Here is a 115343-nt window from a genome sequence, read left to right on the forward strand (position 1 = left end):
CCCCCTCCCACAGGGTTATGCGGTGTGCAGGGCGCCAGCGCTTGATAATGCAGGTTACTCATGCGGCACAAGTGGAATGAGGGTTGGCTTGCCTGCTCACAATTTGTGGGAGGGGGCTTGCTCCCGATGGCGGCCTGTCAGTCAGCTTATTTATGACTGATGCCCCGCTATCGGGAGCAGTTCCCCCTCATCTTCGTCACACCACTGCTGCTTCCATCGTTCTGGAACGCCAAGCATACGCCAACACCATCAGCAACCCCAGCGCAGCCATCGCCGCTCCGGCCAGGGCGATCGCCGGGTAACCCAGACCCGCGTTGATTACCGCTCCGCCCAGCGCCGCGCCAATCGCGTTGCCAAAATTGAAGGCGCCAATGTTCACCGCAGAGGCCAGGTTGGGCGCGTCCTTCGCTGCTTCCATGACGCGCATCTGTAGCGGCGGCACCAGGGCGAAACTGGCGATACCCCATACCAGGATGGCCAGAGCAGCCGGCACCGGCCAACGCATCAGCAGGGTAAACGCCAGCAAGACGAGAATCAGAACGCTGAGCGAGACGATCAAGGTGCGATCTATCGAGCGGTCGGCGGCCTTGCCACCCCACAGATTGCCCAGCGTCAACCCCACGCCAAAAAGCATCAGCATGGCGGTGATGTAGGCGGTGGAACCATGGGTCTCGCTGCTGAGGATCGGCGCGATGTAGGTGAAGACGGTGAACATTGCGCTGGATCCGACTACGGTCAGGGCCAACGCGCCCAGCACCGGACCACGCCCCAGTACCCGAATTTCGGCCATTACACCGCCGCCTTGCGGCGTCTTCAGGTTAGGCAGAGCGAACCACAACGCGGCCATGGTCACCACGCCGAGGCCGGTAATTCCCCAGAAAGCGGTGCGCCAACCGAACAGTTCACCAAACCAGGTGGCCATCGGCACACCACCGATGGTCGCCAGGGTCAGGCCCATGAACATCGCCGCAACCGCCCCGGCACGTTTCTCCGGAGCGACCACGCTGGCGGCGACGATGGAGCCAACGCCAAAAAATGCACCATGGTTCAGTGAGGTCACCACCCTGGCGGTCATGAGGCTGTAGTAATCGGTGGCCAGGGCTGACATCAGATTACCCAGGGTGAAAATTGCCATGAGCCCGATCAGCAGATAGCGCCGGGGAATCTTGCCGGTGGTCAGGGTCATCAGAGGTGCGCCGAGCAATACGCCCAACGCATAAGCACTGACCAGCAAACCGGCGGCAGGAATGGAAACGCCCAGATCCGCAGCGATACCCGGCAACATCGCCATGGGGGCGAATTCTGTTACGCCGATGCCGAAGGCACCGATGGCGAGCGCGACAAGTGGTGGATTGATATGCATGGAAGGCTCCTTATCTGTGCCGCTAATGCTACGATCCAGTTTTTTTAGGCGGTAGTTGGCATTTTTGGTAATCACCTTTGCGCAGGAGGCACAAGTGGACTTCAACGGTAGGTCAGGTGAAATGAGCGTGTTCACCACCGTGGCGCAGGAAGGCAGCCTGTCGGCCGCCGCACGTGCTCTGGGCCTGACACCCTCGGCAGTCAGTCGGATCATCGCGCGTACCGAGCAACGTCTTGGCACCCGCCTGCTGTTGCGCACCACCCGAGCGATCACCTTCACTGCCGAGGGCGAAGCGTTCCTGCGCGGTGCCCGGCGCATCCTGGCCGACATGGACGAGGTCGAAGAAGCCATCGCCGACCAAGGCGTTCCCAGGGGGCGATTGCGAGTCAGTGCCGCCCTTGGCCATGGACGGCTGGCCATCGTTCCTTTGGTCGCAGCATTCAGCGCCCGTTACCCGAACATTGTCGTCGACCTCACCCTCGGCGACGAAGTGGTCGACATTCTCGGCGGACAGGCCGACGTCGCGGTCCGCTTTGGCCATCTGCCCGACAGCCCGCTGACCGCGCGCAGGATCGGCGACACCGGCCAGGTAGTGGTGGCATCGCCCGAGTATCTGCAACGCCACGGTATCCCCCAGGAACCGGATGACCTGCTACAGCACAACTGCCTGCGCTTCAACTTCCGGCGCGCTGAACCTAACTGGCCGTTTATCCGCGATGGAAAAGAGTTTTCCCTGAAGGTCAGCGGCAACATCGAATGCAGCAGTGGTGAAGCGCTGGCACAACTCGCGAGAGTCGGTGCCGGCATTGCACGTATCGGTGAGTTCACCGTGAGAGGGGATCTGCAGCGCGGCGAACTGGTTCCGCTGTTGGAAGCCTGGAACCCCGGGGACCAGGAACCGATTCATGCGGTGTTCGTCGGCGGGGCGGCAATGCCGGCGCGGGTGCGATTGTTCGTGGACTTCTTGCTGGAACATCACCGGATGTAAGCGCAGGCCCAAGCTTATATTTTCCGGGTGCTCGTGATGTTGAGTGAACAATCTTGAGCTCTGGCACTGATGGGACGGCGTTTATTCTTTGTAGGAATGCATTCCATGAAATTAATGAATTTTTATTATCGCTACACATGACCTATGTTGATTCAAGGATATGGAGAATCACCTTGAACTCATCATCGCCCAACTCAGTTGAAAAGTTCGATAACACCCGTGCCAACGAGTACGGACGTCAAAGCCGCATCGCGCTGGCCGGTTATGACGCCTGTCAGGATCTGGCGGCGTGCATGCTCGCGGCAAGCCTCGGCAGCCGGGACTCGGCAAAAGTCCTGGCAGTCGGTGCGGGCGGTACGGCGCAGGAGATTATCGCGATGGCCAGGCTTGAGCCGGGTTGGCGCTTCACCGCCGTCGACCCCTCCGAATCGATGCTTGAAACCGCGAAGCAGCAGTTGGCCGCCAATGACCTGCTCGAAAGAACCGAGCTGGTGCTTGGGCATGTTGAAGCACTAGCGCCGGATGAGTCTTACGACGCCGCCACCTTGATCGGTGTACTGCATCATCTCGATGGGGACGAGGCCAAGGGACACATCCTGCGAGCCATTCGGGCGCGTCTGAAACCGGGGGCTCCGTTGATTGTGGCGGGCAATCAATATGCCTATGCCAGCCAGCCGTTACTCCTGGCTGCCTGGGGGCAACGCTGGCGGCAGCACGGCGCCGGCCCGGATGAAGTGAAAGCCAAGCTTGGGAAAATTCTTCAAGGCGCTGACCCTCCTCATTCTGAAGCGGCGGTTCAACAGTTGTTGCATGAGGCGGGGTTCGGGGAGGCGACGCGTTTTTTCAGCAGCCTGTTCTGGAGCGCTTGGTTGACGTGTAAAACCGGTTGAGCAGGGCGGCGTGAGCCGCGGTACAAACATCACGCGGCATCACGCGGGGGCAGACCCCATGCAAGGTAATAGTGGTCTGCCCCTTGTTTCTCGCCCCTAGTGGCTAGGCGTCGGCCCCTTGGGTTTGCGCGGGACCAGCGCCGTCGCAATCACACTGCCCATAGGCGTTGGTTTGGGCGCCTGGCGGTGCTCCACGGCCTTGACCGCCCATTCTTCCAGGCGCACGCGGTCGCGTTGGAACACCATCACGTGGGTCGAGCCGCCGAACTCGAAGTGACCGATTTCCGTACCGCGCTTGATCGTGACCGGCCTGGCACCTTCGTCGACGATAAACGCCGGTTCAATGATGCAGGTCGACACCTCCACCATGCCGATGCAGATCAACGCCACGTACCCGCAGGCAGGGTGCTCGAAAATAAAGATCGCGCGTGCCGCCACGTGGCCCAGGTAGGGTTGTGACTCGGTGCCTTCCCAGGTGCCCGGGCCTTCCTTCTGGGCCGGGCGTTGGGCGAAGTAAGTCCCGGGCTGTACCCATGAACGCACGAGGGTGCCGTCCAGTGGTGCGTTCCAGCGATGGTAGTGGGTGGCCGACAGGAAGCCCTGGTAAAGCTGGCCGCCTTCAAACAGCTTCGCCAACGTGGATTGGCCGGCGAACAGGTCCAGCAGCGAGTAGTTGACGTCCTTGATCCAGAAGTCGCTTTCAAGGGCGATATCGTTCTCATACTCCCACGGCGTGGTCTCGCAACCGATATTGACTTGGGTCTTGGCGTCGCCCTGGAAAGGCCGTGCGCCGGGCACGAATTTACGGATGAAAAACGCGTTCCACGAATCGAAGCCGTAGCCGGGTTTTTTCGGGTCGTACTCCATCTGGTCCCATACCCCGGCTTTCCAGGCGGCCTTGGAGATCCAGGAGCCCGGTTTCTCGGGGTTGTTGATGTCAAGTTTGTCCAGCGACTGCGGGCTCTTGAGGTAGGCGTTCCAAGTGTCGAGCACCTGCTTGAACTGCTGGTTGAAGGTGGCGTCATGAAACAGCGCAACGCCGGCTTCGGTGGCCATGGAGATCGCCAGGAAGCCATTCATGGGCGTGCCCACCTGAGCGGTGTCGTTGAAGGACGACGAGGTGCTGACGATCTCGTTGAGGATCTCGAAGAAACTGTCGTAGCCCTCGATCCACACCGCGTCACCATCCTCGGTTTTGATCTGGTCGCGGGTGTGGGGGGGCAGGGTCCTCACGAAGGCGTTGGCCTGCTCGATCATCGACATCACCCACATGCGGTACACGCTGTGGCTGGTCACCCATTGCTTGAAGGCCACCAGCTGCGGCTGCATGGGCGCCAGGGTGCCGGCTTTTTTCATCGCGGCGATATAGTTGCGCAGGGGCACCAGGTAATTGGCGGTCGCCCATACGCGGTTGGGCACCCAGAAGCCCATTTGCACGGGGCCGGCGTTGTCCAGGGTGAGCAGGTTGGAGCCGCTGCCCTCGACGGGCGGTGGGGTTTTACGCGGGAGAGTGGCAGGTGAAGAACGATCAGAGTGCGCCATGGTATTAGTCCTTTAAACATCGCTGCGTGGGGAAGCTCCTCTTGAGCAGTGTTCAGCGTAGCCAGCGCGGGACCGGGGTTTGTAATGGTTGGCTATAACCAGCTGCGGCCACCGACGAAAATCATCTTCGACACCAGCTCCACGATGTTCTTCACCTCCAGTTTTTTCATCAGCCGTGCCCGGTGCACCTCCACCGTGCGGTGGGAAATCCCCAGGCGCAGGGCGATTTCCTTGGACTTGAGGCCGTTGACGATCAGCATGGCGATTTCCCGCTCTCGTGGCGTGAGATCGCCGGTGCCGGTGTGGGGGCGGTCCAGGCGTTCGAAGTGCCAGATCATCAGCTTGAACGGGTCTTTGGGGGTGAGGGTGTAGCCATGGGACCGGGCCCAGAACACTTCGCCGCTTTTGTGCTGCATGAAGCGTTCATCGGAGTAGAAGCCGTTTTCACTGTCGAGCAACCAGTCATGGCTGCGCTTGCCGATGGCGTGGTAATCGGCCTGGGACGGGTAAATCAGCAGGGTCAACTGGTTGACCAAGGCGTCGCGGGTGTAGCCGAACAGCTTCAGGAATGCTTCGTTGCAGTCGACCATCACGCGATGGCGGGTAACGATCTGTGGCGCAGGCGACAGCTGGAACGCCAGGCGCTCGATATCTTCGAAGAGCGGTTCAAACACAGTCATTGGGCGTCCTGCCTCGTTGTATATCGCTGCGGTTACTACTTATCCATGTAAGTAGTTACACGAATTGGCGAGCGATCCAGGGTGGTTCATTGTAGGGAATGTTTACACCCACACCAGAAGAAATTGAATATGCCTGCTGATTGCGTCTCCATAGTTGCCGCTGGTCATTCGCGTTTTGGTCGCCTGGATGGCACCACCCTTGAGGACCTGATCGTAGAGGTCACCCGCGAAGCCCTGATGGACGCGGCCATTGATGCGGCAGAGATTGACGCGCTGTTTCTCGGCCACTTCAATTCAGGGCTGGTGCCCGACGGCTTTGCCGCCTCGTTGCTGTTGCAGGCCGACCCGGGGCTGCGCTTCAAACCGGCGACTCGTTGCGAAAACGCCTGTGCATCCGGTTCGGCGGCGATCCAGGCCGGGGTGAATGCGATCCTCTCCGGCAGCGCCGAGCTGGTACTGGTGGTGGGCGCCGAGAAGATGACCCACACCTCGACGGCCGCCGTCACCCAGGCCCTGGCCGGTGCCGGTTATCAGAACGACCCGGCCGAAGCCGGCCTGAGTTTCCCGCAATTGTTCGGCCGCGCCGCCCGGCAATACGCCGAGCGCTACCATTGCCCGCTGGGCTCGATGGCCGCCATCGCCACCAAGAACCACACCAATGCCATGGCCAACCCGTTGGCGCAGATGCATCGGGTGATGGATTTCGAGCACTGCAACAATGTGTCCCAAAGCAACCCGTTCGTGGCCGAGTCCCTGCGCCTGACCGATTGCTCGCTGATCAGCGACGGCGCCGCCGCGATTATCCTGGCGTCGCCCAAGCGTGCGCGGGCGTTTCGCCGCGATGTACAGATTCGTGCGCTGACTCAGGTCAACGACACGCTGCCGATTGCCCGGCGCGACATCCTCGCCTTCGAAGGCCCGCAGCGGGCGATTCACTCGGCGTTGCGCGGGGCCAACATTACCCTGGCCGACCTGAGCTTCGCCGAGGTGCACGACTGCTTTACCATCGCCGAACTGCTGATCTACGAAGCCATGGGCCTGGCGCCCAAAGGCGAGGGCCACCGTGTGCTCGACAGCGGCGTGGTGCGTGCGGGCGGGCGGCTGCCGGTGAACCTTTCCGGCGGGCTCAAGGCCAAGGGGCATCCGGTGGGGGCGACCGGCGTATCCATGCATGCCTTGGCGTTTCGACAACTGACCGGCGAGCCGATTGGCCTGGCGGTGCCCAACCCCGAGTTCGGCCTGGTGTTCAACATGGGCGGCATGGCGGTGGCCAACTACGCCTCGGTCCTGCACGCGCGGCGCAGCTGAACCATGAACATCGCCCATTGGCTACACGACACCCAACGTCGCCATCCGCAGCGCCCGGCGCTGTTCGAGGGCGCCCGGCAAGTGGCCGACTACGCCACCTTCGCCGCCCATGTGCGCCAGCGTGCCGCCTGCCTGGTGGACCAGCACGGCCTGGTGCCGGGCGATACCGTCGCGGTGCTGATGAAGAACAGCTGCGACTACCTGGAACTGCTCTACGCGATCTGGTGGATGGGCGCGGTAGCCGTGCCGATCAATGCCAAGTTGCATCCGGCGGAGGCGGCGTGGATCGCCGCTGATGCCGAGGCGCGCCTGATCTTTACCGACGGCGGCCGGGTATTCTCATCGCGGGATTTGCCCGCGCGCTGCAAGGAACTCGACGGTCACGTACTGCCACCGACCCGTGGCTGGCCGACCCTGGCGCAGCCGGTATCGCGCCAGGACCAGGACCTCGCCTGGCTGTTCTACACCTCCGGTACCACCGGGCGTTCCAAGGGCGTGATGTTGTCCCATGGCAACCTGATCGCCATGTCGCTGTGCTACGCCACGGATGTCGACCCGGTCAGTGCCGACGACGCGGCACTGTATGCGGCGCCGATGTCCCATGGCGCCGGGCTCTACAATTTCATTCATGTGCGCTGCGGCGCACGGCATGTGGTGCCGGCGTCCCACGGCTTCGAGGCGGCCGAGCTGTTCGGCCTGGCGGCGCAGTTGGGCAATGTGTCGCTGTTCGCCGCGCCGACCATGGTCAAGCGCATGGTCGAGCAGGCGCGGCGTCAGGGGTACCACGGCGAAGGCATCAAGACGATCGTCTACGGCGGCGGGCCGATGTACCTGGCCGACCTGCGTGAAGCCGTCGACAGCTTTGGCCCGCGGCTGGTGCAGATCTACGGCCAGGGCGAGAGCCCGATGACCATCAGCGTGCTGCCCCGCGCGGTGATCGCCGACCGCCAACGCCCTGATTGGGACAGCCTGGCGGCGTCGGTCGGGCATGCGCAATCTTGTGTCGAGATCCAGATTCTCAACGCGCAACACCAGCCGGTGCCGACCGGCGAGCGCGGCGAAATTGCCGTGCGTGGCGCCACGGTCATGCAAGGCTATTGGCGCAACCCTGAGGCCACCCGACAAACCCTGGTCGACGGTTGGCTGCTGACCGGCGATATCGGCTTTGTCGATGCGGCCGGTTACCTCACGCTCACGGACCGTTCCAAGGATGTGATCATCAGTGGTGGCAGCAACGTGTACCCGCGTGAGGTCGAGGAAGTGCTGGCCCAACACCCCGAGGTGTTTGAAGTGTGCGTGGTGGGCGAGGCGGATGCGCAATGGGGCGAGTCGGTGGTCGCGTTTGTGGTGACCCGCAGCGGCCAGCCGCTCGACGAGGCTGAGCTGACCGCCTGGTTTTTGGCACGCATGGCGTCTTTCAAGAAACCCAGGAAATACCTGTTCCGCGATGAGTTGCCCAAGAACAGTTACGGCAAAATCCTCAAGACCGACTTGCGGCAGTGGTTGAAAGACGCGAGTATCGCCGCCACTCGCTAGCCCGCATTTTTTCATGGATAGAACAACCGACAAGGAGTCCCTTCGATGGGCATTCACCCGCAAGACACGCTGCGCAAGCGGCGCCGCGCGTTTCTCGGCGCCACCTCCGGCCACTTGATCGAGTGGTACGACTACGGCGTCTACGGCTTTCTTGCCGTGTACATCGGCCAGGCGTTTTTCGTCTCCGATGACCCCACCACCAGCCTGCTGGCAAGCTTTGCCGCGTTCGCCCTGAGCTTCTTCATCAGGCCCTTGGGCGGGCTGTTCTTCGGCCCCTTGGCGGACAAGATCGGCCGCCGCAAAACCCTGATCATGGCACTGGTGATGATGACGGGCTCCACCGTGTTGCTGGGCTTGCTGCCCAGCTACGCGACCCTGGGCATCGCCGCGCCGATCCTGCTGATCCTGGTGCGTTGCGTCCAGGGCTTCTCGGCAGGCGGCGAGATCGGCACCGTCACCAGTTTTATCTCCGAATACGCCGGCCCCGGCCGTCGTGGCTTCGCCACGTGCTGGCTGATGGTGACTGCGGTACTCGGCCTGTTGCTGGGCGGCGCGGTCGCCAATGGCATGACCTGGGTGCTGGGCGCCGATGTAATGCAGGAATGGGCCTGGCGCGTGCCATTCCTGATCGCCGCACCGCTGGGCTTTATCTCGATGTACATCCGCTTGAAGCTTGAAGACAGCCCTGAGTTCCTGGCCCTGCAACGCGCCGGGCAAACCTCGCGGGCACCGCTGCGTGAAGTCTGGCAGTGGAAGCGGGCGATTGCCCTGGTGTTCTTTATCATCACCTTGCACAGCTCGATTTTTTACCTGGTGCTGACCTTCGCCTCGACCTACATGGCCAAGATCCTCAAGTTCGACAGCGGCACCACCTTGCTCTATGTGTTTGTCGCGAGTTTTTCGGCGGCCTTCGTGATGCCGTTCGGCGGTGCGTTCACCGATAAGTACGGGCGCAAGCCATTCCTGATGGTGATCGGCACACTGGCGACGCTGGCGATGTTCTGGCTGTTCAAGTCGGCCCCGACCGCCACGCCGGCAACGTTCTTTGCACCGCTGATGGCGGTGGCGATTCTGTTTGGGCTGTATGCCTCGTCTACCTATGCGCTGATGAGCGAACTGCTGCCGACGCGGATTCGCTCCACCGGGATTGCGGTGGCGTACAACGTGCCGGTGGCGGTGTTTGGTGGCAGTGCGCCGTTGATCTCGACCTGGTTGATCAAGGTGACTGGCGACATCACCTCGCCCTGGTATTTCTATGTGGCCACGGGCGTGGTGTCGTTGATTGCGCTGGTGGTGTTGCGCCGGGAGGACTTTGTGGCCAACGGTAGTCCTGCGACGGTGCCGGCCAATGCGGCGCTTGCCTGACTGGTGGGGGTTGGTCCGTTAAGGGTCACTGTGGCGAGGGAGCTTGCTCCCGCTGGGTCGCGAAGCGGCCCCAGCTTTTGCTTTGAAAAGACTGGGCCTGCTACGCAGTCCAGCGGGAGCAAGCTCCCTCGCCACAGGTTACCCGTTGTCCACTCTAGCGCTGCAGCACCCCACGAAAAGTCGCGCTCAAGGCCCGCAGCGTGTCGCGGGATCGCTCGTCGTTGATGCGGCTGTGCAGCTTGACCTCACTGACGGGCAAGGCGGGTAACCCGTATTGCTCGCCGACCTCCACCGCGCCGGCCGGTGCCACGCGGTGTGCCAGTGCGGCCACCCCCAGGCCGGCGCTGACCGCCGCTCCCACGGCCAGCACACCGCCGCCGACAAACACTTCGGTCCAGTCGATGCGTGCGTCATCCAGGGCTCGGGTTGCCAGCTGGCGAACACCGCAGGGCGCGGCCAGGGTTGCGATACGCAGTGGGGCATCCGGGCTGTGTTGCCACGTCGGCGCGGCAAACCAGCCAAAGCGCTCCACCGCCAATACTTCGCCATCTTGGCGATCGCCTTCGTTACGCACGATGACCGCGTCCAGCTCGTTGCGCTCGAACGCGGCGACCAGGTCGCGAGACGAGGCGATGCGCACTTCAAGAATCACCAGGGGATCGTAGGCGGCAAGGCGGCTGAGCCAAGTGGGCAAATCCGGCCCGGCCACGTGGTCGCTGATGCCGATTACCAACCGCCGCGCTGCGTGGCCGCCCAGGTCACCGAGGGCGCGTTCATGGGCGTTGAGCAGGGTACGGGCGGCGCCGATGAACCGCTCACCCTGTGGCGACAGCCGCACATGCCGGGGCGTGCGCTCCAGCAGCCGATAACCCAGGCGCTCTTCCAGGCGCTTGAGCTTGAGGCTGATGGCGGCCTGGGACGTGTCCAGGGCCTCGGCGGCACGCGTGAAGCTGGAGAAATCCGCCACCAGGACGAAGGCTTGCACGGTATCGATATCCAGCGGTTTGTTCGTATCAGTCATATCGTATACTTATTTCACATATATCCATTGATATCTTGTTGAAATTATCGGCGCTGCGCAAGCTGGCATCTCATCTTGCTCAGGAGTCTCTCCATGTTTGCCAAACAGTATTCACACCGCTTGCCCGCCGACTACGACATGCACGTGATCCACCAGCGCGCCGCACAATTGGGGCCTTTGTGGGATCACACCGAGGGGTTGCTGTTCAAGGCGTTTATTGCCCAGGAGCGTGGGCAGGCGGCAGGCAATGTCTATGCGTCGGTGTACTTGTGGGCCGACCCGTTGCAGGCGGTCGACTTTTTGCTGGGCGAGCGCTTCCAGAAAGTACTCGACAGCTTTGGTCGACCGCATATCGAAAGTTGGTTGCCGGTGGATGTGGTGCGCGGCCCCGCGTCGGGCGCGCTGAGTCTGTACCGGGAAGAGTGGCCGCTGGCCCCCGATGCGGACCGAGCGCAGGTATTGGCCGAGCAGAAACGCCACAATCAGCAACTGGCTGAGCGCACCGATACATTTGCCGTGTTCCTGGCCCTGGATGTCCAGGCATGGCGGCTGGTGCGGTTTACGCTGTCAGCCGGCGCGCTGGAGGCGGAGCATCCTGGCAGCGGCTATCAGGTCTTGTACCTGGCCCATCCTGGCGCCTAGGCCGACAGGCGGGCCTTCTGATCGTTGTTCGTTGTAACATCGGGAGGACCTCGCCGGTCGACGATGACCGCGTACCGAACCGAAGTGAGCTGTGATGCGAACCACCCGCTTGACACTTATCTGCCATGCCAGCACCCAGGCCCTGAAACGCGGGCGTTTTGCACGGGATGAGCCCGTGGATATGGATTGGCAACAGGCGGCACTCTCCCTGGCGGGTCGCTTCAAGCGGGCACCCCGCGTAGTCTGTGGCCCTGAGTTGCGTACACGGCAGACGGCGCGGATGTTTGCCGAGCAGCCGCAAGTCGACCCGTGCCTGCGTGAGTATGATTTTGGTCGATGGCAAGGCCAGCCCCTGGAGGCCATCCAGCAGTCCGAGCCCCAAGCCTTGCAGGACTGGCTGGCTGACAGCACTGCCGCGCCACACGGTGGCGAATCCGTGACGCAACTCTGCGAACGCGTCGGCCAATGGCTGCATGACCTCGAACAGACCCCCGGACATGTACTGGCGGTAACCCATCCGTTCGTGATTCGCGCCGCGTTGCTGCAGGTGATGCAGTGCGCGCCGGCTGCGTTCGGGGCGATTGATGTCGAGCCGTTGTCGTCGACTGAACTCAGGTTCAATGGGCGATGGCGCCTGCGGTTGGATGCGTGAATTGAAAGCGGCGTAACGCAAAAGGGTAGGGTGTGGCAAAATACCATCACTACGGCTGCGAATGATTTTTTCATGACGTTTTTAAAAGCCTAAATAATTTCTACGTTGCGTAAGGGATTCTATGCAAGTGAAAAAGTTAATTGCGGCAAAAACCAGCACTCATACGTTCGAATTTGAAAATCAAGAAAGCTTGAAGTGGGATGGCTTTTTTGAGGTGGATACGGTTCGATTGGTTCTCGGTAATAATGGTTCTGGTAAGACAACGTTATTAAGCAATATGGCAGCGTCCATTTCATCTGCTACTCCCTCTCCTCGTAGGGCGGCTTATGATGTTCGAGAGACATCGTCGGAAAAGCTGACGGATGCAGAACTTGAAAATATTGGAGTGATTTATTTTTCTCCGCTTCCGTATCGTCGCAGGCTACCTTTACGTAAAAGATTAGTTGATGCTTCTCCGCGTTTTGAAAAGAAAGAAAGTTTTGATCGTGTGGAGCAGTTTTATAAAGTCGCCAGCGACTTGGCTCTTAACTCAAACTTGAGGGCGGAGGTTTGCTATGAGTTTGAGTTGTTTAAGCTGGTGCTGGTGCCAGCGCTTGTTTCAATGAGCAACAATAAGGGGTTTCAGGCGGACGAGCCCGTAAATTTGTTTTTGGCTGAATATAAAAAACTTGCGCGAAAGCGCGAGTCGATCAGCTTGGATTATTATGAAAGTGAGCGTTTAAGTAGTCAGCTTGAAGGGGCGATCGACACGTGCGTGCTCAGATTTGAGCGTTTTGTACTTTCGAAACTTCCAAGAGGCAAGGGCCGGCTGGCTCTGCTTGCAACTCTATCGTCACTGGCAAAAAAAGAGTCTAATGTAAAGCGTGTTGGTCGGCTATTTTTTAATCTGCATGGTTTTGTTAATGATCCCTTTTATCAGATGGATGAGCAGCTGTTCAGTTCTCTGAGAACGACTTTGAAGGCAACGCTTGGTTTTATGAAAGCAGGAGAGAAGGACGACGTTAGAAGGCACAATCGCTCCTATTCTTTTTTGATACACTCAGCCAAAGACGCCGCCAGTATAAAAATGTCCGAAGCTGCGGTCGAGGTGCGCTGGACCGACCAAAGTTCAGGGTTGAGGGCGCTGGTTGATCAGTTTTCGCTGCTGAGAAATGCGTTTGCAAACATGAAACGTAAAGCGCTTAAACATATTTTGGTTTTCATTGATGAGGGCGATGCCTATCTTCACCTAGAGTGGCAGCGCCGCTATATCTCCCTTCTGAATAAGTTTTTGTTGAATGTGAAGTCAGAATTCGGCATGGAGATTATCCAAGTGGTCATCGCCACACACTCTCCAGTCATTACGGGTGATTTTCCTGCCTGCATGATCACCAACCTGGATCAGGAAGTCGTTCCTCAAAATACGTTTGCTGCACCGCTTGAAGATATTGTTCTGAATTCTTTTGGTGCCGCCGCCATTGGTGAGTTTGCAGCGACCAAGATAAATGAACTGAATGCTCGGCTCAAACAAGGTGAAGCATCAGCACTGGATCAGCTTTTGCTGGAAAGTATCGGTGACATTGGTATCCAGAAGGCGCTGTATCGTGCGCTGGAGGGGAAGTAATCATGATCATCAATATCGCGCACGTATGGCAAGGTGTGTCCGCAAGACATGAAGGGTTTTTGTTGGTGAAGCTACAGAAGCTGAGTAAGTTTCTAAGCGGCTTCAATGGCCCGAGTACGACGCACCATAAGTTGATGGAGTTTTTAGATATTCATAAAAAAGCTATTTGCCAGAGCGATCCACTTGCACTTCCCGGGGTGATCGCAGCTTTTTCTCAAACGTTCACGTGTGCAGTGGATGTCGACTACGTTAAGGGGTTGTTTGGAAAATACCTGTGTTATGAAAATTTCATTGCCAAAGAGAAAGTCGTATTGCTGAAAAAGTGGGACGCTTATGCGTTGTGCGCCTCTACGCAATTGAAGGTTTGCCCTTACTGCCATATTCAACCGATCGACACTTATGTCAGCCCGGATGGTTTAAAAAGCTACAGACCCAATATTGATCATTATTATCCAAAAGCCGAGTTTCCCTTTCTGGCTTTGAGTATTGGCAATTTCATTCCCTGCTGTGAGAAGTGTAATGGGCCGCAAATGAAAGGGGCGACGCGGTTCGACCTCACCCCCCATTTGCATCCGTTGGTGGATGCGGAAAATATTACGTTCAGGCTCATACCCAAAGGGCAGGCTATCGACCCTACAGCCCTGGCATTGCAGGCGAAGAAAACGGCCTATGAAATTGAGTTGGTGGCGTCCAACGGCACGTGTCAAAAGGTAGATAACTCCGTGGCAACCTTTCAACTGCTTGCTCGTTATCAGGTTTGCGTGCCTGATGCGTTGGCGGTAGCAAAACTGTCTCGACAAGGCAGTAGAAAGAAAATTTTGCCCGAGTTATTACCCGAGCTGGATTTCGATGACGATCATCCCTTGGGCTTCGATGACTCGGATGACAGTTATAAAAACGTGCTGATGGGTAAGCTCAAGCTCGACATCGCTCGGCAATACGGGGTGATTTGACCCAGCAGGCCGACAACATGGCAAAATCCACATCCCGCACTGAGAGCACCCCATGAAAACCATCCTGATCATCGGCATTGGCGCCGGCAACCCCGACTACATCACGATGCAGGCCGTGAAGGCGCTCAACCGTACCGATGTGTTTTTCCTGATGGACAAGGGCCAAAGCAAAGACAAGCTGATCGACCTGCGGCGTGAAATCTGCGAGACCTACATCACCGACTCGGGCTACCGTTTTGTCGAGGCCGACTGCCCCGAGCGTGTGCGCGGCGATATCGATTACACCACCGCCGTGCAGGACCTTAACCGCGATAAGCAAGCGACCTTCGAGCGGATGATCACTGAGCAAATGGCGGACGGCGAGGTGGGTGCGTTCCTGGCGTGGGGCGACCCGGCTTTGTACGACAGCACCATTCGTATCCTGCAGGCGATCCTTGCCAGTGGCCGCTGTGCGTTTGAATTCGAAGTGATCCCCGGCATTACCAGCGTTCAGGCCCTGGCGGCCCGGCACAAAGTGCCACTGAACCGTATCGGCCGTTCCATCGAGATCACCACCGGCCGGCGTTTGGCGGCGGGGCAGGCCAGTGATGCCGATACCCTGGTGGTCATGCTCGATGCCGAGGATTCCTACCGCACCGTGGCCGATCAGGACCTGGATATTTACTGGGGCGCTTACCTGGGCACGCCGGACGAGATCCTGATCAGCGGTAAAGTCGCCGAGGTGGCGCCGGAGATCGAACGGGTGCGCAAGGCCGCGCGCCTGGCCAACGGCTGGATCATGGATACCTATTTGCTGCGCAAACCTTGAGGTTACCCATGTTCAAACTCTTCGCCCTGACCTTGGCTTTGCTGGCCGGCACTGCCCAGGCCGACGCCACCTTGCACACCGATTTGCCGCTGTCGTACCTGGAGCAGACCCAGGGTGAAGCGCGCAACCAGCCGTTGGTGATTTTCCTGCATGGGTTCGGCAGTAACGAGGAAGATCTGTTCGGCATCAAGGACGCGCTGCCATCGACCTGGACCTACTTGTCGGTGCGCGCGCCAATGCCGGTCGACCCCAGTGGCTATCGCTGGTTTGCCAGGAAACCCGGCGACGGTGATTACGATGGCGAGACGGCTGACTTGCAACGCAGCGCCAGGCTGATCGAAGACTTCGTGACCCAGGCCACTGCCAAATATCACACGCAAAGCGATCGGGTGTTCCTGGTGGGGTTCAGTCAGGGCGCGATCATGTCCTACGAAGTGGGCTTGCGAAAGCCAGGGTTGGTGCGTGGGATCGCGGCCTTGAGTGGCAGCGTATTACCGGTGCTCAAGGCTGAACTGAAACCCGATGCGGCATTGGACAAGCTGGCCATTTTCATCGGCCATGGCACGTTGGATCAGGCGCTGCCATACACCGCGGCCACGCTGGCCAATGATGTATTGCTGGGGTTGGGCTTGAAGCCCGAGTTCCACGGGTATATGGGCATGCCGCATACCGTGAGTGAAGCCGAAGTACAGGACCTCAAAGCCTGGCTGGAACAGAGCCTGCGATAAAAATGCGGTCAAAAATGTGGGAGCGGGCTTGCTCGCGATTGCGGTGTATCAGGGGCAGATGAAGTGCCTGACACCCCGCATTCGCGAGCAAGCCCGCTCCCACATGGGTTTTGCAGTGTTTGGCCGATCGGGTTATTTACCGCCGGTGATTTGCTTCACCAACTGTTCATGCCCCTTCACATCATCGGCCCGGGAGATCGCCTGGATCACCAGCAAATGGTTACCTGAACCGCCCAAAAAGGTCGAGTTCAAGGTCTTGCCACCGCCTTGGGTCGCAGTGCTGTCCACTTGGCGCAGGCCCAAGCCTTTGAGGGTCAGTTTTTTCTCGTTTTGCTTCTTGAAGTCGGGCAGGGCGGCGCTCTGGTCCTTGACGAAGTCGGCCACCGCGCCGTCGAGGAATTGCGCGTCGTTATCCTTGATCGTAGCCCCGTCGTTGCGCACAGTTTCGGCGACGATCACTACACTTTTTGTGATCGCGTTGGCGTACAGCGTGCCCTGGGTGTCGGCGGTGCCTTCCTCTGCCTTGCCGGAAGGCAGCGTATCGGCGATGTAGGCCTTGGGCAGGCTGAAGGTGAATTTGCCGCCCAGGGTCGAGATGGTTTGCGTGGTCGGTTTGCCGGCAGCGAATACGCTGCCGGCGGTAAGCGCGAGGGCCAGCAGGGCGGCGGTCTTGATGAGAGTGGCCATGAAGCGCTCCAGTGATGAACGAAATTGCGGCGTATTCTGTCAGAAAATGCTTAAAGTTGACCACCAATGAGCCTACAGGCCCCGTAGCGTAAGGCTCTCGCTCATGAACAGCCCGTCAAGCCCCTTCAAGAGTTCTAACAGTTTGTTAGAAAAACCGTTAGGCCTTGCCCGTCCCTATCTGTACAGGAGGGAGGGTCGATACTCCGTCAGAGTCCGAATAAAGGGATCAAAGGACACCTGTACAATTGCCCTCAAGACCATCAACAGGCAAATAGCATTGGCTACTGCACGACATCTGTTGAGTACCTTAATACCTTCCACCTTGACCGCTTAGACACTACACGGGATGAACTGTGGGCTCGCCTGCGTGACATCGCTGGGCGCAGCTCGATTGCGTTCCACGATCAACGTTCGGGACTTTAATGAAATCGACGGGGCAAAACAGGAACCGGGTATCTCTCCGAACTTCGTACACAGTCAGGATGGGTCTCACCTGCGCAAGACAGTCGTTAAGGCGTCTGAAAGCTACGGCGTGGAGTTCTTCGCGTTAATTCATGACAGCTTTGGGACCAACCCAGCGAAGGCCGGGGCAATGTTCAAGGCTGTGCGCGAAACGATGGTTGAGACGTACACCGAGAACAATGTCTTGGACGACTTCCGGGAACAGTTCATCGAGCAGCTTAACGAGACCCAGCTTGAAAAGATGCCAGCGATTCCGGGTAAAGGGTCCCTGGACATCACGAAGATTCTTGAGAGCCAGTTGCTTTCGCCTAATGGCCTCAAGCTGCTCCTGATCGTTCTTGATTGCGCTAAAGTTCTATGTAGTTGTCCTCTTCATCAAGACGACCTGCGTATAGTTCAAGTTGAGTTGACAGTTCAGGTACGCTTTGCTTGACTCTTTCTATAGTGGTATCAATAGGGTATTCCGAGTCATCGCCGCGTAATACGCATACGAGGTGTGCTTCGAACCTTCCGTCTGGACGGTTCTTGGTTAATATGCTAATCGCTCTGCTTATTGTTTTGCGAATTGAGATAAATGCGAGTCTTGCTGCGACTGATTTTACTATTATATAAACGGTTTTGCCGTCTTTTGTGGCGAGGAAGTCAAAGCCGGCATCCCAGTTGGTCTCAGGTAAATGTGCTACGGTGTATCCGTTTCTTACATAGTGAAGCGCAACAGCCTTTTCAGCTAAGTGCCCAAATAACGCTGGCGAGTCATTTCGATACGAGTGCATTATCTGCTCTCGATCTTCCTCGTTTATATCAATCTCACCAAGCTTTGCAGTGGCTTTCTCGATTACATTTCTTATACTCGATGCAAGTCCGTTTATCTTTTCAAACTCAGTTCGTGTAACGCTACGGTTGTGAGCTACTTTGTTTCGAAGTTTGTAAAGTATTTCCCATTTTTTTTCAAGGCTATGATCCTTGTCTTCTACTAATTCAGAAAAGTATTTTTCCCAATTTGAGCGGGGAGTGTATTTAAGTATTTTTTCTTTGTCTTCTTCGCTGAATTTTGTTTTGGATAATAATCTGTCAAGGTCTTCGATTGAGATGTCACGTTTTTTGTCGAATAAAACTTGGTTTAGGTGGATGAAATCTAATTTGTGCAAGTTGTTTAGAAAAGGGTCTTCGTCTTCAAATTTTTCTATTTTTTTTGAAAGCTCTGAATTTATAGCATCGCGAGACCAATGCATGCCGACAGTTATAAGCATAAATTTTGCTATTAAGCGGCGCAACAAATTTTCAACTTCGTTTATTATCGGATATGCCTTTTCTGCATATGTTCTGCCGACCCCATCCCATAGCATGTTCACCACGGTGGATCCCGGTGAAATACGTTGCGCAATAGTTTTTAACCTGTCCGAGAGTTCGGAGAAGTCATCTATGTCGGATTGCTGGTCGCATTCAAGGATTAAAAGAAAATACCGTTCATTGTTTGCTTTTACTTTGTCAGTTTCCACGCGGAACTTAGCCGAGACTTGGGCTTTTCCTTTTGGGGTTTTCTTAAACGTTATAGTGTTTCCCGTAATTGAAATTAAGGAGTCGATTTTTAGAAAGTCTACAAAAGCTTTTTTGCTGTTGCAAAAGGCTTCATCATTGGGCATCAGTATGAGGAATTCTGTTTTCAAAGCCTTTCCTTTGGCAGAATTTTTTTGAGGCCGGAGTGCACTTAATAATGACTTCGGTTTAAAGAGCTTGGTTAACAAACCTTGCCGCATGGACCAATGATAACAGACCTCGACTGGCTTTTAGCTATCACATGGCTACTATGCAATTCGAAAAGCGCAACTTCATGGGTATCCAACTGGACGTGCTGACCGGACTGCCTGACCACGACCTGTTGTTCGTAGCGACACAGGTAGCCGGTGCGGCTGGCTTGAAGGACCCACACAACCAAGTCCCGCTTGCAGCTGCGAAGCTGGGGGCACTGCGTGTTGCGTCTATTGGGAATCTCTCAAGGGGTTATCACCATCTACCACCTTCTCTATTAACGGCTCAAAGGAGGCTGAAGCATGATCGTTATGACTACTCGCTGGCAGACCTTCGTGGCTGTCGTTAAGGCTCTGGCAAAGCACCGGGCCACCTACAAATTCCTTGCGTTGATCTTGGTGACCCTCGGAGCCGTCCAAGGCGGTCCATTTGTCGAAGCCTTTGGGAATGTCGTTTGCGTTCTGCTTGGGGGGATGTGATGAGTGATGCCAGCGAGATTTCTTTCGACCAATCGCTGCATGCACCCAAAATATTGCAAAATGGTTTGACCTTACAGCTATCCTAACGATTCTATCGCCCACGCAGCAAAGGACGCACAAGTGCCAATAATCAACCTGTTTTCTAAACGAATGGCCGAAGAGCGCGATGGCGCGACGGACGTTTACACATATGACCGGTTCTCTGACAATTTTCGAGTCCAGCTATCCTTAATGATTCAGGAGATTCTCGGGGATGTAAATATTGCCTATCGTGAGACTATCCCCAGAGATGTTTACGCATCTATCGTAGCGATTCTCCGAAAAGAGTATGGTGTTGAATATTTGGTATCCAGTGTTTACAGTGATACTCCCTTTCAAGAGTTACATACATTTCTGAGGAAGGAGTTAAATGTAGAACGCATTCTTGATGCGGTGGAGCTTGGCTATCGGTTAGGTCACCGCTATGCGCGTAAGCAGAATTATTCACCCGTTCATCGTTATGATTCAGAAAGTCATGTTGATGCATGTATTGAAGAACTCAATGGTAGATTCAAGGAGGCGGGGTACGGGTATGAGTTCGTAGTCGAGAGTAAAAGCATAATCCGTATAGATTCTGAGTTCTTACATGCGGAAGTGGTTAAGCCCACCATCAGTTTTCTTAGTTATCCAGGTTTTGAAGCTGCTCGTAGTGAGTTCTTTGGAGCTTACGAGCATTATCGGCATAAGCGTTATAAAGAATCACTCGTGGACGCGGGTAAAGCTTTTGAAAGTACGTGCAAAATTATCTGCAAAGCAAATGACTGGACGTATGCTCAAAGAGATACTGCTAATAAACTTATTTTGATTCTCATCGAAAAAGGTCTAATGCCTTCCTATAATCAGACCTTCTTAACCTCATTGCAGTCAGTTTTAGCGTCAGGTATACCCACACTCAGAAATAATCTTGGAGGCCACGGGGATGGCCCTGAAATTTTAGAGGTTTCTCCTGAGATAGTGGCCTACGGGCTGCACCTGACCGCATCCGCCATAATGATGCTGGCGGCTCTTCAAGAGAAACGTGAAGCCTCTTGAGAATCTGGCAGAAAAATCTGAATGACCACCTCAACAGTTTTACGCTGCCAGTTCCCCCAGGGGCCCTCTCGCGCCTGAGCCTTATCGCATGGGTGCGCCTGGGTCCTTATCGCGCGCCCAGGCGCCTCTGTAAGTTGTCCATTCCACTGTCACAAACCGTTAGAACTCTGTTAGATACAGTGTTAGAACTGGTCGGACAAGCTCACTGAGATGCCCATAGAGTGGGCCTTCCAGCCCTCATCGGCGGTCTTGCGTATTCTGTCAGAAAACTCGCAAGATCGTTCATCGACAGCCCTACACCTTATCGGACTCTTCCTGAAGCCGGTCCATCTCAAACAGCCGCGCCAGTTCTGCGCGGGCTTCCTGGGCGGTCTGCATCACCTTGGCCGCGTCGTCGTATACCGCATGTTGGGCGGCGAGGACTTGCAGGTCGTGGTTTTTGAAGCGCGTGATGCGGGCGTCGGCCTGAGCCTGGCTCAAACCGAGGCCAACCAGGGTGCGGCGGCTCATTTCCAGGCTGGAATAGAAGGTTTCGCGCACGGGCGAGGCGTCCAGGTCTACCAGACGGTGCACGTGCTGGCGGTTACGCGCACGGGCGATGATCTTCATGTGCGGGTAGAGGTTGCGCACCAGTTCGGCGGTCTTGATGTTGATCTCGGGGTCGTCCATGGCGATCACGAAGAACTCGGCCTGGTCGACCTTGGCCGCGTGCAGGATTTCCGGGCGCTGCGGGTCACCATAGAACACCGGCATGCCGCCGAAACTGCGGGTCAGTTCGATGGTTTCCACCGACGTGTCCAGTGCAATGAACGAAATATTCTGCGCCCGCAGGATACGCGCGACGATCTGGCCCATGCGGCCCATGCCGGCAATCACCACCCGTGGCGCATCACTCTCGATGGTGCGGTATTCCTCCGGCACTTCCACCGGTTTGACCTTGGGCTTGAACAGCTTGGGGCAGACCAGCAGCAACAGCGGCGTCACGGCCATGGACAGGGTGATGGTCAGCACCAGCACATCGTACAGGTGCGGTTCGAACAGGCCCTGGTCACGGCCGATCTTGAACACCACGAAGGCAAACTCACCGCCCGCCGCCAGCACTACGCCCAGGCGCAGCGCGCTTTCGCGGTTGAGGTCGCCCACCAGGCGCCCGACCGCGTATAGCAGCGGCAGTTTGAGGCCGATCAACAGCAGGGTCAGGCCGATGACCACCAACGGCGAACTGAGCAACAGGCTGAGGTTGGCGCCCATGCCCACGCTGATGAAAAACAGGCCTAGCAGCAGGCCCTTGAACGGCTCGATCTGGGATTCCAGTTCGTGGCGGTATTCCGAATCCGCCAGCAGCAGGCCGGCGAGGAAGGCGCCGAGGGCCATGGACACCCCGACCATCTCCATCAGCCAGGCGGTGCCGATGACCACCAGTAACGCGGTGGCGGTGGACACTTCACGCAGGCCGGTCTTGGCCACGATGCGAAACACCGGACGCAGCAGGTAACGCCCGCCGATGATCACCACGGCGATGCTGCCGAGAATTTGCAGTACATGCTGCCAGCCTTGGGCTTCAGTGGTGGGGTGGTCGCTACCGGCCAGCAGTGGCACCAGGGCGATCAGCGGGATCGCGGCAATATCCTGGAACAGCAGAATCGCAAAGGCCAGGCGCCCGTGGGGCTGGTTGAGTTCCTTGCGCTCGGCCAGGCTCTGCAGGCCAAAGGCGGTGGAGGACAGCGCCAGGCCCAGGCCGAGTACGATCGCGCTGTTCCACGCCTGGCCAAATAGCCACAGGGCCACCACGGCCATGACCAGGCCGGTGAGCAACACTTGGGCCAGGCCGACGCCGAACACCGCCTTGCGCATCACCCATAACCGCTTGGGCGACAGTTCCAGGCCGATGATGAACAACAGCAACACCACGCCCAGTTCCGAAAACTGCGCCACGCTTTGCGGGTTACCCACCAGGCCCAGCACCGAGGGGCCGATGACTACGCCAGCGAACAGATAGCCCAGCACCGCGCCCAGTTGCAGACGCTTGGCCAAAGGCACGGTCAGCACGGCGGCGAGCAGGAACACCACGGCTGCTTGTAACAGGTTGCCTTCATGGGGCATGGAGAACTCCAGGATCAATAAACACGCATCTACAGGCGCCATTAGAACGCCTTTTACCGTTGGAAACTTGTACTTGTGCGGCGAGATTATAATCAGCCACTGTGAAAAAACTCCTGCAGCAAGGCGGCGAGCGCTCACGCCGGTCAGGATTCACCTTTGTCAGCGCCATGCTTTGTTACTATCGCCGCCCATCGTCACCAGGAGTCACCGGCCCATGCAACACCAGTGGGATGAAATGCACCGTACCCGCAAGCCCACCTTTTTGCTGTGCGGCGAGCCCCAGGGGGAGGTGCTCAATCTCTACGTTCACGGTTATTCGGCGTTCTTCAACCGCCAGCAACTGGGCAGTTTCAAGCAACAACTGGCGAGTATCGAAGGCTCGACCAACCTGATGCTGTTCTGGCCGGCGGGGCATTTCCTGGAAAACCTGTTCGCACCGTTCAAGGACGTGCTCGCCTCGATGCTCGGCGGTGGCGGCGTGGGCGCTGCGACGGTGGGGGTGGGCAAGGCGATTGCCTATTTCCTCGACCATTACAAAAGTGTCGAGGCGCGTGTCGATGAAGTGGCCAAGACCTTATTGCCCGAGCTGGCCGGCTACCTGCGCGCTGAAGCGCTGCCGGTGCGGCGTATCAACCTGATCGGCCATTCCCTCGGCGCGCGCATTCTGGTCAAGAGTGTGTTGGCCAGCCCGCAGGTCGCCCGCGAGTTGCCGTTGAATAATCTGCTGCTGATGGGCGGGGCGATCTGTACGTCCAGCCCGTGGGAAGAGGTGTCGGTGCCATTCAAGGGGCGGGTGATCAACTGCCACTCGAGCAAGGACTGGGCACTGGCGATAAAACCGGATACCGAGCGCTGCATTGGTCGCTATGCCATTGAGGTCACACCGGCGTTGAAGGCCAAGGTTACCAATGTGCATCTGCCGACCTTCGATCATGCCGCCTACTGGCCGCAATTGCAGACGGTGGTGCAGTACACCGACCTGTTGCAAGAGCGGCGCGGCCTGATCCGCGCCGACCAGCGTAACGCTGAGGTGCGGTTTGCCGAGGAAGACGTGGCGCTGTTCCCGGCATTGGTGCAGGCACGCCCGGAAGAACTGAAGTTTCTCGCTGAGCTGATGGCGCAAAAGCGCAGCGCCTCAATCGATGCCAGTGTGCGTGAACCGCTGAAACTGGCCATCGAGTTGCAGCGCATGGGCGGTGACAGCTTCATGAACCTGGCGCGCGGCCATGGCGTGAGTTATCGCCAGATAGCCGAGGATGTGGCTCAACGGCTGGGGATCAAGTTCGATGAGCCGGTTGAGTCCGTGGCGCTGGCGGAGATCGAGGCGCAGGTCGCGCAAACACTGATCGAGCAGTACAAAGACAAACTGAGCGGCGCCGACCGGCAGGCTTTCGATGCTGAACTCAAGGCTGCCGCCCAAAGAGAGCAGGGGCTGTTCACCCGCTTCGACCTGGGCCGTTCGGCGACCACCGCGTTGAGCGGTACCGCATTGGCGGGGCTCACCGGGTTTATCCTGCGCCGGGGCGCGGCCACCGCGATTCCGGTGGTGGGCCAGGTGCTGGCGGCGGCGATGTTGCTGGTCAGCGGTGTGCGTGCATTTTCCGGCCCGGCTTACTCGATCACCACCTTGGCGGTGCTGGTGGTCGGCATGATTCGCCAGCGCATGGAGCGTGAGGCTCTCAACCAGGAAATGGACCTGGCGGTACAAGTGGTCGAAGCGTTTGACCTGCCCCGGGAAACGGTGATGCGCACGGTTGCGTCCGACTGCTAAGCTGCACGCCTGTCTTGTGTTGTCTGCCTGGAATGCCGCGTGAAATTCAGCCTGCCGAAAATCGCTACCGCCCCGTTCTGCCCACCGGAAGTGGCAGGCTCCGTTGCCGTCGACCCCAAGGCTTCGTTCTTCAAGCGGATGTTGATGTTCGCCGGCCCCGGCCTGTTGATCTCCATCGGCTACATGGACCCGGGCAACTGGGCAACGGCCATCGAGGCCGGTTCGCGCTATGGCTACAGCCTGTTGTTTGTGGTCCTGCTGGCAAGCCTGGCCGGCATGGCGGTGCAATGCCTGTGCTCGCGGTTGGGCATCGCCACCGGCAAAGACCTGGCCCAGTTGTGCCGCGAGCGCTACAGCCGGCGCTCTGCACGCACCCAGTGGGTGTTGGCGGAAATCTCCATCATCGCCACCGACCTTGCCGAAGTGCTCGGCTGCGCCCTGGCGTTTCACCTGCTGCTTGGCGTGTCGCTGACCACGGGCATCGTCATCACCGCCTTCGACACGTTATTGGTCCTGGCCCTGCAAAACCGAGGGTTCCGCCGCCTGGAGGCAATCATGCTGGCGCTGGTGGCGACCATCGGCGTGTGCTTCTTTATCGAGCTGGTGCTGATCAAGCCTTACTGGCCGGACGTGCTCAGCGGCTTCACCCCGTCGCTGTCAGCCATCAGCGATGCGGCACCGCTGTACCTGGCCATCGGCATCCTGGGCGCTACGGTGATGCCCCATAACCTCTACCTGCACACCTCCGTCGTGCAAACCCGGTTGATCGGCAAGGACCTCGCCAGCAAACAGGATGCGGTCAAGCTGGCCCGTATCGACACCATTGGCTCCCTGGCCCTGGCATTGCTGGTGAACGCCGCGATCCTGGTGCTGGCGGCGGCTGCGTTCTACAAGACCGGCCATACCGATGTGGTCGAGATCCAGGACGCCTACCACCTGCTGGACCCACTCGTGGGTGGCGCTTTCGCCAGTATCCTGTTTGGTATCGCCCTGCTGGCCTCCGGGCAAAGCTCCACCTTCACCGGCACCATCGCCGGGCAGGTGATCATGGAGGGTTACCTCAACCTGCGCATTCCGTGCTGGCAGCGACGGTTGATCACTCGTGGGCTGGCGCTGATCCCGGCGTTCCTCGGGGTGTGGCTGATGGGGGACGAGGCCATCGGCAAGCTGTTGATCCTTAGCCAGGTGGTGCTCAGCCTGCAATTGCCGTTCGCGCTTTACCCGCTGATCCGCATGACCGATGACAAGCAATTGATGGGGCCATTCGTCAATCGGCTGCCCACGCGGTTACTGGCGTGGTTCCTGTTTGCGCTGATCAGTGGGGCGAATGCGTGGTTGATTGGGCAGTGGTTGTTCTGAATCACCGATCCCAATACGGCACCCGTCCAAAACACTCCACAAAATAATCAATCACCGTGCGCACCTTCAGCGACAGCCGTCGGCCGCCGGGCCATAGCGCGGCTATCTGTTGCGGCTCCAGGGTCGTCGCCACTTCGTAGTCGGTGAGCACCGCCTGCAAGGTGCCGGCGCGCAAGCTCTCGCCAATCAGCCAGGACGGGAACACCACCAACCCCAGGCCCTGTTCGGCCGCGTGGGTGAGTGTGTCGGCATGGTTGCCGGTGATGGGGCCTTTGACGCTATAGGGCGTCCAGTCGCCTGGGGCGCGTCGAAAGAACCAGCGTTGCTGGCCGGTGACGCCCTTGTAGGCCAGGCATTGATGCTTGACCAGTTCATCAGGGTGGCTCGGCGTGCCATGGCGGGCCAGGTAAGCGGGGCTGGCGGCGATACGAAAGCGTTGGGGCGCGAAGATGCGTGCCTGCATGCTGGAGTCGTTGAGCACACCGATGCGAAACAGCAAGTCGGTGCCGTCTTGCAACGGATCGACGTAGGTGTCGGTTTGCTGGATTTCCAGTTGCAACTTCGGGTAGCGCCGGCACAGCTCGCCGAGCCATGGGGACAGGTGACGCTGGCCGAACACCATCGGCGCATTGATGCGCACCAGGCCGCTGGGCTCTCGTTCATGTTCCTGCAGGGCTTGGCCGGCGGCTTCCAGTTGCTCCAGCATGACGCGTGCATGCTGGCCGAGCAGGCGCCCGGCCTCGGTGGGGCTGACCGCACGGGTGTGGCGGTAGAGCAGTTGTTGGCCGAGGGCCTGTTCCATCAACTGGATCTGCCGGGAAATGGAGGAGGGCGCCAGGCTTTCGCGGCGCGCCACTGCGGAAAAACTGCCGTAGTCGAGCACCGCGACAAACAGGCGCAACGCCTTGAAACTCAGTTCATTCAAACCCTGCATGGTAATCCCTGGCTGTGCGTATTGCGCAAAGGTGTTGTCAGCATGCTCCCATTTATCGCACAGGACGGCCACCGGATAATGCGCGCCATGTTTCCTTTTCTGAAGCGCAGGTGATGTATGCAAGCCAGTTCTACTGCGGCCATGGCGCAGGCCCGGCCGAAAAAAAACCTATTGCGGCTGATGTTGTTGCCGTTGGTGATCATGGCGGGCATGGGCTTGTCGGTGGAGGCCGGTCTGTTGGGACCGCTGGCGGCTCAAGTCGGCCATTTATGGGCGACCTTGAGTATTTTTGGCGTCGGCTCGGCGATCCTGTTTTTGCTGCTGTTGTTCAGCGGCCCGCAAAAAGGCCCGGCGCTGGCCGGGCTGCCGCGCTGGCAATTGATCGGCGGGTTCCTGGGGCCAATCTATGTGGTGGTGCTGACGCTTGCCACGCCGTACATCGGGGTGGCGATGACCATGATCGCGATCTTGTCGGGTCAAGTCGGCAAGAGCGTGTTGATCGATCATTTCGGCTGGTTCGGCACTGCACGCAAACGGGTCAATGTCGAGCGCTGGATTGCGCTGGCGTTGATTGTGGCGGCATTGATCTTGATTGCACGAGGGTAAGGCGATGAACCTGATTTTATTATTGGTACTGGTGATCGCCGCCGGTGCGGTGCTGAGTGTGCAGGCGGCGATCAACGGTCGCCTGGGGCAGTCGGTGGGCGTATTGCGCAGCAGCTTGCTGACCTTCGCGGTCGGCGCACTGGTCACGGCATTGTTGGTTTTCTTCTTCGAACCGGCCCATGCCGTCAGTTTGCTGGATGTGCCCAAATGGCAGCTGACCGGCGCATTGTTCGGCGTGGTGTACATGATCGTGATGGTCGGCGCGGTGCCCGTGGTCGGCACGGCAGTGGCGACAGTGGCGGTCATCGTCGGCCAGTTGGGCATGGGCATGCTGATCGACAATTTCGGCTGGCTGGGCAACCCGGCCATCGAACTGTCGGGCAGCCGGATCCTGGCGATGGTGCTGCTGGCCCTGGCCCTGGTGTTTATGTATCGCAGCAACAGAAGCCAGGTCGACTAACGGCGCTGAACCCTGCTTGCTTGCCGGCAGTCACTGTTTAAGGTGCGGCATCCGCTGCGCCGGGACGACCATGTAAAAGGAGTCTGACCATGGCTGATAACACCTGTGCCTGCCCACATTGCAAATGCGTACTGGGTAAAAATGCGGTGATGAAGGACGGTAAGGGCTATTGCTGCGAAGGCTGTGCCGAGCACCATGCCCATGGCGAGCCGTGCGCCTCGTCGACCGGCTGTGAATGCGCCAAGTCGGCGCATGCTTGAATACGCTCGGTTAAAAACCCTCTCGGATTATCGGGTGGCGGTCATTACCATGGCCGCTCACCCTTGACTGAATGTGCACCCCATGGCCCTGGCCGCTCCCCCCGACCTGACTGATCATGCCGTCCCCGTGCAACCCCTGGCACGCACGTACCCGCGAGGCTTGTATGTGGAGCCGCACAGCCATGACTGGGGGCAGTTGCTCTACGCCATGAGCGGCGTGATGTGGGTCGAGACGCCCCGTGAAGCCTTGGTTGTGCCGCCGCAGCGCGCTGTGTGGCTGCCACCGGGTGTGGAGCATGGGATTCGCGTGGTCTCGGACCTGCAGATGCGCAATATCTACCTGCGCCCGGCGTTGGCCGCGACACTGGACAGCCAGGTGCAGGTGATTGAAGTCGGTGGGCTGCTGCGTGAGTTGATCGTCAGCCTGGTCGAGCAAGGCGATAGCGGCGATTCGACGTATTACGACGCGGTGGTCGGCCTGGCACTGTTGGAACTGCAACGGGCACGCCGCTCGCAGATCCGCATCGCCATGCCGCCGCAAGCGGATCGGCGGCTGATCAGCGCCTGCCAGGCGGTGATGGCGGCGCCGTCGCTGGAGATTCCCTTCGAGCAACACGCCGAGGCGGCAGGTGCCAGTGTGCGCACCCTGGCGCGGTTGTTCCAGCAGCATCTGGGCATGGGCTTCGCCGAGTGGCGTCGGCAAGTGCAGTTGGCCACGGCGGTGGCCGAGCTGATCCAGGGCCAATCGGTCAGCGGCATCGCCCGCTCCCTGGGCTATTCACCCAGCAGTTTCAGCGACATGTTCCGACGCGAACTCGGCGTGGCGCCGTCGCACTATGTCGGCTGAGGCTTGGCCGAAATCCTGAAGCACTTGGCCGATGCTTCCGGGATGGGCTCACTACACTGAGCCCATCAACTCGCCAGGCGTGAACGTCATGAACTACTTTGCTTCCCTCGCCATCGGCCTGCTCGTCGGCCTGATCTACGGTGCCTTGGACTTTCGCTCCCCCGCACCGCCCGCCATTGCCCTGGTGGGCCTGATGGGCATGCTGCTCGGTGAAAAGCTCTGGCCCATGGGGCGTGAGTGGCTGAGCGCCTGGTTGTCCTGATTTATTCTTTCCCTTCGATGGATATTGGCCATGAAAGCATTGCAATTTTCCGCCACGGGCGACCTGGCGGCCCTGAGTTTCGTTGAGGTCGCCCAACCGGTGCCGGCTGCGGGTGAAGTGTTGGTCCAGGTCAAAGCGGCCGGCCTGAACCCCAGCGATGTGAAAAACGTGCTCGGGCGTTTTCCCTACACCACGTTACCGCGTATTCCCGGACGGGACTTTGCCGGTGTCGTGGTGGAAGGCCCGCCAGCGCTGGTCGGCCAGGCGGTTTGGGGCACCGGCCGTGACCTCGGGTTTTTTGCCGACGGCTCTCACGCGCAGTACCTCACCGTGTCGGCCAAGGGTGTGGCGCACAAACCCACACACTTGAGTTTTGCCCAGGCCGCCAGCCTTGGCGTGCCGTACACCACCGCTTGGGATGCCCTGGAGCGCAGTGGTGTCGGCAAAGGCACGCGCGTGTTGGTGATTGGCGCCAACGGTGCTGTCGGCAGCGCGGCGTTGGCCCTGGCGAAAATTCGCGGTGCCCAGGTGCTGGCGGCGGTGCGCAAGGCCGATCAGGTCGAGGTACTGCAGGCGCAAGGGGTTGATGCGATTGCCCTGGCGCAACCTGAAGCATTGGGCAAGCAGGTCAATGCGGTGTTCGAGGGCGGGGCGGATGTGATCTTCGATACCACCGGTTTTTGGCTGCCGGCTGCGGTCGCGGGGTTGGCGCCATTCGGGCGCATCGCAATCATCGCCGCGCCGGTCGACGGTCACGTGCAACTGCCGGCCTTGGCGTTGTACCGCAAGGGGGGCTCGGTGGTGGGTATCAATTCGCTGCTCTACAACTGTGAGCAGTGCGCGGTGATGCTGGAGCAGTTTGGGCGCTTCTTTGATGAAGGCTCGCTGCCGCTGCCGACAGGGTTGCGTGAAGTGGCGTTGGCCGAGGGCGTTCAGTGCTATGAGCAAGTGAACAGCGGCAGTGCGGACAAGATCATTTTCCTGCCTTGATGCCGCCCAAAAATGTGGAAGGGGGCAAGCTCTAATGCCCGTCAGTTAAAACAACCTGCCGCAACCAAATTTGTAGTGAGCGGGCTTGCCCCGCGCTGGGCGGCGCAGCCGCCCCAACAAGGACGCCGTGGTGTTTCTGAAAGACCGAGGCGCCCAGGTTTGGGGCGGCTGCGCCGCCCAGCGCGGGGCAAGCCCGCTCACTACAGATCATGTGTTCTACAGCCCTCCCTGCATTTGATCTTTATCAGGCGTCTGGAACGCCTTTTTCCCACGCCGACCAATTCTTCAGAATCGCCTGTACCAACGGGTTACCCGTGCGGTACAGGTTTTCCAGTGCCGGCACGAACCCACCTTGGTCTGCGTACTTCAACAGGTTGTCCACCTCGCTGTAGCCGGGATAAGGCCGGTCGAAATCGGAGCCCGCACGCACCACGGCCAGCCGCTGGATATCCACCAGGCCTTCGCGACTGGCGCGCAGCAGGGCTTCATAGGTGGAGTTGTCTTCCTGCTGGGTGGTGCAGTATTCGCCTTTATTGTCCGTGAGCAGGCGAGTCCAGACCTCGGCACGTTCGCTCAGGCGCGTGCCGGAGAACCAGGTGTTACCGGCCAGGGTGTCGCAACGTGTGACCTGTGGCGGTTGGTTGGCCGGGGCGGACGGGTAGTGTTTACGCCAGGCGCTGGATTCCTTGCTTTCGCTCAACTCGACTTTCTGCGACAAGGCAAACGCCTTGGCCTGCAGCTTGGGGTTGAGCTCAAACACTTCGGTCTTGTAGTCCAGCGGTGGTTTCTCGTTCGGCCCCTTGGTATTGATGCCGATGTAACCCGTCGGCCAATCCTTGGGCGCATCGCGCGAATCCAGCTCCCACTGGGTGCCGAATTCCACCAGGTAATGGGCCCAGGCGGCTGTACCGATGGTGCCGTGCTTGGGGTTGATACCGGCAATCCCGGCGATCAGGAAGTAGCTCTGGCGCAGGTCGAACTTGGGCGACAAGGCCAGGGCGAGGGTGGAGGCGGCGGCGTTGGTCTGGCCCATGCCGGTGACCAGCAGGCAAACAGCCTGAGTGTTGCAGCGTATCACTGGGTATTCGGCGGAAAGCCCCGGCACGCGGACTTCCTGCTTGAGTTCCAGACGGTCTATCCACGTTTGCGCCTCAGGGGCGAACATGGTGATCAGCATCACCTTCGGCTTGATCGGCGCAGGCGCATCGGCCAGTACCACATGCGGCAAAAACGCCAGGCCGATGGCCAGCGAGAGACGGGTCAGTACGTTCATCTAAAGCTCCTTGATCAGAATTGGTAACCCACACCGGCGTAATAGCCCCAGCCTTCGGAGCGGGCGCGGAAGTTGCCCTCGCCGAAGTTCAACTCGCTGCCATCCTCCCAGTTGCCGCCGTTGTGGAAATAACGACCCACCAGGGTGAAGCGCAGATGGGTAAACGAGTACAGCAGCACGTTGGTGGCCACCAACGCATTGGCGGTGCGCGCCGGGTTGTCCTTGTGCAGGCTTGAGCCGAAATCGTAGTTGGTAAAACCGATATAGGTCAGCGACGCACCGTTATCGAACGTACTGATCGGCACGATGTACTTCATTTGCGCACGGTAGCCGTCCCACGAATATTCATTGCTGGCGCCATAGTTCTCCCACTGGTAGCGCCCATAAAAGTTGGCCGACAGGTTGACCCGCGAATGGGTGTCGATGTCGGTGCCCAGGCCGCTGTACAGGGTGTTGGCACGGTTGGACTTATTGCTGCCGTGGTCATAGATCCAGTCAAACGCGACGTACCATTCCTTGAACGGGCCGACGGCCAGGCTGCGACCTGCCAGGTAGTCGATGGAGATCCGCGGCTCGTGCTCCATGAACACGGGCGAGCCATGGTCCCACGCGCCTTTGTCATTACTGTTACCGATGCCGAGAATCTTCGGCACGTCGATATAGCCATACAGCTCGAACGGGCCCTTGCGGCCGAAGTACTCGTATTCCAGGTAGACGTCATCTTGCGGCTTGGGGCCGAAGCTGATGTCTTTGCTGCCGATCAGCGTCAGGTCCTGGTTGAACCAGTCCGACAGGTACGTGCCTTTTTTTGCGGGGCCGGCATCAGGGTTCTTGGTTTCAGGACTGAGCGTTTCGCCCTGTGCTGAGTCATCGACCGGTGTCGGCTGCGCCAAAATGGGTGCGCTGAGTACTCCCGTAACGGCGGCCAGTAGCAAGGAAACACCAAAGCAAGCATGACGCCTTGAAGTGGAGTGCATTGAAAATCCCTATTCGTACGCGGTTTGAACCCGATTGCTCGGGGTAAGGTGAACTGGGTTGCCCAGTTCATTCCGCAAACGTTTGCACGCGGCGTACCAACTTTGCTCAAAGGGTTGAGCAATATGAAAAAAACCTGAATTAATTGGCCTTTTGATCAAAAATGACTGCTAATCATTGGGTCCCTGGTTCGAGTCCAGGTCGTGGAGCCAGATAGTGAAAAAGCCTGCAGAGATGCAGGCTTTTTTGCCCTGTGTTTCACCTGACAATCAAAGCGCACAGTGTGACAGGCGTGAAGTTGCCGCCAATCCTCGGTGAAAAAATGTGCGAGCGGCTCCACCCCCACATTTTTGATCGAGTTTGCGCGGCAAGATACCTTCGTGATCAAGCGACCGGTGGCGTGATCTCTTTTTCCGACACGATGATTTTGTTCACCAGGCCGTATTCCAGTGCTTCCTCGGCATTGAGCCAAAAGTCACGCTCAGTGTCGGCGCTGATTTTTTCCGCAGTCTGCCCTGTCGCGTGGGCGAAAATACTGTCTAGGCGCTTTTTCATCCTGACAATTTCATTCATGTAAATCTCAACGTTGCTCGCCGGTCCTTGAAAGCCACCTGACGGTTGGTGCAGCAAGAACCGTGTGTTCGGAAGAGAGTAGCGATTTTCTTTTTTGGCTGCCGCGTAGATAAGTGCACCCGCGCTCGCGACGCTGCCAGAGCCAATCATGACCACTGGCGCGGAAATAAAACGAACCGCATCAAAGATCATGTCGCCCGATTCAACGTGTCCACCCGGCGAGTTAACGAAGACGTAAATCGGATCATCATTGATGGACGCGAGGATGTGCAGCTGTTGCACGACATCTTTTGCCATCCGCTCATCAACTACGCCGGTGATGAATACCTTGCGAGCCTTGATCGCATACTCCATCAATTTGGCACTGACGGCGCCCTGTTGATCCTTACTGCCCTGTTCTTGCTCGTCGTTATTCATAACGTCTCCTAGACATTTTCAAAGTTCCATTTTAGGCACCCCATCCTCGTGGGCATGCCCCGTGTCGAGGGGCGCAAAGCGACTCCCGGCACATAAACCGTTGCGACTTTAGGCGCTGGGTTGTGCATAAGTCAAAGCCTTTGGGACCTACTGACTCCAGCGCCAGCTGTGCTTTCGGATGCCGATGGATCTCTACGATTCTCAGCGAAATGGAGGGGAAAATGATTCTCCTCCTTACGATATTGGCACGGTGAAAATAGTGAATTTTAGATTTGCAAAAAATGAAATGCCTTCTACGCTCGGATAAATCTTACAAAGGCGTGGAAGTTTTTCTCACTCTTCTGACGGATAAAGTCGTACTCAGGATGAGGACGAGCCAAGGTGCTTTTGATGGCATGTTGGCGAAATGCGTGGTGCCACGCCTTGGAGTTTCTTCAAGAGGATACAGGGATGATCCGTAGTCCGTTATCGCCTTATCAGCGCGACATTTGGGTTGCCGCTGCTCAGTTCCCAGAGAACAATCAGTACACACTCTTCTGTTACGACCGGCTCGTTGGCGAGGTGGATGAGGAGGCACTGCACCATGCGCTGACGCTGGTTGCCAGGCGCACTGATGCCTTCGGTCTACGGCTGGGGGAGGAGGGTGGGACACCTTTTCAATGGCTCGCTGAAGAGCCAGACATTCCCATAACAATCGTTGATTTCACACATGAATCGGAGCCCGACGCTGACGTCGAGGCTTGGCTGCGCAACGCCTTTGACTTCAGCTACTCCCTGGACGGTGGCCCGCTTGCGGACCTGGTCCTGCTGCGGGCCACTGAGTCGGTGTATGTGTATGTCCGTGCTCATCACATCGTCTGCGACGCTTGGGGCTTGCAGAACTTCATGGGCCAGGTGCGCGGTGAATATCTGAGGTTGACCGGCACTGCAGTAGCCGACGCGCCAGCGACGTCTTATGTTGCGGTGATCGAGGCCGATGGATACACCCAGTCCGAACAGTACCAGGAAGACCGTGCTTATTTTTCTGCGATGCTGAGCGGCGTCGAGCCTGCGCTCTTCAATCGCAAACTACCGGCCGGCGCACGGGCCACTTCACGGCATGCCATCACGCTTGAGCGATCGCTGCTCGCGGCGGTCAGGGAGCGTGGTGAATCCCCTTTCCTGTTTATCAGCGCGGCGGTTGCGCTCTACCTGGCGAGGGTGCACCGGGTCGATGAAGTGGTTCTGGGGATTCCCGTGTTGAACCGTTCCGACCGCAGTACGAAGGCAGTGGTCGGGCATTTCGCCAATACGTTGCCGTTGCGTATCGAAGTCTTGCCGGGCCAGAGCGTGGATGAATTCATCGCGAAACTGCGCCAGGAGATCCGGGAGTTACTGCGCCATCAACGCATACCGCTGGGGGATGTAGCCAGGGGCTCGGGGCTGTTGTTTGACACCACCCTTTCCTACATGCGCTGGCCGCAGGCAATCTCGATACCCAGGGTAACCTGTGAAACCGTGGCACAAACGCACGCTCATGATCAGGATGCCCTGGCGATATGGGTCTCGGAGTTCGATGACCACAGCGATGTGGTCCTGGATTTTGAGTACGCTTGCGATATCTTCGATGAAGACTTCACTATAGTGGCTGCCGCGCAGCACATCGAGACGCTCCTGCGTGCTTTGGTAGCGGGTGGCGAGCGGCTGGCAGTGGACGTCGACCCATTGTCTGCCCGCGAGTACCACGACCTGGTTTACGCGCGAAACACTACCGACAAGCCATTCCCCACCGACATCACGCTGCCTGAACTGTTTGCCGGACAAGTCGCGCGAGCACCGCAGCAGACTGTCTTGATTGAGCCAGACGGTAACCGAATAAGCGCCGCCGAACTGTATCGCCGGGCGACGGATGTAGCGATCCGGTTGCGCGGCTGCGGTGTGGTGCCTGACGACCGCGTGGCAGTCCTGGTCGAGCGGGGCAGCTACCTGATGCCAGCCATTCTCGGTATCCAGTTGGCGGGTGCGGCCTACGTGCCCATCGATCCCAACTATCCGTTGGAGCGGATAGAGCTGTTGCTGGAAGATTGTGCTGCCAGGGTCGCCCTGGTGGTGGATCTCGCGCTGCCATCGGCGGCTTGCCCAGTGTTGCGGATGGTCGACATGCCGCTGGCGCCGGGCGAGCCCCTGTTGCCGGTGGCAGGCCCCAATCATCTGGCCTACGTGATTTACACCTCGGGCTCTACCGGTACTCCCAAAGGGGTGATGGTCGAGCATCGCTCTGTTGTAAACCGCTTGCACTGGATGCAGCGTGAGTACCCGATCGATGAAACGGACGTGCTGCTGCAAAAGACACCCATAGCGTTTGATGTGTCTGTCTGGGAATTGTTTTGGTGGAGTTTTACGGGCGCGAAGCTATCCCTGTTGACGCCCGGGGCGGAGAAGGATCCCCGCGAAGTGCTGCATGTCATAGAGCGTGACAGTGTCACCGTGATTCATTTCGTTCCGTCCATGTTGTCGGTAATGCTTGATTTGCTGGAGACCAACGCGAAGGCCCGAGAGCAGGCGGTGACCCTGCGGCGGGTATTTTGCAGTGGGGAGGCACTCGCGCCGACCCAGGTCAATCGTTTCAAGCGGATCTTTGGCGACACGGTGGCCTTGGTCAACCTGTATGGACCTACCGAGGCGACCGTTGATGTCTCGGACTTTGCGTGTGTTGGCGGCCCACTGTTACGGGTGCCGATCGGCAAGCCGATCGATAATATTCAACTCCACGTATTGGGAAAATGCTTCAGGCCACAACCTGCAGGTGCACCCGGCGAGCTTTATATCGGTGGTGCAGGGGTCGCGCGTGGCTATCTGAACCGGCCGCAACTGACGCAAGAGCGCTTTGTGCCCGACCCTTTCAAACCGGGCTCCAGGCTGTACCGCACCGGTGACCTTGCGCGCTGGCTTGCTGATGGCAACCTGGAGTATCTGGGGCGTGCCGATGACCAGGTCAAGATTCGAGGAAACCGGGTTGAACCCAATGAAGTCCGTGATCATGTAGAGCGCCTGCCCGGTGTGAGGTGTGCCGCAGTGGTGGCCAGTTCATCAGCCACTCGAGGAATATTCCTGGTCGCTTACTACGTGGCAGATGCCGAGTTGGATGCCGTTACATTGCGCGCCGAACTCGCCTCTGTGATCCCAGAGTTCATGATTCCTGCGTTCTTTGTGCGCCTCGACCAGATCCCCTTGACCAGCAACGGCAAGCTGGATCGCAAATGTTTGCCATTGCCACAGCGGGATTCGATGGGCGTCGCTCCGCGCACCCCCGCTGAATCATTGTTGGCGAAGGTCTGGGGTGAGGTCCTCGGAGTATCCGGCGTTGGCGTCCATGATGATTTCTACAGTCTGGGCGGCGACTCGATCCTCATGCTGCGCATACGGGCCAAGGCCGAGCGCAACGGGCTGAGTTTCAAATTGGCTGACCTGATGCGCAACCCGACGGTTGCCGGCCTCGCCGAACACGTGGTGCGGCCGAGCCTACCTCAGGGCATAGAACCGTTTGAGCTGGTCTGCGAAGTGGACCGCCCGAAACTTGAGGGCCTGGAAGACGCCTTTCCGGTCAGCAGGCTCAGCCTGGGCTTGCTGTTTCATTCCAGCCAGCGTCCCGAGTCGTCGATTTATCACGATGTCTTCCGCTATCGCTTTGAACTGGCATGGGATGCGTCAGCCTTTGGGCGTGCAGTTGACACCGTCGTGCAGCGATTCCCTGCACTGCGCTCTTCATTCGACCTGATCGGGTGCTCCGAGCCTATGCAGTGCATTCATGCATCGACCAGCAGCCAGATGAAGATAGTCGACCTCAGGGGCCTTCCCGATGCGCAAGCGCAGATCGATGATCATGTCCATCAGCGCCGCTTCCATCGCTACGCGCTGAACCAGCCGTCGCTTTACCTCTTCACGGGATTTGTCCGCGAGAGAGGGCTGGACCTGGTGTTCAGCTTTCATCACGCCATCCTGGATGGCTGGAGCGTGGGAACAATGATTGCGGCGTGGGCGGCGGCTTACCGTGGTCAGGTCTTGGCAGCAGATACTGCGCCGGCGCTCGCTACTTATGTGCGCGAGGAACGTCGCGCGCTCGCCTCCCGGGATACGGCTGATTATTGGGCGCACTTGCTGAATGGCAAGTCAATGACCAGGCTTGACGGGTTTCGCGCTCACGAGCGACTCCTGGGTGAGGAGTCAGTCATGGGGCAATGGGTCGCCTTGCCGGGCGAATTACTGGCAAGGGCTAAGACCATGGTTGCACAACGCGCGGTGCCGTTGAAGGCGCTGCTCCTGGCTGCGCACTGCCTCACGCTGCATGTGTTCTCGCGCTCAGACACGGTGGTGACCGGGGTGGTAACCCACGGTCGGCCGGACCTGGCGGACACTGACCGGATGGTGGGGTTGTTTCTTAATACTGTACCGGTCTGTTCGCAAACTGCCGGGCGATCCTGGTTCGAGGTTGTCGACGAGATACTCCGTCAGGAGCGCGATGGCCACGGACATCGCCGATACCCACTGAGCGCTATTCAGCAGGCTCAGGGTGACGTGCTTCACACCGCGTTCAACTACGTGAACTTGCATGTACTTGAGACACTGCATGAGTTGCGAGATCTTGAGGTCTGGGAAGAGACTAATTTTTCGTTGTTCATAAGTGCCATCGCCAATCCCGTGGGCGATGGCATGTACCTGCGTGTCGATACCGATGGCCACTCGATCACTCGTGCACAAGCGGACTTGGTGGGAGCGACGTTTGTTGATGTCCTGCGGCGGGTGGTCGATGCACCTGACGACCCGGTGGATTTCGCGTTCCTCGCGCCGCCACGGGGTGTCACACCGCTTCCAGAGCCGCTGGTGGGAGTGGTCACATTGTTTGAACGCCAGGTTCTGGCGAAGCCAGACAACTGCGCGATAGCCTTCAATGACGAGCATTGGACTTATCAAAAACTCGACCAGGTGTCGCATTACGTGGCCACCCGATTAAGGGCGGCAGGTGCTCATCCCGGTGCCGCCATTGGCGTGGCGATGAACCGGTCGCCGGAGATGATCGCCGTTATCTGGGGGATCCTGCGTGCCGGGCTGGTCTGTGTGCCGCTGGATGTGAGCTACCCCGCCCATCGACTTGCGCTGATTCTAGAGACGGCACAGCCTTATCGCGTGGTTGCCCATCCGCAACATGCCGGGGTCGCTGCGAGCGCCATTGTCTTGCAAGCGGAAGAAGTCGTTGCACCCATTTCCCCTGAGTCGTTCGCAGCCCCGGCCATGGATGACCTAGCCATGCTGTTGTTTACCTCCGGATCCACCGGTCGTCCCAAGGGCGTCGAACTACCGCACCGCATGTGGGCCAACTACACCCAATGGCAGCTGCGCGTACCCAGCGGTAGCCCGGGCTTGAGCACGTTGCAGTTCGCGCCCTTGAGTTTTGATATGTCGTTCCAGGAGATCTTCTCCACCTTGTGTGGCGGCGGGGAACTGCGCCTTGTTTCCAACGAAGAACGGCTTGATCCGGCGGCGCTGCTGCGCTTGCTTGAGCGCTATCAAGTTCAGCGCGCCTTGCTGCCCTTTGTCGCTTTGCAGCGGTTGGCCGAAGCATCCAACACGTTGGGCCTGCTACCAAATGCCCTGCAGGTTGTAGTGTCGTCCGGTGAGCAGTTGCGCATCACCGAGGACATCCGGGCGTTCTGCAGGGCGATGCCTGGCTTGTTGCTGGAGAATCAGTACGGACCGACCGAGACTCACCAGGTGACTTTCCACTCGTTGACGGGAGATCCCGCGACGTTTCCCGCCCTGCCGCCCATCGGCCAGCCATTGGACGGGGTCGAGATCCAGCTTCTTGATGCTGGCATGCGGCCGGTGCCTGTAGGGGTTACCGGCGAAATCTATGTCGGGGGTGAGTGCCTGGCCCGTGGTTATCATCGCGCTGCCCAACTTACCGACGAACGTTTTGTACCTCACCCCTGGCGTGAGGGCGCCAAACTTTACCGCACCGGTGACCTTGGTCGCGTATTGGACAACGGCGATGTGGTGTGGCTCGGCAGGGCGGACACGCAGGTCAAGGTGCGCGGTTTCCGTATTGAGCCGGTCGAGGTCGAGCTGGCCATAATGCGCCAAGCGCAACACCAGTCGGGCCTGGCGGGCGTTGCTGTGGTCGCCCGGGATCGAGATGGCACGGACGCGTTCCTTGCGGCTTTCCTGACCGGAGACCCGAGCAGGGTCGATCTGGTTGAATTGAAGAAGGCCCTTAGGGCCGAATTGCCGGACTTTATGATCCCGTCGTTTTTCGTCTGGGTTGACGGTTTCTCGCTGACGCCCAGCGGCAAACGCGACGATGCAGCCCTGCGGGCGATTCCACTGGCTCAAGAGGTCTTGGTCGAATACGAAGCGCCTCGCGATGAATATGAGCGCACGGTGGCAGAGCTTTTGTCTGAGTTGCTGGATGTGCCGGAAGTGAGCATTCGCGACGACTTTTTCGAGCTTGGCGGTACATCCCTGACGGCAATGCGGTTGGTGCTGACCCTTGAGAAACGGTTCGGCATCGATATTCCTATTGCCGCCTTGATCGAGTCACCCACCGTCGCAGGGCTGGCCGGACGGCTGCGTGAACGCAGCGCAGTGATGGCGTTTGATCCGCTTGTACCGATCAGGGCCAGCGGCAGCCGAACGCCGTTGTTCTTGGTGCACCCTTTGGGAGGGCACGTGCTGTGCTACTTGCCACTGGCTCGTGCGTTGCCGGCTGACATGCCCGTCTATGCCTTGCAGGCGGCGGGTAGCGGACAGGGTAGTACGCCGATCGAAAGTATCGAGGAGATGGCTGCCGAATATCTGGCCGCGGTCCGTCGTGTACAACCGCAAGGCCCCTACGTGCTGGCGGGCTGGTCATTCGGCGGGTTTGTCGCCTATGAGATGGCTCGCCAGTTGCGGGCGCTTGATCCGCAATCGGTAGAGCAAGTGATCGTCCTGGACTCGATCACTATTGATCGCGAGCGCTTCATGGGAGCATCAGATGATGCCTTGCTGCAGTTCTTTTACTGGGAGCTGGTCTGGTTTGAACGTAGCCACGAGAAAGTTGAGCCGCTGCCGGCTGAGCTGAGCCTGAACGAGAAGCTGGACCACATCGTCGAGGGCGCCATCAGCAATGGTGTACTGCCTGCGGGTACGCCGCGGGCAACGGTGCGGCGCTTGTATGAGCTGTTCCGGGCCAACTGGCGTGCGTTGATGGAGTACCGCCCGCCCGTAACCGATTGCGACTTTGCATTGTTGCGTGCCGACGGGCCATTGCCGGCTTCCCTTAAGCCTATGCATGACGCTGCCGGCACGCATTACAACGAGCCGAGCAATGGCTGGCGGCACTGGACCACCGGCAATCTCACCGTCATCGATGTCCCGGGCGATCACTTGCTGCTTATGAAAGAGCCGTATGTCGTGTCAGTGGCGGCGGCGATAACCGGGCTGCTTACCTCTTCCTCCCACACCGACGGAAATCGCCCATGACCAGCAAACGCAAGAAAATCGTGATCGTCGGCGCCGGGATCGGTGGGCTGGCGGCTGCCGCCTGTTTGAGCAAGGCAAACTTTGATGTCGAACTGTATGAGCGCGCCAAGGAATTACGCGCGGTCGGCTCTGCCCTGTCGCTGATGCCCAACGCGCTCACGGCATTGGCCAGGCTTGGTGTGACCCCGGACTTCAAAGAAGCCCAACCGTTCGAGTCCTTGAGGTTTCTGACGCGGCGCGGGCGGCCGATCAGGTCGATTGATTTCGGAAACCTGTCGCGCCAGCTCGGCCAGCCCAACCTGGCAATCCACAGGGCCAGCCTGCAACAGGCGCTGCTGGAGCAGACGGCGGACTGCAAGATTGAGTTGGGCGTTACCGCAACAGGGTACGTTCAAGCGGGTGACGGCGTCGTGGTGAGCTTCAGCGATGGCCGTGAGGTACACGCTGATATTCTTATCGGTGCCGACGGTTTCAATTCAGCTATTCGCGCCACCCTGGCCGGGCCGGAGAAACCCACCGACTGGCACTACATCATCTGGCGCGCCACGCTTGCGTTCAGTCACGCCAAGATAACCGAGGGGTACGTGGCGCATTATTGGGGGCGAGGCCAGCGTTTCGGTCTGGCGGACATCGGGGGCGGCAACGTCTATTGGTGGGGTACTCGGAACATGCCCGCAGAACAGGCGCGAGACTGGCGCCGGGGCAAAGCGGGCATACAGCAGTTGTATGCCGGTTGGGCCGATGAAGTGCAGGCGGTTATCGAGGCTACACCCGAACATACGATCACCAGTCTACCGGCCCAGGACCGTCCATTTCTTGAGCGTTGGGGCGCGGGGCCAGTTACTTTGCTCGGTGATGCGGCGCACCCGATGCTCACCAGCCTGGGCCAGGGCGCGGCAATTGCGATTGAGGATGGCGCGGTGCTGGCTCACTGCCTGGCCACCATTGACGATTCTCAGGCGGCCTTGCGGGCCTATGAAGATCGTCGACGTGATCGTGCCCGGGCGATGGTTGAAAGTTCACGGGCACTGAGCTGCGTCGAGCAACTGGAACATCCGCTGCGTACGTTTGCACGTGATGTCTACTTTCGCTATGTACCGGAGCGCACCTTCACTCGTCAAAACGAGTTGGCGCTGACATTCCCGGGGGTGGAGTGATGACACAGGTTAATCGTAGGCTTTCTGCGGTGGAGCGTTGGTACTGGCTGTGTGACCAACTTTCGGTGTTGAACGTGATTTCCCGGGTGCGTGTTCGTGGCGATGTACAGCTCGACGATTTGCGTCGTGGTCTGGATGAATTGCAAGTACGACACCCGTTGCTGCGCGCCAGGATCGAGCATGATCAAGGCCTGGACCCTCGGTGGCTACCCTGCGTGCGGCCTATCCCCTTACGCACTGTTCGCGGTACGTATGACGAGCAGTGGGTGGATGTAATCAACACCAGTGAATTGGTGGAGCGTGTCGACCCGGACACCGGGCCGCTGATCCGCGCCGTGGTGATCAGTGGCGAAGACAACGTGCATGACCTGTTGGTAGTGGTGCCGCACATCATTGCCGATGGTACGACGGCATTGTCCCTGGCCGAGCAATGGCTGACCCTGGCAGCTGACCCTCACGCGCCGCGATGGACCGCGCGGGTGCTTGCACCTGCGGAAGAGTTGCGACCGGCGCGGTATACCGGCGAGGCGGCGGAACAGAGCCTCGCCGAGCAAACTTCAAGTGATCAGGCATTGATGGCGCTTTGTCGACCTGGCCGGGTTGAGCCCAGCGTGGCGGTCGCACTTGATGCGCGGCGTACCCGTCTGTTGCATCGAGAGTTGGATGGTCAGCAACTTGAAGTCCTCACGCGCGTATCCCGTGAGCAAGGCACAACGGTGCACGGAGCGTTGACCGCGGCATTGGTATTGGCGGCCGCGCGTGACGCGGACAGGCAGCCGGGATTCTTTACAGTCGGCTCACCTATCGACTTTCGGGGTGAGTTGCAGCCTGTCGTGCGTAGCGACGAGGTAGGCTCCTACGTTGCCACCGTCCCATCGGTGGTCGACGCCGCATTGCCGTTCTGGGACATCGCCCGTGCCCTCACCACCGACCTGAAGCAGCGTAAACAGCAGGGTCACCACTTTAACCTGGTGACGTTGGTGGTCGCGGCGGCGCCGCTTTCAGTGGAACAGGCCCGTCCGTTCATGGCTTTCATGGAAGCCGAGGGGCCAATCAATCTGTGCTCGTCGAACATTGGGCGCTACCCGTTTCCCGAGAGGATCGGTGCCTGGGAAGTGTCCCAAGCGCAGTTTCTGACGGGCATCTCAGTCAACGGCTATTTCGTTGCAACTATCAACAGCAGCCACGGCCGGCTGTTCTGGAATTTCACCCACATCGACGAAGCCGTGCCGGCCAGTCGAGCACAGTGCCTGGCTGATGAGTGCATTCGAGAGCTGCTGTGCGCTCTTGATCAGCCAACTCGATCCGTTCGTGAGGAGCAATGACATGATGTTCAGCAGCAAACCTTTGTCGACCGAGGGCAAATTTGTATTGATCACCGGTGCGTCCTCTGGCCTTGGTCAGGAAACTGCCTTACAGCTGTCTGAGCGCGGCTTTGAAGTGATCGCCGGGGTACGTCGGCAAGCCGATGGCGAACAGCTCATTGCGCAGTGCCCATCAGGGCGGATCAGCGTAGTGCTGGTTGATGTGACCGATGAAGACTCGATCAAGGCCGCGGCAACCAACGTGTCGGCGCGGGTCGGGGCGGCCGGTCTGTGGGGCCTGATCAACAACGCCGGGATTTGCGTGTCGGCACCACTGGAGTGCGTGTCCAGCGACCTGCTGCGCAAACAACTGGAGGTCAACCTGATTGGCCAGCTTGCCGTCACACGCGCGTTCTTGCCGTTGCTGCGTCAGTCAAACGGCGCGCGCCTGGTCAACATAACCTCTGGGCTGGGTTCTGTTGCGATTCCCTATCTGGGGGCTTACTCGGCAGCGCAATTTGCCAAGGAAGGTCTGAGTGATGCCCTGCGCCGTGAGCTGGCACCCATGGGCATTGCTGTCTCAGTGGTAAGCCCCGGCGCTATCTGGACACCTATTTGGGACAAGATCTCGGCTGAAGGCGAGCGTGCTCTGGCGTCGGTGCCGGAAGCTATTGCCTCACTTTATCGCGAGACCTATCTGCGGTTTCTTAAGGGTAACGAGCAGGGCGCGCGCAACAGTCTGACCCAGCCTGCCGACGTGGCTGGCGCAGTGTTCGTGGCGCTCACGGCAAGCAAGCCCAAGACTCGCTATCGCGTCGGTGCTGACGTAAGGCGCGGGACGATGCTGGCGTGGCTGCTCCCTGATGCCATGGTCGACAAGATGTTCCGGCCCATCGTGACCCCGGCCCCGGCTGAAAAGGAGGTGCAACGTGTCTGATCGCGAACTCAGGCTGGGAGAGGAACTGATTTCTCCCTTGCATTCACTTTATGACGGCTTGCAGGTCGACGGCTTACCACGTCCTGCACACTTGGCACCGAATCACCCCGTGTGGTTAGTCACGCGTTATCAGGATGCCCGGACAGTCTTGTCCCATCCCGGAGTACGGCGGGACGCGAAGCAGGCCGCTGAGCTCTATGCTCAACGTACCGGGATCCGGCGCGCGGAAATCGGTGAGTCCCTCAGTCATCACATGCTCAATTGTGACCCGCCGGACCACGCACGCTTGCAGGCCCTGGTGGGCCGCGCCTTCACCAGGCGTCAGATTGAGCGCCTGCAACCGCATATAGAGCGGGTGACTGAAGCACTGCTCGATGCCATTGCCTTGCGTGAGCAAGCCGACCTGATGGCTGACTTCGCCGTACCTTTGACCATCGCGGTGATCTTCGAATTGCTCGGCATCCCTGAGGCCGAACGCGAGCATGTGCGTGATTCGTGGGAGCGCCAGGCGCAGTTGTTGTCACCCGAGGATGCCAATGCACTGGCCGATCATCAGGCGGTGTACTTGAGGCGCCTGTTGCAGGCCAAGCGCCAACAACCGGCCGACGATGTGTATAGCGCCCTGGTACAGGCCGCCGACGAGACCGGGCAACTGACGGAGCTCGAACTGGTGGGCATGGCGCATTTACTGTTGATGAGTGGGTTTGAAACCACCATGAACATGATCGGCAACGCCATGGTCACGCTGCTTACTCACCCGCAGCAATTGGCCCAGTTGCGTGCCCGGCCCGAGCTGTTGCCCAACGCTATGGAAGAGCTGGTGCGTTATGACAGCCCGGTGCGTGCGTCCATGTTGCGGTTTACGATCGAAGACATTGTGCTGGGAGACGTCATCATTCCCAAGGGCGAGTACATCCTGGTCTCCAACCTGACCGCCAATCATGACGCGGACCGATTTGACGATCCCGACGTCCTTGACTTGACGCGCGGCACTGATGGCCACCTCGGGTATGGCTTTGGTGTGCACTATTGCGTCGGTGCGGCGCTGGCACGCCTGGAAGGGCGCATCGCGATTGGCCGGCTGCTTGACCGGTTTCCCGACTTATCCCTCGCCGTACCGCATTCGGAATTGCAGTGGCTTCCGATCACTTTTTTACGGGCCTTGATCAGCGTTCCTGTCTTGCCCGGGCTGAGCGTTGCGTCCACCTCCCCACTAAAAAGGAATACACGATGAATGCCAGAGAGATTCTTACTCATAGCTTGCAGCTCCTGGAGAACGGTGACGCCAGGGGCTGGTGCGATCTGTTTCATGAGCAGGGCGTGCTGGAGTTTCCTTATGCACCCCCTGGCTGGAACACCCGCTTTGAGGGGCGCGAAGTCATCTGGGCGCACATGCGTAAGTTCCCGGAGCACCTGAGCGTCAACTTCACCGAGGTGCAGTTCTACGACACCGCCGATCCTGACCTGGCCATCGGTGAGTTCCATGGCGACGGCGTGGCAATCGTGTCGGGTGGCAAGCTCAAGCAGGATTACATCTCGGTAATCAGGTCCCGGAACGGGAAGATTCTGCTTTACCGCGATTTCTGGAACCCGCTGCGCCATCTTGAGGCGCTGGGTGGAGTGGAAGCCGCCGCCAAGATCGTCCAAGGAGTCTGAACAATGTCACGTGCAGCCGTTATCTGTGGCTTGGGTGGCTACGAACCTGAGGCAATTGTCACAAACGACATGCTCGCCGAAGAACTGGATACCTCGGATGAGTGGATTCGCACCCGTACGGGTGTGGGCCAGCGCCATATCGCAGGGGCTCACCAGAGCACTGGCGACCTGGCGATCGAAGCGGCGGCACGTGCATTGTCCAGTGCTGGATTGACACAAGTGGATGCCGTTGTACTTGCGACGGCCACGCCTGACTTTTCCTGCCCTGCGACTGCGCCGAGGGTCGCCGCCAGGCTTGGAATGAGTGGTGTGATGGCTTTCGATATTTCGGCAGTTTGTACCGGGTTTGTGTATGGGCTTGCCGTAGCCAGCTCGTTGATCACCGCGGGTGTGGTGCACAGCGTATTGCTAATTGGTGCGGACACCTTCACGCGCACCCTCGATCCTGGCGACCGCTCCACCCGGGCGCTGTTCGGGGACGGCGCGGGCGCCGTCGTACTGCGCTCCGGTGACAGTGCCGAACCTGGTGCCTTGCTTGGGTTCGACTTGGGTAGCGATGGCAGCCTGGCCGGGTTGCTCATGACCCCTGCGGTCACTCATGAAGAGCGTGCAAATCAACAGTCCACTAGCTTTTTCAGCATGGATGGACGCGCTGTATTCAACGAAGCCGTCAACCACATGACCGAGTCGGTGCAGCAGGTCCTGAAGGCCGTTGGCTGGGAGGTACGTGACGTCGACCGTCTCGTTCCACACCAGGCAAACACGCGCATTCTGGCGGCAGTTGCCGATCAGCTGGACATCCCGTTCGAGCGCGTCGTGAGTAACCTTTCGGAGGTTGGAAATACCGTCGCAGCGTCCATTCCCCTGGCGTTGGTGTATGGGCATGGCGCGGGGAGCCTGCAGGAAGGTGATCGGGTTGTATTGACAGGATTCGGCGCCGGGCTCACCTGGGGTTCGGTGGCGCTGCGTTGGCCAAGGATTGTTTAAATTTCTTATTTCAGGGAGAAAAAGTATGGCTGTTACCACGGAAGACAAACTACTCACGCTGCTCAGTGATTACGCCAAGGTGCCCAGGGACAGCATTACTGTTCACAGCAGCATGCAGGACTTTGCCGACGACTCTCTAGCCATTACCGAGTTGTCGTTCAAGTTGCGAAAAGCGTTTGAGGTACCCATTGCTGACCAGGATCTCGACCCTCTGGAAACCGTTGGCGAATTACTAGAACTGGTAGATTTGCGCCTGGCGTCCTGACCCACGATCACAAGCCAATGCACTGTCCTCACTCCGACCACGCCGCTCTGGCGCAATGGCAAGGGGGCATTTTGGATCAATCATCAAAGCCGTCAACGGCTGGGGGTAGATGTGAGTCAGGATTTCAATTCAAGCATCGAGTTGCACCGGGAATCCGCTTTTTATGAGCGTGACTCCGGCGCCACAACAATCATGACCTTGGCCAACTTTCCGGATGATGTATTGCCCTTGTTGCAGATGGAAAGCCTGATGACGTTTGAGGCGATGGCCTATTTTCGCTGTGACATGTTGGTGGAGTTGGGATGCTATGACGGAAGGGCGCTGGAAATTGCCAGGCTGCTGAATGCACGCTACCTCGGTGTCGATCTTAATCCAAGGGCGATCCAGCTCTTGCAGGCTCGGATCGAGCGCGAGGGCATGTCGGAACGGGCGGGCACAATCGTCGCCGATGTGCTCAACCACATCGCTTGCGGGCAAGCGCCACTAGGCGCGCGCGAACTCTACCTGTTGCCTTTCAATTTACTGGGCAACTTTCGTGATCCGACCCGGTTGTTGAAGTCCTTGGCGGCGCGCAATGTCGCTGTAGTGATTTGCGTGTTTGGAGACAGTGTCGAAGCAAGTTGTGTCAGACAGCGCTACTACCTCAAGTGCGGGGTGGAGAACCTTGAACGCCACTCACAGGCGGATGGAATGATTTTTACCGGTATCGATGGTTTTTATTCAAGGTCTTACTCCAAGGCGGCGTTGCATTCGCTGTTGACGGAGTGCGGGCTGACGATCATTCGCACCAGTTCAAATCTGTTTGCCCACTGCGCTACGGTTTTGCCCAAGGGCGTAGGCGGCAATTCCCACTGATGGTAATTGCAACGATGCTCCGGTACGCAAGCCACAGTGTTATTTATTTTATTGTTTGAGGTTGAACTGTTATGCCCCTGATTATTTATGTTCTCGGCGCTGCAATCTTCGCGCTCACCACCAGCGAATACATGGTGGCTGGATTAATGCCTGCGTTATCGAGTGACTTCGGCGTTTCGTATGCTGCAGTGGGTTACTTGGTGACGATCTATGCCGGTGCGATGGCCTTGGGAGGTCCCTTGCTGACCGTCGCACTGCTCGCCATGCCTCGCAAGAAAGCGCTATTGGGGCTGATCGCGTTGTTCGTGGTCGGGCAGGTCATTGGCGCACTGGCACCGGGTTACGGAATTATGGTGGTGGCCAGGCTTGTCACGGCAATTGCGGCTGCCGCATTCTTTGGTGTCGCGCTGACGGCATGTTCAGAGCTGGTGGAAGGCCATTTGTTTGGCCGTGCCTCGTCCATGGTGTTGGGCGGCCTGATGGTGGGTACCGTCCTCGGATTGCCGGCGGCGACGCTGGTGGGGGACTGGTTCGGATGGCGGGTCAGCTTCGTGGCGGTGGCCGTCGTGGCCTTGCTGGTCGGGTTGCTCGTGATGAAACTGATGCCATCGCTGCCGCCGCCGCCAAGCGTTTCCTCGTTGCGTTCAGAACTGGCGGTGTTCAAGAACGGCAAGCTGTGGGAGGTTTATGCCACCAGCCTGTTGTTGATCGGTGCAACTTTCGCCGGCTTCACCTATTTCGTACCGATCCTTACCCAGGTCAGCGGTTTTTCAGCTCCGACCGTCCCTGCGTTACTGGTGGTATACGGTCTCGCAACCTTGGTGGGGAACAATGTCGTGGGCCGGTTGGCCGACCGTCACACCATTAGTGTCATCGCCTACGGCCTGGTGGCGGCGATAGCTGCCATGGTCATTTTTGCGCTGTTTGGCCAAGTCAAAGTGGTCGCAATCGCGGCGCTGGTCGTTATCGGCCTGACGGGCGTCTCAATGAACCCGGCGCTAATTACCCGAGGGGCGCGTGTCGGCCATAACAACATGCTGGTCAACTCCGTACATACGGCGTGCATAATGCTTGGCGTCATGGCGGGGTCGTGGATAGGCGGTTGGGGCATCGCTGCCGGGTTGGGGCTACAGGGCGCACTATGGGTGGGCGCCGGTCTAGGGGTGTTGGCACTCCTCTCACTGATACCGGAGTTCAGGGCCCGTACTGCTCAATCAACATTTGCGAGATAGAGGCTGGCGGATCATGCTTGTCTCCTTTCTTGTAGAAGGTAGTAACTGATTATTAACCCTTGGCTCTCTGGTTTGAGCCCCTATCTGGGTCGCCCTGTCTAGTCCTGAAATGGGTTTACACCCATTTCAGGACTAGACATTGAGCTAGAGATTCGATGTACGTCTCCACCACGTTTTTCGTGGCATCATTCTGATTAACAGGTAGCAAATGACTGGGTTTCATTTTCACGGGACAACCCAAAGAGCTCCTTGATGTTCGAACGCTATCTGCAATCCTGGAACCTGAGTGCCGACGGCGAGCCTATCGTGACGCCCGGCAGCCACTTGCTGCCCGTGCGCTGGCAAGGCTGCCCGGCGATGTTGAAAATTGCCCATACCTCGGAAGAAAAGCTCGGTGGGCGGTTGATGAGCTGGTGGGCAGGCGACGGCGCCGCGCAGGTGTACGCCCATGATGACGATGCGTTGTTGATGGAACGTGCCACCGGCCCGGGTTCCTTGATGCGTATGGCGCTCACGGGTCAGGATGACGAAGCCAGTCGGATTGCCTGCGCGACGGTTGCCAGACTGCACGCGCCGCGTCCTTCGCCACCGCAAGGGTTACTGACCCTGGACGTCTGGTTTCAGTCTTTGTGGAATGCGGCTGAGGATGAGGGCGGCAGGTTGCTCGACTGCGCAGCGACGGCGCGTGCGTTGCTGGCGGCGCAACAGGACATCGTGGTGCTGCATGGTGATGTCCATCACGACAATATTCTCGACTTCGGTGCTCGGGGTTGGTTGGCGATTGACCCAAAGCGGGTGATGGGCGAGCGCGGTTACGACTACGCCAATCTGATCTGTAACCCGGATTTGCCTACCTGTAACGACCCGGTACGTTTCACCCGCCAGGTTGACGTGATTGCACAAATGGCAGGCCTCGCCCGCCCACGCCTGCTGCAATGGGTAGTGGCGCATGCCGGATTATCGGCAGCCTGGTTTCTTGAGGACGGAGAACGCCAGCGCGCAGAAATCAATCTTGAGGTCGTCCACCTGGCACAAAGCGCGTTGGCCCGGTAACCGACGCTACAAGCCAGTGCGGTTGAACCATCGCATCGCCGTTTCACGGCGATATTCACTCGGCGTCAGATTCATCTCGATCCGAAAGTGCCGGTTGAAGTTGGAGAGGTTGGCGTAGCCCACTTCAAAGCAGATAGCCGCCACCGACATCTCGCTTTGCAGTAACAACCGGCAGGCGCGCTGCACGCGGAACTTGCGCATCAGCTCGATAAAACCATGGCCGGTGTTGCGCTTGAAGAACCTCGAGAAGCCCGCTTCGCTCATCTCCAGTTGCCGGGCGATCACCGACAGGCGCACGTCGCCGGTGAGTTCCCGGATCAGGTAGTCGAAGGCCTGGTTGATGCGTTCGGCACTGCGCGCATCCAGCGTGGGGGCGTAGCAGGGGCTGGCCAGTGTCTGAACCTGCTGCTGTGGTGCGTTTTTCAGGGTGTCGAGCAGTTGCAGGAACAGGATCAGCCGTTGCAGGCCCTGGGCATGACCGATGGCCTCGATCAACTGTGCCGCCTGCGTGGCCGTGCTGCCGCTGAATGCCAGGCCGCGCCGCGCCCGTTCGAACAAGGGGCGCAAATCGCCCAGCTCCGGCAGGTTTTTACGCAAGGCGAGGAGGGCGGCGCCGTCAAATTGCAGCACCACGTCGCGCCCCTTCAGGTATTCGCCGGGGGCGAGGTCGCCGATCCAGTCGTGAGGCAGGTTCGGGCCGATCAGCGCAACATGCCCGGCGTTGAAAGCGCCGATGTAATCCCCGGCGACCAGTTTGCCGCTGCCTTGGCGGATCAGGTGGATTTCGAACTCGGGATGGTGGTTCCAGCGCGCCAGGTCGTAAGGGTAGTCATGTTCGAACCAGCGAAAGCAGCGGTCCGGTTCGGGCAGGATCACTTCAAGTTCGGCGGGGCGATGCTCGAACAGTTCGGCGCGGCTGACGGGCATGCTCATGCCTCTTTTCAAGTAAGGGAACGCCTCAAAATACGCGCACCGGCAGCCTCTGCGCTACCCAGGGTTTCGCCCTGAGCCGATACTTTTTTGATTTTGGCGACGAGGTTAAAAAAGTATCAGTCGAGCATTCGCCATGTGTTTGAGCGGGTTTGGTCAAGCTGCTGTAATCGGCCCTCAACTCCAAAAACACGCTATGGCCCCCGAGGGACCACGCTCATGAAACGACTGCAAGGTAAAAGTGCGCTGATCACCGGATCGGCACGCGGCATCGGCCGCGCCTTTGCCCAGGCCTATATCGCCGAAGGGGCTAGCGTCGCGATCGCCGACATCAACCTGCAACACGCCCGGGCCACGGCACTCGAGTTGGGCCCACAGGCTTACGCGGTGGCGATGGACGTCACCGACCAAGCCTCTATCGATGCGGCGATTGCCGCCGTGGTCGCCCATGCCGGCAAGCTCGACATCCTGATCAACAACGCGGCGCTGTTCGACCTGGCGCCGATTGTCGAGATCACCCGCGACAGCTATGAGCGGCTGTTCTCGATCAACGTCGCCGGCACGCTGTTCACGTTGCAAGCCGCCGCACGGCAGATGATCAACCAGGGCCATGGCGGCAAGATCATCAACATGGCCAGTCAGGCAGGGCGGCGTGGCGAGCCGTTGGTGGCGATCTATTGTGCGACCAAGGCGGCGGTGATCAGCCTCACGCAGTCGGCGGGGTTGAACCTGATCAAGCACGGTATCAACGTCAACGCCATCGCCCCGGGGGTGGTAGACGGTGAGCACTGGGACGGGGTGGATGCGCTGTTCGCCCGGCATGAGGGGCTGGCCCCCGGCGAGAAGAAGAGGCGGGTAGGCGCCGAAGTGCCGTTCGGGCGCATGGGCACGGCGCAGGACCTGACCGGGATGGCGATCTTCCTGGCCTCGCAAGACGCCGACTATGTGGTTGCGCAAACCTACAACGTCGACGGTGGCAACTGGATGAGCTGACCGCGTCTATTCAGCAAAGCTGCGATCAAAGAAATACACCGCTCCAGGCTTCAGGTTCTGCACGGTCGCCTGGGGCCTGCCGCCTTCGCCGTGCTTCTTGCGCCCGGTCTCACGCAGATATCCCGCCTCGGTCAGCTTCAACAGACGCTGACGAATACTGGTCTTCAACACCGGCCGCGCCAGCACCAGCGAAAAAATCGTGGTCGCTTCCGGCGCACTGAACTCATCCCCCAGGAACAACAACGGCAAGCTGCTGTACAGCGACTTGGAAAACAGCCGCTCCTGGACTGCCGCGACGATCAGGTTATGGTCAAACGGTAGCTTGATGCTGCCATTTGCCAGCGCATTCAGTGAAAACCAGCCCTGGTGTTCAGCCAGCGTCACCTCTTGCGCAACGATCGCCAGGTAGAAGGTGGACGACGACCAGCAACGCGGGTCGCGAAATGCATCGCCCACAGTGCCGACCTGCTCGCACCAGGCCAGGTCCAGGCCGACTTTGGCGCTCACCCGCAAACGCTCCACCGCATCCTTGAGGCTCAAGTCTTGCACATCGCCGTTGACCACCACCCCGGGCAGCGCCCAATGCCCGGCGAAGGGTTCGGCGTCGCGCTTATTGAGCAGCAGTTTCAATTCGCCGGAGGCGCGGCAGTAGAACAGCGCGCAGAGGTCGACGGTATGCAGGTAAGGGCTAAGTGGCATGGGAAATCCTTCGCAACAGCGGTGGCGCACAGTCTAACCAATCGAACAGATATGTCATGTACTGGTTCCAGCATAGATAAACAAATGTTTCTTGCAATGAAAGTACATGACGTGTACTTTTGTTTCCAGGCCACAGGAGAACCACCATGACCCTCGCGAAAACCGCCCTCGCTTCATTTGATGTCGATGCCCAGAAGAGCTTCACGCCACTGTGCCCCAACGAACTGCCGGTGGCGGGTGGTGACCAGATCGGCGCCGAGCTCAACTACATGGCCAGCCTCGTTGGCCACCGCGTGGGCAGCAAGGACGCCCACACCCCGCACGCACCGTGGGTGGTGACCGAGGCCAGCGCGATGTTGCAACCCACCGGCCTGCCTCACGCCGACCTCACCTGGGTCAGCCACTGCGTGCCGGGTACCGAGGGTTTTACGCTGCTCGATGAACTGCCCGCCCCGTATGACTACGACTACTTCGTCTGGAAGGGCGTCGAACCCGATCTGCACCCTTACGGTGCCTGCTATCACGACCTGCACGACAAGCTTTCCACCGGTGTGATCGAGTATTTGAAGGCCCAGGGCGTCGTGCGGGTGATCGTCGGCGGCCTGGCCCTGGACTACTGCGTCAAGACCACCGCGCTGCAATTGCTCAAGGCCGGCCTGGAGGTCGTCCTGCACCTGCCGGCCTGCCGGGGGATCAGCGAGGAGGGCAGCGTGCAGGCCGTCAATGAATTGCTCAAGGCCGGTGCCGTCATCAGCAGCACCCGCGAAGAACTGGCAGTACACGCCACGCGTTAAGGAGACTCACCATGGAAAGTGCCTACAACTACGAAACGCCGGTGATCCAGGGCTTGCTCGACACCGACTACTACACCTTCACCATGATGCAGGCCGTATTGCATCAGTACCCCAACGTCGATGTGGAATACAACTTCATCGTGCGCTCCAAGGAGAAGCTCGGCCACTTGATCCCGCAACTGCGTGCTGAACTTGAGAACATGGCCGGCTTGCAGGCCCGTGAAGGCGAACTGCGCTTTCTGTTCAACCCGCGTTTTCGCGAATACCTCACGCCGGATTACGAACGCTTTCTCGGCCTGTTCCGTTTCAACCTGCGCTATATCCACGTCAGCGAAGTCGACGGCCAACTGAATATCCGGGTTATCGGCCCGATGCTGCACTGCATCATGTTCGAACAACCGGTCTTGGCGCTGGTCAGCGAACTGCGCAACCGTGACAAATACCCCGACGTCACCTTGGAAGACCTCACCCGCAAGCTCTACCAGAAGTTCGACTGGCTGGAGAAAAACCTCAGCCGCGAGGAGTTGGCCGACTTGCGCGTGTCTGACTTCTCCACCCGTCGGCGCCTGTCGTTCAAGGCCCAGCGCGAAGTAGTGGACATCATGCGCCGCGACTTTCCCGGCCAGTTCGTCGGCACCAGCAACGCGCACCTGGCCTACGAATTCGACCTGCCGTTGATCGGCACCATGGCTCACCAATGGCTGATGGTGCACCAGCAACTGGGGCGCCTGCGCGAGAGCCAGAACGCCGCACTGGAGCACTGGGTGGGTGAGTACCGTGGCCGCCTGGGGATCGCCCTGACCGATACGATCAGCACCGATTTCTTCCTCAAGGATTTCGATCTGTATTTCGCCAAGCTCTACGACGGCCTGCGCCAGGACTCCGGCGATCCCATCGCCTGGGCCGACAAGGTGCTGGCCCGCTACAAACAGTTGGGCATCGACCCGATGACCAAGGACCTGATGTTCTCCGATGGCTTGAACTTCGAGAAATGCCTGCCGATCCTGCGGCACGTGCGCGGCAAGGCCAAGTTCGGGTTTGGCATGGGCACCAGCCTGGCCTGCGATGTGGACGGTGTACAACCGCTGAGCATCGTGATGAAGCTGGTGCGGGTGCACGGCGAGCCGGTGGTGAAGTTCTCGGATGACCCGATCAAGAACGTCTGCGAAGACGCCTCGTTCTTGCAGTATGCAGCACAGGTATTCAACGTCGGCAGCGTGGAGGTGTGACATGCAAACCCAGCAACGTATCGCTCAGGAACTGAACATCGACCGCTCGCTGGTCCAGGGCGGCGAGCCCCGCGAGATCCAGCGGCGTGTCGACTTCATCAAGTCCACGTTGCGCCAGTCGGGTTGCACGGCGTTGGTGCTGGGCATCAGCGGCGGCGTCGACTCACTGACCGCCGGGCGCCTCTGCCAACTGGCCGTCGAGCAACTGCGCGCCGAAGCGCATGCCGCAAGCTTTATCGCCATGCGCCTGCCGTACAAGACCCAGGCCGACGAAGGCGACGCCCAGGCGTCCCTGGACTTCATCGCCCCGGACCAGATCGAAACGCTCAACATTGCCGCCACGGTCGATGGCTTGATGGCCAGCCTGCGCGCAGCAGAGGCCAGCGCCAGCCATGTCGATTTCATCAAGGGCAACGTCAAGGCCCGGGCACGCATGGTCGCCCAATACGCCGTGGCCAACCTGCACAACGGTTTAGTGGTGGGCACCGACCATGGCGCCGAAGCGTTGATGGGCTTCTTCACCAAGTTCGGTGACGGCGCCTGTGACCTCGCACCGCTGTCGGGCCTGACCAAGACCCAGGTACGGCTGCTGGCCAGCGCCCTCGGCGCACCGGGCAACCTGGTGCACAAACACCCCACCGCCGACCTGGAAGAGCTGGCCCCGGGCAAGCTCGATGAGCACGCCTATGGCTGTTCTTACGCCGAGATCGATGCCTACCTGATGGGCGAACCGGTGACTGAACGGGTGCGGGCAATCGTCGAGAAGGCGTACCGCCAGACAGCGCACAAGCGTGCGCTGCCGATAGCGCCTGTCTGATCAACGCTCGATCGACCGACTCCAGCGCGCGTTCCACTCCGGCCGCGCCTGGTTGACCTGGTCCCAATCAATCGAAATTGCGCTCTGCAAGTAACCCTGCATGGCCTCCACCCGGCCACGGGTCTTGTCGGTGGTCGGGGTGGTCGGGTTCGACGGAATCTGGTCACCTTCTTCCAGTGCCGGCGCCTGGGCTTCGGCGGTCAGCAAAAACGCCGCGAGTTTCTGCGCCAGTTCCGGCTGGTCATTGCGCGCAATCACGCACTCGGCCACGTTCAGCACCACCGCACCTTCTTTGGGCTGGGCATATTCCATCGGGATGCCGAGCAGTTTCTGAGTGGTGACCTGGGTCGGTGTGAGCGGGAAAATGGCGGCTTCGTCGGTTTGCACCATTTCAGATATTTTTGCGGAGCTGGCGATGTACTCCAGTACATTCGGGCCGATGGTGCTTGGCCAGGCCTTGAAGCCGGGTTCCACATTGCTCTCGTCGCCGCCCTGGATGCGGTTGAACATCAAAAAGCCGTGCAGGCCGAAAGTGGAGGAGGCCAGCGACTGGAACACCACTTTGTCCTTGAAGCGCGGGTCGGCCAGGTCCATCCACGACGTGGGCGCCGCCCAGCCTTTTTCCTTGAACATCTTGGCGTTGTAGCCAAGGCCGGTCACGCCGAGCGTGACGGCCACGGCTTGATCCTTGATCTTCGCCTTGGCGGGGATCTGCTCCAGGGTCGGATTGGGCGTGAGCTTGTCGCACAGGCCCATGGAGATGGCGCGGTACATGATGCCGTCATCGAGGAACATCACGTGCATCTGCGGGTTGTCTTTGTTGGCCTGAACCTTGGCGAGGATGTCCGACGACGTGCCGGGCACGATCACCACCTTGACGTTATTGGCTTTTTCGAAGGCGGGCAGCACCTTGTCGGCGTACACCCGCTCCATGGTGCCGCCGTTCATGCCCAGGTACAGCGTGGGCGCTGCCTGGGCGGTGCAAGCAAGTGTGGCGAGGGACAAGCAGGACAGTGCAATACGTAGGCTCATGGATGTTTTTCCTCTCAGGCTTGGAAACGACGAATGGAAAACGCTGCAATGGGTTGGCGGCTGGCGCCTGTGCAGACCAGGTCCGCCAGGGCTTCACCGACCGCCGGGCCAAGCTGGAACCCGGCGCCGGCAAAGCCGAAACCGTGGAGCAGGCCGGGTTGGGTGCTGCTGGGACCGATCACCGGTTCATGATCGGGGAGGTAGCCTTCGGTGCCGCTCCAGGTACGGATCGCCTGCGCGCCCTGGAGAAACGGGTACAGCTCAGTGGCGTTGCGCAAGATCTCCAGCACGGCCGCTTGCCCTGGGCGCGCCGTCAGCGGGCCTAGGGCGAAGCCGCGGCCGCCGCCCAGGATGCAATTGCCGCGGGCGACCTGGCGCGCGTAAATCCCACCGCCTTCAACGCCGGTACTCACCGTCATCACCACCGGCAGCGGTTCGGTCACCAGCATCGCCGGGTGCGCCGCAGTGATGGGCACCGGCTCGCCAAACTGCGCGGCGACGGTGCCGGCCCACGCGCCGGCACAGTTCAGCAGCCAGGGTGCGTGTAAGTGCAGGCCGTTGGCACAGCGCACCTGGAAACACGCTCCGTCGTGCTCAATGCCAATCACTTCGGCCTGCTCAAAGATCGTTGCGCCCAGGCGTTGCGCGGCACGGGCGAAGGCCGGCGACACCAGGCGCGGGTTGGCATGGCCGTCCTCGGGGCACAGCGAAGCACCGACCGCGATGTCGCCCACCCAAGGGAACCTGGCGCGCAGCTGCGCGTGATCGAGCAGTTGCAAGCCCAGGCCGAATCCTCGCGTCTGGTCTGCGTAAGCCTGCAACGCGGCAAAATCCGCGTGACTGCGCGCCAACTTCAGATGCCCGGAACGCACGTACTCGCCATCGATACCGATCAACCCCGGCAAGTCCGCCCAGAGCTGATGGGCACGTTGCGACAGCGGCAGTTGATGCAATGGCCGACCCTGACGCCGCACCCCGCCATAGTTGACGCCGCTGGAATGGGAGCCGCAAAAGTCCCGTTCCAGCAGCGCCACGCGCTGGCCGCGCTGCGCGAGCATCAGGGCCGCCGATGCGCCGACAATGCCACCCCCCAGCACAATGACGTCGATCATGGTTGCACCTGCACGCCAAATGGCAGCGGCTTGATCGGTGCCTGGCCGCGTAGCCGCCCGATCTGCTCAATGCCTCGGCCGCTGTGTTCGGCAATGATTTCCGCCGCCGCCAAACCGCACATGCGGCCCTGGCAGCGGCCCATGCCGACGCGGCAATGGGCCTTGACCCGGTTGATCTCCCAGTGGCCTTCGTCGACCACCGCGCGCACGTCGCCCACGCGGACTTCCTCGCAACGGCACAGGATCAACGCATCGGGCGCCTCGGCTGCCCACTGCTGCGGGAAGGGGAAGGCGGTTTCCAGGCCCTGACGAAAGCGCTGGATGCCCGCCAACTGCTGCTCCAGCCAGGCGGCGCGACGCTGATCAATGGCGATAGCCACATCTTCCAGCAGCGCCAAGGCTGCCCGCTCACCGGCCATGTGCGCAGCCTCCGCGCCCATGATGCCGGCGCCGTCGCCGGCCAGGTACACCGCGTCGGCACTGCTGCGCCCGGCGCGGTCGCGTTGCGGCAACCAGGCACGATTCAGGGCGTTCCAGGCAAATTCGCAGCCGAGCAGGTCCGCCAGTTGGGTTTCGCTGCGTAACGCATGGGCGAAGGCCACCGCATCACAGGCCAGGCTCTGTTCAGCCCAACGGATGGCGCTGACCCGTTGTTCACCGTCAATCTGCTTGAGCGTCGCCCCTTGATGTACGGGAACCCCATGGGCCGTGAGCCAGGCGCGGTAGTACAAGCCCTTGGCCAACGTCAGCGGTTGACCGAGCAACGCCGGCAATGCCCGGCATTGAGCGCTGAAGGGCGCGCTGTCGAGCACCGCCACCACGTTGGCCCCGGCCTTGGCGTATTGATACGCCACCAGATACAGCAACGGCCCGCTGCCGCAAAACGCCACGCGCTCACCGATGGCACAGCCTTGAAACTTCAAGGCGATTTGCGCAGCGCCAAGGCTGTACACCCCAGGCAGGGTCCAGCCCGGCACCGGCAGGATACGATCGGTGGCGCCGGTGGCAACGATGATGCGCGAGTACGCAAGGCTTTCGGCGCGGCCGTGATGGAGCAGGTCCAGGCGACCGCCTTCGGCATTCCACACCAGGGTTTCGGGCTGGTAGTCGAGCAACGGCGCCAATTCATCCATCGTGCGGTGTACCGCCTCAGCCTTGCCCGCTTCAAAACCGTAAAGCTGCTTGGCCGAACGCTGGAAGTTCGCCGGTTGCCGCCGATAAATCTGCCCGCCGCCGCGCAGGCTTTCATCGATCAGGCACGGCTTGATGCCATGCTCGAGCAGGGTACGCGCCGCACTGATCCCCGCCGGGCCTGCGCCCACAATCACCACCGGCTTCATGCTTGGCGCCCCGGGTCGCGGCTGATGGCCTGGCCCTCTTCCAGGAGCGTCGAGCAGGCCCGTACGCGACGCCCGTCCTCCAGCCGTACCCAGCAATCCTGGCAGGCGCCCATCAGGCAGAACCCGGCGCGGCGCTCGGCGCTGAAATCGCTGCCTCGCAGGTGATCGGCGCAGGTCAGGATGGCCGTGAGCAGGGTGTCGCCCAGCAGCCCCGTGGCCGGTTGCCCGTCCAGGGTAAAGGCCAGGGCAGGGCGCGTGGTTTCGGCCAATCGCTTGAACAGCGCCATCAGTGTTTCCCCACCAGTACGCGGTCCAGGCCGTAGACCCGGTCCAGTACAATCATGGTGGCCGCTGTCAACCCGATCACCAGCGCCGACACCGCCGCCATCATGGGGTCGATGGATTCGGTGGCGTAGACGTACATGCGCACCGGCAGCGTTTGCGTGGCCGGTGAGCTGACGAAGATCGACAGCGTCACTTCATCGAAACTGTTGATGAATGCCAGCAGCCAGCCGCCGGCCACGCCGGGCAGGATCATCGGCAGGGTGATCTGGCGAAACAGCGTAAAGCGCCCGGCACCGAGGGATTCGGCCGCTTGCTCGGCACTGCGGTCGATGCCGATGGCGGCCGCCAATACCAGGCGCAGCACATACGGCGTGATGATCACCACGTGCGCCAGCATCAGCCAGGTGAAGCTGCCGTTGACGCCCATCAGCGCAAACAGACGCAGCATCGCCACCCCCAGCACCAGGTGCGGGATGATGATCGGCGACAGGAACAAGGCACTGCAAAAGTTGCGTCCGGGGAACTGATAGCGGCTGATGGCCAAGGCGGCGGGCACCGCAATCAGCGTGGCCAGGCTTGCCGCCGTGAAGGCCAGGACCAGGCTGTTATAGAACGCCTGGATAAAGTCCGCGCGCTCGAACACCGCACGAAACCAACGCAGGGAAAACCCCGAGGTGGGCAGGCTCAAGGTGTTTTCCGGGGTGAAGGCCACCAGGCACACCACCACCAGCGGCGCCATCATGAACAGCACCACCAGGCCGTGAAAACCCAGGGCCAAAGGACCGTTTCTGGACATGCGCTTAAACCCCCAGGGACTTTTTGTAGCGGCTTTCGACCATGCGGTTCCAGCTCAGCATGATCAGCAGGTTGACCAGCAGCAGCACCACCGCGATGGTCGCGCCCATGGGCCAGTTGAGTTCCGAGAGGTACTGGTCGTACACCACGGTGGCGACCATTTTCAGGCGCCGCCCGCCCAGCAGGCCGGGAATGGCGAATGAGCTGGCGGCCAGGCCGAATACGATCAAGGTGCCGGACAACACGCCGGGCATCACCTGCGGCAAGACGATCTTGCGCATCACCGTGGCCTGGCTTGCGCCCAGCGAAAGCGCCGCCTGTTCAGCCGACGGGTCGAGTTTTTGCAGCGAGGTCCACACCGGAATGATCATGAACGGCAGCATCACGTGCACCAGCGCGATGATCACGGCAAATGGCGTGTACAACAGCTTCACCGGGCGCCCGCCGAGGGCCTGGATCACTTGATTGACCAAGCCGTCGGCGCCCAGCAGCAAGCTCCAGCCGAAGGCGCGCACCACCACCGAGATCAACAGAGGGGTGAGGATCAGGATCAGGAAAATCGAGCGCCACGGGGTACCCATGCGGCTGAGGATGTAGGCCTCGGGCACGCCGATGACCACGCACAGCAAGGTCACCAAGGCGCTGATCCAGAAGGTGCGCCAGAAAATTTCGTAGAAATACGCATCGCGCAGCAAAGACAGGTAATGGGCCAAGGTCCACTCATCGGCCTTCACGCCGACCTGATAGTCGAACACGTTGAACGACAGCACCAAGGTCAAGCCCAGCGGCAGCAGCAACAGCCCGGTAAACAGGGCCAGGGCCGGCAACGACAATAAGTAGCCCCGACTCATGGGCACACCTCATCCGCCGCCAATACGCGCAACAACTCGGCTTGCCACTGCAGGCCCACCGCCGTGCCGCAGCCCAGTGGCACGCTGCCGTCGTTGCTGCAGGCCACGGTGATTTCGCCGAGCGGGGTGTGGACGCGGTACAACCATTGACTGCCGAAGAAGTAGCGGTCGCGCACGCTGCCTTGCAGGCGGCCGAGGCCGGCGTCTACCAGTTGGATTTTCTCCGGGCGCAGGCTCAGGGTCAGTTCACCGCTGCCGCCTGCCTGGCGCACTTGCGGGTTGCCGAGTGCGTCGTAGTCGCCGGGCAACAGGTTGGCTTTACCGACGAAGTCCGAGATAAACCGGGTGCGTGGGTGCTCATAGAGTGTGTACGGCGCGTCGATCTGGGTCACACGCCCGGCCTGCATCACCACTACGCGGTCGCTGATCGACAGCGCTTCGGCCTGGTCGTGGGTAACCATCAAGGTAGTGATGCCCACGGCGCACTGGATGCGGCGAATTTCAAATTGCATTTCTTCGCGCAGGCTGGCGTCGAGGTTGGACAGCGGTTCGTCCAGCAGCAACACCGGTGGTTCGATCACCAGCGCACGCGCCAGGGCCACCCGTTGGCGCTGGCCGCCGGACAGCTCGCGCGGGTAGCGCTCGGCATGTTGCGCCAGGCGTACCAGCTCCAGCACGTTTTTGACCTGGGTGGCGATTTGGCTGGCCGGCACTTTGCGCATCTTCAGGCCGAACGCGACGTTGTCGCGCACGCTCATGTGCGGGAACAGCGCGTAACTCTGGAACACCACGCCCAGGCCGCGACTGGCGGGCTTGGCGTGAGTGATGTCGCGACCGTCGAGCAGGATTTGCCCGCCACTGACGTCCACGAAGCCGGCGATCATTTGCAAGGTGGTGGTCTTGCCGCAACCCGAAGGGCCGAGCAGGGACACGAATTCGCCTTTTTCCACCGCAAGGTCGGTAGCGACCACCGCGTCGACGGCGCCATAGCGTTTGCTCAAGGCGTTGAGTTGGAGAAATGCCATAGTGCGTTCCACCTTTTTGAGTCGCGTCGAGACGCGCTTTTTTGTTTTGGGCAGATGCGAAAGAAGTGTCGCGGGTGCGTTGGCGCTCGATCTCAAGTCGGCTGCCGATTGTTGTTCATTTCGCCCCTGTGAACGCAGATTAGGACGAAGAGCCGGAAGGGTGGAAGATGGAATTTCACTGAATGAAGTATTATTTTCGGTTTTATTCAATAGTCAGAATAGTTGAGGCTTTTCGATGGAAAATAATTCCACTGAACGGAATGTTGAGGGCAAGGAAGTCGGCGCGGGCAGTGTGTCTCGGCTGTTTGCGTTATTGCGCACGCTGGGCACGGTACCGGAGGGCGGCGAACGCGTGACCCAACTGGCGCAGCAGGTGGGCCTGTCCCAGCCCACCACCCACCGCCTGCTGCGCAGCCTGGTGGACGAGGGCATGGTCGAGCAGGATGCGCGCAGCAAGCGCTACCGCCTGAGCCTGGAGTTTTTCGCGCTGGCGGCGAATGCAGGCAAGACCGGCAACCTGCGTGACCTGGTGCGGCCAAGCCTGCTGCGCCTGAGTGCGTCCCTGGGCGACTCACTGTTTTTGCTGGCCCGCAGCGGTTTTGATGCGATCTGCCTTGACCGCAGCGAAGGTCCATACCCGATCCGCACCTTCACCGGCGATATCGGCGGGCGCGTGGCGCTGGGTGTCGGGCAGGGCAGCCTGGCGATCCTGGCGTTCCTGCCGGAGGAAGAGCGTGAAACGGTGATCCGCTACAACTTGCCCCGCCTCAAGGACTTCCATCTGTATGACGAAGTGCTGTTGCGCTCGGAAGTGGAGAACGTGCGCCAGCTTGGCTATGCGGCGCGCAATACCGGGGTGCTGGAGGGCATGGCCGGCTTGGCGGTGCCCATCCTCAACCGCGAGGGGCATGCGGTGGCGGCGTTGAGTGTGGCAACCATCAGCGACCGGCTGGGGCCGAGCCGCTTACCGATGGTGGTGGAGTTGTTGAAACGCGAAGCGGCGGCGATCGGGCCGCGGATCAACCCGTTTGATCCGACCTTGCGTCGGCCTTCACAGACGTTTGGTGGCTCGTGAGGGGCCGTCGGGGGGCACGGTAGCGGCTTGCGAACTGTCGAGATTTAATTGATATGTCCGGGTAAAAGCCATTAAATCCGGATAAAAAAATAAGTCGACACGCCATTGGGGCGAGACCTGCCCAGTGTCGAAGACGCCTCGCGGGCGCTGTTTTGCCCAAGACGCCACTGATTTTTCCAACAAGATCGCGCACTGGCCGCTGGACGTGCAAAAGCATCTGGCTTGGCTGTCACGCAATGCCTTCGCTGCCTAATCTCATTTATGGATCCGTATCCCCATGGAAGTCACCCCAAAACGGCCACTGTGGCAGATCTACCTGCTCTTTCTGGCACCGATGGTGCTGTCCAACTTTCTACAGAGCTTTTCCGGCACCCTCAACGGTATCTACGTTGGGCAGATGCTCGGCACCCAGGCGTTGGCGGCGGTGTCGGGGATGTTCCCCATCGTGTTTTTCTTTATTGCCCTGGTGATCGGCCTGGGGGCGGGCGCCTCGGTGCTGATCGGTCAGGCCTGGGGTGCCCAGGAAACTTCAATGGTCAAGGTGATCACTGGCGCCACCCTGACCTTGGGCGCGCTGGTGGGCTTGGTCGCGGCGGTGCTGGGCAGCCTGTTTGCGCGCCCGGCCTTGCAGGCGTTGGGCACGCCGGTTGATGTCTTGGAGGAGGCCGTCGGGTATGCCCAGATGATGATGTTGATCATGCCGCTGTTGCTGGTCTTCATCCTCTACACCCAGTTGTTGCGCGGCGTCAGTGACACGATCTCGCCGCTGCTGGCGCTGATGGTGTCGACGTTGGCCGGCCTGTTGCTGACACCGGCGCTGATTCGCGGCTGGCTCGGCCTGCCGCCCCAGGGTATCCAGAGTGCGGTGTACGCAGGGCTGGTGGGTAACACCCTGGCGATGCTGTTCCTGGTGCTGCGCCTGCGGCATAAAAACCATGTGATGGCGCCGGATCGTGAGTTGCTCGGCGCCTTGCGCCTGGACCGCGTGATTCTCGGTAAAGTCCTGCGCATCGGCCTGCCCACCGGCTTGCAGATGGTGGTGTTGTCGCTGTCGGAGTTGGTCATTCTCGCCCTGGTCAACGGCCACGGTTCCCAGGCCACGGCGGCGTATGGCGCGGTGACGCAGATCGTCAACTATGTGCAATTCCCGGCATTGTCGATCGCCATTACCGCCTCGATCCTGGGCGCCCAGGCGATCGGTGCCGGGCGCCTGGAACGTATCGGGCCGATCCTGCGCACGGGCCTGCTGATCAACACCTGCCTGACCGGTGGCTTGATCGTGCTCGGCTACCTGCTGTCGCATTGGCTGCTGGGGCTGTTCATCACCGACGAGGCTGCGCGAGTCAACGCCGAACACCTGCTGCACATCATGCTATGGAGCGTGCTGGTCTTCGGTTTCCAGGCGGTGATCGGCGGGATCATGCGTGCCAGCGGCGTGGTGCTGATGCCGGTCGCCATCTCGATCTTCTGTGTGCTGTGCGTTGAGCTGCCGATGGCGTACCTGTTCAATGCGCATTTCGGCCTGGAAGGGGTGTGGATGGCGTTTCCGGTGACCTACCTGGCAATGCTGGCCTTGCAGACTGCGTATTATCGAGGGGTATGGCGGCACAAGCAGATCAAGCGCTTGGTGTGATACAAGCTTGCACAAATCCACAAAACAAGACGTTTGATTGATGGCAAATCCCTACGCCGAGCTGTTCCTGGCGCCTGGCTCGCGCGCTTTTGTGTTGGCCGGCATGTTGGCGCGCATGCCGGTGTCCATGACCGGTATCGGGCTGATCACGATGCTCTCGCAGGTGCACGGCGGCTACGGCCTGGCGGGCTCGGTGGCGGCGGTGTTTGCCTTGGCCACGGCCTTGTGCGCGCCGCAGGTTTCACGTCTGGTTGACCGTTACGGCCAGGGCCGGGTCCTGCCGATTGCCGCATTGATCGGCGGCGGGGCCTTGTTGCTGTTGTTGCTGTGCACCTATGTGCAAGCGCCGGACTGGACACTGTTTGTATTCGCGGCCTTCGCCGGTTGCATGCCCAATATGTCGGCCATGGTGCGGGCGCGCTGGACCGCGTTATATCGCGGCCAACCCAAGCTGCAAACCGCGTTTGCGCTGGAATCGGTGCTGGATGAAGTGTGCTTCATCATCGGCCCGCCGATATCGGTCGGCTTGTGCGTGGTGGTGTTCCCGCAGGCCGGGCCGTTGGTTGCGGCTTTGCTGCTGGCGGTGGGCGTCACCACCTTTGTGCTGCAACGCGCAACCGAGCCGCCGGTCCATGCACACCAGAGCCATCATGGCCGCTGGCTGATCGCTTCGCCCTCGGTATTGATCCTGATGGTGCTGTTGCTGGCCATGGGGGTGATCGTGGGCGTCGTGGATGTGGTCAGCGTGGCCTTTGCCCAGCAGCAGGGCCAGCCGGCCGCGGCGAGTATCGTGTTGTCGGTGTATGCCATCGGTTCGTGCCTGGCCGGGCTGGCTTTCGGCGCCTTCAAGCGCAAGGCGCCGTTGCCCCGGCAGTTCCTGTTCTGCGGTGTGGCGACCGCGTTGAGTACATTGCCGCTGCTACTGGTGAGCAATATTCCCGGCCTGGCGCTGACGGTGTTCATCTCCGGCTTGTTCTTCGCGCCGACCCTGATTGTGTCCATGGCCCTGGTGGAGCAGATCGTCCCACCCAGCCGCCTGACCGAAGGCATGACCTGGCTGATCACCGGCCTGAGCATCGGCGTGGCCATGGGGGCCGCCAGTTCGGGTTGGATGATTGACCACTATGGCGCCAGCCGTGGGTTCTGGGTGGCGCTGATGGCGGGGGCGGTGGTGCTGGGATCAGCGGTGGTAGGGTATCGGCGGTTGGGCTGATGCGGCCCCTGTGCTTGCCCTTTCCAGAAAGTCGTCCACCGCCTCCCGAAAGGCAGTCTCGATTGCTGCTTCGGTTTGTCCTTCGTAACTGACCAGCGCGTCGATATGTAAAACTTTGCCAAACAGGCAATTGTCCTCGACGCTGGTTTCAACTGATCCAGTGTGCCCCTTGTATTTCAAAGCACGATTCATTGAGCGGTTTCTCCTGACTGCAACAGTTCGGTGACCTGGCGCCGCTCACCCTAGGCCAGGCATTTCACTCGCAACATCAGTTGCGTACGGGTTTTGTGTAGGACCGTTCCCGGTCGCTGCGTTCCAGCAGATACCGGTCCCAACCCCCCCGCTAATTTTTCCCTTCCCGGTTCGTTTTATAGGGACGACGTGCCTTTGTGCTTCCCGCCTATTGCTCCGGACCCCAAGAAATGAATGCTGAAGACTCCTTGAAACTTGCTCGCCGGTTTATCGGACTGCCCCTGGAAAAACGCCAATTGTTCCTGCAGGCCCTGCAGAAAGAAGGCGTGGATTTTTCCCGGTTTCCGATTCCGGCAGGAGTGGAAGTGGAGGATCGCCAGGCGCTGTCCTACGCCCAGCAGCGCATGTGGTTTCTTTGGCAATTGGACCCGGCAAGCGGTGCCTACAACCTGCCCGGTGCCGTACGGCTAAAGGGTGCGCTGAATGTGCCGGCGATGGAGCAAGCCTTCGCCAGCCTGGTGGCGCGCCATGAAACCTTGCGCACGGTGTTCCAGCGCCAGGCGGACGATCGCCTGGCGCAAGTCGCCAAAGTGCCGTCGCTGGTCATCGAGCAGGTGGATCTCAGCACATTGCCGGCTGATGCGCGCGAGCCGGCCGTCAACGACGCGGCAACCCGGCAATCGCTGCTGGCGTTCGACCTGGAGAACGGCCCGCTGCTGCGCGTGCAACTGCTCAAGCTTGATGAACAGGAGCATGTCCTGCTGCTGACCCTGCATCACATCGTCTCCGACGGTTGGTCGATGAACGTGCTGATCGACGAATTTATCCGCTGCTACGACGCCCATGAGCGCAATGAGCAGCCCCAACTACCGGCGCTGCCGATCCAATACAGTGACTACGCCCTGTGGCAGCGCCGGTGGCTGGAAGCGGGGGAGCAGGCGCGTCAGTTGGAATACTGGCAGGCGCGTCTGGGCGATGAGCATCCGGTGCTGGAGTTGCCGACCGACCGCCCACGCCCGGCGATGCCCAGCTATCAGGGCACCCGCCATAACTTCGCGATTGACCCGGCACTGGCCGCGCAACTGCGCAGTTGCGCGCAAACCCATAACGTCACCCTGTTCATGCTGCTGCTCGGCGCGTTCAACGTGCTGCTGCATCGCTACACCGGGCAGGGCGATATTCGCGTCGGCGTGCCGATCGCCAATCGCAACCGCACCGAAGTCGAAGGGCTGATCGGTTTCTTCGTCAACACCCAGGTGCTGCGCACCGAACTCACCGGGCAAACCCGCGTTGCCGAGTTGCTGCAAGGCATCAAGGAGCACGCCCTGGAGGCCCAGGCCCATCAGGAATTGCCGTTCGAGCGCCTGGTGGAAGCGCTGAAAGTCGAGCGCAGCCTCAGCCATACGCCGCTGTTCCAAGTCATGTACAACCACCAGCCGCTGGTGGCGGATATCGCCGCCGTCAGCACCGCATCGGGCCTGGAACTGGCGCTGGTGGAATGGCAAGGGCGTACCACCCAGTTTGACCTGACCCTCGACACCTTTGAAAAGTCCGGCACCCTGCATGCCGCACTGACCTACGCTAACGACCTGTTCGACGCGCCGTCCATCGAGCGCATGGCGCGCCACTGGATCAGCCTGCTGCAGGCCATGGTTGCCGATGGCGAGCAACGCATCGGCGAGCTGCCGATGCTGGCCGCCGACGAGCAGCATGTGCTGGTGAACGCATGGAACCAGACCGCCGAGACCTACCCGACCGAACGCGGCATCCATCAGTTGATCGAGGACCAGGTGCAGCGCACGCCGCACGCACCGGCGTTGCAGTTTGGTACCAGCACTTTGAGCTACGCCGAGCTGGATGCCCGTGCCAACTCGTTGGCTCATGCCCTGCGCGAGCAGGGCGTCGGTCCGGACGTGCTGGTCGGCATCTGCGTCGAACGTTCCATCGAAATGGTGGTGGGGTTGCTGGCGATCCTCAAGGCCGGGGGCGCCTACGTGCCGCTGGACCCCGAATACCCGCAGGACCGCCTGGCCTACATGATCGAAGACAGTGGCATCGCACTGCTGCTCAGCCAGCAACACCTGCTGCCGATGTTGCCCGCCGCCGGTGTCCCGGTGATTGCCCTGGACCAGGCCGCAGGCTGGCTCGACGGCTACAGTCGCGAATCGCTGGCCGTGGATCTCCAGGCGTTGAACCTGGCCTACGTGATCTATACCTCCGGTTCCACCGGCAAACCCAAGGGCGCCGGCAACAGCCATCGTGCGCTGGTCAATCGCTTGTGCTGGATGCAGCACGCCTATGGCCTGGATGAGGGCGACGCGGTCCTGCAGAAAACCCCGTTCAGCTTCGACGTCTCGGTGTGGGAGTTCTTCTGGCCGCTGATGACCGGCGCACGCCTGGTGGTCGCAGCGCCAGGTGAACACCGTGAGCCGGCGCGGCTGATCGAAACCATCGGCCGGTTCGCCATCACCACCTTGCACTTCGTGCCCTCGATGCTCCAGGCGTTCATCCACGAGCCGGGCGTGCACGCCTGCACGGGCCTCAAGCGCATTGTGTGCAGCGGTGAAGCCTTGCCCCTGGACGCGCAATCGCAAGTGTTCGCCAAGTTGCCGGGGGCGGGGTTGTACAACCTCTATGGCCCGACCGAAGCGGCCATCGACGTGACCCATTGGACCTGCGTCGAAGAAGGCGCCGACAGCGTGCCGATCGGCCGTCCGATCGCCAACCTGGCCACTTACGTGCTCGATGCCCAGCTCAACCCGGTGCCCGCCGGCGTTGCGGGGGAGCTGTACCTGGGCGGCACCGGCCTGGCGCGCAGTTACCATCGGCGCCCGGCGCTGACGGCCGAGCGCTTTGTGCCGAGCCCGTTCCTGCGCGGCGAGCGCTTGTATCGCACTGGCGACCGTGTGTGCCAGCGTGCCGACGGCGTGATCGAATACCTCGGCCGCCTCGATCATCAGGTGAAACTGCGCGGTTTGCGCATTGAACTGGGCGAAATCGAGGCCCGCCTGATGCAGCACCCCACGGTCCGCGAAGCCGTGGTGCTGGTGCAGGGCGGCAAGCAGTTGGTCGGCTACCTGGTGCTGGAAAGCGCCGAGCCCGCCGACCTCAAGGCGTGGCTGCTCGGCAGCCTGCCGGAATACATGGTGCCGACGCACCTGATGGTGCTGGCCAAACTGCCGGTGACTGCTAACGGCAAGCTGGATCGCAAAGCCTTGCCGCTGCCGGATGCCGCGCCGCAACAGGCATTCATCGCGCCTGAAAGCGCGCTGCAAAAAGCCCTGGCGGCGATCTGGAGCGACGTGCTGGGCCTGGAACAGGTCGGCCTGGACGACAACTTCTTCGAACTGGGCGGCGATTCGATCATCTCCATCCAGGTGGTCAGCCGTGCACGCCAGGCAGGCATTCGCCTCAGCCCGCGGGACTTGTTCCAGTATCAGAGCGTGCGCAGCCTGGCCTTGGTGGCAAGCTTTGAGCAAGCCAGCGTGATCGACCAGGGGCCGGTCACGGGCGAGGTGGTCCTGACGCCGGTGCAGCAGAGCTTTTTCGAGCAGGCGATCCCGGCGCGCCACCACTGGAACCAGTCGTTGCTGCTGACCCCGCGTGAACGGCTGGAGCCTGGGCGCCTGGAGGCGGCGCTGGTCCAGTTGATCAACCATCACGACGCGCTGCGCCTGCGTTTTGTGCAGCATGCCGATGGCTGGCGGCAAGCCTACGCCGCGCCGGTCAGCGACGCCGCGTTGTGGCAGTCCCAGGCCAGCGACGACACTCAACTGGCCGCCTTGTGCGATGAAGCCCAGCGCAGTCTCGACCTGGGCCAGGGGCCGCTGTTGCGCGCCGCCCTGGTCAATATGGGCGATGGCAGCCAGCGCCTGCTGGTGGTGGTGCATCACCTGGTGGTGGATGGCGTGTCGTGGCGCATTCTGCTGGAAGACCTGCAACAGGCTTACCGCGCAGCACCGCTGCCGGCCAAGACCAGCGCTTTCCAGCAGTGGGCTCGGCAGTCGCAGGCTCATGCCCAACGCCTCAATGCGCAACTGCCGTACTGGCAGGCGCAGGCCGTCGACGCCGAACTGCCCTGCGACAACCCCCACGGTGGCCTGCAAAATCGCCTGGGCAGCAAGATTGAAATCCGCCTGGATGCCGAACATACCCGCCAACTGCTGCAAGAGGCGCCTGCGGCGTATCGCACCCAGGTCAATGACCTGCTGCTGACCGCACTGGCCCGCGTGGTCGGGCGTTGGAGCGGCCAGCCCGCTGCGTTGATCCAGTTGGAGGGGCATGGGCGTGAAGACCTGTTCGACGATATCGACCTGACGCGCACCGTGGGTTGGTTCACCAGCCTGTTCCCCGTGCGTTTGCAGGCTGAGGGTGAGCTGGCGAGTGCGATCAAATCGGTCAAGGAACAGCTGCGCGCCGTACCCGACAAGGGCTTGGGCTACGGCCTGCTGCGCTACCTGGGCGCCCCTGAGGTGCGCGAGGTCCTGGCCGGCGCCGCTGCGCCGCGTATCACCTTCAACTATCTGGGGCAGTTCGATCGCCAGTTCGATGACTCGACGCTGTGGGTGCCGGCCAGCCAGACCAGTGGCCAGGCGCAGGACCCCGAAGCGCCGCTGGCCAACTGGCTGACGGTGGAAGGGCAGGTGTATGGCGGCGAGCTGGCGTTGCAATGGGGCTTCAGCCGCGACATGTTCCAGGCCTCGACCATCCAGCGCCTGGCGGACGAGTACGCCGCTGAACTCAAGGGCTTGATCGAGCACTGCTGCGCCACGCCGGCAGGGCAGGTCACGCCGTCGGACTTCCCGTTGGCACGCTTGACCCAGGCGCAACTGGACGCGCTGCCGGTCGCCGGGCCGGCCATCGCCGATCTGTATCCGCTGTCGCCCATGCAGCAGGGCATGCTGTTCCACACCTTGTACGCGCCCGAGGGGCAGGCTTACATCAACCAGCTGCGCCTGGACATCGAAGGTCTGGATCTGCCCAGGTTCGGCCGCGCCTGGCAGGCAGTGCTGGACCGTCACGACATCCTGCGCAGCAGCTTCCATTGGCAGGGCCTGGACAGCGCCCACCAGGTGATTCAGCGTCAAGTCGACCTGCAATTGCAGGTGATTGAAGACGTAAGCGCCGACTGCGAGGTGCTGGCCGCAGCTGAGCGCGAGCGCGGCTTCGAGCTGAGCAGCGCGCCGCTGTTTCGCCTGCTGCTGGTGCGCGGCGCAGGTATGGCCTGGCAGCTGATTTTCACCAGTCACCACATCCTTATGGATGGCTGGAGCAACGCCCAATTGCTCAGTGAAGTCCTCGCCCATTACGCCGGCCAGGCGCTGCCGGCGCCGTTGGGGCAGTTCCGCGATTACCTGGGCTGGCTGCAGCAGCAAGCGTCGGGCGAAGTGTTCTGGAAAGCCGCCCTGGCGCCGTTGCAAGCGCCGACCTTGTTGGCTGACGCGCTGCGTGCGCCGGTCGATGGCGTGGGCATGGCGGATCATCACGTGGCCCTTGGCAGTGAGTTCACCCAACGTCTCGGGGTCTATGCCCGTCAACACAAAGTTACCCTCAACACGCTGTTGCAAGGCGCCTGGAGCCTCTTGTTGCAACGCTACACCGGCCAGGTGTGCGTGGCCTTCGGCGCCACCGTGGCCGGGCGTTCGGCACCGTTGCCGGGGATCGAGCAGCAACTGGGCCTGTTCATCAACACCTTGCCGATCATCAGCGCGGCTGCACCGGCGCAATCGGTTGCCGACTGGCTCGGCGAGCTGCAAGCCCTGAACCTCAGCCTGCGCGAGCACGAACACGTGCCGCTTTACGACATCCAGGGCTGGGCCGGTCAATCAGGTGCTGCGCTGTTCGACAGCTTGCTGGTGTTTGAAAACTTCCCGGTGGCCGAGGCCTTGAAGCAGGGCGCACCGGCCGGCCTGCGCTTCGGCCCGTTGCACAACCATGAACACACCCATTACCCACTGACCCTGGGCATCGAGCTGGGCGACAGCCTGCGCCTGGAGTTCAGCTACGACTGCGCGCGTTTCAGCGCGCCGCAAGTCGCAGGGTTGAGCGCCAACCTGCAGCACCTGTTGACGCAAATGCTCGCCGACGCCCGTGCGCCGCTCGGCACCCTGCAACTGCTGGACGCCAGCGCGCAGCACGACGTGCTTGCACTCAGCCAGTGCGCCGCCGCTGCCCAGCGGCACACGCGGGTCCATGAGCGCATTGCCGCTCAGGCCCAGGCTACCCCGGATGCCTTGGCGGTGCAGGCCGGTGATGTGCGTTTGAGCTATGCCCAACTCAACGCGCGCGCCAACCGCCTCGCCCACCATTTGCTGGAGCAGGGCGCAGGCCCGGGCCGGCGGGTAGGGTTGGCGGCACGGCGCGGCCCGCAATTGATCGTCAGCCTGCTGGCGGTGCTCAAGAGCGGCGCGGCCTATGTGCCCCTGGACCCGAACTACCCGGCCGAGCGCCTGGCCTACATGCTGGCTGACAGTCGCCTTGATCTGCTGCTCTGCGAAACCGGGTTGCTCAACGAGCTGCCGCTACCCCCGGGGCTGCCCCGCGTGGCGTTCACCGCCAGCGGCGACGAGTCGGCCGGCCACCCCGCCAGCAACCCGCTCAATCGGGCAGCGGCGGCCGACCTGACCTACGTGATCTATACCTCCGGCTCCACCGGCCAGCCTAAGGGCGTGGCCATCGACCACGCGGCCCTCGGCCAGTTCTGCGACAGCGCTGAACGCTACAGCCGGCTGACCGCCGAGGATCGTGTACTGCAATTTGCCACGTTCAGTTTCGACGGCTTCGTCGAACAGTGCTACCCGCCACTGTGTGCCGGTGCGGCGCTGATCATGCGTGGCGATGAACTGTGGGATGCCGGGCAACTGGCGCGGGAAATCGTCGAGCAAGGCGTGACCCTGGCCGACTTGCCGGCGGCCTACTGGTACTTGCTGGCCAAGGAATGCGCCGTCGACCGCAAGCCACTGGGTAACCTGCGCCAGGTACATGTGGGCGGTGAGGCCATGTCGGTGGAAGGCTTGCGTGCCTGGCATGCGGCAGGGTTGGGCGGCGTGCGGCTGGTCAATACCTACGGGCCGACCGAAGCCACCGTGGTGTCCAGCGTGCATGACTGCCAACTGGCCGATGCCGGCGAGGTGTTCGGTGTGCCGATTGGACAGGCGATTGCAGGCCGCTCGCTGTATGTGCTCGACAGCGCGTTTGAGTTGCTGGCCACCGACGGCGTCGGCGAGCTGTGCATCGGCGCCGACGCCGGGCTGGCCCAGGGTTACTTCGACCGCCCGGCGCTGACTGCCGAACGTTTCCTGCCGGACCCGTTTTCTGCCGTACCCGGTGCGCGACTTTATCGCAGTGGCGACCTGGCCCGTTACAACGCGTCGGGCGCCCTGGAGTATGTCGGGCGCATCGACCATCAAGTGAAGATTCGCGGTTTCCGTATCGAAATCGGCGAAATCGAAGCCAGCCTGCAAGCCTTGCCCCAGGTGCGTGAAGCGGCGGTGATCGCCCAGCCGAGCGCCACCGGCGCGCAATTGGTGGCCTACATCGTTGCCGCCCGCGAGCAGACACTGGACACCCAGGCACTGGCGAGCACGCTGCGCCAATCCCTGCCGGACTACATGGTGCCGGCCCATTGGCAGGTGCTGGACGCCTTGCCGTTGAACAACAACGGCAAGCTCGACCGTCGCGCATTGCCGCTGCCGGACCTGAACCGGATGCAGCACGCCTACGTCGCCCCTCACAGTGCCGTGCAAATCCAACTGGCGGCGATCTGGCAGGCCGTGTTGCAGGTTGAGCAGGTCGGGCTCGATGACCATTTCTTCGAGCGCGGCGGCCATTCGTTGCTGGCCACCCAAGTGATTTCGCGGGTGCGCCAGGCCCTTTCGCTGGAAGTGCCGTTGCGCACGCTGTTCGAGCAGCCGACCCTGCAAGCCTTCGCGGCCGCCTGCGCTGGGCTGCAAGCCGACACCGCGCCGCCGCTGGTGGCGGTGAAGCGCGATCAACCGCTGCCGTTGTCCTTTGCCCAGGAACGCCAATGGTTCCTCTGGCAACTGGACCCTACCAGCGCCGCTTATCACGTGCCGAGCGCCTTGCATCTGCGCGGCCCGTTGGACGTTGCCGCGCTGGAGCTGGCCTTTCAAACCCTGGTGCAGCGTCATGAGCCGCTGCGCACCACTTTTGTGGAGCAGGGCGAGCAGACCTGGCAGGTGATTCAACCGCGCCAGACGACTTTGATCGAGCTTGAACCCATCGCCGCTTCCAGCGTCGAGCAGGCCGTAACGCAAGAGATCCAGCGCCCGTTCGACCTGCGCAACGGCCCGCTGATGCGCGTCAAACTGCTGGTGGTGGCGCCCGAGCACCACGTGCTGGTGATCACCCAGCATCACATCATTTCCGACGGCTGGTCGATGCAGGTCATGATCGACGAACTGGTGGCGCTCTATCAGGGCCAGGCTCCGCTGCCGGCGTTGCCACTCCAGTACGCCGACTATGCCGTGTGGCAGCGCGACTGGATGGCGGCCGGGGAAAAACAGCGCCAGCTCGATTACTGGCGTGGGCGCCTGGGCAGTGAACAAACGGTACTGGAATTGCCGCTGGACCATCCGCGCCCGGCGCAGCAAAGCCATCGCGGTGCACGCTGCACGATTGAACTGGACCGCGCCTTGTTGGCCGAACTCAAGGCCCTGGCCCAGCGCCAGGATGTGACCTTGTTCATGTTGCTGCTGGCTTCGTTCCAGACCTTGCTGCATCGCTACAGCGGGCAGTCGCAGATTCGCGTCGGGGTGCCGATCGCCAACCGCAACCGCCTGGAAACCGAGCGGCTGATCGGTTTCTTCGTCAACACTCAAGTGCTGCAAGCCGACCTCAGCGGGCACATGACCTTCGAGCAGTTGCTCGCCCAGGTCAAGCGCCGTGCCCTGGAGGCGCAGGCGCACCAGGACTTGCCCTTCGAACAATTGGTGGAGGCGCTGCAACCGGAGCGCAGCCTGAGCCATAACCCGCTGTTCCAGGTGATGTTCAACCACCAGGACAACCTGCGTCCGGCGCCGCTGCAGTTGCCTGGCCTGGACCTGCAGCCGGTGGACTGGGCGGCGCACACCACCCAGTTCGACCTGAACCTGGAAACCGAAGCGTCGGCCGACGGTTTGTGGGCCTCGCTGACCTACGCCACCGACCTGTTCGAGGCGGCGACCATGGAACGCTTGGCCGAGCACTGGCAAAACCTGCTGCGTGCCGTGGTGCGTGATGGGGCGCTGGCCCTGGATGAGTTGCCGATGCTCAGCACGGCGCAATCGCAGCAACTGATCAGCGACTGGAACCGCAGCGACCACGCTTACCCACATGAGCGCTGCGTGCATCAGTTGTTCGAAGCCCAAGCGCTGGCCCAGCCGCACGCGGTTGCGCTGCAATTCAATGACCAGGCCCTGAGCTATGGCGAACTCAACCGACGCGCCAATCGCCTGGCCCACCGTTTGATCGCCGCCGGCGTCGGTCCGGATGTACTGGTGGCCGTGCATGTCGAACGCTCGGTCGACATGATCGTCAGCCTGCTGGCCACGCTCAAGGCCGGTGGCGCCTACGTGCCGCTGGACCCGCAATTCCCGGCGGACCGGCTGGCCTTCATGCTCGAAGACAGCCGCGCCCGGGTGCTGTTGACCCAGCCGCACCTGCTCGGGCAACTGGCGCAGCCGCAAGGTCTGCGGGTGTTGCAGGTGGACGCCGCCGACGGCGCTGAACACAACCCGCAGGTTGAGGTTGTGCCCGAGCACCTGGCCTACGTGATCTACACCTCCGGCTCCACGGGCAAGCCCAAGGGCGTGATGGTGCGGCACCAGGCGTTGTGCAGCTTTACCAGCGGCATGGCCGACACCCTGCACATCGATGCGCAGGCGCGCGTGCTGTCGCTGACCACGTTCTCGTTCGACATCTTCGCCCTGGAGCTGTACGTACCGTTGACGGTCGGCGCCACGGTACTGTTGAGCGACCAGGCAATGGCCCTCGACCCGGAAGCCATTCTCGATCTGGCTCACCAGCAATCGGCCAGTGTGCTGCAAGCCACGCCGTCCACCTGGCGCATGCTGCTCGACAGCCCACGCGCCGAGCTGTTGCGCGGTATCCAATGCCTGTGTGGCGGCGAGGCGCTGCCGACGGACCTGGCCCAGCGCCTGCTCGACCTGCAAGGGCCGGTCTGGAACCTCTATGGTCCGACGGAAACCACCATCTGGTCGGCTGCCCACCGTCTGTCTCAGGCGCAGCCTTTTGTCGGACGGCCGATCGCCAATACCTCGCTGTTCATCCTGAATGCCGGCATGACCCCGTGCCCGTTGGGCGCCCCCGGTGAGTTGCTGATCGGCGGCGTGGGCTTGGCGCGGGGTTATCACGCACGGCCGGCACTCACCGCCGAACGCTTCGTGCCCAACCCCTTCGGCGCCCCTGGCGAGCGCCTGTACCGCACTGGCGACCTGGCGCGTTACCGCGACGACGGCGTAGTGGAGTACATCGGCCGGGTCGACCATCAGGTCAAGGTGCGCGGTTTTCGCATCGAACTGGGCGAGATCGAAGCCTGCCTGCGCGAACATCAGGGTGTGCGTGAAGCCGTGGTGCTGGCCGACAACGAGCGCTTGATCGCTTATCTGGTCAGTGCGGCGCCCGATACGCAGGAGGCGTACAAAGCCGCCCTGCGCGAGCGCTTGCCGGATTACATGGTGCCGGCGCACCTGCTGTTTCTCGACAGCCTGCCGTTGACCCCCAACGGCAAGCTCGACCGCAAGGCGCTGCCCAAGCCGGACGCGAGCCTGGCGCGCCAAATCTACGTGGCGCCGGTCAGCCCAAGGGAGCAGCAGGTTGCGGCGATCTGGGCCGAGGTGCTGGACGTGCCGCAGGTCGGCCTCGAGGATCACTTCTTCGAACTGGGCGGGCATTCGCTGCTGGCCACGCGAGTGGTGTCGCGCGTGCGTCAGGCACTGGCCCTGGAAGTGGCGCTCAAGACCCTGTTCGAACAACCCTTGCTGGGTGACTTCGTACGTGCCCTGGGCGAGGAGGGCGTCGCCGCACCGGCGCTGCTCAAGGCCGACCGTACGCAGCCGTTGCCGCTGTCCTATGCCCAGGAACGCCAATGGTTCCTCTGGCAACTGGACCCGCACAGTGCGGCTTACCACATCCCCAGTGCTTTGCGTCTGCACGGCCCGCTGGACCTGGACGCACTGCAACGCAGCTTCGACAGCTTGCTGGCCCGCCACGAAAGCCTGCGCACCCATTTGCGTCAGGACGCCGGCGGTACGGTACAGGTCATTGAAGCGACCGGCGTGATCGATATCGCCCTGGCCGACACCGAATACGCCGATCTCAAGGCGCGGGTCGCGGACGAGATTGCACGGCCGTTCGACCTGCTGCGCGGGCCGCTACTGCGGGTGACGTTGTTGCGTCTGGCCGAGGACGATCATGTGCTGGTGCTGGTGCAGCATCACATCGTCTCCGATGGTTGGTCGATGCAACTGATGGTCGAGGAGCTGGTGCAGTCTTACGCCGCCTTCAGCCAGGGTGAACAACCGCAGCTGCCGGCGCTGCCGATCCAGTATGCCGACTATGCCGTGTGGCAACGCCAATGGATGGAAGCCGGCGAGAAAGCGCGTCAACTGGCCTACTGGCGCGAGCAACTGGGCGGTGAACAGCCGGTGCTGGAATTGCCGTTCGACCACCTGCGCCCGGCGCTGCCCAGCCATCGCGGGGCACGCTTGGGTATCGAGCTGGCGCCCGAGTTATTGGCCGGGTTGCGCCAACTGGCGCACAACACCGGGGTGACGTTGCCGATGGTGCTGCTGGCGTCCTACCAGGCGCTGCTGCACCGCTACAGCGGCCAGGAAGATGTGCGCGTCGGGGTGCCGATCGCCAACCGCAACCGCCTCGAAACCGAGGGGTTGATCGGTTTCTTCGTCAACACCCAGGTGCTCAAGGCGGATCTCCATGGGCAGATGAGCGTGGAGCAATTGCTCGCCCAGGTACGCCAACGCTCCTTGCAGGCCCAGGCCCATCAGGACCTGCCGTTCGAACAACTGGTGCAAGCGCTGCAACCGGAGCGTAGCCTCAGCCTGAGCCCGTTGTTCCAGGTGCTGTTCAACCACCGCGTCACTGCGGCGGACAGCCACTTGCAACGCTTGGTCGACCTGCACGTCGAGGTATTGAGCGGGGAGGACAGCGTCGCGCAGTTCGACCTGGCACTGGACGTGGAAGAAAGCCAGCAGGCGCTGCGCGCCTCCCTGAGTTACGCCACCGACCTGTTCGCCCCGGCCACCATCGAACGCATGGCCGGGCATTGGCAGAACCTGTTGCAAGGCATGGTCGCCAACCCTGCGCAACCCCTCAGCCAACTGCCGTTGCTGGATGCTGCCGAGCAACAGCAGATTCTCGGCCGTTGGAACTGCACCGATTCCGGCTTCTCGGCCGAGCGCCTGGTGCATGAACTGTTCGCCGACCGCGCCCGGGAGAACCCCAACGCCGTCGCAGTGAAGTTCGATACGCAAACCCTGAGTTATGGCGAACTCGACCGCCAGGCCAACCGCCTGGCCCATGCGCTGATCGCCCGTGGTGTCGGTCCTGAAGTGCGTGTGGCCATTGCCATGCCGCGCAGTGCCGAGATCATGGTGGCATTCCTGGCGGTGCTCAAGGCCGGCGGCGTGTACGTGCCGCTGGATATCGAGTACCCACGCGATCGCCTGCTGTACATGATGCAGGACAGCCGCTCCCAGCTGTTGCTGACCCATTCGGCGGTGCAGCATCGGTTGCCGATTCCCGACGGTTTGCAAGCCCTGGCAATCGATGAGGTGTCGGTGTGGGCAGATTACAGCGACAGTGCGCCGCAAGTGACGCTATACGGCGACAACCTGGCCTACGTGATCTACACCTCCGGCTCCACCGGCCTGCCCAAGGGCGTGGCGGTGTCCCACGGGCCGTTGGTGGCGCACATCATCGCCACCGGCGAGCGCTATGAAACCGGGCCGACCGATTGCGAATTGCACTTCATGTCCTTCGCCTTCGACGGCTCCCACGAAGGCTGGATGCACCCGCTGATCAACGGCGCCAGCGTGCTGATCCGCGACGACAGCCTGTGGCTGCCGGAATACACCTACGAGCAGATGCACCGTCACAAGGTGACCATGGCGGTATTCCCACCGGTGTACCTGCAACAACTGGCCGAGCATGCCGAACGAGACGGCAACCCGCCGGCCGTGCGTGTGTATTGCTTCGGCGGTGATGCGGTGGCGCAGGCGAGCTATGACCTGGCCTGGCGCGCACTGCGCCCGACCTACCTGTTCAATGGCTACGGCCCGACGGAAACCGTGGTCACGCCGCTGCTGTGGAAAGCCCGCAAAGGCGACCCGTGCGGGGCGGTGTATGCGCCGATCGGCACGCTGCTGGGCAACCGCAGCGGCTACGTGCTCGATGCGCAGTTGAACCTGCAACCCATCGGCGTGGCCGGTGAGTTGTACCTGGGCGGCGAGGGCGTGGCGCGGGGTTACCTGGAGCGTCCGGCGTTGACCGCCGAGCGTTTTGTGCCGGACCCGTTCGGCAAGCCCGGCAGCCGCGTGTATCGCAGCGGCGACTTGACCCGTGGGCGCCCGGACGGCGTGGTGGATTACCTGGGGCGTGTCGACCATCAAGTGAAGATCCGTGGTTTCCGCATCGAATTGGGTGAAATCGAAGCGCGCCTGCGTGAGCAGGACAGCGTGGGTGAAACCGTGGTGGTGGCCCAGGACGGCCCGACCGGCAAGCAGTTGGTGGCGTACGTCGTGCCGGCCGATACCGGCCTGAGCAATCAGGCCGAGTTCCGTGACGCCTTGCGCCACGCCCTGAAAGCCCGCCTGCCGGATTACATGGTGCCTGCGCACTTCATGTTCCTGGCCCAGATGCCGCTGACGCCCAACGGCAAGCTCGACCGCAAGGGCCTGCCCGAGCCGGACGCAAGTCTGCTGCAACAGCAGTACGTGGCACCTGAGAGCGAACTGGAGCAACAGATCGCCGCGATCTGGGCCGAGGTACTGCGCCTGCCGCAGGTGGGCTTGAACGACAACTTCTTCGAAGTCGGCGGCCACTCCTTGCTGGCGATCCAGATCACCTCGCGGGTCCAGGCCGAACTGGGCCTGGAGGTGCCGCTGGTGGAACTGTTCCAGACCGAATCGCTGCGCAGCTACGTGCAGGCTGCAGCCACCTTCCGCGCCGGCAGCGCGGAAGATTTTGATGATCTACGTGACTTTTTGAGCGAACTAGAGGCGATTTGAACCATGCTTTCCAACCCCAATATCGATCTGGTGTCGCGCTTTCTTCGATTGCCTCTGGAGCAGCGCCAGCAGTTCTACCAGCGCTTGCAAAGCCGTGGCATGAGTTTCGCTCAACTGCCGATTGCCCCCACGCGTCACGATGCCGAAGTGCTGCCGTTGTCTTACGCCCAGGAGCGCCAGTGGTTTCTCTGGCAACTGGACCCAGAGAGCGCCACCTACCACCTACCCGGTGCCCTGCGTTTGCAGGGGCGCCTGGACCTGACGGCACTGCAGCGCAGCTTCGACAGCCTGCTGGCCCGTCACGAAAGCCTGCGCACCCGATTGGTCGAGCAGGGCGAACAGGTGCTGCAAACGGTGCTGCCCGAGGCGCAGGTCGAGATCCATCAGGCGTGCATTGAAGAAGCGCAGTTGCTGGCCTTCGTGGAAGCGGAAGTCGCACGGCCGTTCGATCTGCACCAGGCGCCGCTGTTGCGGGTGACCCTGTTGCAGTTGGCTGAAGACGAACACGTGTTGGTGATGGTGCAGCATCATATCGTCTCAGATGGGTGGTCGATGCAGGTGATGGTCGAGGAGCTGGTGCAACTCTACGCGGCCTTCAGCCAGGGCACTGAGCGGCAATTGCCGGCGCTGCCGATCCAGTACGCCGACTACGCCCTGTGGCAACGCGGCTGGATGGAGGCGGGGGAGAGAGCGCGTCAATTGGCGTACTGGCAAACTCTGTTGGGCGGCGAACAACCGGTGCTGGAACTGCCCCTGGACCGCCCGCGCCCTGCCCAGCAAAGCCATCGCGGTGCGAGCCTGCAAGTGCACCTGCCTGCGGCGCTGGTCGCGGGCCTCAAACGCCTGGCGCAGCAAGAGGGCGTGACGCCGTTCATGTTGTTGCTGGCGTCGTTCCAGACCTTGCTCTATCGCTACAGCGGGCAGTCGGATATCCGTATCGGCGTGCCGATTGCCAACCGTAACCGCGTCGAGACCGAGCGGCTGATCGGCTTTTTCGTCAATACCCAAGTGCTCAAGGCCGACCTTGACGGGCAGATGACCTTCGCCGAGCTGCTGCAACAGACCAAACGCCGCGCCCTCGAAGCCCAGGCCCACCAGGACCTGCCATTCGAGCAACTGGTGGTGGCCTTGCAGCCGGAACGCAGCCTGAGCCATAACCCGTTGTTCCAGGTGATGTTCAACCATCAGACCGACGCCCAGGGCGGCCGCGACGGCCAGCAACTGCCGGGCCTGCGCGTGGTGGAGCTGGACTGGGACAACCACACCACCCACTTCGACCTGAGCCTGGACACTCATGAGTCCGCCGAAGGGTTCTGGGCGGCGCTGACCTATGCCACCGACTTGTTCGACGCCGCGACGATCACGCGTCTGGCCGAGCATTGGCAGAACCTGCTGGCGGCGATCGTCAGCACGCCTCACTGCCGTCTCGCGGAACTGGCCATGCTGAGCACCGCGCAAACCCACGCGCTGCTGCACGACTGGAATGCCCCGGCGACGGCCGCCGAACCCGAGGCGGTGCATCATCGGTTCGAGGCCCAGGCCCAGGCTCAACCCGAGCATCCGGCGCTGGTGCTGGATGACCAGGTCATCAGCTACGGCGAATTGAACCGGCAGGCCAACCGTCTCGCGCACTACCTGATCGACCAGGGCGTCGGCCCGGAAGTGTTGGTGGGCGTTGCCGTCGAGCGCTCCTTTGCGATGGTGGTCAGCCTGCTGGCGGTGCTCAAGGCCGGGGGGGCCTATGTGCCACTTGATCCGCAGTATCCCCGTGAACGCCTGGTGCACATGCTTGAAGACAGCGCCGCGCAACGGGTGCTGACCCAATCCCACTTGCGCCCGCGCCTGCCGTTGCCGGCGGGGCTGGCGGCATTGGACCTTGACCTTGCCGACAGCGCATTGGCGCAGTACAGCGACGAGAATCCGCAACGGGCTTTTGAACCGCAGAGCCTGGCCTATGTGATCTACACCTCCGGCTCCACCGGCAAACCCAAGGGCGTTGCCATCAACCATGCCGCCTTGAGTGAGTTCGCCGGTATCGCGGCGCATTATTCACGGCTGGTCCCGAGTGACCGGGTGTTGCAGTTCGCGACCCTGAACTTCGATGGTTTCGTCGAGCAGCTGTACCCGGCGCTGACCCTGGGTGCCAGCGTGATTCTGCGCGGGCCGCAGCTGTGGGACGGCGCCGAGTTGTACCGGCAGATCATCGCCCAGGGCATTACCCTGGCCGACTTGCCAACCGCCTACTGGAAGCTGTTCCTGCACGATTGCCTGGCCGCCGGACCACGCAGTTATGGGGCGTTGCGCCAGATCCATATCGGCGGCGAAGCCATGCCGCTGGATGGGCCGATGGTGTGGCAGCGGGCGGGACTGGGCCATGTGCGCCTGCTCAACACCTACGGGCCGACCGAAGCCACGGTGGTGTCCAGCGTGCTCGATTGTACCGACCCCGCCAGCGTGGTTGGCGTCACGGCCAGCCCGATTGGCCGTGCACTGCCTGGGCGCGGCTTGTATGTGCTGGACGGAGACCTGAACCTGCTGCCGACCGGGGCCGTGGGCGAGTTGTATATCGCCAGCACCAGCGGTTTGGCCCGTGCCTATTTGCAGCGCCCGGGCCTGACCGCCGAGCGTTTTGTCGCCGACCCGTTCGGCGCCGCCGGCGAGCGCCTGTATCGCAGCGGCGACCTGGCGCGTTATCGCGCCGACGGTGTGGTCGAGTACGTCGGGCGTGTCGACCACCAAGTGAAAATCCGCGGTTTCCGTATTGAACTGGGGGAGATCGAAGCCTTGCTGCTGGCCCAGGACAGCGTGCGCGAGGCACTGTTGCTGGCGGCCGACAACCAACTGTTGGCCTATCTGGTGCCGACGCAGCCATTGTCCGAAGCCGAGCGCGTAGCGGCGGGCGAGCTATTGATGCAAACCCTGCGCGAGCATCTGCCGGACTACATGGTGCCCGCGCACCTGATCTTCCTTGACCGCATGCCCCTCAACCCCAACGGCAAGCTGGACCGCCAGGCGCTGCCCAAGCCGGACGGCAGCCCGCTGCAGCAGGCATGGCTGGCGCCGGTCAGCGCGTTGCAGCAGCAAGTCGCGGCAATCTGGGCGGATATCCTGGGTGTCGAGCGGGTCGGTTTGAACCAGCACTTCTTTGAACTGGGCGGGCATTCGCTGCTGGCAATGCAGGTGGTATCGCGTATTCGCCAGGCGCTGGGCCTGGAAGTGCCGCTCAAGGCGCTCTTCGAACACCCGCGCCTGGAAGCCTTCGTGGCCGCGATGCAGGTCCAGGACAACAGCGCGCCAACGGCTCCGGCCTTGTTGCCGGCCGGTCGCGAACAGCCGTTGCCGCTGTCGTACGCCCAGGAACGGCAGTGGTTTCTCTGGCAATTGGAGCCCCACAGCGCGGCCTATCACATCCCCAGCGCACTGCGTTTGCACGGGCAGTTGGACCATGCCGCGCTGCAACGCAGCTTTGACACGCTGCTGGCCCGTCATGAAAGCCTGCGTACCCATATCCGCCAGGAGCATGCAGGCGCGGTGCAGGTGATCGAGGCGTTTGCGAGGTTGCCCATCACCCAGGTGGATATCGATGAAACCCAGCTCAAGGCGCGGGTCGAGGCAGAGATCGCCCAGCCGTTCGATCTGCAACAAGGCCCATTGTTGCGCGTGACCTTGTTGCGCCTGGCGGCGGACGAACATGTGTTGGTGCTGGTGCAGCATCACATCGTCTCCGATGGCTGGTCGATGCAGTTGATGGTCGAGGAACTGGTGCAGTTGTATGCTGCTTACAGCCAGGGCCAGGACTTGCAGCTGCCGGCGTTGCCGATCCAGTACGCCGACTATGCCGTGTGGCAGCGCCAGTGGATGGATGCCGGCGAGAAGCAGCGTCAGTTGGCGTACTGGCGCGACGTGCTCGGCGGTGAGCAAAGCGTGCTGGAGTTGCCGTTCGACCACCCGCGCCCGGCAGTGCAAAGCCATCGCGGTGCGCGCCTGGCTATAGAACTGGCGCCGGCGTTGACGGTGGAGCTCAAGGCGTTGGCCCAGCAACAAGGCGTCACGCTGTTCATGCTCTTGCTGGCGTCGTTCCAGACCCTGTTGCACCGCTACAGTGGCCAGGAAGAGATTCGCGTCGGCGTACCGATCGCCAACCGCAACCGCAGCGAGACCGAACGCCTGATCGGTTTCTTCGTCAACACCCAGGTGCTCAAGGCCGATCTGCACGGCCAGATGAGTGTCGAGCAGTTGCTGCAACATACCCGCCAGCGGGCGCTGGAGGCTCAGTCGCATCAGGATTTGCCGTTCGAGCAACTGGTCGAAGCCCTGCAGCCGGAGCGCAGCCTTAGCCACAACCCGCTGTTCCAGGTGATGTTCAACCACCAGACCGATGTCGGCCAGGCGCAGGTGCAGCAGCAACTGCCACGCCTGCGGGTTGAAGGCCTGGAGTGGGAAAGCAAGACCGCCCACTTTGATCTGGACTTGGATATCCAGGAGTCTACCGAAGGTATCTGGGCGACCTTGGGGTACGCCCAGGACCTGTTCGAAGCCGCCACCGTGCAACGCATGGCCCGGCATTGGCAGAACCTGTTGCAAGGCATGGTCGCCAACCCTGCACAACCCCTGAGCCAACTGCCGTTGCTGGATGCTGCCGAGCAACAGCAGATTCTCGAACGCTGGAACTGCACCGATTCCGGCTTCTCGGCCGAGCGCCTGGTGCATGAACTGTTCGCCGACCGCGCCCGAGAGAACCCCGACGCCGTTGCAGTGAAGTTCGATACGCAAACCCTGAGTTATGGCGAGCTTGACCGCCAGGCCAACCGCCTGGCCCATGCGCTGATCGCCCGTGGCGTGGGGCCGGAAGTGCGTGTGGCCATCGCCATGCCGCGCAGTGCCGAAATCATGGTGGCCTTCCTGGCGGTGCTCAAGGCCGGTGGCGTGTACGTGCCGCTGGATATCGAGTACCCGCGTGATCGCCTGCTGTACATGATGCAGGACAGCCGCTCCCAGCTGTTGCTGACCCATTCGGCGGTGCAGCATCGGTTGCCGATTCCCGACGGTTTGCAAGCCCTGGCAATCGACGAGGTGTCGGTGTGGGCAGATTACAGCGACAGTGGGCCGCAAGTGACGCTATACGGCGACAACCTGGCCTACGTGATCTACACCTCCGGCTCCACCGGCCTGCCCAAGGGCGTGGCGGTGTCCCATGGGCCGTTGGTGGCGCACATCATCGCCACCGGCGAGCGCTATGAAACCGGGCCGACCGATTGCGAATTGCACTTCATGTCCTTCGCCTTCGACGGCTCCCACGAAGGCTGGATGCACCCGCTGATCAACGGCGCCAGCGTGCTGATCCGCGACGACAGCCTATGGCTGCCGGAATACACCTACGAACAGATGCACCGTCACAAGGTGACCATGGCGGTATTCCCGCCGGTGTACCTGCAACAGTTGGCCGAGCATGCCGAGCGTGACGGCAACCCGCCGGCCGTGCGTGTGTATTGCTTTGGCGGTGATGCGGTGGCGCAGGCGAGCTATGACCTGGCCTGGCGTGCACTGCGCCCGACCTACCTGTTCAACGGGTATGGCCCGACGGAAACCGTGGTCACGCCGCTGTTGTGGAAAGCCCGTCAGGGCGACCCGTGCGGGGCGGTGTATGCGCCGATTGGCACGCTGCTGGGCAACCGCAGCGGTTACGTGCTCGATGCGCAGTTGAACCTGCAACCCATCGGCGTGGCGGGTGAGTTGTACCTGGGCGGCGAGGGCGTAGCGCGGGGTTACCTGGAGCGTCCGGCGTTGACCGCCGAGCGTTTTGTGCCGGACCCGTACGGCAAGCCCGGCAGCCGCGTGTATCGCAGCGGCGACCTGACCCGTGGACGCCCGGACGGCGTAGTGGATTACCTGGGGCGTGTCGATCATCAGGTGAAGATCCGTGGTTTCCGCATCGAACTGGGCGAAATCGAAGCGCGCCTGCGCGAGCAGGACAGCGTGGGTGAAACCGTGGTGGTGGCGCAGGAAGGCCCGACCGGCAAGCAACTGGTGGCCTATGTGGTGCCCCTGGACCCGACCCTGCTGGACGACGCCGTGGCCCAGTCCAACGGCCGCGAAGCCCTGCGTCGCGCCTTGAAAACCCGCCTGCCGGACTACATGGTGCCCACGCATCTGCTGTTCCTCGAACGCATGCCGCTGACGCCTAACGGCAAGCTGGACCGCAAGGGCTTGCCGAAGCCGGATGTGAGCCAATTGCAGCAGGTGTATGTGGCGCCCCAGAGCAAGCTGGAGCAGCAGATCGCCGCGATCTGGGCCGATGTGCTGCGCTTGCCGCAGGTGGGGCTGCACGACAACTTCTTCGAACTGGGCGGTGACTCGATCATTTCGATCCAGGTGGTCAGCCGCGCGCGTCAGGCCGGCGTGCGGTTCACGCCCAAGGACCTGTTCCAGCACCAGACCGTGCAGAGCCTGGCTGCCGTGGCCCGTGAAGGCGAGGGCGCGGTGCAGTTGGACCAGTCGGCGCAGACCGGCGCGTTGTTGCTGCTGCCGGTGCAGCAGGCGTTTTTTGCCGATGAAATCCCCCAGCGTCACCACTGGAACCAGTCCGTGGTGCTGCAGCCCCACCAGCCATTGCAGGCGTCGCTGCTGGTCGCGGCCTTGCAAGCGCTGATTGTGCACCACGACGCCTTGCGCACGGCATTCGTCGAGGACGCGGCGGGTTGGAACGCGACGTATCGCGAGCCGCAGCTGCATCAGGCGGATCAGCTGTTGTGGCAGACGTCGCTGAACCAGGTCGAGGAGCTCGACGCCCTGGGCGACGAGGCCCAGCGCAGCCTTGATCTGGCGGCCGGCCCCTTGCTGCGTGCGGTGCTGGCGCAATTGCCCGACGGCTCCCAGCGCTTGCTGCTGGTGATCCACCACCTGGTGGTGGACGGCGTGTCCTGGCGCATCCTGCTGGAAGACCTGCAACGCTCTTATCAGCAGCTCGCCCAAGGTGCCCCAGTGGTCTTGCCGGCCAAGACCAGCGCCACCCGCGCCTGGGCCGAACGCCTGCAAACCTATGCGCGCAGCGCGGCGCTGGAGCAGGAGCTGGGCTGGTGGCAAACGCAGTTGCAGGGCAGCCCGACCGATTTGCCGGTGGCTGACCCGCACGCCAGCTTGAGCAACCGCCTGGCGTTGAGCGTGAGCACCCAACTGGACGCGAACGATACCCGTCGTTTGTTGCAAGACGCGCCGAGTGCCTACCGGACCCAGATCAACGACCTGCTGCTGACGGCCCTGGCCCGAGTCATCGTGCGCTGGACGGGTGAGGCGTCGATGTTGATCCGCCTGGAGGGCCATGGGCGCGAAGACCTGTTCGACGAGATCGACCTGACCCGTACGGTCGGTTGGTTCACCAGCCTCTATCCGCTGCAACTGGTGCCGGCGGACTCCCTGGCCGCGTCCCTCAAACAGATCAAGGAGCAACTGCGCGCGGTGCCCGACAAGGGCCTGGGGTTTGGCGCGCTGCGCTACCTGGGTAATCCCGAGGCGCAACAGGCGCTGGCCGCCTTGCCGCGCCCACGCATTACCTTCAACTACCTGGGGCAGTTCGACGCCAGTTTCGACAGCGGCGAGCAAGAGGGGCTGTTCGCGCCCTCCGGTGACGCCAGCGGTGCCGAGCAGAGCCCCGATGCACCCTTGGGCAACTGGCTGGAGATCAACGGCCAGGTGTACGGCGGCGAGCTGAAGTTGAACTGGAGTTTCAGCCAAGCCATGTTTGACGAAGCGACCGTGCAGCAACTGGCCGACGATTACGCCGCGCAACTCAAGGCGCTGATTGATCACTGTTGTGAGCCGGCCAGCCAGGGCGTGACGCCATCGGACTTCCCCTTGGCGCGGTTGTCGCAAGCGCAACTGGATGCCTTGCCGCTGAATGTCGGTGAGGTCGAAGACCTGTATCCGCTGTCGCCCATGCAGCAAGGCATGTTGTTCCAGTCGTTGTATGGCGCTGGGTCTGGGGATTACATCAACCAGATGCGTATCGATGTGCAGGGCCTGGACGTCCCGCGTTTTCGCCAGGCGTGGCAGGCGGCGGTCGACCGTCACGAGATCCTGCGCAGTGGTTTCCTCTGGCAGACCGAGCTTGAGCAACCCTTGCAGGTGGTCTACAAACAGGCCTGCCTGCCGTTTACCGAACTCGATTGGCGCGAGCGTGCAGATAGCGCCCAGGCGCTGGATGACAGGGCGCAGGCCGCCAGGACCCAGGGTTTTGTGCTGGAGCAGGCGCCGTTGTTGAGCTTGTCGGTGGTGCGTACCGCAGCGTCGAGTTATCACCTGATCTACACCAACCACCATATGTTGATGGACGGCTGGAGCGGTTCGCAGCTGTTTGGCGAAGTGTTGCAGCAGTACGCCGGTGAAGCGTTGCCGGCGCCGACCGGGCGTTACCGCGACTACATCGCCTGGTTGCAGGCACAGGACAAGGCGGTCAGCGAAGCGTTCTGGAAGGACCAGCTGGCAAACCTGCGTGAGCCGACCCGCCTGGCCCGTGAGGTGCGCGACGCGCAACCTGGGGCCAACGGCGAATACCGCCTGAGCCTGGATGCCGCGCAAACCGAACAGCTGAAAGCCTTCGCCCAGCGCAACAAAGTGACGCTCAATACCTTGGTGCAAGGCGCCTGGCTATTGCTGCTGCAGCATCACACCGGGCAGGCCACGGTCGCCTTCGGTGCCACCGTGGCCGGGCGCCCGGCGGAACTGCGCGGCATCGAGCAGCAGGTTGGCTTGTTCATCAACACCCTGCCGGTGGTGGCGACGCCGGACGCGCAATGGACGGTCAGCCAGTGGCTGCAACAGGTGCAGGCACAGAACGTGCGCTTGCGTGAGCAGGAGCACACGCCGTTGTTCGACATCCAGCGCTGGGCCGGGTTGGGCGGCGAGGCGTTGTTCGACAGCATCCTGGTGTTCGAAAACTACCCGGTGTCCGAGGCGCTGGAGCAGAGCGCGCCGTCGGGGCTGAGCTTTGGTGCGGTACACAGCCTGGAGCAGACCCACTATCCACTGACCGTGCTGCTGGCGATTGGCGATACCTTGGGCCTGGAGTTCAATTACAACCGCCAGTGCTTCAGCGCACCGCACATTCAACGCCTGGCCGAGCACTTCCAGCAATTGCTGCAAGCACTGGCCGGCGATGCCTCGCAGCGCCTTGGTGCATTGCCTTCACTGGCCCGCGACGAGCGCGAGCAGGTGCTGCTGGGGTGGAACGCCACGGCCGAGACTTATCCGCTGGATCAGGCGGTGCATCAATGGATCGAGGCACAGGTGGTGCGTACGCCGCAGGCGCCGGCCGTGGTGTTTGGCGGGCAGTGCCTGAGCTACGCCGAGTTGAATGCGCGAGCCAACCGCCTGGCCCATCGCTTGATCGCCGAGGGTGTCGGGCCGGACGTGCTGGTCGGGCTGGCGCTGGAGCGTTCGCTGGAAATGGTGGTGGGCCTGTTGGCGGTGCTCAAGGCCGGCGGCGCCTACGTCCCGCTGGACCCGGAATACCCGCGTGACCGGCTGGCCTACATGCTCGAAGACAGCGGCGTGGCCTTGTTGTTGACCCAGGGTCACCTGCTGGCGCAATTGCCGATCCCCCAGGGCGTCCAACACCTGGTGCTGGAGCCGGGTGACGCCTGGCTGGCGGACTATGCCGAGCACAACCCAGGCATTGCGGTCGATGGCGAAAACCTTGCCTATGTCATCTACACCTCCGGTTCCACCGGCCAACCCAAGGGCGCCGGCAATCGCCACAACGCCCTGACCAACCGGTTGTGCTGGATGCAGCAAGCCTATGGCCTGGATGCCGGTGACAGTGTGCTGCAGAAAACCCCGTTCAGCTTCGACGTGTCGGTGTGGGAGTTCTTCTGGCCGTTGATGACCGGCGCGCGCCTGGTCGTGGCAGCGCCGGGAGATCATCGTGACCCGGCCCGGCTGGTCAAGTTGATCAACGCCGAGACCATCACCACGCTGCACTTCGTACCGTCGATGTTGCAGGCATTCCTGCAGGATGCGGCGGTTACCTCGTGCCATAGCCTGCAACGCATTGTGTGCAGTGGTGAAGCCTTGCCTGCGGATGCCCAGCAGCAAGTGTTTGCCAAGCTGCCGGATGCCGCGTTGTACAACCTGTATGGCCCCACCGAGGCGGCTATCGACGTGACCCACTGGACCTGTGTGGAGGAGGGTCGCGATGCCGTCCCGATTGGTCGACCGATCGCCAACCTCGCTTGCTACGTGCTGGACGGCAACCTGGAGCCGGCGCCGGTGGGCGTGTTGGGCGAGTTGTACCTGGGCGGCAAGGGCCTGGCGCGGGGTTATCACCGCCGTCCGGGGTTGACCGCCGAGCGCTTTGTGACTGACCCGTTCGGCAGCGGCGAGCGGCTGTATCGCACCGGTGACCTGGCGCGTTATCGCGACGACGGCGTGATCGAATACGCCGGGCGCATCGACCACCAGGTGAAGCTGCGCGGCTTGCGGATCGAGCTGGGAGAAATCGAGGCGCGCCTGCTGGAGCGCGCGAGTATTCGTGAAGCGGCGGTGCTGGCGGTGGATGCGGCTTACCTGGTGGGTTATGTGGTGCTGCAACAGCCAGAGGACGACTGGAAGGGCGCGGTCATGGCCCATCTGGGCGCGCAGTTGCCGGACTATATGGTGCCGGCGCAGTGGGTGGTCCTGAGCCAGATGCCGTTGAGTCCCAACGGCAAGCTGGATCGCAAGGCCTTGCCCAAGCCCCAGGCCCAGGGCGCCGAGCGCTATCAGGCGCCCCAGACCGAGCTGGAACAACAGGTGGCGGCGATCTGGAGCGACGTGCTGGGTGTGGAGCGGGTTGGGCTGAACGACAACTTCTTCGAGCTGGGCGGCCATTCGTTATTGGTACTGATGCTCAAGGAGCGGATCCGCAAGCTCAGCGAGGTCGATTTGTCCATCAGCCAATTGATGCTCAACCCGACCGTGCGCGGCCAGGTCAACTGCTTGCAGGGCGACACGCGTCGCTCGCTGATCGTCAAGCTCAACAGCCAGACGCAAGGCACACCGCTGTTCATGTTCCACCCAAGCTTCGGCTCGGTGCATTGCTACACCGCGATTGCCCTGGCACTCAGGGAGCAGCGTCCGGTGTTCGGGGTGATCTGCCGCGCACTCGCCGAAGCCGGTACGCCGGTGCCGCCGTGGCAGGCGATGGTCGAGGATTACACGGCGCAACTGTTGGCGGCGCAGCCCCAGGGCGCCTTCCGCCTGGCAGGCTGGTCGCTGGGTGGCAACCTGGCGATGGAAGTCGCCTATGGCCTGGAGCAGGCCGGGCGCGAGGTTGAGTTTGTCGGCTGGATCGACTCGGCACCGCCGCAATGGCTCAAGCCGTATTGGGATGCGGTGGTAACCCAGGATGATCGCGAGGTCTCGGCCAACGAGCGACGTGCGGCCTTGCTCGGGGTGATGTTCCCGGCCTTTGCCGAACAGATCCAGGACGCCTGGCAGGCGTGTCAGCGCGAGGCTGAGGACCGGCAGTGGTCGGTGTTCGTCGCCTGGGCCGAACAGACCCTGGGCGAAGCCTTCACGGCGATCAAGGAGGAGTTGCTGCGTGGCAATGAGGCGCAGATCTCCTGGGAGGTTGACCGGGCCCTGAGCGAACGCATGACGGCATCCGACTTCAAGCCGATCAAGGCCCCCGTGAGTTGCTGGTGGGCGTCCATGAGCCGGGCAGGGCGCTTCAAGGACCTGATCGAGCAGAGCATGGCGACAGTGATCGGGCAGGGGCGCATCGAGCGTTCGGTGATGATCGATACCGACCATGACGGCATCATCGACAGCGCCGCGTTCATCAGCAGCCTGGTGGCCGCCATGTAGCGAGCGGGCTCGCCCTAATGCCAGTCGGTTAAGGCTTAACGCGGTCACGGTGGGAGGGGGCTTGCTCCCGATGGCGGTGTGTCAGTCACGGTTTCTGAACCTGGCACACCGCCATCGGGAGCAAGCCCCCTCCCACAGGTTGTCCATCGTTCGTTCTATCGCTTAACTGATTGGCAGTAGGGCCAGCCCGCACAAGGTTCGGTCGCAAGGGGGCAGGTATAAAAAAACGCCCGATGAAAGCAGGGCTCTCATCGGGCGTTTGTTCGACCACGCTGGGTGGTCAAGGGCTCAGGTCAGAAGTCCCAGCGGGTGCTGACCATCACGTTGCGCGGCTCACCGTAGGCGGCCGAGTTATAGAAGCCCACGTTGGTGTAGTAGGACTTGTCGAAGATGTTGTTGAAGTTGACGGTTGCCGACAGGTTCTTGGTGACCTGGTAGCGTGTCATCAGGTCCACCAGCCAGTAGGATTCCTGGGTAATGTCCTGGTTCTGGTTGAGGGGTTGGTTCCAGACCTCTTGCCAGCCCTTGGTCTGCCAGCGCACGCCGCCGCCGATGGTGAACTTGTCGAGGTCACCCTTGAGCTTGTAGGTGGTGTTCAGGTTGACCTGGTGCTCGGGCTCGAAGGTGGAGATTTTCTTGCCGTCGTCGTCACGCACGATCTTGTGGGTGTAGCCGCCCTGGACTTGCCAGCCCGGGCTCAGCTCACCGGAAATTTCTGCCTCATAACCCTTGGTGACCGCCTTGGAGCTCTTGAACGCGTAGTTGTTCGGGGTTGGCGTCTGGTTGTTGTAGGCGTCGTCCGAGATCGGCCGGTTGGTCTCGTGCACTTCGAAGTAGGCGATGCTGGTGTTCAGGCGGCCGTCGAAGAACTCACCCTTGAGGCCCAGCTCGTAGTTTTGCCCTTCGTCCGGGTCCAGCAGTTTGCTGTCGCGGTCCTTATAGGTGCTTTCCTGGGGCTGGAAAATATCGGTGTAGCTGGCGTACGCGGAGAAGTTGTCGTTGAGGTCGTAGATCACCCCGGCGTAAGGGATGAACCGCCCGGTTTCCTTGTACGAAGGGTTATTGCCGGTGACATGGTAGTTGGCCACGCGCCCGCCGAGGATCACGTTCAGGTCATCGATCACGTTCAAGCGTGTGGTCACGTAGTAGCCGTTCTGGCGGATAGTGTCGTCGATGTACTGCTGCACCGGCCCGTAGATTGGCCTGCCGAGCTTGCCGTTCCAGTTGTAGAAATCGACTTTGTTGCCCTGCGGCCATTCCGGCGACCAGTAACCTTTGCCCTGCCAGCGCGAAGTACCGATCGAGCCGCCCACCACCAATTCATGTTCACGACCAAAGAGGCTGAACGGCCCGGTGGCATAAAGATCGGCCGAGGTGCTTTTGGTTTCACCCGTGTATTTCTGTCCGTTGATCTCGGCGGTGCCGTCGGCGGCCGGCTGGACGAACTGAATCGATGCAAGATCAGCGTGGTAGCCGTTGATCTTGTGATCCAGTTGCAGTTTGGTCACCCAGCCGTCACCCAGGTCATGCTCGAGCATGGCGAAGGCGGTACGGGTGTTCTGCTCCCATGAACTCCAGGTGGTACCGTTGTTGTAGGAGCGCGGCATCTTGTTGATGCTGCCGTTGGAGTTGACCAGCGGGAACGCGCCGGACCAGCTGGAACCTTTCGGAATGTTGTCCTGGTAGTCGAAGCCGACGGTCAGCATAGTGTCCGGGGACAGGTCGAATTCGGTGATGCCGTAGTAGGTTTCGGTCTTGCGCGAGTAGTGGTCCATGAAGGACTTCTTGTCCTGGTACGCCGCCACCGCCCGGCCACGCACATTGCCGCTCTCGGTCAAGGGGCCGCTGACATCGACTTCACTGCGATAGTTGTCCCACGAGCCTGCGCCCACGGTCACATGGCCCTTGAAGTCGGCGGTGGGCTTCTTGCGGATCAGGTTGATGGTCGCGCCCAGGGAGCCTGCGCCGTTGAGCAGGCCGGTGGCGCCCTTGAGGATTTCGATACGGTCATAGATCGCCATGTCGCTCAGGGTATTGCCCGCCGAGTAGCCGACGTTGCGCACGCTGGACGGAATGCCGTCGTACTGGAAACTGTTGACCGAGAAACCCCGGGAGTAGTAGTTGGTGCGGTCGGTGTCATAGGCCGACACGGTGATGCCCGGGGTGTGGCGCATCACGTCATCGACGTTGTTGAGGCCGAAGTCTTCGATGTGCTGGCGGGTGACCACGGTGATCGACTGTGGGGTCTGGCGTGGCGTGAGGGTCAGGCGCGTCGCGGTGGCGATGGTGCCTGGGGTGTAGGAGCCGGAGCCCTCGGTAATATTGCCCAGCACGTTACCGTTGACCTGAGTGGGGCTCAGCTCCAGGGCAGTGGTGTCGCCGGCAGCAGCAACGGTCAACGCATTACCGTTGAGGCTGTGGGTGGTCGATGTGCCCGCCAGCAACTGGTCAATGGCTTGCTGTGGCGCCATCTTGCCCTTGACCGCACGGCTGTTTTTGCCCTGCACATCGCTGGGGCTGTACAACACCTGCACGTTGGCCTGGCGCCCGAATTCCTGGAGTGCGCTCCCCAGCGCCTGGGCAGGAATATTCAACTCGATCTCCTGAGCCTGCACATAGCCTGCGATCGGCAACGATACTGCCAGGCCCAAGGCGCTTGGAAGAAGGTTGATGTTCAGGGCCCGGCGCATGGTTAACGCCTTGCTCAGTGGGCTGAGGCCGAGTCGTGCTGGCATGGATGCTTTCTCTTCTAGGTTTTAAGTGGGCAAATTCTAGGTGTTAATTGAGGCTGGTTCTCATTACCACTAGTGAGACGTTCCTACCTCAGAAAACCGGAAAACAAAATTCACGCCGGTTCCAGCGCGTGCACCACCTGGCCGGCACGCAAGCGCACCAACTGGTCGGCGATATCGAAATAACGGTCGTCGTGGCTGATCACGATGATGGTTTTGCCCAGGCGCTTGAGGTCCGGCAGCAGCTCGGTGTAGAAGATCCGGCGGAACGCCGGGTCCTGGTCGGCGGCCCATTCGTCGAACACTAGCACCGGGCGCTCCTCCAGCCAGGCGTTGACCAGGGCCAGGCGCTTGCGCTGGCCGGTGGACAGGTCGGTGGTGCTGAACACGCCATCCTTGACGCTGACCTTGTGCGCGATTTCCAGGCGCTCCAGATATTTGGCGGCACTGTCCAGCGACTGCGTGGCGCTGCCCTGCACCAGGTCATCGAACAGGTAATAGTCGGAGAAGATCGTGGTGAACAGCTGGCGATAATCGTCGCGCTCGGGGTCGGTCACGGTCTCGTCATTGAGGCGGATTTCACCCGACTGCGGGGTGTACAAACCCAGCAGCAGTTTGATCAGGGTGGTCTTGCCGCTGCCGTTTTCGCCGACGATAAACACGATGTCGCCTTGCTTGATGCTCAGGTTGATCGGCCCCAGGTGGAACGGCGCGCTACCCTCGACCGCCGGCGGGCTGTAGCTCACATTGCGCAGTTCCAGGCTGTTGACCATCGGTTTGGGCGCCTCGCTGTCATCCATCAGCAGGTGCGGCTCGGGCGAGGAGAAACGCTCGGACAATTCACTGATACGGCCAAAGGCAATCTTCGCCTTGCCCACCACCGGCAGGTAACCCAGCAGATGTTCCAGGGGGCCTTTCATGTACAGCAGCACCAACACGAAACCGGTGATCACCGTGGGATCCGGGTTGGGGTTGTATGCCTGCATCGCCAGGGCCAGGCCGATGACCACGAAGAACAGCATCGAGCCGAAGGTCTTGGCCAGGATATAGATGTTGACCGAGCGCACCTGGATGTCGCTGATGCGGTCGGCGGTTTCCTGGATGCGGTGGGTGTTCATGCGAAAACGCCGTGGGCGGTGCATGCGCAACTCCTTGGCGCCGGAGGCAATCGCGTTGTAGTAACGCTGCAATTCATCCTCATGGCTGCGCGCCAGGTCGAAACCCTGGATGCCTTTGCCGCCGGCAATGAACTGCACGGCGCTGCCGATGATGATCGCCACCACCATCATCAGGAACATCGGCACCGACAAGTAGGCCAGGTAGCCCAGGCAACCGAGGGTGACCGTGGCGGCGATGGCCAGCGGGGTGAATGCAAAGGAAAAGTCGCTGATGGTGTCGACATCGTGGGTCAGCACCGGGATCAGGCGGTGGGAACGATAGCGTTCGATCTGCCCGATGGGCGCCGACAACACCTTCTCGCCGAGGTCTTTGCGCAGGGCGGCAATGATGCGCTGCCCGACGTAGTTGGTGCCGATGTCCGAGATGATCGAACTGACCAGCGCCACAACACACAGCGCCGCAAAGGTCAGCACCACGCCCTGGGTCATGCCGTTGGCCGAGTGCAGGGCATTGTTGATGGTGGCCAGCAGCAGGGTAATGGCCAGGCCGCCCGCCATGCCGAGGGCGACGGAGACCGTCACGATCATACGAAAGGGCCTGAGCAGGGCGAGCAGGCCATTGAAGGCGCCGCGTTTGGGGTCGGTCATAAGTACATCCCGGAGAGTGAAAAGAGGGGCTGGGCACACAGACCCTTACCCCTGACAAACGAAGCGTCGGCGCAAGGATTTAGCTCGGCGCGCCGGGCGGCGGCCACGCCGGATAAATTGCCGCGACGCTGGTTCGTTCTTGTGCTGTAGGCGCACGTGTATCCACGCGCTGCGCAGTCCCCTCAGCGAGAGCGAAACAATGACGAAAAAGAACCTGGTTTATGTGTGGTCCCTGAGAAATGCCGCCGCCGACAAGGCCGGGCAGCCGGTGGCCTACAAGGACCACGAGCGCTACATGAAGTCGGTGCTGGAGTTTCTGGTGGGATCCCTCAATGACACGCCGCTGGGCCAGCGCTACAACCTGGTGGGCGTGGTATATGACGATGACGAGCAGAACCCACGGGACCAGCAACTGGTCAGCGACTATGGCTTTGCCTACCAGCCTGGCCGCCAGTGGTTGTACCCGGCGGACTTGCGGGTGCAGGGCACGCTGGTCAACGACCTGCTGCTGAGTGTGCCGTCCACCTACCGTCGCTTGCCGCGTGGCAGCGCGGAACATATCGCCGGCAAGCAGGATTTCGAGCGTCGCCTGCACGACACGCTGGTGGAGTTGAAGGCCGATATCGTGGTGCTGGACGGTTTGCTGGTGATCCTCGATGAGCTGGTACGCCCCGGCGCGCCGTTTGCCCGACGCATCATGAATATCCACCCCGGCATTACCCGCCTCGAGTCGCCCTATGAGCGCCGTGGCGCCTATGCCACCTGGAATGCGTTGTACGGAGCGCGTGGCCAGGCGGTGGTGGATTGGGCGACCAAAGAGACCAAGCCTTGCGAACCGCTGTACCTGACCGGTGCGTCGTTCCACTACGTGGACAACGGTATCGACTCCGGTGAAGTCTTCCACGACGTGCTCAACACCGAGATATCGCCGCAGGACACCATCCTTGAACTGCGCTGGAACAACTTCAACAACAGCTTGTTCCCGGCGTTGCATGAAGGGCTGGAGCGGTTGGCGCAGCAGGGCTGAACTTGCATGTGACCCAAGTGTGGGAGGGGGCTTGCTCCCGATGACGGTGTGTCAGGTTCAGAAACCGTGACTGATACACCGCCATCGGGAGCAAGCCCCCTCCCACAGGGGATTAGAGTGTGCGCTAGAGATCACGCACTACGCGAAACCCGATCCAGTCGCCCCGCGTCTGCGGGTAGATGTTGTTGCGGTTGCCCGAGCGCGAGAATACCGGTGCTTCGCCCCAGTCATTGCCGCGGATCTGGTAGGACTCGCAGTTCGGCTCCATCCAGGCGCTGCCGTCGGTCGGGGCGCCGATGTAGTTGGGGTGTTCGCAATCGGCGACCCGTTCGTAGACGTTGCCGTGCATGTCATACAGACCAAACGCATTCGGCGGGTAGCTGCCCACCGGCGATGAATAGCTGTAGCCGTCCGCCGGGCCATAGGTGTTGGCATGCTGGGCGATGCTGTAGCCCTTGCCTTCATCGAACGGGAAGGGGAATGGCCCGGTGGAGCCGGCGCGGGCCGCGTATTCGCGTTGGGCTTCGCTGACCATGTGGTATTGCTGGCCGGTTTTCTTCGACAGCCAAGCCACGTAAGCCTTGATGTCGTCCATGTCCATGCACACCGCCGGCTGGCGCGGCCCCTGGGGGTAGCGCGGTTTGCTGGCGATGCATTCACGACCAGGGCGGTCGTCACCATTGGCGATCTTGACGCCGGTCTGGCGGACGTAGCTGTCCCATTCGCCGGCCGTGACCTGGAAGCGGCTCATGGCGAACGGCTTGGCAAAGGTCACTGCATGCATCGGGCCTTCATCGGGCTCGCGGCCGACTTCGTCTTCCGGTGTGCCCATGGTGAACGTGCCGGCGGGCAGTACCACCATTTCCGGGCAGTCCTTGCAGTCCTTGAACACTTTGCCGGGTTGCGCGGCGGCGGCCTGGGCCAACCCCGGCAGCAAGGTGCTGCACAGGGCGGTCAGCGCCAGCGTGGTCAAGGGTTTGAGTCGCAATGCAATCATGGGGACGCCTCGTTCAAAGGAAGAATGGGAGTCACAACCGCTGGCTCAGCACGGTCATGAAACGGTGTATCTCATCCGAGCTGTTCAGCAGGCCGGGGGAGGTGCGGATCACCGGGCCGACATCACGGTCGACCGCGTCGATGACCACGCGGTTTTTCATCATGTGCGCGGCCACCGCATCGCTGTCCTGGCCCTTGACCCGGAAGAACGTAAACCCTGCCGACAGCTCGGGGCTGCGCGGTGTGACCAGCTCGATTTGTGGGTGAGCCAGCAGCTGGTTCTTCAATTCGCTGTTGAGGGCATGGATGCGCGCCTGCACCGGCGCCTTGCCCAGTTGCAGGTGCAGCTTGAACGCCTCGTCGGCCGCCCAGCGATGCTCGAAGGCGTGATAACCGCCGGGCGTCATGGTGGTGGCGAAGTTGGTGTCTTCGGAGAAGGTCGGCACCATCGGCGTGACGTACTTGTTCTCGGTTTCGCGGGCGCAGACCAGGCCGGTACCGCGTGGGCCAAACATCCATTTGTGCGTGCCGGCGATGAAGAAATCGCAGTGCATGTCCGGGAAGTTGAGGTTTTCCACGCCGAAGCCGTGTACGCCATCGATCACATACAGAATGCGGTCCTGGTCGTCACGGTTGCGATTATGTTCCGCCACCAGTTTGCCGATCTCGCCGACCGGCAGTTTCACGCCGCTGCCCGATTGCACCCAGGTCATGCCGAGTACGCGGGTGTTGGGGCGCAGGTTGCGCTGGATATTGCCCAGCACTTCATCTGCGGACACCTGGCTGGGGTTGTCGAACAGCGCGATGCGGCGCACCTGGGTGCCTTGTTTCTGCACGCGAAAATCCAGGCTGTTCTGGGTCGCGTAATGCTCGTGCACCGTCGTCAGGATTTCCTGGTCGGCACGCACCTTGATCCCGCCGTAGATCATCGCCAAGCCTTCGGACGTGCTGCCGGTCAGGGCGATCTGCGCCGGTGTGGCGTTCAGGTAGCGCCCGGCCCATTCACGGACCTGGCCTTCGCGCTTCCAGGTTTCCTGCAGGTCCCAGTCCATCGCCAGCCCGGGGTTGCGGTCGATCTGCATGCGGTAGCGCTCGATGGCGTCGCGCACGGGCTTGGGGTGTGACGCTACCAGGAAGTTGGAAAAGTGCAGGTAATCCGGGTCCTGGTTGAACAGTTGCTTGAGTCCCGTCCATGGGTCGTTCGCCAGCGGTGTGGCTGGTGCTGCCAGTGCCTGTGGCAGCAGCGGCAGGCCGGCGGCGAGTACGCCGGCCTGCTTGAGAAAAGTACGGCGGTTGGTCATGGACTTACTTCGTCGGTGATTAACGGTTGGCCAAAGGCTTGGCGGCTTTTTGTACCTGGTCCCAGACCCGCAGGAAGTTACCGCCCCACAGCTTGGCGATATCGGCTTCGGAGTAGCCGCGCTGGATCAGTTCGGCGGTGACATTGCGCACTTCGCCGACGTTCTCCCAGCCCTGGATGCCGCCGCCGTCGTTGAAGTCCGAAGCGAGACCGACGTGATCGATACCGATCTTGCGTACGGTGTAGTCAATGGCGTCGCCCAGGTCCTTGAGGGTGGCCTTGGGTTCTTCGTCGAGGATGGCGTACAGCGCACTGGCGTATTGGCCGAAGCGCTGTTCGGGCCATGCGGCAATGATTGCGTCGCCGGGCATCAAGGCCACGGCCAGGTTGGGCAGGGGCGGCAGGTCGAAGCGTGCGCGCAGGGCGTTGAGCTTGTCCTGGGTTGGCTGGCTCAGCGGGCGCAGGTAGGCGGAAAAGCCTACGATCTGCACCACGCCGCCGCTGTTCTTGATCAATTGCAGCTCTTTGTCGCTGAGGTTGCGCGGGATGTCGACGAACGCCCGCGGTGCCGAGTGGGAGGCCACCAGCGGCGTGCGGCTCGTCTGTGCCACTTGCTCCAGGGCTTTGGTCGACATCTGCGACACATCAATGATCACGCCCAGGTCATTCAGGCGGTGGACGGCTTGCTTGCCGATCTCCGACAGTCCCTCGAGGGCGTCCACCGAGTCGTTGAAAAACGGCAGTGGCCGCGAAGAGTCGGACCAATCGTTGTTGCCCACGTAACTGAAGCCGAACATGCGCATGCCGCGCGCGGTCCACAGGTCCAGCTGGTTCAGGTCGTTGCCCAGCGGGTAGGCGTTGAGCATGCTGATGAAAATCGCGAACTTGCCCTCGCCATGCAGGCGCCGGAAATCATCCGGGGTGTAGGCGATGCCCACCTGGTTGGGGAAGTCGCGCACCATGCCGGAGATGATCTTGTAGCGCACCTCCTGCTCGTGGCGGGCTTCTTCGACAAAGCCCTCGGTGGGTTTGTGAGGCGCGTTGGGGCCGTTCCAGATTTCCGGCCAGCCGAAAATGGTCAGCGCCGCGCCGGACAAGCGACCACGCGCCGCCTTGGCCAGGTCGAACTGGCCGCCGCCATCCTTGTCGGCCTCGTTGCCGGCGGTGCCGAAATCCAGGGGGACGGTGATGTGGCTGTCGAAAGACAACAAACGGTCCTGCATCTCGTTGGCCTGCTTGATCACCTCCAGCGGGTAACCGGCATTGCCCTTGAACCAGTGATCCCAGGCCAGGAAACCGGCCCCGGCACCGATCGCCAGTGCCAGCGGCAGGCCGATGTACAGCGCCTTTTTCGAACGTGGTTTTGTCATTGCCATCTCAGTCAGTTGCGGCCTTTGCTATCAGGGAGGAACGAGCGATGGCGGGGGAAATTTAGAGCCAGCGATGCACCGGTAAATTTTGCCGGGCTGCAAACGTTCTAGCTCTGATTAAGCCGTTTCCTAAGGTAGACAATGACGATCTCTCGACGTGGGTTCATCGCAGGCCTGGCGCTGACCGGCGCGGCTGTGCCGGCGGCCCTTTATGCCCATCGTGAGTTGACGCGCGAAGAAGCGTTCCCCATCACCCCCGGCGAAGCCACGGTCGACCTGGCCGATACCCAAGGCCAGCACTTGGCCAATACCTTGCGTGGCGTCTGGAACCTGCGCCTGGAAGGGCGCGATGCCGGCCTCAAGGGTTTGCCTTCGCAAGGCCTGGCGCTGCTGCTGGACATCGCCCCCCGTGGCCGTGGCCTGCGCGGTTACCTGGACACCGCCGACAACCTGCGCGCCGAAGGCGAGCCGCGTTACCGCGTGCTGGGCGATCTGGTGACGGGTGAGGGCGCCTTGCTCTATTGGCGGCTGATCGACCGCGATTCGCCCGCCGGCGTCCCCGCCTATGAATTCAAGATGACCCTCGATGAAGTCTGGGCCGATTTCGGCAACGCCGGCAGCGGTACTCTGACCGGGCAGATCCTCGACCTCAATCGCCCATTGGCGCTGACCGAACGCGACAACCGTTTTGTCGCGCACAAACAGCTGTTCCCCGAAGCCCGCCAGCGTATCGGCCTCAATCCCACGTTGCTGGCCTGGTTGATCTCGCCCGAGCATCGCCTGTTTCACCAGCTGTGGCACGCCACCCGCGACCAATGGCACAAGCTCTCCGAGGAGAAACGCGACGCCCTGCGCGGCATCGGCTGGCAGCCCGGCCCGCGTGGCCAGGAGCGTGATGCGCGAGGCCAGCGCAAGGACCGCAACGGCTCGGGCATCGACTTCTTCTTCATGCACCGGCATATGCTCGGCACGGCGCGCTCCATGCAGGACCTGCCGTCATGGCCGCAATTCCCTGAACCGCAACCGGCGCTGGAACGCGACCGCCTGGGTTTCCTGCGTTACTTCGACAACCACGACGGCTTCGCGCTGCCGCCGGCCTGGTCGGCCCCGGACGATGCCGACTACACCCAGTGGGTTGGTGACATCAAGGCGGCCGAGACTTACCACAGCAACTTCCAGGTGTGGGAGTCGCAATACCGTGACCCGCGTTACCTGGCCAAGTTGACCCTGGGCCAGTTGGGCTCGGAAATGGAACTGGGCCTGCATGACTGGCTGCACATGCGCTGGGCCTCGGTACCTCGCGACCCGTCCAATGGTGCCCCGGTGCCTTTCGCCCGCGACCCCTCGGACTTTGCCGCCCGCTGGTATGCGCCCGAAAACGACTTCCTCGGCGACCCGTTCTCCTCCCACGTCAACCCGGTGTTCTGGCATTTCCACGGCTGGATCGACGACCGCATCGAAGACTGGTTCCGTGCTCATGAACGCTTCCACCCGGGCGAAGTGAGCCGCCGCGAAGTCAACGGCGTGGCCTGGTTTGCCCCAGGTCGTTGGGTCGAAGTCGACGACCCGTGGCTGGGCCCCGATACCCACGGCTGCAGCACCACGCCAGGGCTGCAAATGGGCCGCTCAATGGAGATGGACCCGGAAACCATGAAGCTGGCCCTGCGCATCACCTTCGGCACCGATGAAGACCTGCTCAAGGGCTGGTTCAAGCGCGTGCCGCAACGGCCGTGGTATGCGCGGCATTTGAAGGTCAAGCGCGAGGGTCAGGCTTGACACCCGGCAGCCGGCGCGCAAGGATCAACTCAATTTTTGAAAATTGAGTTTCAGCGATGGCGAAAATCCATAAGCCAGCCGACTTTGCGGTGTTGTTAAAGCAATACGGCCTGGAGATTTTTGAGCTGGCACGCCAATACAAGGCGGTTGACGGCAAAGGGCGGTATTTGCACTGGGATGAATTTCGCCGCTATCCGTCACCGGGTGTCGACAAGGACGCCGCATGGGCCGCCATCAAGATGGCTCGGGCCTGTGGGAGCAAGACGCTTGAGCTGCGCAGCGAGTGCGACAGCCCTTTTTTCTTATACAACACTGATTTTTGTGATGCGGTGATTCACGCTGTTGAGTCGATCACGTCCCGGTTGGGAGGCGCGGCGGCGGCATCGCCCCAATATCGGGACAACACCCAGTATCTGGTGGACTCATTGATGATGGAGGAGGCGATTTCCAGTGCTCAACTGGAAGGTGCGGCGACGACCCGTAAAATCGCCAAGGACATGTTGGCTAAGGAGCGTGCGCCACAGAACGACGATGAGCGGATGATCCTTAACAACTATCACCTGATGCGGCATGCCAAATTTAACAAAGACGAACCGCTTTCTGTTGCGTTGATCTGCGAGTTTCACGGCATTGCTACAGCGGGAATAGACGAGGAAGACGTCCATCCGGGGCATATCAGGATCCATGACGATATTTTTGTCGGCGGGGCGTCTGATGAAGTGGTCCATCAACCCCCCAGGGCGGCGCTGCTGCCGGACAGGCTTGAGGCGCTTTGCCGGTTTGCGAACGAGCGGCATGACGGTCAGGGTGGCACGCACTTTATCCATCCAGTCGTGAAGGCCATCATCCTGCATTTCATGATCGGTTATGAGCATCCCTTCAGGGACGGTAATGGGCGAACCGCACGTTCTTTGTTTTACTGGTTCATGCTCAAAAGTGGCTATTGGCCGTTTGAATACATTTCCATCAGTACGCTGCTCAAAGAAGCCCCGATGCAATATGGCCGTTCCTATATCTACACCGAAACCGATGCGTTTGATCTGACTTACTTCGTCATCTACCAATTGCGGATCATCGAGCGCGCCATCCATGATTTTATGGATTACTTCGAAGGGAAACGGCAAGAAGCCCTGGAACTGATGGGGTGGGTGGACACGCTGGAGTTGAAGGAGGGACTGAATTATCGCCAGGCTCATTTCTTGAAGAAAGTGCTCCAGCATCCGGGACGTGTATTCACCCCCAAGGAACTCACCCACGACTATGACATCTCGGAAAATACCGCACGTAAGGACCTTGAGAAACTGCTGGGCATGAAAGTGCTGTTCAAGGTCCAGGAAGGTAAATCGTTCCTGTATGTGGCACGAGAGGATGGGCAAGCCAACTTGAAGGCGCTGGCATCTGCGAGTTAGGGGAGGCTCAAACCTGCTCCTCCCCCCGCAATTGCACGCTCATAGCGTCACAGCTGGCTGCCCAGTCGCTTAACCACTGCGGCATCGCAGGTGAGGTCTCGTCCAGGCCCAGTTCACGCAGGAAATCCGCCGGGGGCAGGGTGCCCTTGGCGTTGCGGAACAGCCCGCGCATCACCACCACGCCAACCACCCGGCCCTGGCTGACGAAGCGGTGCTCCATCAGGCTCCACTTGTGGTCCCAGCCGAGCATGCGGGTGTGCACCTCGAACGCTTCGAACAGTTTCAACTCGCGGCGGAACTTGCCCCAGGTATCGCCCACGATCGGCAAGGCTTTTTGGCGCAGGGCCACGCGAAAGGCGCCGGTGCGCAGTACAAAATCCATGCGTGCCACGTCCGCCAGGGAAAAATACCGGCCATTGGTGACATGCCGGTTGAGGTCCAGGTCCAGCGGCCACACCCGCATACGCACCACGGTGGTGTCCAGCCCATGCACAGGGTTACGCCAGGGGCGGCGGCACAGCATGCGGAACAAGCGAAACCAGAGATTCATAAAAACGCCAGGCAATTGATCGGAGCGGGCACTGTAAAGGTGTCGGATCGGCTAAGGTAGGTGCGCAAATGACTTATTACATGCGAAAAGCGCAATAGGCCCCTCAATGCACATCACCTTGCTTCTGGCCGATCAATGCTCCGCCGCCAGTGCCACCCTGGCCCTGGAAATGCTCAGCGCCGCCAACCTGTTCGCCGAGACGCCGCCCTTTGAGCTCACTGTTGCATCCCTCGACGGCGAGCCTGTGGCGGCCTGGGGTGGGCAGCGTTTGCAGGTGGACCGTTCGCTGGCGCAAGTGGCCCAGACCGACCTGGTATTGATCCCGGGATTTCTCTTTACCCTGAAAGACGCCTTGCCGGCGTTTCCAAGCTACGGCCCCTGGCTACGTGAGCAGCATGCGCGTGGCGCAGTGCTGGCCTCGATGTGCACCGGCGCTTTTCTGCTGGCCGAAACCGGCTTGCTATGCGACCTGCGCGCCACTACCCATTGGGCGTTTGCCGAGCTGTTCCGGCGCCGTTACGCCACGGTGCGCCTGGATGACGCGCAGATCCTGTGCGAAGAAAACCGCATGATCACCTGTGGCGGCGCCAGTGCGGCAATGGATTTGATGCTGCACCTGATTCGCCGTTTCGGTTCGCCGGAACTGGCCCACACGTGCAGCCGATACCTGCTGATCGATACGGTACGCACCGAACAATCGGTATATGCCATGTGGTCGCTGCCCAAGAGCCATGGCGATGTTGAAATTCTGCGGGTACAGCATTGGTTGGAGCAGCACTTTGCCCAGCCGCTGGTGATCGACGAGGTAGCGCGGCGCTTTGGGTTTGGCGTGCGCAATTTCAAGCGGCGCTTCAAGGAGGCGACCGCCCATACGCCGATTGCCTACGTGCAGGCCCTGCGCCTGGAGCGGGCCAAGCAGATGCTCGAATCGACGCGCATGACCCTCGAAAGCATCACCTACGCGGTGGGGTATGAAGACAGCAATTCGTTTCGCCGCCTGTTCCAGCAACGGGTGGGGATGTTGCCGGCGGCCTATCGCAAGAAATTTCTCGGCGTTGTGCGGTGATTCAACGGCGCAATTGCGGCTCTTCTTCGATACACGTCACCAGAAACTCCATCACCACTTTCACCGAGGGTGAGCGGCGCATATCCGGGTACACCGTGAGCCAGATATCTCGAACCGGGCCTTCGCTGGCCGTGGGCAGCCTGACCAGTAACGGATCGTGGTCGCCCACCAGGGTCGGCAATACTACGGCGCCGACCCGGGCGCGGGCTGCCATTTGCTGGGTAATCAGCTCACTGGCGGCAAACACCACCGGCCGTTGGCCGCGCACTTGGTGCATCCACGCCTGTTGGGGCAGGTGATCGCGGCTACTGTCATAGGCGACGAAGCCCCACTGCGGCGCTGGCAATTGTTGCAGTTCGGGCGAGCCATACAGCCCGAAGCGCACCACGCCGACCTTGCGCCGCACCAGCGCGTTCTCGTCGGGCCGCACGGTGCGCAGGGCAATATCGGCCTCGCCCTTGTCCAGTGCCGCGACCTGGGTAGACGGCATCAGCACCAGATTCAACTGGGGATACTGCGCACGCAAACGGGCGATGTGGGGGGCGATGCAATGGTTGGCGATGGACGGCGGGCAACTGACCCGTACCGTACCGACCATTTCGATGGAGGCGACCCGCGACAGGCGCATGACGTCAGTGGCCATTTCGTCCATGCCGGCCGCCAGTTTCGCCAACGCCAGGCCCTGCGCAGTGAGCGGCCGGCTACGCGGCAAGCGGTCTACCAGCTTGACGCCCAGGGCTTTTTCCAGCGCGTCGACGCGGCGCCCGACGGTAGCATGTTCCACCTGCAACTCCCGCGCGGCCGCCGACAGCGACTGGGTGCGTGCCAATACGGTGAAGAAGTACAGATCCTGCCAGTCGAACATCGGGTTATTTCCGCACGGAGGTTGTGAATAGATGGGGAATTTTCAGTCTGATAGCGTCCTTTTACCATGGGCACTTCCTACTGCAAACGGAGTTGTTCCCCATGAAAGCCATCACCCTGCACACCTACGGCGGCCCTGAAGTGGCCCAACTGCGCCATGACGTACCCAAACCCCAGGTCATCGCTGGGCATGTGTTGGTGCAGGTTGCCTGTGCGGGCATCAATTTCATGGATATCCATACCCGCCAGGGCAAATACGCCAGGTCAGCGACCTACCCGGTGCGCCTGCCTTGCACACTGGGCATGGAAGGCGCGGGTGTGGTGGTAGAAGTGGGGGCCGACGTCAGCCATTTGCACGTGGGTGACCGCGTAGCCTGGTGTATCGCCTGGGGAGCCTATGCCGAGTACGCCTGTGTGCCTGTCGACAAAGTGGCACAGATTCCCACCGCGATCCCTTTCGATCAGGCGGCTGCAGCGATGTTTCAAGGGAGCACCGCCCATTACCTGATCGAGGATGTGGCGCGTCTGAAAGCCGGTGATACCTGCCTGATCCACGCGGCATCCGGCAGCATCGGTCAATGGCTGGTGCAGATGGCGCGTCGACTCGGCGCGACCGTGTTCACGACCGGTAGCACCGCTGAAAAATGTGCGATTGCCCTGGAGCGGGGGGCCCACCACGCCTGGACCTATGACGGATTTGCCGAGCGGGTGCTGGAGGCCACCGATGGGCGCGAGGTGGACGTGGTATTTGATTCGCTGGGTAAAACCACCTTGCGCGACAGTTTCAGGGCATGCCGTACCCGTGGCTTGATCGTCAACTACGGCAATGTTTCGGGCTCGTTGACGGATCTTGATCCGATGGAGCTGGGGGAGGCCGGTTCATTGTTTTTGACACGACCGCGGCTGGCCGACCATATGGCCGATGGTCCTACCGTGCAACGACGGGCGAACGCGGTGTTCGCGGCAATGCTGGAGGGCTCGCTGACGGTGGAGATCGAAGGGCATTACACGTTGGAAACGGTCAAGCAAGTGCATGAACGCATCGAAGCACGGCAGCAGATCGGCAAGGCGGTTCTGTGGCTGGAGCGCAACCTGCATTAATCGAAGACGAAAAAAAACCGGCTGATCAGGCCGGTTTGGGGTTCCCGCCAACAGCGCGGGGTCAGGCATTGTTGCTGTGCAGACGGTCGGCACCACCTTCGGCCAGGCCACGCTCTTGCAGACGATCAGCGCCACCTTCGGCCAGACCACGTTCCTGCAGACGATCCGCGCCACCTTCGGCCAGGCCACGCTCTTGCAGACGATCAGCGCCACCTTCGGCCAGGCCACGTTGTTGCAGACGATCCGCGCCACCTTCAGCCAGGCCACGTTGTTGCAGACGATCCGCGCCGCCTTCGGCCAGACCACGTTGTTGCAGACGGTCAGCACCGCCTTCAGCTACGCGGCGTTCCAGCAGGCGGTCAGCACCGCTTTCGGCTACACGGCTATCCATCAGGCGATCCGCGCCGCCTTCAGCGACAACGGGGTGAGCAAAAGCATTGGCGGCGAGTACCGAGAAAGCGAGGCTAAGCAAGATTTGGCGTTTCATGAGAGTGTGCTCCGAGTATTGGGTTTGGGTGCTGCTGGGTATGGGTTTGATGTTACGCGTTGGATTTTTCAAGAGAACTTCATTGCGCTGATGGTGACTATCGATGCCAACGATGGCCCGTTCTCACGGGCCATCGCAGGGCCGGTCATGGCATCTGCGGCAGTTCCTGAGGGCGCAGGTCAAACACCAGCACCTCGGCGTCAGTGCCCTGGCTCAGGCGAATCTGGCGTTCATCGCGAATGCGTGCGCCGTCACCTTCCTGCAGGCGCTGCCCATTGATCTCGAGGCTGCCACGTGCCACATGGATGTACGCGTAGCGGTCCGGCGCCAGATCGAGGGTTGCGCTTTCGTCACCGTTGAACAGGCCCGCATAGACCCGGGCATCCTGGCGCACGTTGAGCGAACCCTTGGCGCCATCCGGCGAGATGATCAACTGCAAGCGCCCACGTTTCTGCGCCTCGCTGAAGTGCTCTTGCTGATAGCGCGGCTTGGCGCCGACCACATCCGGCACGATCCAGATCTGCAGAAAGTGCACACCGCGGTTCTGGCTGTGGTTGAACTCGCTGTGGGCCACGCCACTGCCCGCGCTCATCAGTTGCACGTCACCCGGGCGGATCACCGAACCGGTGCCCAGGGTGTCCTTGTGTTCCAGGGCGCCTTCGAGCACATAGGAGAAAATCTCCATGTCGCGGTGCGGGTGCTGGCCGAAGCCCTTGCCTGCGGCGACGCGGTCATCGTTGATCACCAGCAGGTCGGAAAAACCTTGCTCCTGGGGGTTCCAGTAATTGGCGAATGAGAAGGTGTGGAACGACTTCAACCAACCGTGATTGGCGGCGCCGCGTTCCGAGGCTTTGCGAAGGGTCAGCATGGGATGTTCTCCTCAAAAGAAGCGGTCTGCACGATGCAGGGCTTCGGTGTGAGGAGAAGGTTACTGGTTAGCGATAGGTTGATTAAGAAGCTGAATTTTGAATAACTGTCCCGCTACAGTTGACGATTGCCCGCTGAGCCGCCCTGAGGTAATCGCGATAGCGCAGTTGAAGTTTGCGCCAGGTCATCGGGTTCACCCCTTCGATACGGCTGAACAGGTGGCAGAAGTGCGCCTGGTCGAAGAACCCGCATTCCTGGCTGATTTGCGTCAGGCTCAGGCCGGAGACGGCAATCAGCCGCTTGGCTTGCTTGACGCGTTGCTGGCGGATCCATTTCTGGGGGGCTACACCTGTAGTGCGCTTGAAGGCCCGGGAGAAATGGCTGCGCGACAGTTCACAGGCGCGGGCCAGTTCCGTCACGTCCAGCGTCCCGGACAGATTGGCGAGGATCAACTGTTTGACCCTCTGTTCGCGCTGTGGGCACAGCATTCCGGTGACAGCAACGGGTTGAGCCATGATCGATCTCCGTGGTCGATGGGCGCGGGGTCCTGCCTACCTTACCGGTGAATGCAGCCCCCGTGTAGAGCGCTGCAAGCATCTCTTGCGCAGAGCACATACGTGCAATTTTTGCGGATCGGCACATTGCACACTACTGCCAATATTCAAGTACCCAGAGGAAAAACACGATGGACTCAACAGCGCAAGGCGGGCCGGATGAGGTCGTGACCCTGGTGGTCAAACACCGCGTGAAAAAGGGGCTTGAAGCCGATTACGAAGCCTGGCTGCGACGCATTGTGCGCATTGCCGGTGAGCGCCCGGGCCACCTCGGCGTTGATGTGGTGCGCAGCAAGCAGGACGCCCTGGCGCTGTTCACCTGCGTGTTGCGCTATCGCTCGGCCGATGACCTCAAGCACTGGCTGGACTCCCCCGAGCGTCAGGAGCTGATCAACCAGGCCGCACCGATGCTCGCCGACGGCGACCGCACCGAAGTCGGCTCGGCCAACGAGTTCTGGTTTTCGCCCCTGGCCGACACCGCCGCGAAGCCTCCGCGCTGGAAGCAGGCGGTCGTCACCCTGTGTGTGATCCTGCCGCTGACCCTGCTGGTGCCGATCATCTGGGGCCCGGTGCTGCGCTTGCATCCGCTGCTCTCCAACTACGTCGTCGCCACATTCCTGATCACCCTGACCATCGTTCTGCTGGTGGTCTACCTGCTGATGCCGGCGGCCACCCGCCTGTTCGCTCCCTGGCTTGAAGCCTCTGTAAAGGAAACCCTATGAACGCCGATCTGATTTTGTTCAATGGCCAGTTCCACACCGTGGATCGTGAAAACCCGCGTGCCACCGCCGTTGCCATCAGCCAGGGGCGCTTCGTCGCCGTGGGCACCGATGGTGAAGCCATGGCCCTGCGTGGCAGCGGCACCCAGGTCATCGACCTCAAGGGCCGCACAGTCATTCCGGGGCTTAACGACTCGCACCTGCACTTGATTCGTGGCGGGCTCAATTACAACCTCGAGTTGCGCTGGGAAGGTGTGCCGTCCCTGGCCGATGCCTTGCGCATGCTCAAGGACCAGGCCGACCGTACGCCCACGCCGCAATGGGTGCGCGTGGTCGGTGGCTGGAACGAATTCCAGTTCGCCGAAAAGCGCATGCCGACCCTGGACGAACTCAACCAGGCCGCGCCGGACACGCCGGTGTTCGTGCTGCACCTGTACGACCGCGCCTTGCTCAACCGTGCCGCATTGCGCGTGGCCGGGTACACCAAGGACACGCCCAACCCACCGGGTGGCGAGATTGTGCGCGACAGCCACGGCAACCCAACCGGGATGCTGGTGGCCCGGCCCAATGCGATGATTCTGTATGCGACCCTGGCCAAGGGGCCGAAACTGCCGTTGGAATATCAGGTCAACTCCACCCGCCAGTTCATGCATGAACTCAATCGCCTGGGCCTGACCAGCGCCATTGACGCGGGCGGCGGTTTCCAGAATTACCCCGATGACTATGCGGTGATCGAGCAACTGGCCAAGGACGAACAGTTGACGGTGCGCATCGCCTACAACCTGTTCACCCAGAAGCCCAAGGAAGAACTCAGCGACTTCAAGAACTGGACCGGCAGCGTCAAGTTGCACCAGGGCGATGATTACCTGCGCCACAACGGGGCCGGCGAGATGCTGGTGTTCTCGGCCGCCGACTTCGAAGACTTCCTCGAACCGCGTCCCGACCTGCCGCAGACCATGGAACAGGAGCTGGAACCGGTGGTGCGCCACTTGGTCGAGCAGCGCTGGCCGTTCCGCCTGCACGCGACCTATAACGAATCCATCTCGCGCATGCTCGACGTCTTCGAGAAGGTCAACCGCGATATTCCGTTCAATGGCCTGCCGTGGTTCTTCGACCATGCCGAAACCATCACGCCGCAGAACATCGAACGTGTACGTGCCTTGGGTGGCGGTATCGCCATCCAGGACCGCATGGCGTTCCAGGGCGAATATTTTGTCGAGCGCTACGGCGCCAAGGCCGCCGAAGCCACGCCGCCGATACAGCGCATGCTCGCCGAAGGCGTACCGGTAGGCGCGGGCACCGACGCCACGCGGGTGTCGAGCTACAACCCGTGGACCTCGTTGTACTGGATGGTCAGCGGCCGCACCGTCGGTGGCCTGGCGCTGCATGCCGAGGGCCTGCCGCGTCTGACCGCGTTGGAACTGTTCACCCATGGCAGCGCCTGGTTCTCGTCCGAGCAAGGCAAGAAGGGGCAGATCAAGGTCGGCCAATTGGCGGACGTCGCGGCGTTGTCCGCCGACTTTTTCAGCGTCGATGAAGAAGCCATCAAGTGGATCGAATCGGTGCTCACCGTCGTCGGCGGCAAGGTGGTGTACGGCGCCGGTGACTTCGAAGATTACGCACCGCCGCGCGTGCCGGTGCTGCCGGACTGGTCGCCGGTGGTCAAGGTGCCGGGCCACTGGCGCCCGAGTTCACCGTTGCAGGCCCAGGTCCACCAATGCAGCGGCCCCTGCGGCGTGCATTCCCACAGCCACGAAAAAGCGCGCCTTTCCAGCGTGCCGGTCAGCGACTTCCAGGGTTTCTGGGGTGCGTTCGGCTGCTCGTGCTTTGCATTCTGATTACCCAAACCCCCGTAAGGAGTTGAACCATGGCTAGCCCTCGTTTGAACAAAGATGACGCCGTTGTACTGTTGGTCGATCACCAGACCGGCCTGATCTCCCTGGTGCAGGATTTCTCGCCCAACGAATTCAAGAACAACGTACTGGCCCTGGCCGATGTGGCGAAGTTCTTCAAGTTGCCGACCATCCTCACCACCAGCTTCGAAAGCGGCCCCAACGGCCCGCTGGTTCCAGAGTTGAAAGAACTGTTCCCGGACGCGCCGTACATCGCCCGTCCTGGCCAGATCAACGCCTGGGACAACGAAGACTTCGTCAAGGCAGTGAAGGCGACCGGCCGCAAGCAGATCATCATTGCCGGTGTGGTGACGGACGTGTGCGTAGCGTTCCCGACCCTGTGCGCGCTGGAAGAAGGCTTTGAGGTATTCGTGGTCACCGATGCCTCCGGCACCTTCAACGAAACCGTGCAACAAGCGGCCTGGGCACGTATGACCGCCGCTGGTGCCCAACTGGTCAACTGGTTCGCCGTGGCCTGCGAGCTTCAGCGCGACTGGCGCAACGACATGGAAGGCCTGGCCAACCTGCTGTCGCCACGCATCCCCAACTACCGCAACCTGATGAACAGCTACTCGGCCTTCACCGCCAAGTAACCCATCCCCATCGTTCCCACGCTCCGCGTGGGAATGCCTCCCGTGTCGCTCCGCGTCACGACCTGCACTGCGGACGCGCAGCGTCCAAGGGCTGCATTCCCACGCAGCGCGTGGGAATGATCAGTCAGGGCGTGTTATAAACCCGGAAATGTCCACCGAGAAGCGACAATGAACCCCTTCGAAGACATGCGCCTGTTCTGCCAGGTCATGGAGTCCGGCAGCTTCACCGCCGCCGCCGAGCAATTGGGCCTGTCCAAACAATTTGTCAGCCGCCGCCTGATCCAGCTCGAAGACCGCCTCGGCGTGCGTCTGCTCAACCGCTCCACCCGCCGCCTCGACGTCACGCCGCTGGGCCAGAGTTACTACGAATCCGCCTTGCGCCTGCTCAGTGAAGTCGAGCAGGTGGAGCAGGGCATCGCCGGCCAGAACAGCGAACCACGCGGCACCATTCGCCTGAGTGCGCCCTTGTCATTTGCCATGGCGCACCTGGGTTGCCTGCTGCCGCTGTTCCTGCAACGTCACCCGCATGTCTCGGTGGAAGTCGACCTGAGCGACCGCCCCGTCGACCTGATCGGCGAGGGTTATGACCTCGTGTTGCGCATCGGCACCCTGGAGGATTCCACCCTGATCGCTCGGCGCATCGCCAGCGTGCAGCGTGTGTACTGCGCCAGCCCCGACTACCTGGCCGTGCGCGGTACGCCGCAAAAGCCCGAAGACCTGGCCGGCCATGATTGCCTGCCCTATGGTCACGGCCGCCAGGTGCAGTGGCGTTTCCAGGCCAAGGGCAAGTTGCAGTCGCTGAATGTCAGCGGGCGTATGCGCGTCAATAATGGCGAGCTGCTGCGCGACACAGCCATCGCCGGAATGGGCGTCACCTACCTGCCGACCTTTATCGTCGCCGATGCCTTGAAGGACGGGCGCCTGGTGACGTTGCTGGATGAGTACGCCCCCGACCCCCTGACCCTGTCGGCGGTGTACCCGCAGCACCGGCAAAGTTCGCGGCCGGTGCAGGCGCTGGTGGAGTTTCTACGCGAGCGCCTCGCCGGCGGTTGTTAATTGGCCCGGTTGTGGAGTGCTTGCTGAGCCAGGTAACGCTCCAGATTGGCCAGGAACGCGTCGGCGATCTCATGCTGGCTGCGCGTGGAAATCGCCGAGGTGTGCGGCGATAAGCGCACGCGCGGATGACTGTACAGCGGATGTCCCTCCGGCAACGGCTCCGGCTCTGTCACATCCAGTGATGCCAGCCCGATCTGACCGTTATCCAGCGCTTCGAGCAGCGCCTCCTGATCCAGCAAACCACCCCGCGCGATGTTGATCAGGTGCAATCCCGGCTTGGCGCTCCCCAGGACCTCACGGTTGATGATATGCCGCGTGGCCTCGGTCAGCGGTGCGGCTACCACCAGGTGATCGGCGCGGGCGAACAGGTCATGGATATCCTTGGCAGTTTCCACGCCCGAACTGAACGGTGCCTGGCTTTGACGTAGCGCCACGACGTTGATCCCCAGGGCCAGGGCCTTTTGCGCCAGGCGCTCGCCAATCGCACCAAACCCCAGGATCCCCAGCGTGGTGCCCTTGAGAGGGCGCAGTGCGGTGAACTGCCACTGGGCATCCTTCACCCAGATATCCGGCAAGTGTTTGGCCGCAGCAAAGATCGCCGCCAGGGCGAACTCGGCGAGGTTATCGGCGGCGCTGCCGCGTGAGGTGGTCACCGGCGGGCCGTTGAACAGCCACTGGGGGTAAAAGTCGATACCCGAGGACACCAGGTGTACCCACTGAACGCCGTAAGGCCAGCCGGGCGGCGGGGTGTCGGGGGCGGTGTAGCCACGCACGTTGATCGGGCGCAGCAGCAGG

Annotated in this window: 83 protein-coding genes (1 of these 83 running past the window's edge); 51 read left to right on the plus strand and 32 right to left on the minus strand. The window is 61.4% G+C overall.

Annotation, left to right across the window (positions count from 1 at the left end; genetic code table 11):
- Positions 1-196 precede the first annotated feature (196 nt).
- Positions 197-1363, minus strand: coding sequence for an MFS transporter (locus JBE38_RS22950; protein ID WP_205345188.1), 1167 nt, complete (start codon positions 1361-1363; stop codon positions 197-199).
- 94 nt (positions 1364-1457) lie between these two features.
- Between JBE38_RS22950 and JBE38_RS22955 the strand changes: the two genes are divergently transcribed.
- Together JBE38_RS22955 and JBE38_RS22960 are read left to right on the plus strand one after the other, a co-directional pair.
- Positions 1458-2351 carry a LysR substrate-binding domain-containing protein gene (locus JBE38_RS22955; RefSeq protein ID WP_205345189.1) on the plus strand — a complete coding sequence of 298 codons (894 nt, stop codon included), beginning with the start codon at positions 1458-1460 and terminating at the stop codon, positions 2349-2351.
- 173 nt (positions 2352-2524) lie between these two features.
- Positions 2525-3241, plus strand: a complete 717-nt coding sequence (locus tag JBE38_RS22960) for an SAM-dependent methyltransferase (protein WP_090371790.1) — start codon at positions 2525-2527, stop codon at positions 3239-3241.
- A gap of 96 nt (positions 3242-3337) precedes the next feature.
- Here JBE38_RS22960 and JBE38_RS22965 read toward each other — a convergent pair whose 3' ends face one another.
- Both JBE38_RS22965 and JBE38_RS22970 read right to left on the minus strand, forming a co-directional pair.
- Positions 3338-4783 carry a phosphatidylserine decarboxylase family protein gene (locus tag JBE38_RS22965; RefSeq protein WP_205345190.1) on the minus strand — a complete coding sequence of 482 codons (1446 nt, stop codon included), beginning with the start codon at positions 4781-4783 and terminating at the stop codon, positions 3338-3340.
- A gap of 92 nt (positions 4784-4875) precedes the next feature.
- Complete coding sequence (locus JBE38_RS22970; protein ID WP_090371786.1) at positions 4876-5463, minus strand: LuxR C-terminal-related transcriptional regulator; 588 nt, start codon at positions 5461-5463, stop codon at positions 4876-4878.
- A gap of 129 nt (positions 5464-5592) precedes the next feature.
- On the opposite strand from JBE38_RS22970, the gene JBE38_RS22975 reads away from it, so the two are divergent.
- The 3 genes from JBE38_RS22975 to JBE38_RS22985 are packed head-to-tail and all read left to right on the plus strand — an operon-like array spanning position 5593 to position 9672.
- Entirely contained in the window at positions 5593-6771 is a 1179-nt protein-coding gene (locus JBE38_RS22975) for an acetyl-CoA acetyltransferase (RefSeq protein ID WP_060755375.1), read from the plus strand.
- Positions 6772-6774: 3 nt separating this feature from the next.
- Entirely contained in the window at positions 6775-8307 is a 1533-nt protein-coding gene (locus JBE38_RS22980) for a class I adenylate-forming enzyme family protein (RefSeq protein WP_205345191.1), read from the plus strand.
- 45 nt (positions 8308-8352) lie between these two features.
- On the plus strand, positions 8353-9672 hold the full coding sequence (locus tag JBE38_RS22985; RefSeq protein WP_104993360.1) for an MFS transporter: 1320 nt from the start codon (positions 8353-8355) through the stop codon (positions 9670-9672).
- A gap of 154 nt (positions 9673-9826) precedes the next feature.
- Here JBE38_RS22985 and JBE38_RS22990 read toward each other — a convergent pair whose 3' ends face one another.
- Positions 9827-10693: a LysR family transcriptional regulator gene (locus JBE38_RS22990; protein WP_205345192.1), complete on the minus strand. Its 867-nt coding sequence runs from the start codon at positions 10691-10693 to the stop codon at positions 9827-9829.
- Between the two features lie 93 nt (positions 10694-10786).
- Between JBE38_RS22990 and JBE38_RS22995 the strand changes: the two genes are divergently transcribed.
- The 6 genes from JBE38_RS22995 (at position 10787) to JBE38_RS23020 (ending at position 16079) form a co-directional block, all read left to right on the plus strand.
- A complete protein-coding gene (locus tag JBE38_RS22995) occupies positions 10787-11335 on the plus strand; it encodes a DUF4865 family protein (protein WP_090371777.1) in 549 nt (182 codons plus the stop codon).
- A gap of 94 nt (positions 11336-11429) precedes the next feature.
- On the plus strand, positions 11430-11987 hold the full coding sequence (locus JBE38_RS23000) for a histidine phosphatase family protein (protein ID WP_205345193.1): 558 nt from the start codon (positions 11430-11432) through the stop codon (positions 11985-11987).
- A 127-nt stretch (positions 11988-12114) separates the two neighbouring features.
- Positions 12115-13590: an AAA family ATPase gene (locus JBE38_RS27885; RefSeq protein WP_205345194.1), complete on the plus strand. Its 1476-nt coding sequence runs from the start codon at positions 12115-12117 to the stop codon at positions 13588-13590.
- A 2-nt stretch (positions 13591-13592) separates the two neighbouring features.
- Positions 13593-14543: a hypothetical protein gene (locus JBE38_RS23010; protein WP_205345195.1), complete on the plus strand. Its 951-nt coding sequence runs from the start codon at positions 13593-13595 to the stop codon at positions 14541-14543.
- A 52-nt stretch (positions 14544-14595) separates the two neighbouring features.
- Positions 14596-15351 carry a precorrin-6A synthase (deacetylating) gene (cobF, locus tag JBE38_RS23015; protein WP_205345196.1) on the plus strand — a complete coding sequence of 252 codons (756 nt, stop codon included), beginning with the start codon at positions 14596-14598 and terminating at the stop codon, positions 15349-15351.
- Between the two features lie 8 nt (positions 15352-15359).
- Positions 15360-16079, plus strand: a complete 720-nt coding sequence (locus tag JBE38_RS23020; RefSeq protein ID WP_205345197.1) for an alpha/beta hydrolase — start codon at positions 15360-15362, stop codon at positions 16077-16079.
- Between the two features lie 132 nt (positions 16080-16211).
- On the opposite strand, the gene JBE38_RS23025 is transcribed toward JBE38_RS23020, so the two are convergent.
- On the minus strand, positions 16212-16766 hold the full coding sequence (locus JBE38_RS23025; RefSeq protein ID WP_126844841.1) for a hypothetical protein: 555 nt from the start codon (positions 16764-16766) through the stop codon (positions 16212-16214).
- A gap of 391 nt (positions 16767-17157) precedes the next feature.
- Between JBE38_RS23025 and JBE38_RS23030 the strand changes: the two genes are divergently transcribed.
- Positions 17158-17661 (plus strand): DNA-directed RNA polymerase, encoded by a 504-nt coding sequence (locus JBE38_RS23030; RefSeq protein WP_205345198.1) that lies wholly within the window; start codon positions 17158-17160, stop codon positions 17659-17661.
- On the opposite strand, the gene JBE38_RS23035 is transcribed toward JBE38_RS23030, so the two are convergent.
- A complete protein-coding gene (locus JBE38_RS23035) occupies positions 17576-18895 on the minus strand; it encodes a HEPN domain-containing protein (protein ID WP_205345199.1) in 1320 nt (439 codons plus the stop codon). The two genes, JBE38_RS23030 and JBE38_RS23035, sit on opposite strands and share 86 nt — an antisense overlap.
- Positions 18896-19279: 384 nt before the next feature.
- On the opposite strand from JBE38_RS23035, the gene JBE38_RS23040 reads away from it, so the two are divergent.
- On the plus strand, positions 19280-19456 hold the full coding sequence (locus JBE38_RS23040; RefSeq protein ID WP_205345200.1) for a gp19.5 family protein: 177 nt from the start codon (positions 19280-19282) through the stop codon (positions 19454-19456).
- Positions 19457-19576: 120 nt separating this feature from the next.
- Positions 19577-20527 carry an STM4504/CBY_0614 family protein gene (locus JBE38_RS23045; RefSeq protein WP_205345201.1) on the plus strand — a complete coding sequence of 317 codons (951 nt, stop codon included), beginning with the start codon at positions 19577-19579 and terminating at the stop codon, positions 20525-20527.
- A 294-nt stretch (positions 20528-20821) separates the two neighbouring features.
- On the opposite strand, the gene JBE38_RS23050 is transcribed toward JBE38_RS23045, so the two are convergent.
- Positions 20822-22630, minus strand: coding sequence for a monovalent cation:proton antiporter-2 (CPA2) family protein (locus JBE38_RS23050; RefSeq protein WP_205345249.1), 1809 nt, complete (start codon positions 22628-22630; stop codon positions 20822-20824).
- Between the two features lie 214 nt (positions 22631-22844).
- On the opposite strand from JBE38_RS23050, the gene JBE38_RS23055 reads away from it, so the two are divergent.
- Complete coding sequence (locus JBE38_RS23055; protein ID WP_205345202.1) at positions 22845-24401, plus strand: DUF726 domain-containing protein; 1557 nt, start codon at positions 22845-22847, stop codon at positions 24399-24401.
- A gap of 39 nt (positions 24402-24440) precedes the next feature.
- Positions 24441-25760: an Nramp family divalent metal transporter gene (locus JBE38_RS23060; RefSeq protein WP_090371763.1), complete on the plus strand. Its 1320-nt coding sequence runs from the start codon at positions 24441-24443 to the stop codon at positions 25758-25760.
- A gap of 1 nt (position 25761) precedes the next feature.
- On the opposite strand, the gene JBE38_RS23065 is transcribed toward JBE38_RS23060, so the two are convergent.
- Complete coding sequence (locus JBE38_RS23065) at positions 25762-26694, minus strand: LysR family transcriptional regulator (protein ID WP_060755462.1); 933 nt, start codon at positions 26692-26694, stop codon at positions 25762-25764.
- A 117-nt stretch (positions 26695-26811) separates the two neighbouring features.
- Between JBE38_RS23065 and JBE38_RS23070 the strand changes: the two genes are divergently transcribed.
- The 6 genes from JBE38_RS23070 to JBE38_RS23095 all read left to right on the plus strand — a co-directional run bounded on the left by JBE38_RS23070 (position 26812) and on the right by JBE38_RS23095 (position 30119).
- Positions 26812-27300 (plus strand): DMT family transporter, encoded by a 489-nt coding sequence (locus JBE38_RS23070; protein ID WP_205345203.1) that lies wholly within the window; start codon positions 26812-26814, stop codon positions 27298-27300.
- Between the two features lie 4 nt (positions 27301-27304).
- Entirely contained in the window at positions 27305-27760 is a 456-nt protein-coding gene (locus tag JBE38_RS23075; RefSeq protein ID WP_060755361.1) for a DMT family transporter, read from the plus strand.
- 89 nt (positions 27761-27849) lie between these two features.
- Positions 27850-28020: a metallothionein gene (locus JBE38_RS23080; RefSeq protein WP_060755360.1), complete on the plus strand. Its 171-nt coding sequence runs from the start codon at positions 27850-27852 to the stop codon at positions 28018-28020.
- An 82-nt stretch (positions 28021-28102) separates the two neighbouring features.
- Complete coding sequence (locus JBE38_RS23085; RefSeq protein WP_090371760.1) at positions 28103-28867, plus strand: AraC family transcriptional regulator; 765 nt, start codon at positions 28103-28105, stop codon at positions 28865-28867.
- Between the two features lie 88 nt (positions 28868-28955).
- On the plus strand, positions 28956-29129 hold the full coding sequence (locus tag JBE38_RS23090) for a DUF1427 family protein (RefSeq protein ID WP_081087031.1): 174 nt from the start codon (positions 28956-28958) through the stop codon (positions 29127-29129).
- A 30-nt stretch (positions 29130-29159) separates the two neighbouring features.
- Positions 29160-30119, plus strand: a complete 960-nt coding sequence (locus JBE38_RS23095) for a quinone oxidoreductase family protein (RefSeq protein WP_060755358.1) — start codon at positions 29160-29162, stop codon at positions 30117-30119.
- Positions 30120-30363: 244 nt separating this feature from the next.
- Here JBE38_RS23095 and JBE38_RS23100 read toward each other — a convergent pair whose 3' ends face one another.
- The 3 genes from JBE38_RS23100 to JBE38_RS23110 form a co-directional block, all read right to left on the minus strand.
- Complete coding sequence (locus JBE38_RS23100; protein WP_060755357.1) at positions 30364-31392, minus strand: purine-nucleoside phosphorylase; 1029 nt, start codon at positions 31390-31392, stop codon at positions 30364-30366.
- 14 nt (positions 31393-31406) lie between these two features.
- A complete protein-coding gene (locus JBE38_RS23105; RefSeq protein WP_205345204.1) occupies positions 31407-32369 on the minus strand; it encodes a nucleoside-specific channel-forming protein Tsx in 963 nt (320 codons plus the stop codon).
- Positions 32370-32751: 382 nt separating this feature from the next.
- A complete protein-coding gene (locus JBE38_RS23110) occupies positions 32752-33357 on the minus strand; it encodes an ATP-dependent Clp protease proteolytic subunit (protein ID WP_090371753.1) in 606 nt (201 codons plus the stop codon).
- Between the two features lie 450 nt (positions 33358-33807).
- Between JBE38_RS23110 and JBE38_RS23115 the strand changes: the two genes are divergently transcribed.
- From JBE38_RS23115 to JBE38_RS23165, 11 genes are all read left to right on the plus strand, one after another.
- On the plus strand, positions 33808-40854 hold the full coding sequence (locus JBE38_RS23115; RefSeq protein ID WP_205345205.1) for an amino acid adenylation domain-containing protein: 7047 nt from the start codon (positions 33808-33810) through the stop codon (positions 40852-40854).
- Positions 40851-42011 (plus strand): FAD-dependent oxidoreductase, encoded by a 1161-nt coding sequence (locus tag JBE38_RS23120; protein WP_090371749.1) that lies wholly within the window; start codon positions 40851-40853, stop codon positions 42009-42011. The genes JBE38_RS23115 and JBE38_RS23120 overlap by 4 nt, the downstream gene beginning before the upstream one ends.
- Positions 42011-43336, plus strand: a complete 1326-nt coding sequence (locus JBE38_RS23125) for a phthiocerol/phthiodiolone dimycocerosyl transferase family protein (protein ID WP_235863279.1) — start codon at positions 42011-42013, stop codon at positions 43334-43336. The genes JBE38_RS23120 and JBE38_RS23125 overlap by 1 nt, the downstream gene beginning before the upstream one ends.
- Position 43337: 1 nt before the next feature.
- On the plus strand, positions 43338-44252 hold the full coding sequence (locus JBE38_RS23130; RefSeq protein ID WP_126870674.1) for an SDR family NAD(P)-dependent oxidoreductase: 915 nt from the start codon (positions 43338-43340) through the stop codon (positions 44250-44252).
- Positions 44245-45486, plus strand: a complete 1242-nt coding sequence (locus tag JBE38_RS23135) for a cytochrome P450 family protein (protein WP_090371742.1) — start codon at positions 44245-44247, stop codon at positions 45484-45486. The genes JBE38_RS23130 and JBE38_RS23135 overlap by 8 nt, the downstream gene beginning before the upstream one ends.
- Positions 45483-45908, plus strand: a complete 426-nt coding sequence (locus tag JBE38_RS23140) for a nuclear transport factor 2 family protein (protein WP_090371740.1) — start codon at positions 45483-45485, stop codon at positions 45906-45908. The genes JBE38_RS23135 and JBE38_RS23140 overlap by 4 nt, the downstream gene beginning before the upstream one ends.
- Before the next feature lie 3 nt (positions 45909-45911).
- Positions 45912-46895 carry a beta-ketoacyl-ACP synthase III gene (locus JBE38_RS23145; protein ID WP_205345206.1) on the plus strand — a complete coding sequence of 328 codons (984 nt, stop codon included), beginning with the start codon at positions 45912-45914 and terminating at the stop codon, positions 46893-46895.
- A gap of 25 nt (positions 46896-46920) precedes the next feature.
- The gene (locus tag JBE38_RS23150) at positions 46921-47160 is read left to right on the plus strand and encodes an acyl carrier protein (RefSeq protein ID WP_090371735.1); all 240 of its coding nucleotides are present in this window, start codon (positions 46921-46923) and stop codon (positions 47158-47160) included.
- A 192-nt stretch (positions 47161-47352) separates the two neighbouring features.
- The gene (locus tag JBE38_RS23155; RefSeq protein ID WP_090372444.1) at positions 47353-48015 is read left to right on the plus strand and encodes a class I SAM-dependent methyltransferase; all 663 of its coding nucleotides are present in this window, start codon (positions 47353-47355) and stop codon (positions 48013-48015) included.
- Between the two features lie 71 nt (positions 48016-48086).
- The gene (locus tag JBE38_RS23160; protein ID WP_205345207.1) at positions 48087-49247 is read left to right on the plus strand and encodes an MFS transporter; all 1161 of its coding nucleotides are present in this window, start codon (positions 48087-48089) and stop codon (positions 49245-49247) included.
- 252 nt (positions 49248-49499) lie between these two features.
- A complete protein-coding gene (locus JBE38_RS23165) occupies positions 49500-50300 on the plus strand; it encodes an aminoglycoside phosphotransferase family protein (RefSeq protein WP_205345208.1) in 801 nt (266 codons plus the stop codon).
- Between the two features lie 6 nt (positions 50301-50306).
- On the opposite strand, the gene JBE38_RS23170 is transcribed toward JBE38_RS23165, so the two are convergent.
- On the minus strand, positions 50307-51227 hold the full coding sequence (locus tag JBE38_RS23170; RefSeq protein WP_205345209.1) for an AraC family transcriptional regulator: 921 nt from the start codon (positions 51225-51227) through the stop codon (positions 50307-50309).
- A 222-nt stretch (positions 51228-51449) separates the two neighbouring features.
- Here JBE38_RS23170 and JBE38_RS23175 point away from each other — a divergent pair, with 222 nt between their 5' ends.
- Positions 51450-52223 carry an L-iditol 2-dehydrogenase gene (locus tag JBE38_RS23175; protein WP_205345210.1) on the plus strand — a complete coding sequence of 258 codons (774 nt, stop codon included), beginning with the start codon at positions 51450-51452 and terminating at the stop codon, positions 52221-52223.
- A 6-nt stretch (positions 52224-52229) separates the two neighbouring features.
- Here the strand turns inward: JBE38_RS23175 and JBE38_RS23180 are convergent, their stop codons facing one another.
- Positions 52230-52922, minus strand: coding sequence for an NUDIX hydrolase (locus JBE38_RS23180; protein WP_060755352.1), 693 nt, complete (start codon positions 52920-52922; stop codon positions 52230-52232).
- A gap of 146 nt (positions 52923-53068) precedes the next feature.
- Between JBE38_RS23180 and JBE38_RS23185 the strand changes: the two genes are divergently transcribed.
- Genes JBE38_RS23185 through nadE form a run of 3 tightly spaced genes read left to right on the plus strand, consistent with a single transcriptional unit; the run spans position 53069 to position 55762 of the window.
- Complete coding sequence (locus tag JBE38_RS23185; RefSeq protein WP_090371727.1) at positions 53069-53716, plus strand: nicotinamidase; 648 nt, start codon at positions 53069-53071, stop codon at positions 53714-53716.
- Between the two features lie 11 nt (positions 53717-53727).
- Complete coding sequence (gene pncB / locus JBE38_RS23190; protein ID WP_205345211.1) at positions 53728-54945, plus strand: nicotinate phosphoribosyltransferase; 1218 nt, start codon at positions 53728-53730, stop codon at positions 54943-54945.
- Position 54946: 1 nt separating this feature from the next.
- A complete protein-coding gene (nadE, locus tag JBE38_RS23195) occupies positions 54947-55762 on the plus strand; it encodes an ammonia-dependent NAD(+) synthetase (RefSeq protein WP_205345212.1) in 816 nt (271 codons plus the stop codon).
- Here the strand turns inward: nadE and JBE38_RS23200 are convergent, their stop codons facing one another.
- The 7 genes from JBE38_RS23200 to JBE38_RS23230 are packed head-to-tail and all read right to left on the minus strand — an operon-like array spanning position 55763 to position 62202.
- Positions 55763-56794, minus strand: a complete 1032-nt coding sequence (locus JBE38_RS23200) for an ABC transporter substrate-binding protein (RefSeq protein ID WP_060755348.1) — start codon at positions 56792-56794, stop codon at positions 55763-55765.
- A gap of 14 nt (positions 56795-56808) precedes the next feature.
- Positions 56809-57906 carry an NAD(P)/FAD-dependent oxidoreductase gene (locus JBE38_RS23205; protein ID WP_090371692.1) on the minus strand — a complete coding sequence of 366 codons (1098 nt, stop codon included), beginning with the start codon at positions 57904-57906 and terminating at the stop codon, positions 56809-56811.
- On the minus strand, positions 57903-59246 hold the full coding sequence (locus tag JBE38_RS23210) for an FAD/NAD(P)-dependent oxidoreductase (RefSeq protein ID WP_205345213.1): 1344 nt from the start codon (positions 59244-59246) through the stop codon (positions 57903-57905). Before JBE38_RS23210 ends, JBE38_RS23205 begins: the two co-directional genes overlap by 4 nt.
- Positions 59243-59533 (minus strand): (2Fe-2S)-binding protein, encoded by a 291-nt coding sequence (locus JBE38_RS23215; protein WP_060755345.1) that lies wholly within the window; start codon positions 59531-59533, stop codon positions 59243-59245. Before JBE38_RS23215 ends, JBE38_RS23210 begins: the two co-directional genes overlap by 4 nt.
- Positions 59533-60327, minus strand: a complete 795-nt coding sequence (locus JBE38_RS23220; protein ID WP_161549422.1) for an ABC transporter permease — start codon at positions 60325-60327, stop codon at positions 59533-59535. The genes JBE38_RS23215 and JBE38_RS23220 overlap by 1 nt, the downstream gene beginning before the upstream one ends.
- 4 nt (positions 60328-60331) lie before the next feature.
- Positions 60332-61177 carry an ABC transporter permease gene (locus tag JBE38_RS23225; protein WP_090371686.1) on the minus strand — a complete coding sequence of 282 codons (846 nt, stop codon included), beginning with the start codon at positions 61175-61177 and terminating at the stop codon, positions 60332-60334.
- Positions 61174-62202 carry an ABC transporter ATP-binding protein gene (locus JBE38_RS23230; RefSeq protein WP_060755342.1) on the minus strand — a complete coding sequence of 343 codons (1029 nt, stop codon included), beginning with the start codon at positions 62200-62202 and terminating at the stop codon, positions 61174-61176. Before JBE38_RS23230 ends, JBE38_RS23225 begins: the two co-directional genes overlap by 4 nt.
- A 235-nt stretch (positions 62203-62437) precedes the next feature.
- Between JBE38_RS23230 and JBE38_RS23235 the strand changes: the two genes are divergently transcribed.
- The 3 genes from JBE38_RS23235 to JBE38_RS23245 all read left to right on the plus strand — a co-directional run bounded on the left by JBE38_RS23235 (position 62438) and on the right by JBE38_RS23245 (position 66123).
- Positions 62438-63277 (plus strand): IclR family transcriptional regulator, encoded by an 840-nt coding sequence (locus tag JBE38_RS23235; protein WP_205345214.1) that lies wholly within the window; start codon positions 62438-62440, stop codon positions 63275-63277.
- A 277-nt stretch (positions 63278-63554) separates the two neighbouring features.
- Positions 63555-64910, plus strand: a complete 1356-nt coding sequence (locus tag JBE38_RS23240; RefSeq protein WP_205345215.1) for an MATE family efflux transporter — start codon at positions 63555-63557, stop codon at positions 64908-64910.
- Between the two features lie 40 nt (positions 64911-64950).
- Positions 64951-66123, plus strand: coding sequence for an MFS transporter (locus JBE38_RS23245; protein WP_205345216.1), 1173 nt, complete (start codon positions 64951-64953; stop codon positions 66121-66123).
- On the opposite strand, the gene JBE38_RS23250 is transcribed toward JBE38_RS23245, so the two are convergent.
- Positions 66091-66315, minus strand: coding sequence for a hypothetical protein (locus JBE38_RS23250; protein WP_205345217.1), 225 nt, complete (start codon positions 66313-66315; stop codon positions 66091-66093). The genes JBE38_RS23245 and JBE38_RS23250 overlap by 33 nt on opposite strands.
- Positions 66316-66545: 230 nt before the next feature.
- Here JBE38_RS23250 and JBE38_RS23255 point away from each other — a divergent pair, with 230 nt between their 5' ends.
- Both JBE38_RS23255 and JBE38_RS23260 read left to right on the plus strand, forming a co-directional pair.
- Positions 66546-80582 (plus strand): non-ribosomal peptide synthase/polyketide synthase, encoded by a 14037-nt coding sequence (locus JBE38_RS23255; RefSeq protein WP_205345218.1) that lies wholly within the window; start codon positions 66546-66548, stop codon positions 80580-80582.
- A gap of 3 nt (positions 80583-80585) precedes the next feature.
- Positions 80586-92423, plus strand: coding sequence for a non-ribosomal peptide synthase/polyketide synthase (locus JBE38_RS23260; protein WP_205345219.1), 11838 nt, complete (start codon positions 80586-80588; stop codon positions 92421-92423).
- Positions 92424-92716: 293 nt separating this feature from the next.
- On the opposite strand, the gene JBE38_RS23265 is transcribed toward JBE38_RS23260, so the two are convergent.
- Positions 92717-95158: a TonB-dependent siderophore receptor gene (locus JBE38_RS23265; RefSeq protein ID WP_205345220.1), complete on the minus strand. Its 2442-nt coding sequence runs from the start codon at positions 95156-95158 to the stop codon at positions 92717-92719.
- A gap of 110 nt (positions 95159-95268) precedes the next feature.
- Positions 95269-96921, minus strand: a complete 1653-nt coding sequence (locus tag JBE38_RS23270) for a cyclic peptide export ABC transporter (protein WP_060755324.1) — start codon at positions 96919-96921, stop codon at positions 95269-95271.
- Between the two features lie 199 nt (positions 96922-97120).
- On the opposite strand from JBE38_RS23270, the gene JBE38_RS23275 reads away from it, so the two are divergent.
- Entirely contained in the window at positions 97121-97948 is an 828-nt protein-coding gene (locus tag JBE38_RS23275) for a N(5)-hydroxyornithine transformylase PvdF (RefSeq protein WP_060755323.1), read from the plus strand.
- Positions 97949-98072: 124 nt separating this feature from the next.
- Here JBE38_RS23275 and pvdO read toward each other — a convergent pair whose 3' ends face one another.
- From pvdO to pvdM, 3 genes are read right to left on the minus strand one after another with little or no spacing between them, the layout of a single operon-like run.
- On the minus strand, positions 98073-98945 hold the full coding sequence (pvdO, locus tag JBE38_RS23280) for a dihydropyoverdine dehydrogenase (RefSeq protein WP_090371665.1): 873 nt from the start codon (positions 98943-98945) through the stop codon (positions 98073-98075).
- 31 nt (positions 98946-98976) lie between these two features.
- Positions 98977-100245, minus strand: a complete 1269-nt coding sequence (gene pvdN / locus JBE38_RS23285; protein WP_090371664.1) for a pyoverdine-tailoring periplasmic protein PvdN — start codon at positions 100243-100245, stop codon at positions 98977-98979.
- A gap of 19 nt (positions 100246-100264) precedes the next feature.
- Entirely contained in the window at positions 100265-101614 is a 1350-nt protein-coding gene (pvdM, locus tag JBE38_RS23290; RefSeq protein WP_090371662.1) for a pyoverdine-tailoring dipeptidase-like protein PvdM, read from the minus strand.
- Between the two features lie 141 nt (positions 101615-101755).
- Here pvdM and pvdP point away from each other — a divergent pair, with 141 nt between their 5' ends.
- Both pvdP and JBE38_RS23300 read left to right on the plus strand, forming a co-directional pair.
- A complete protein-coding gene (pvdP, locus tag JBE38_RS23295) occupies positions 101756-103390 on the plus strand; it encodes a pyoverdine maturation tyrosinase PvdP (protein WP_205345221.1) in 1635 nt (544 codons plus the stop codon).
- A gap of 56 nt (positions 103391-103446) precedes the next feature.
- Positions 103447-104799: a Fic family protein gene (locus JBE38_RS23300; RefSeq protein WP_090371658.1), complete on the plus strand. Its 1353-nt coding sequence runs from the start codon at positions 103447-103449 to the stop codon at positions 104797-104799.
- Positions 104800-104806: 7 nt separating this feature from the next.
- Here JBE38_RS23300 and JBE38_RS23305 read toward each other — a convergent pair whose 3' ends face one another.
- Complete coding sequence (locus JBE38_RS23305; protein WP_090371656.1) at positions 104807-105349, minus strand: acyl-CoA thioesterase; 543 nt, start codon at positions 105347-105349, stop codon at positions 104807-104809.
- Positions 105350-105455: 106 nt separating this feature from the next.
- On the opposite strand from JBE38_RS23305, the gene JBE38_RS23310 reads away from it, so the two are divergent.
- Complete coding sequence (locus JBE38_RS23310; RefSeq protein ID WP_205345222.1) at positions 105456-106415, plus strand: GlxA family transcriptional regulator; 960 nt, start codon at positions 105456-105458, stop codon at positions 106413-106415.
- Between the two features lies 1 nt (position 106416).
- Here JBE38_RS23310 and JBE38_RS23315 read toward each other — a convergent pair whose 3' ends face one another.
- The gene (locus tag JBE38_RS23315; protein ID WP_205345223.1) at positions 106417-107280 is read right to left on the minus strand and encodes a LysR family transcriptional regulator; all 864 of its coding nucleotides are present in this window, start codon (positions 107278-107280) and stop codon (positions 106417-106419) included.
- 101 nt (positions 107281-107381) lie between these two features.
- Here JBE38_RS23315 and JBE38_RS23320 point away from each other — a divergent pair, with 101 nt between their 5' ends.
- Positions 107382-108380 (plus strand): quinone oxidoreductase family protein, encoded by a 999-nt coding sequence (locus JBE38_RS23320; protein ID WP_205345224.1) that lies wholly within the window; start codon positions 107382-107384, stop codon positions 108378-108380.
- Positions 108381-108441: 61 nt separating this feature from the next.
- Here the strand turns inward: JBE38_RS23320 and JBE38_RS23325 are convergent, their stop codons facing one another.
- The 3 genes from JBE38_RS23325 to JBE38_RS23335 form a co-directional block, all read right to left on the minus strand.
- A complete protein-coding gene (locus tag JBE38_RS23325; protein WP_090371648.1) occupies positions 108442-108867 on the minus strand; it encodes a hypothetical protein in 426 nt (141 codons plus the stop codon).
- A 145-nt stretch (positions 108868-109012) separates the two neighbouring features.
- A complete protein-coding gene (locus tag JBE38_RS23330) occupies positions 109013-109735 on the minus strand; it encodes a pirin family protein (protein WP_205345225.1) in 723 nt (240 codons plus the stop codon).
- Positions 109736-109817: 82 nt separating this feature from the next.
- Complete coding sequence (locus tag JBE38_RS23335) at positions 109818-110249, minus strand: helix-turn-helix domain-containing protein (RefSeq protein ID WP_090371644.1); 432 nt, start codon at positions 110247-110249, stop codon at positions 109818-109820.
- A gap of 170 nt (positions 110250-110419) precedes the next feature.
- On the opposite strand from JBE38_RS23335, the gene JBE38_RS23340 reads away from it, so the two are divergent.
- From JBE38_RS23340 to JBE38_RS23355, 4 genes are all read left to right on the plus strand, one after another.
- Positions 110420-111010, plus strand: a complete 591-nt coding sequence (locus JBE38_RS23340) for an antibiotic biosynthesis monooxygenase (protein ID WP_060755312.1) — start codon at positions 110420-110422, stop codon at positions 111008-111010.
- Positions 111007-112845, plus strand: coding sequence for an amidohydrolase (locus tag JBE38_RS23345; protein WP_198761957.1), 1839 nt, complete (start codon positions 111007-111009; stop codon positions 112843-112845). The genes JBE38_RS23340 and JBE38_RS23345 overlap by 4 nt, the downstream gene beginning before the upstream one ends.
- Positions 112846-112874: 29 nt before the next feature.
- A complete protein-coding gene (gene ycaC, locus JBE38_RS23350) occupies positions 112875-113492 on the plus strand; it encodes an isochorismate family cysteine hydrolase YcaC (protein ID WP_060755310.1) in 618 nt (205 codons plus the stop codon).
- A 168-nt stretch (positions 113493-113660) separates the two neighbouring features.
- Positions 113661-114548 carry a LysR family transcriptional regulator gene (locus JBE38_RS23355; protein WP_060755309.1) on the plus strand — a complete coding sequence of 296 codons (888 nt, stop codon included), beginning with the start codon at positions 113661-113663 and terminating at the stop codon, positions 114546-114548.
- Here JBE38_RS23355 and JBE38_RS23360 read toward each other — a convergent pair.
- On the minus strand, positions 114545-115343 hold the 3' portion of the coding sequence (locus JBE38_RS23360) for a D-isomer specific 2-hydroxyacid dehydrogenase family protein (protein WP_205345226.1). It continues 143 nt past the right edge of the window; the window shows 799 of its 942 coding nt (coding positions 144-942); its start codon lies beyond the right edge, outside the window; its stop codon occupies positions 114545-114547. The genes JBE38_RS23355 and JBE38_RS23360 overlap by 4 nt on opposite strands.

The organism is Pseudomonas sp. ICBG1301 (genome assembly GCF_016918385.1).
Classification (GTDB): Bacteria; Pseudomonadota; Gammaproteobacteria; order Pseudomonadales; family Pseudomonadaceae; genus Aquipseudomonas; species Aquipseudomonas palleroniana.

What these genes read in the sequence shown, in the direction of transcription:
- JBE38_RS22950 (WP_205345188.1), bottom strand. Translation starts at nt 1,363, where the DNA reads ATGCATATCAATCCACCACTTGTCGCGCTCGCCATCGGTGCCTTCGGC.
- JBE38_RS22965 (WP_205345190.1), bottom strand. Translation starts at nt 4,783, where the DNA reads ATGGCGCACTCTGATCGTTCTTCACCTGCCACTCTCCCGCGTAAAACC.
- JBE38_RS22970 (WP_090371786.1), bottom strand. Translation starts at nt 5,463, where the DNA reads ATGACTGTGTTTGAACCGCTCTTCGAAGATATCGAGCGCCTGGCGTTC.
- JBE38_RS22975 (WP_060755375.1), top strand. Translation starts at nt 5,593, where the DNA reads ATGCCTGCTGATTGCGTCTCCATAGTTGCCGCTGGTCATTCGCGTTTT.
- JBE38_RS22980 (WP_205345191.1), top strand. Translation starts at nt 6,775, where the DNA reads ATGAACATCGCCCATTGGCTACACGACACCCAACGTCGCCATCCGCAG.
- JBE38_RS22985 (WP_104993360.1), top strand. Translation starts at nt 8,353, where the DNA reads ATGGGCATTCACCCGCAAGACACGCTGCGCAAGCGGCGCCGCGCGTTT.
- JBE38_RS22990 (WP_205345192.1), bottom strand. Translation starts at nt 10,693, where the DNA reads ATGACTGATACGAACAAACCGCTGGATATCGATACCGTGCAAGCCTTC.
- JBE38_RS22995 (WP_090371777.1), top strand. Translation starts at nt 10,787, where the DNA reads ATGTTTGCCAAACAGTATTCACACCGCTTGCCCGCCGACTACGACATG.
- JBE38_RS23000 (WP_205345193.1), top strand. Translation starts at nt 11,430, where the DNA reads ATGCGAACCACCCGCTTGACACTTATCTGCCATGCCAGCACCCAGGCC.
- JBE38_RS23010 (WP_205345195.1), top strand. Translation starts at nt 13,593, where the DNA reads ATGATCATCAATATCGCGCACGTATGGCAAGGTGTGTCCGCAAGACAT.
- cobF (WP_205345196.1), top strand. Translation starts at nt 14,596, where the DNA reads ATGAAAACCATCCTGATCATCGGCATTGGCGCCGGCAACCCCGACTAC.
- JBE38_RS23020 (WP_205345197.1), top strand. Translation starts at nt 15,360, where the DNA reads ATGTTCAAACTCTTCGCCCTGACCTTGGCTTTGCTGGCCGGCACTGCC.
- JBE38_RS23025 (WP_126844841.1), bottom strand. Translation starts at nt 16,766, where the DNA reads ATGGCCACTCTCATCAAGACCGCCGCCCTGCTGGCCCTCGCGCTTACC.
- JBE38_RS23040 (WP_205345200.1), top strand. Translation starts at nt 19,280, where the DNA reads ATGATCGTTATGACTACTCGCTGGCAGACCTTCGTGGCTGTCGTTAAG.
- JBE38_RS23050 (WP_205345249.1), bottom strand. Translation starts at nt 22,630, where the DNA reads ATGCCCCATGAAGGCAACCTGTTACAAGCAGCCGTGGTGTTCCTGCTC.
- JBE38_RS23055 (WP_205345202.1), top strand. Translation starts at nt 22,845, where the DNA reads ATGCAACACCAGTGGGATGAAATGCACCGTACCCGCAAGCCCACCTTT.
- JBE38_RS23065 (WP_060755462.1), bottom strand. Translation starts at nt 26,694, where the DNA reads ATGCAGGGTTTGAATGAACTGAGTTTCAAGGCGTTGCGCCTGTTTGTC.
- JBE38_RS23070 (WP_205345203.1), top strand. Translation starts at nt 26,812, where the DNA reads ATGCAAGCCAGTTCTACTGCGGCCATGGCGCAGGCCCGGCCGAAAAAA.
- JBE38_RS23075 (WP_060755361.1), top strand. Translation starts at nt 27,305, where the DNA reads ATGAACCTGATTTTATTATTGGTACTGGTGATCGCCGCCGGTGCGGTG.
- JBE38_RS23080 (WP_060755360.1), top strand. Translation starts at nt 27,850, where the DNA reads ATGGCTGATAACACCTGTGCCTGCCCACATTGCAAATGCGTACTGGGT.
- JBE38_RS23085 (WP_090371760.1), top strand. Translation starts at nt 28,103, where the DNA reads ATGGCCCTGGCCGCTCCCCCCGACCTGACTGATCATGCCGTCCCCGTG.
- JBE38_RS23090 (WP_081087031.1), top strand. Translation starts at nt 28,956, where the DNA reads ATGAACTACTTTGCTTCCCTCGCCATCGGCCTGCTCGTCGGCCTGATC.
- JBE38_RS23095 (WP_060755358.1), top strand. Translation starts at nt 29,160, where the DNA reads ATGAAAGCATTGCAATTTTCCGCCACGGGCGACCTGGCGGCCCTGAGT.
- JBE38_RS23100 (WP_060755357.1), bottom strand. Translation starts at nt 31,392, where the DNA reads ATGAACGTACTGACCCGTCTCTCGCTGGCCATCGGCCTGGCGTTTTTG.
- JBE38_RS23105 (WP_205345204.1), bottom strand. Translation starts at nt 32,369, where the DNA reads ATGCACTCCACTTCAAGGCGTCATGCTTGCTTTGGTGTTTCCTTGCTA.
- JBE38_RS23110 (WP_090371753.1), bottom strand. Translation starts at nt 33,357, where the DNA reads ATGAATAACGACGAGCAAGAACAGGGCAGTAAGGATCAACAGGGCGCC.
- JBE38_RS23115 (WP_205345205.1), top strand. Translation starts at nt 33,808, where the DNA reads ATGATCCGTAGTCCGTTATCGCCTTATCAGCGCGACATTTGGGTTGCC.
- JBE38_RS23120 (WP_090371749.1), top strand. Translation starts at nt 40,851, where the DNA reads ATGACCAGCAAACGCAAGAAAATCGTGATCGTCGGCGCCGGGATCGGT.
- JBE38_RS23125 (WP_235863279.1), top strand. Translation starts at nt 42,011, where the DNA reads ATGACACAGGTTAATCGTAGGCTTTCTGCGGTGGAGCGTTGGTACTGG.
- JBE38_RS23130 (WP_126870674.1), top strand. Translation starts at nt 43,338, where the DNA reads ATGATGTTCAGCAGCAAACCTTTGTCGACCGAGGGCAAATTTGTATTG.
- JBE38_RS23140 (WP_090371740.1), top strand. Translation starts at nt 45,483, where the DNA reads ATGAATGCCAGAGAGATTCTTACTCATAGCTTGCAGCTCCTGGAGAAC.
- JBE38_RS23145 (WP_205345206.1), top strand. Translation starts at nt 45,912, where the DNA reads ATGTCACGTGCAGCCGTTATCTGTGGCTTGGGTGGCTACGAACCTGAG.
- JBE38_RS23150 (WP_090371735.1), top strand. Translation starts at nt 46,921, where the DNA reads ATGGCTGTTACCACGGAAGACAAACTACTCACGCTGCTCAGTGATTAC.
- JBE38_RS23155 (WP_090372444.1), top strand. Translation starts at nt 47,353, where the DNA reads ATGACCTTGGCCAACTTTCCGGATGATGTATTGCCCTTGTTGCAGATG.
- JBE38_RS23160 (WP_205345207.1), top strand. Translation starts at nt 48,087, where the DNA reads ATGCCCCTGATTATTTATGTTCTCGGCGCTGCAATCTTCGCGCTCACC.
- JBE38_RS23165 (WP_205345208.1), top strand. Translation starts at nt 49,500, where the DNA reads ATGTTCGAACGCTATCTGCAATCCTGGAACCTGAGTGCCGACGGCGAG.
- JBE38_RS23170 (WP_205345209.1), bottom strand. Translation starts at nt 51,227, where the DNA reads ATGCCCGTCAGCCGCGCCGAACTGTTCGAGCATCGCCCCGCCGAACTT.
- JBE38_RS23175 (WP_205345210.1), top strand. Translation starts at nt 51,450, where the DNA reads ATGAAACGACTGCAAGGTAAAAGTGCGCTGATCACCGGATCGGCACGC.
- JBE38_RS23180 (WP_060755352.1), bottom strand. Translation starts at nt 52,922, where the DNA reads ATGCCACTTAGCCCTTACCTGCATACCGTCGACCTCTGCGCGCTGTTC.
- JBE38_RS23185 (WP_090371727.1), top strand. Translation starts at nt 53,069, where the DNA reads ATGACCCTCGCGAAAACCGCCCTCGCTTCATTTGATGTCGATGCCCAG.
- pncB (WP_205345211.1), top strand. Translation starts at nt 53,728, where the DNA reads ATGGAAAGTGCCTACAACTACGAAACGCCGGTGATCCAGGGCTTGCTC.
- nadE (WP_205345212.1), top strand. Translation starts at nt 54,947, where the DNA reads ATGCAAACCCAGCAACGTATCGCTCAGGAACTGAACATCGACCGCTCG.
- JBE38_RS23200 (WP_060755348.1), bottom strand. Translation starts at nt 56,794, where the DNA reads ATGAGCCTACGTATTGCACTGTCCTGCTTGTCCCTCGCCACACTTGCT.
- JBE38_RS23205 (WP_090371692.1), bottom strand. Translation starts at nt 57,906, where the DNA reads ATGATCGACGTCATTGTGCTGGGGGGTGGCATTGTCGGCGCATCGGCG.
- JBE38_RS23210 (WP_205345213.1), bottom strand. Translation starts at nt 59,246, where the DNA reads ATGAAGCCGGTGGTGATTGTGGGCGCAGGCCCGGCGGGGATCAGTGCG.
- JBE38_RS23215 (WP_060755345.1), bottom strand. Translation starts at nt 59,533, where the DNA reads ATGGCGCTGTTCAAGCGATTGGCCGAAACCACGCGCCCTGCCCTGGCC.
- JBE38_RS23220 (WP_161549422.1), bottom strand. Translation starts at nt 60,327, where the DNA reads ATGTCCAGAAACGGTCCTTTGGCCCTGGGTTTTCACGGCCTGGTGGTG.
- JBE38_RS23225 (WP_090371686.1), bottom strand. Translation starts at nt 61,177, where the DNA reads ATGAGTCGGGGCTACTTATTGTCGTTGCCGGCCCTGGCCCTGTTTACC.
- JBE38_RS23230 (WP_060755342.1), bottom strand. Translation starts at nt 62,202, where the DNA reads ATGGCATTTCTCCAACTCAACGCCTTGAGCAAACGCTATGGCGCCGTC.
- JBE38_RS23235 (WP_205345214.1), top strand. Translation starts at nt 62,438, where the DNA reads ATGGAAAATAATTCCACTGAACGGAATGTTGAGGGCAAGGAAGTCGGC.
- JBE38_RS23240 (WP_205345215.1), top strand. Translation starts at nt 63,555, where the DNA reads ATGGAAGTCACCCCAAAACGGCCACTGTGGCAGATCTACCTGCTCTTT.
- JBE38_RS23245 (WP_205345216.1), top strand. Translation starts at nt 64,951, where the DNA reads ATGGCAAATCCCTACGCCGAGCTGTTCCTGGCGCCTGGCTCGCGCGCT.
- JBE38_RS23250 (WP_205345217.1), bottom strand. Translation starts at nt 66,315, where the DNA reads ATGAATCGTGCTTTGAAATACAAGGGGCACACTGGATCAGTTGAAACC.
- JBE38_RS23255 (WP_205345218.1), top strand. Translation starts at nt 66,546, where the DNA reads ATGAATGCTGAAGACTCCTTGAAACTTGCTCGCCGGTTTATCGGACTG.
- JBE38_RS23260 (WP_205345219.1), top strand. Translation starts at nt 80,586, where the DNA reads ATGCTTTCCAACCCCAATATCGATCTGGTGTCGCGCTTTCTTCGATTG.
- JBE38_RS23265 (WP_205345220.1), bottom strand. Translation starts at nt 95,158, where the DNA reads ATGCCAGCACGACTCGGCCTCAGCCCACTGAGCAAGGCGTTAACCATG.
- JBE38_RS23270 (WP_060755324.1), bottom strand. Translation starts at nt 96,921, where the DNA reads ATGACCGACCCCAAACGCGGCGCCTTCAATGGCCTGCTCGCCCTGCTC.
- JBE38_RS23275 (WP_060755323.1), top strand. Translation starts at nt 97,121, where the DNA reads ATGACGAAAAAGAACCTGGTTTATGTGTGGTCCCTGAGAAATGCCGCC.
- pvdO (WP_090371665.1), bottom strand. Translation starts at nt 98,945, where the DNA reads ATGATTGCATTGCGACTCAAACCCTTGACCACGCTGGCGCTGACCGCC.
- pvdN (WP_090371664.1), bottom strand. Translation starts at nt 100,245, where the DNA reads ATGACCAACCGCCGTACTTTTCTCAAGCAGGCCGGCGTACTCGCCGCC.
- pvdM (WP_090371662.1), bottom strand. Translation starts at nt 101,614, where the DNA reads ATGACAAAACCACGTTCGAAAAAGGCGCTGTACATCGGCCTGCCGCTG.
- pvdP (WP_205345221.1), top strand. Translation starts at nt 101,756, where the DNA reads ATGACGATCTCTCGACGTGGGTTCATCGCAGGCCTGGCGCTGACCGGC.
- JBE38_RS23300 (WP_090371658.1), top strand. Translation starts at nt 103,447, where the DNA reads ATGGCGAAAATCCATAAGCCAGCCGACTTTGCGGTGTTGTTAAAGCAA.
- JBE38_RS23305 (WP_090371656.1), bottom strand. Translation starts at nt 105,349, where the DNA reads ATGAATCTCTGGTTTCGCTTGTTCCGCATGCTGTGCCGCCGCCCCTGG.
- JBE38_RS23310 (WP_205345222.1), top strand. Translation starts at nt 105,456, where the DNA reads ATGCACATCACCTTGCTTCTGGCCGATCAATGCTCCGCCGCCAGTGCC.
- JBE38_RS23315 (WP_205345223.1), bottom strand. Translation starts at nt 107,280, where the DNA reads ATGTTCGACTGGCAGGATCTGTACTTCTTCACCGTATTGGCACGCACC.
- JBE38_RS23320 (WP_205345224.1), top strand. Translation starts at nt 107,382, where the DNA reads ATGAAAGCCATCACCCTGCACACCTACGGCGGCCCTGAAGTGGCCCAA.
- JBE38_RS23325 (WP_090371648.1), bottom strand. Translation starts at nt 108,867, where the DNA reads ATGAAACGCCAAATCTTGCTTAGCCTCGCTTTCTCGGTACTCGCCGCC.
- JBE38_RS23330 (WP_205345225.1), bottom strand. Translation starts at nt 109,735, where the DNA reads ATGCTGACCCTTCGCAAAGCCTCGGAACGCGGCGCCGCCAATCACGGT.
- JBE38_RS23335 (WP_090371644.1), bottom strand. Translation starts at nt 110,249, where the DNA reads ATGGCTCAACCCGTTGCTGTCACCGGAATGCTGTGCCCACAGCGCGAA.
- JBE38_RS23340 (WP_060755312.1), top strand. Translation starts at nt 110,420, where the DNA reads ATGGACTCAACAGCGCAAGGCGGGCCGGATGAGGTCGTGACCCTGGTG.
- JBE38_RS23345 (WP_198761957.1), top strand. Translation starts at nt 111,007, where the DNA reads ATGAACGCCGATCTGATTTTGTTCAATGGCCAGTTCCACACCGTGGAT.
- ycaC (WP_060755310.1), top strand. Translation starts at nt 112,875, where the DNA reads ATGGCTAGCCCTCGTTTGAACAAAGATGACGCCGTTGTACTGTTGGTC.
- JBE38_RS23355 (WP_060755309.1), top strand. Translation starts at nt 113,661, where the DNA reads ATGAACCCCTTCGAAGACATGCGCCTGTTCTGCCAGGTCATGGAGTCC.